Annotated in this window: 99 protein-coding genes and 2 pseudogenes (1 of these 101 running past the window's edge); 54 read left to right on the top strand and 47 right to left on the bottom strand. The window is 63.1% G+C overall.

Annotated features, from left to right (window positions below):
* Positions 1-72, bottom strand: partial view of a glycogen synthase gene (gene glgA, locus M0639_RS20170; RefSeq protein ID WP_064075552.1) — the 5' portion only. 1,101 nt of this gene lie to the left of the window's left edge; 72 of the gene's 1,173 nt are visible here — the first part of the coding sequence; the start codon lies at positions 70-72; its stop codon lies beyond the left edge, outside the window.
* 132 nt (positions 73-204) lie between these two features.
* Here glgA and glgC point away from each other — a divergent pair, with 132 nt between their 5' ends.
* On the top strand, positions 205-1,419 hold the full coding sequence (gene glgC, locus M0639_RS20165) for a glucose-1-phosphate adenylyltransferase (RefSeq protein ID WP_082893321.1): 1,215 nt from the start codon (positions 205-207) through the stop codon (positions 1,417-1,419).
* On the opposite strand, the gene M0639_RS20160 is transcribed toward glgC, so the two are convergent.
* A complete protein-coding gene (locus M0639_RS20160; protein ID WP_007736091.1) occupies positions 1,416-2,051 on the bottom strand; it encodes an O-methyltransferase in 636 nt (211 codons plus the stop codon). The genes glgC and M0639_RS20160 overlap by 4 nt on opposite strands.
* Positions 2,052-2,381: 330 nt before the next feature.
* Here M0639_RS20160 and sigE point away from each other — a divergent pair, with 330 nt between their 5' ends.
* The 4 genes from sigE (at position 2,382) to tatB (ending at position 5,411) form a co-directional block, all read left to right on the top strand.
* On the top strand, positions 2,382-2,978 hold the full coding sequence (gene sigE / locus M0639_RS20155) for an RNA polymerase sigma factor SigE (protein ID WP_029255812.1): 597 nt from the start codon (positions 2,382-2,384) through the stop codon (positions 2,976-2,978).
* A gap of 52 nt (positions 2,979-3,030) precedes the next feature.
* Entirely contained in the window at positions 3,031-3,390 is a 360-nt protein-coding gene (locus M0639_RS20150) for a hypothetical protein (protein ID WP_003945180.1), read from the top strand.
* A gap of 75 nt (positions 3,391-3,465) precedes the next feature.
* The gene (locus M0639_RS20145; protein ID WP_064075554.1) at positions 3,466-4,944 is read left to right on the top strand and encodes a S1C family serine protease; all 1,479 of its coding nucleotides are present in this window, start codon (positions 3,466-3,468) and stop codon (positions 4,942-4,944) included.
* Positions 4,945-5,018: 74 nt separating this feature from the next.
* On the top strand, positions 5,019-5,411 hold the full coding sequence (gene tatB / locus M0639_RS20140; RefSeq protein ID WP_003945177.1) for a Sec-independent protein translocase protein TatB: 393 nt from the start codon (positions 5,019-5,021) through the stop codon (positions 5,409-5,411).
* Between the two features lie 64 nt (positions 5,412-5,475).
* On the opposite strand, the gene M0639_RS20135 is transcribed toward tatB, so the two are convergent.
* The 5 genes from M0639_RS20135 to M0639_RS20115 all read right to left on the bottom strand — a co-directional run bounded on the left by M0639_RS20135 (position 5,476) and on the right by M0639_RS20115 (position 11,004).
* The gene (locus M0639_RS20135; protein ID WP_003945178.1) at positions 5,476-6,612 is read right to left on the bottom strand and encodes an Mrp/NBP35 family ATP-binding protein; all 1,137 of its coding nucleotides are present in this window, start codon (positions 6,610-6,612) and stop codon (positions 5,476-5,478) included.
* Positions 6,613-6,636: 24 nt separating this feature from the next.
* Positions 6,637-7,500 (bottom strand): lytic transglycosylase domain-containing protein, encoded by an 864-nt coding sequence (locus M0639_RS20130; RefSeq protein WP_003945171.1) that lies wholly within the window; start codon positions 7,498-7,500, stop codon positions 6,637-6,639.
* 145 nt (positions 7,501-7,645) lie between these two features.
* The gene (locus tag M0639_RS20125) at positions 7,646-9,103 is read right to left on the bottom strand and encodes a lytic transglycosylase domain-containing protein (protein WP_231915224.1); all 1,458 of its coding nucleotides are present in this window, start codon (positions 9,101-9,103) and stop codon (positions 7,646-7,648) included.
* A gap of 75 nt (positions 9,104-9,178) precedes the next feature.
* The gene (locus M0639_RS20120) at positions 9,179-9,721 is read right to left on the bottom strand and encodes a DUF1003 domain-containing protein (RefSeq protein ID WP_003945067.1); all 543 of its coding nucleotides are present in this window, start codon (positions 9,719-9,721) and stop codon (positions 9,179-9,181) included.
* Positions 9,718-11,004, bottom strand: coding sequence for a magnesium transporter MgtE N-terminal domain-containing protein (locus M0639_RS20115; protein WP_003945077.1), 1,287 nt, complete (start codon positions 11,002-11,004; stop codon positions 9,718-9,720). Before M0639_RS20115 ends, M0639_RS20120 begins: the two co-directional genes overlap by 4 nt.
* Positions 11,005-11,076: 72 nt before the next feature.
* Between M0639_RS20115 and M0639_RS20110 the strand changes: the two genes are divergently transcribed.
* The 6 genes from M0639_RS20110 (at position 11,077) to M0639_RS20085 (ending at position 17,174) form a co-directional block, all read left to right on the top strand.
* Positions 11,077-12,039, top strand: a complete 963-nt coding sequence (locus tag M0639_RS20110; RefSeq protein ID WP_003945087.1) for an HpcH/HpaI aldolase/citrate lyase family protein — start codon at positions 11,077-11,079, stop codon at positions 12,037-12,039.
* Between the two features lie 107 nt (positions 12,040-12,146).
* Positions 12,147-12,641, top strand: coding sequence for a general stress protein (locus M0639_RS20105; RefSeq protein ID WP_003945065.1), 495 nt, complete (start codon positions 12,147-12,149; stop codon positions 12,639-12,641).
* A gap of 227 nt (positions 12,642-12,868) precedes the next feature.
* Positions 12,869-14,206 carry an ABC transporter substrate-binding protein gene (locus M0639_RS20100; protein ID WP_037131899.1) on the top strand — a complete coding sequence of 446 codons (1,338 nt, stop codon included), beginning with the start codon at positions 12,869-12,871 and terminating at the stop codon, positions 14,204-14,206.
* Positions 14,207-14,286: 80 nt separating this feature from the next.
* Complete coding sequence (locus M0639_RS20095; protein ID WP_044480569.1) at positions 14,287-15,168, top strand: carbohydrate ABC transporter permease; 882 nt, start codon at positions 14,287-14,289, stop codon at positions 15,166-15,168.
* A gap of 1 nt (position 15,169) precedes the next feature.
* A complete protein-coding gene (locus tag M0639_RS20090; protein ID WP_003945075.1) occupies positions 15,170-16,000 on the top strand; it encodes a carbohydrate ABC transporter permease in 831 nt (276 codons plus the stop codon).
* Positions 16,001-16,004: 4 nt separating this feature from the next.
* Positions 16,005-17,174: an ABC transporter ATP-binding protein gene (locus tag M0639_RS20085; RefSeq protein ID WP_003945069.1), complete on the top strand. Its 1,170-nt coding sequence runs from the start codon at positions 16,005-16,007 to the stop codon at positions 17,172-17,174.
* 3 nt (positions 17,175-17,177) lie between these two features.
* On the opposite strand, the gene M0639_RS20080 is transcribed toward M0639_RS20085, so the two are convergent.
* Complete coding sequence (locus M0639_RS20080; RefSeq protein WP_007736112.1) at positions 17,178-17,414, bottom strand: hypothetical protein; 237 nt, start codon at positions 17,412-17,414, stop codon at positions 17,178-17,180.
* A gap of 126 nt (positions 17,415-17,540) precedes the next feature.
* On the opposite strand from M0639_RS20080, the gene M0639_RS20075 reads away from it, so the two are divergent.
* Together M0639_RS20075 and M0639_RS20070 are read left to right on the top strand one after the other, a co-directional pair.
* Entirely contained in the window at positions 17,541-18,806 is a 1,266-nt protein-coding gene (locus M0639_RS20075; protein WP_064075559.1) for a sensor histidine kinase, read from the top strand.
* 10 nt (positions 18,807-18,816) lie between these two features.
* Positions 18,817-19,923 carry a winged helix DNA-binding domain-containing protein gene (locus tag M0639_RS20070; protein WP_064075555.1) on the top strand — a complete coding sequence of 369 codons (1,107 nt, stop codon included), beginning with the start codon at positions 18,817-18,819 and terminating at the stop codon, positions 19,921-19,923.
* On the opposite strand, the gene M0639_RS20065 is transcribed toward M0639_RS20070, so the two are convergent.
* Both M0639_RS20065 and M0639_RS20060 read right to left on the bottom strand, forming a co-directional pair.
* Positions 19,916-20,779 carry a hypothetical protein gene (locus M0639_RS20065; RefSeq protein ID WP_003945080.1) on the bottom strand — a complete coding sequence of 288 codons (864 nt, stop codon included), beginning with the start codon at positions 20,777-20,779 and terminating at the stop codon, positions 19,916-19,918. The genes M0639_RS20070 and M0639_RS20065 overlap by 8 nt on opposite strands.
* Positions 20,769-21,467, bottom strand: coding sequence for a metallophosphoesterase family protein (locus tag M0639_RS20060; RefSeq protein ID WP_064075556.1), 699 nt, complete (start codon positions 21,465-21,467; stop codon positions 20,769-20,771). The genes M0639_RS20065 and M0639_RS20060 overlap by 11 nt, the downstream gene beginning before the upstream one ends.
* A 71-nt stretch (positions 21,468-21,538) precedes the next feature.
* Between M0639_RS20060 and M0639_RS20055 the strand changes: the two genes are divergently transcribed.
* The gene (locus tag M0639_RS20055) at positions 21,539-22,123 is read left to right on the top strand and encodes a suppressor of fused domain protein (protein ID WP_007736116.1); all 585 of its coding nucleotides are present in this window, start codon (positions 21,539-21,541) and stop codon (positions 22,121-22,123) included.
* Positions 22,124-22,148: 25 nt separating this feature from the next.
* Here M0639_RS20055 and M0639_RS20050 read toward each other — a convergent pair whose 3' ends face one another.
* Together M0639_RS20050 and M0639_RS20045 are read right to left on the bottom strand one after the other, a co-directional pair.
* Complete coding sequence (locus M0639_RS20050) at positions 22,149-22,595, bottom strand: SRPBCC family protein (protein ID WP_007736117.1); 447 nt, start codon at positions 22,593-22,595, stop codon at positions 22,149-22,151.
* 134 nt (positions 22,596-22,729) lie between these two features.
* The gene (locus tag M0639_RS20045; protein WP_007736118.1) at positions 22,730-23,800 is read right to left on the bottom strand and encodes a magnesium and cobalt transport protein CorA; all 1,071 of its coding nucleotides are present in this window, start codon (positions 23,798-23,800) and stop codon (positions 22,730-22,732) included.
* Between the two features lie 169 nt (positions 23,801-23,969).
* On the opposite strand from M0639_RS20045, the gene M0639_RS20040 reads away from it, so the two are divergent.
* The 4 genes from M0639_RS20040 to M0639_RS20025 all read left to right on the top strand — a co-directional run bounded on the left by M0639_RS20040 (position 23,970) and on the right by M0639_RS20025 (position 27,487).
* Positions 23,970-24,824 carry a PHP domain-containing protein gene (locus tag M0639_RS20040; RefSeq protein WP_064075557.1) on the top strand — a complete coding sequence of 285 codons (855 nt, stop codon included), beginning with the start codon at positions 23,970-23,972 and terminating at the stop codon, positions 24,822-24,824.
* Positions 24,821-25,435, top strand: a complete 615-nt coding sequence (locus M0639_RS20035) for a MarC family protein (protein WP_164490628.1) — start codon at positions 24,821-24,823, stop codon at positions 25,433-25,435. Before M0639_RS20040 ends, M0639_RS20035 begins: the two co-directional genes overlap by 4 nt.
* Before the next feature lie 3 nt (positions 25,436-25,438).
* Positions 25,439-25,831 carry a hypothetical protein gene (locus M0639_RS20030; protein ID WP_007736120.1) on the top strand — a complete coding sequence of 131 codons (393 nt, stop codon included), beginning with the start codon at positions 25,439-25,441 and terminating at the stop codon, positions 25,829-25,831.
* A 462-nt stretch (positions 25,832-26,293) separates the two neighbouring features.
* On the top strand, positions 26,294-27,487 hold the full coding sequence (locus M0639_RS20025; RefSeq protein WP_003945072.1) for an NAD(P)-dependent malic enzyme: 1,194 nt from the start codon (positions 26,294-26,296) through the stop codon (positions 27,485-27,487).
* A 73-nt stretch (positions 27,488-27,560) separates the two neighbouring features.
* Here M0639_RS20025 and M0639_RS20020 read toward each other — a convergent pair whose 3' ends face one another.
* Genes M0639_RS20020 through M0639_RS20005 form a run of 4 tightly spaced genes read right to left on the bottom strand, consistent with a single transcriptional unit; the run spans position 27,561 to position 31,023 of the window.
* On the bottom strand, positions 27,561-28,250 hold the full coding sequence (locus M0639_RS20020; protein WP_003945081.1) for an ABC transporter permease: 690 nt from the start codon (positions 28,248-28,250) through the stop codon (positions 27,561-27,563).
* Positions 28,247-28,930 carry an ABC transporter permease gene (locus M0639_RS20015; RefSeq protein ID WP_007736121.1) on the bottom strand — a complete coding sequence of 228 codons (684 nt, stop codon included), beginning with the start codon at positions 28,928-28,930 and terminating at the stop codon, positions 28,247-28,249. The genes M0639_RS20020 and M0639_RS20015 overlap by 4 nt, the downstream gene beginning before the upstream one ends.
* Positions 28,931-28,934: 4 nt before the next feature.
* A complete protein-coding gene (locus M0639_RS20010; RefSeq protein WP_003945084.1) occupies positions 28,935-30,080 on the bottom strand; it encodes an ABC transporter ATP-binding protein in 1,146 nt (381 codons plus the stop codon).
* A 4-nt stretch (positions 30,081-30,084) separates the two neighbouring features.
* Entirely contained in the window at positions 30,085-31,023 is a 939-nt protein-coding gene (locus tag M0639_RS20005) for an ABC transporter substrate-binding protein (RefSeq protein ID WP_003945094.1), read from the bottom strand.
* Between the two features lie 203 nt (positions 31,024-31,226).
* Between M0639_RS20005 and M0639_RS20000 the strand changes: the two genes are divergently transcribed.
* Positions 31,227-32,111, top strand: coding sequence for an ABC transporter substrate-binding protein (locus tag M0639_RS20000; RefSeq protein ID WP_064075766.1), 885 nt, complete (start codon positions 31,227-31,229; stop codon positions 32,109-32,111).
* 21 nt (positions 32,112-32,132) lie between these two features.
* Here M0639_RS20000 and M0639_RS19995 read toward each other — a convergent pair whose 3' ends face one another.
* The 3 genes from M0639_RS19995 to M0639_RS19985 all read right to left on the bottom strand — a co-directional run bounded on the left by M0639_RS19995 (position 32,133) and on the right by M0639_RS19985 (position 35,539).
* Positions 32,133-33,074 (bottom strand): alpha/beta hydrolase fold domain-containing protein, encoded by a 942-nt coding sequence (locus M0639_RS19995; protein ID WP_064075767.1) that lies wholly within the window; start codon positions 33,072-33,074, stop codon positions 32,133-32,135.
* Between the two features lie 63 nt (positions 33,075-33,137).
* Positions 33,138-33,968 (bottom strand): SDR family NAD(P)-dependent oxidoreductase, encoded by an 831-nt coding sequence (locus M0639_RS19990; RefSeq protein WP_007736128.1) that lies wholly within the window; start codon positions 33,966-33,968, stop codon positions 33,138-33,140.
* Complete coding sequence (locus tag M0639_RS19985) at positions 33,965-35,539, bottom strand: flavin-containing monooxygenase (RefSeq protein WP_064075768.1); 1,575 nt, start codon at positions 35,537-35,539, stop codon at positions 33,965-33,967. The genes M0639_RS19990 and M0639_RS19985 overlap by 4 nt, the downstream gene beginning before the upstream one ends.
* Before the next feature lie 71 nt (positions 35,540-35,610).
* Here M0639_RS19985 and M0639_RS19980 point away from each other — a divergent pair, with 71 nt between their 5' ends.
* Complete coding sequence (locus M0639_RS19980) at positions 35,611-36,240, top strand: TetR/AcrR family transcriptional regulator (RefSeq protein ID WP_007736130.1); 630 nt, start codon at positions 35,611-35,613, stop codon at positions 36,238-36,240.
* A gap of 72 nt (positions 36,241-36,312) precedes the next feature.
* Here M0639_RS19980 and M0639_RS19975 read toward each other — a convergent pair whose 3' ends face one another.
* The 5 genes from M0639_RS19975 to M0639_RS19955 all read right to left on the bottom strand — a co-directional run bounded on the left by M0639_RS19975 (position 36,313) and on the right by M0639_RS19955 (position 46,685).
* Positions 36,313-40,074 carry a multifunctional oxoglutarate decarboxylase/oxoglutarate dehydrogenase thiamine pyrophosphate-binding subunit/dihydrolipoyllysine-residue succinyltransferase subunit gene (locus tag M0639_RS19975; protein WP_058037433.1) on the bottom strand — a complete coding sequence of 1,254 codons (3,762 nt, stop codon included), beginning with the start codon at positions 40,072-40,074 and terminating at the stop codon, positions 36,313-36,315.
* Between the two features lie 175 nt (positions 40,075-40,249).
* Positions 40,250-44,059 (bottom strand): ABC transporter ATP-binding protein, encoded by a 3,810-nt coding sequence (locus tag M0639_RS19970; protein ID WP_064075769.1) that lies wholly within the window; start codon positions 44,057-44,059, stop codon positions 40,250-40,252.
* A 36-nt stretch (positions 44,060-44,095) separates the two neighbouring features.
* On the bottom strand, positions 44,096-44,869 hold the full coding sequence (locus M0639_RS19965) for an ABC transporter permease (protein ID WP_058037435.1): 774 nt from the start codon (positions 44,867-44,869) through the stop codon (positions 44,096-44,098).
* A complete protein-coding gene (locus tag M0639_RS19960) occupies positions 44,866-45,867 on the bottom strand; it encodes an ABC transporter ATP-binding protein (protein ID WP_064075770.1) in 1,002 nt (333 codons plus the stop codon). Before M0639_RS19960 ends, M0639_RS19965 begins: the two co-directional genes overlap by 4 nt.
* 68 nt (positions 45,868-45,935) lie before the next feature.
* Positions 45,936-46,685: a hypothetical protein gene (locus M0639_RS19955; protein ID WP_003945111.1), complete on the bottom strand. Its 750-nt coding sequence runs from the start codon at positions 46,683-46,685 to the stop codon at positions 45,936-45,938.
* 154 nt (positions 46,686-46,839) lie between these two features.
* Between M0639_RS19955 and M0639_RS19950 the strand changes: the two genes are divergently transcribed.
* Positions 46,840-47,250, top strand: coding sequence for a VOC family protein (locus M0639_RS19950; RefSeq protein ID WP_003945129.1), 411 nt, complete (start codon positions 46,840-46,842; stop codon positions 47,248-47,250).
* Between the two features lie 11 nt (positions 47,251-47,261).
* Here M0639_RS19950 and M0639_RS19945 read toward each other — a convergent pair whose 3' ends face one another.
* Together M0639_RS19945 and M0639_RS19940 are read right to left on the bottom strand one after the other, a co-directional pair.
* Positions 47,262-48,296, bottom strand: coding sequence for a glutathione S-transferase family protein (locus M0639_RS19945; RefSeq protein ID WP_042450363.1), 1,035 nt, complete (start codon positions 48,294-48,296; stop codon positions 47,262-47,264).
* A gap of 23 nt (positions 48,297-48,319) precedes the next feature.
* Positions 48,320-49,009 (bottom strand): GNAT family N-acetyltransferase, encoded by a 690-nt coding sequence (locus M0639_RS19940; protein ID WP_064075771.1) that lies wholly within the window; start codon positions 49,007-49,009, stop codon positions 48,320-48,322.
* A 126-nt stretch (positions 49,010-49,135) separates the two neighbouring features.
* On the opposite strand from M0639_RS19940, the gene M0639_RS19935 reads away from it, so the two are divergent.
* Together M0639_RS19935 and M0639_RS19930 are read left to right on the top strand one after the other, a co-directional pair.
* Complete coding sequence (locus M0639_RS19935; RefSeq protein ID WP_007736146.1) at positions 49,136-49,759, top strand: PadR family transcriptional regulator; 624 nt, start codon at positions 49,136-49,138, stop codon at positions 49,757-49,759.
* Positions 49,760-49,761: 2 nt separating this feature from the next.
* Positions 49,762-51,246, top strand: a pseudogene (locus M0639_RS19930) (DHA2 family efflux MFS transporter permease subunit).
* Here M0639_RS19930 and M0639_RS19925 read toward each other — a convergent pair.
* On the bottom strand, positions 51,206-52,606 hold the full coding sequence (locus M0639_RS19925) for an FAD-binding oxidoreductase (RefSeq protein WP_064075772.1): 1,401 nt from the start codon (positions 52,604-52,606) through the stop codon (positions 51,206-51,208). The pseudogene M0639_RS19930 and the gene M0639_RS19925 sit on opposite strands and share 41 nt — an antisense overlap.
* Between M0639_RS19925 and M0639_RS19920 the strand changes: the two genes are divergently transcribed.
* The 4 genes from M0639_RS19920 (at position 52,605) to M0639_RS19905 (ending at position 56,462) form a co-directional block, all read left to right on the top strand.
* Positions 52,605-53,405, top strand: coding sequence for an enoyl-CoA hydratase/isomerase family protein (locus M0639_RS19920; protein ID WP_007736151.1), 801 nt, complete (start codon positions 52,605-52,607; stop codon positions 53,403-53,405). The genes M0639_RS19925 and M0639_RS19920 overlap by 2 nt on opposite strands.
* A gap of 93 nt (positions 53,406-53,498) precedes the next feature.
* On the top strand, positions 53,499-54,692 hold the full coding sequence (locus M0639_RS19915) for a class I adenylate-forming enzyme family protein (protein ID WP_030536925.1): 1,194 nt from the start codon (positions 53,499-53,501) through the stop codon (positions 54,690-54,692).
* 35 nt (positions 54,693-54,727) lie between these two features.
* A complete protein-coding gene (locus M0639_RS19910) occupies positions 54,728-55,489 on the top strand; it encodes a crotonase/enoyl-CoA hydratase family protein (protein WP_003945127.1) in 762 nt (253 codons plus the stop codon).
* 7 nt (positions 55,490-55,496) lie between these two features.
* Positions 55,497-56,462, top strand: coding sequence for an adenosine deaminase (locus M0639_RS19905; RefSeq protein WP_019749316.1), 966 nt, complete (start codon positions 55,497-55,499; stop codon positions 56,460-56,462).
* A gap of 3 nt (positions 56,463-56,465) precedes the next feature.
* On the opposite strand, the gene M0639_RS19900 is transcribed toward M0639_RS19905, so the two are convergent.
* A complete protein-coding gene (locus tag M0639_RS19900) occupies positions 56,466-57,779 on the bottom strand; it encodes a D-arabinono-1,4-lactone oxidase (RefSeq protein WP_042450351.1) in 1,314 nt (437 codons plus the stop codon).
* A 78-nt stretch (positions 57,780-57,857) separates the two neighbouring features.
* On the opposite strand from M0639_RS19900, the gene M0639_RS19895 reads away from it, so the two are divergent.
* Positions 57,858-58,505 carry a TetR/AcrR family transcriptional regulator gene (locus M0639_RS19895; RefSeq protein ID WP_020908434.1) on the top strand — a complete coding sequence of 216 codons (648 nt, stop codon included), beginning with the start codon at positions 57,858-57,860 and terminating at the stop codon, positions 58,503-58,505.
* A 70-nt stretch (positions 58,506-58,575) separates the two neighbouring features.
* On the top strand, positions 58,576-59,751 hold the full coding sequence (locus M0639_RS19890) for an amino acid deaminase/aldolase (RefSeq protein WP_003945107.1): 1,176 nt from the start codon (positions 58,576-58,578) through the stop codon (positions 59,749-59,751).
* Positions 59,752-59,779: 28 nt separating this feature from the next.
* Here the strand turns inward: M0639_RS19890 and M0639_RS19885 are convergent, their stop codons facing one another.
* Positions 59,780-63,223 carry a TM0106 family RecB-like putative nuclease gene (locus tag M0639_RS19885; protein ID WP_064075773.1) on the bottom strand — a complete coding sequence of 1,148 codons (3,444 nt, stop codon included), beginning with the start codon at positions 63,221-63,223 and terminating at the stop codon, positions 59,780-59,782.
* 83 nt (positions 63,224-63,306) lie between these two features.
* On the opposite strand from M0639_RS19885, the gene M0639_RS19880 reads away from it, so the two are divergent.
* The gene (locus tag M0639_RS19880) at positions 63,307-63,948 is read left to right on the top strand and encodes an alpha/beta hydrolase (protein WP_003945142.1); all 642 of its coding nucleotides are present in this window, start codon (positions 63,307-63,309) and stop codon (positions 63,946-63,948) included.
* 5 nt (positions 63,949-63,953) lie between these two features.
* On the opposite strand, the gene M0639_RS19875 is transcribed toward M0639_RS19880, so the two are convergent.
* Positions 63,954-64,571: a cysteine hydrolase family protein gene (locus tag M0639_RS19875; RefSeq protein WP_030536921.1), complete on the bottom strand. Its 618-nt coding sequence runs from the start codon at positions 64,569-64,571 to the stop codon at positions 63,954-63,956.
* A 92-nt stretch (positions 64,572-64,663) separates the two neighbouring features.
* Here M0639_RS19875 and M0639_RS19870 point away from each other — a divergent pair, with 92 nt between their 5' ends.
* From M0639_RS19870 to M0639_RS19860, 3 genes are all read left to right on the top strand, one after another.
* Complete coding sequence (locus tag M0639_RS19870; protein WP_063316852.1) at positions 64,664-65,365, top strand: FadR/GntR family transcriptional regulator; 702 nt, start codon at positions 64,664-64,666, stop codon at positions 65,363-65,365.
* Positions 65,362-66,732: an FAD-binding oxidoreductase gene (locus M0639_RS19865; protein ID WP_064075774.1), complete on the top strand. Its 1,371-nt coding sequence runs from the start codon at positions 65,362-65,364 to the stop codon at positions 66,730-66,732. Before M0639_RS19870 ends, M0639_RS19865 begins: the two co-directional genes overlap by 4 nt.
* A 78-nt stretch (positions 66,733-66,810) precedes the next feature.
* Positions 66,811-67,806, top strand: coding sequence for an NAD-dependent epimerase/dehydratase family protein (locus M0639_RS19860; RefSeq protein ID WP_082845821.1), 996 nt, complete (start codon positions 66,811-66,813; stop codon positions 67,804-67,806).
* Between the two features lie 56 nt (positions 67,807-67,862).
* On the opposite strand, the gene M0639_RS19855 is transcribed toward M0639_RS19860, so the two are convergent.
* From M0639_RS19855 to M0639_RS19840, 4 genes are all read right to left on the bottom strand, one after another.
* The gene (locus M0639_RS19855) at positions 67,863-69,650 is read right to left on the bottom strand and encodes an AMP-dependent synthetase/ligase (RefSeq protein ID WP_042450345.1); all 1,788 of its coding nucleotides are present in this window, start codon (positions 69,648-69,650) and stop codon (positions 67,863-67,865) included.
* Positions 69,651-69,789: 139 nt separating this feature from the next.
* Entirely contained in the window at positions 69,790-70,488 is a 699-nt protein-coding gene (locus M0639_RS19850) for a hypothetical protein (RefSeq protein WP_003945151.1), read from the bottom strand.
* Positions 70,489-70,614: 126 nt separating this feature from the next.
* A complete protein-coding gene (locus M0639_RS19845; RefSeq protein WP_064075775.1) occupies positions 70,615-71,241 on the bottom strand; it encodes a phosphoribosyltransferase in 627 nt (208 codons plus the stop codon).
* Positions 71,242-71,296: 55 nt separating this feature from the next.
* On the bottom strand, positions 71,297-72,124 hold the full coding sequence (locus tag M0639_RS19840; protein ID WP_050656184.1) for a carbon-nitrogen hydrolase family protein: 828 nt from the start codon (positions 72,122-72,124) through the stop codon (positions 71,297-71,299).
* Positions 72,125-72,226: 102 nt separating this feature from the next.
* On the opposite strand from M0639_RS19840, the gene M0639_RS19835 reads away from it, so the two are divergent.
* Positions 72,227-73,984, top strand: coding sequence for a DEAD/DEAH box helicase (locus tag M0639_RS19835; RefSeq protein WP_064075776.1), 1,758 nt, complete (start codon positions 72,227-72,229; stop codon positions 73,982-73,984).
* Between the two features lie 102 nt (positions 73,985-74,086).
* Here the strand turns inward: M0639_RS19835 and M0639_RS19830 are convergent, their stop codons facing one another.
* The 4 genes from M0639_RS19830 to M0639_RS19815 all read right to left on the bottom strand — a co-directional run bounded on the left by M0639_RS19830 (position 74,087) and on the right by M0639_RS19815 (position 78,726).
* The gene (locus tag M0639_RS19830) at positions 74,087-75,985 is read right to left on the bottom strand and encodes an ABC transporter ATP-binding protein (RefSeq protein WP_064075777.1); all 1,899 of its coding nucleotides are present in this window, start codon (positions 75,983-75,985) and stop codon (positions 74,087-74,089) included.
* A 92-nt stretch (positions 75,986-76,077) separates the two neighbouring features.
* Positions 76,078-76,674 (bottom strand): AMIN-like domain-containing (lipo)protein, encoded by a 597-nt coding sequence (locus M0639_RS19825; RefSeq protein WP_007736169.1) that lies wholly within the window; start codon positions 76,672-76,674, stop codon positions 76,078-76,080.
* A gap of 56 nt (positions 76,675-76,730) precedes the next feature.
* Complete coding sequence (locus tag M0639_RS19820; RefSeq protein WP_007736170.1) at positions 76,731-77,141, bottom strand: YchJ family protein; 411 nt, start codon at positions 77,139-77,141, stop codon at positions 76,731-76,733.
* Between the two features lie 22 nt (positions 77,142-77,163).
* The gene (locus M0639_RS19815; RefSeq protein WP_064075778.1) at positions 77,164-78,726 is read right to left on the bottom strand and encodes a long-chain-fatty-acid--CoA ligase; all 1,563 of its coding nucleotides are present in this window, start codon (positions 78,724-78,726) and stop codon (positions 77,164-77,166) included.
* Positions 78,727-78,988: 262 nt separating this feature from the next.
* Here M0639_RS19815 and M0639_RS19810 point away from each other — a divergent pair, with 262 nt between their 5' ends.
* The 5 genes from M0639_RS19810 (at position 78,989) to M0639_RS19790 (ending at position 85,238) form a co-directional block, all read left to right on the top strand.
* The gene (locus M0639_RS19810) at positions 78,989-79,762 is read left to right on the top strand and encodes an ABC transporter ATP-binding protein (RefSeq protein WP_003945134.1); all 774 of its coding nucleotides are present in this window, start codon (positions 78,989-78,991) and stop codon (positions 79,760-79,762) included.
* 4 nt (positions 79,763-79,766) lie between these two features.
* Complete coding sequence (locus M0639_RS19805; RefSeq protein WP_019749299.1) at positions 79,767-82,301, top strand: ABC transporter permease; 2,535 nt, start codon at positions 79,767-79,769, stop codon at positions 82,299-82,301.
* A gap of 68 nt (positions 82,302-82,369) precedes the next feature.
* Positions 82,370-82,816: a hypothetical protein gene (locus tag M0639_RS19800; protein WP_007736175.1), complete on the top strand. Its 447-nt coding sequence runs from the start codon at positions 82,370-82,372 to the stop codon at positions 82,814-82,816.
* Between the two features lie 107 nt (positions 82,817-82,923).
* Positions 82,924-84,099 carry an acyl-CoA dehydrogenase family protein gene (locus M0639_RS19795; protein ID WP_007736177.1) on the top strand — a complete coding sequence of 392 codons (1,176 nt, stop codon included), beginning with the start codon at positions 82,924-82,926 and terminating at the stop codon, positions 84,097-84,099.
* Between the two features lie 8 nt (positions 84,100-84,107).
* Positions 84,108-85,238 carry an acyl-CoA dehydrogenase family protein gene (locus M0639_RS19790; RefSeq protein WP_030536908.1) on the top strand — a complete coding sequence of 377 codons (1,131 nt, stop codon included), beginning with the start codon at positions 84,108-84,110 and terminating at the stop codon, positions 85,236-85,238.
* 74 nt (positions 85,239-85,312) lie between these two features.
* On the opposite strand, the gene M0639_RS19785 is transcribed toward M0639_RS19790, so the two are convergent.
* The 5 genes and pseudogenes from M0639_RS19785 to M0639_RS19765 all read right to left on the bottom strand — a co-directional run bounded on the left by M0639_RS19785 (position 85,313) and on the right by M0639_RS19765 (position 88,892).
* Positions 85,313-86,167, bottom strand: a complete 855-nt coding sequence (locus M0639_RS19785; protein ID WP_054802612.1) for an IS3 family transposase — start codon at positions 86,165-86,167, stop codon at positions 85,313-85,315.
* Positions 86,164-86,475 (bottom strand): helix-turn-helix domain-containing protein, encoded by a 312-nt coding sequence (locus M0639_RS19780; protein WP_231915251.1) that lies wholly within the window; start codon positions 86,473-86,475, stop codon positions 86,164-86,166. The genes M0639_RS19785 and M0639_RS19780 overlap by 4 nt, the downstream gene beginning before the upstream one ends.
* A gap of 66 nt (positions 86,476-86,541) precedes the next feature.
* Positions 86,542-86,643, bottom strand: a pseudogene (locus M0639_RS19775) (hypothetical protein); the annotation flags it as partial.
* 86 nt (positions 86,644-86,729) lie between these two features.
* Entirely contained in the window at positions 86,730-88,076 is a 1,347-nt protein-coding gene (locus tag M0639_RS19770) for a DUF5691 domain-containing protein (protein ID WP_064075506.1), read from the bottom strand.
* Positions 88,077-88,130: 54 nt separating this feature from the next.
* Complete coding sequence (locus tag M0639_RS19765) at positions 88,131-88,892, bottom strand: GntR family transcriptional regulator (RefSeq protein ID WP_172403418.1); 762 nt, start codon at positions 88,890-88,892, stop codon at positions 88,131-88,133.
* 211 nt (positions 88,893-89,103) lie between these two features.
* On the opposite strand from M0639_RS19765, the gene M0639_RS19760 reads away from it, so the two are divergent.
* From M0639_RS19760 to M0639_RS19715, 10 genes are all read left to right on the top strand, one after another.
* A complete protein-coding gene (locus tag M0639_RS19760) occupies positions 89,104-89,853 on the top strand; it encodes an inositol monophosphatase family protein (RefSeq protein WP_052416997.1) in 750 nt (249 codons plus the stop codon).
* An 11-nt stretch (positions 89,854-89,864) separates the two neighbouring features.
* Positions 89,865-90,143: a hypothetical protein gene (locus tag M0639_RS19755; protein ID WP_042450330.1), complete on the top strand. Its 279-nt coding sequence runs from the start codon at positions 89,865-89,867 to the stop codon at positions 90,141-90,143.
* Position 90,144: 1 nt separating this feature from the next.
* Complete coding sequence (locus M0639_RS19750) at positions 90,145-91,686, top strand: sodium:solute symporter family protein (RefSeq protein ID WP_064075507.1); 1,542 nt, start codon at positions 90,145-90,147, stop codon at positions 91,684-91,686.
* On the top strand, positions 91,679-92,923 hold the full coding sequence (locus M0639_RS19745; RefSeq protein WP_042450326.1) for a M20 family metallo-hydrolase: 1,245 nt from the start codon (positions 91,679-91,681) through the stop codon (positions 92,921-92,923). The genes M0639_RS19750 and M0639_RS19745 overlap by 8 nt, the downstream gene beginning before the upstream one ends.
* A complete protein-coding gene (locus M0639_RS19740; protein WP_156525095.1) occupies positions 92,920-94,329 on the top strand; it encodes an amidase in 1,410 nt (469 codons plus the stop codon). The genes M0639_RS19745 and M0639_RS19740 overlap by 4 nt, the downstream gene beginning before the upstream one ends.
* A complete protein-coding gene (locus M0639_RS19735) occupies positions 94,326-95,282 on the top strand; it encodes a phosphotransferase (protein WP_064075508.1) in 957 nt (318 codons plus the stop codon). Before M0639_RS19740 ends, M0639_RS19735 begins: the two co-directional genes overlap by 4 nt.
* Before the next feature lie 13 nt (positions 95,283-95,295).
* Positions 95,296-96,282 carry a choline/ethanolamine kinase family protein gene (locus M0639_RS19730; RefSeq protein WP_231915236.1) on the top strand — a complete coding sequence of 329 codons (987 nt, stop codon included), beginning with the start codon at positions 95,296-95,298 and terminating at the stop codon, positions 96,280-96,282.
* A gap of 48 nt (positions 96,283-96,330) precedes the next feature.
* The gene (locus M0639_RS19725; protein ID WP_054781664.1) at positions 96,331-97,680 is read left to right on the top strand and encodes an aspartate aminotransferase family protein; all 1,350 of its coding nucleotides are present in this window, start codon (positions 96,331-96,333) and stop codon (positions 97,678-97,680) included.
* Between the two features lie 68 nt (positions 97,681-97,748).
* Entirely contained in the window at positions 97,749-98,960 is a 1,212-nt protein-coding gene (locus M0639_RS19720; protein ID WP_054781663.1) for a hypothetical protein, read from the top strand.
* A gap of 136 nt (positions 98,961-99,096) precedes the next feature.
* Positions 99,097-99,867, top strand: coding sequence for a hypothetical protein (locus M0639_RS19715; RefSeq protein WP_003945109.1), 771 nt, complete (start codon positions 99,097-99,099; stop codon positions 99,865-99,867).
* Between the two features lie 2 nt (positions 99,868-99,869).
* Here M0639_RS19715 and M0639_RS19710 read toward each other — a convergent pair whose 3' ends face one another.
* Positions 99,870-100,817, bottom strand: coding sequence for an aldo/keto reductase (locus M0639_RS19710; RefSeq protein ID WP_064075509.1), 948 nt, complete (start codon positions 100,815-100,817; stop codon positions 99,870-99,872).
* 183 nt (positions 100,818-101,000) lie between these two features.
* Between M0639_RS19710 and M0639_RS19705 the strand changes: the two genes are divergently transcribed.
* From M0639_RS19705 to M0639_RS19695, 3 genes are read left to right on the top strand one after another with little or no spacing between them, the layout of a single operon-like run.
* Complete coding sequence (locus M0639_RS19705) at positions 101,001-101,426, top strand: hypothetical protein (protein ID WP_064075510.1); 426 nt, start codon at positions 101,001-101,003, stop codon at positions 101,424-101,426.
* The gene (locus M0639_RS19700; RefSeq protein ID WP_064075511.1) at positions 101,426-105,529 is read left to right on the top strand and encodes a cation-translocating P-type ATPase; all 4,104 of its coding nucleotides are present in this window, start codon (positions 101,426-101,428) and stop codon (positions 105,527-105,529) included. The genes M0639_RS19705 and M0639_RS19700 overlap by 1 nt, the downstream gene beginning before the upstream one ends.
* A gap of 11 nt (positions 105,530-105,540) precedes the next feature.
* Positions 105,541-105,822, top strand: coding sequence for a hypothetical protein (locus M0639_RS19695; RefSeq protein ID WP_030536904.1), 282 nt, complete (start codon positions 105,541-105,543; stop codon positions 105,820-105,822).
* Positions 105,823-105,891: 69 nt separating this feature from the next.
* Here the strand turns inward: M0639_RS19695 and M0639_RS19690 are convergent, their stop codons facing one another.
* Complete coding sequence (locus M0639_RS19690; RefSeq protein ID WP_058228425.1) at positions 105,892-111,375, bottom strand: ATP-binding protein; 5,484 nt, start codon at positions 111,373-111,375, stop codon at positions 105,892-105,894.
* Positions 111,376-111,917: 542 nt separating this feature from the next.
* On the bottom strand, positions 111,918-112,691 hold the full coding sequence (locus tag M0639_RS19685) for a hypothetical protein (protein WP_231915235.1): 774 nt from the start codon (positions 112,689-112,691) through the stop codon (positions 111,918-111,920).
* 215 nt (positions 112,692-112,906) lie between these two features.
* On the opposite strand from M0639_RS19685, the gene M0639_RS19680 reads away from it, so the two are divergent.
* Both M0639_RS19680 and M0639_RS19675 read left to right on the top strand, forming a co-directional pair.
* Positions 112,907-113,638 carry a GNAT family N-acetyltransferase gene (locus M0639_RS19680; RefSeq protein ID WP_003945124.1) on the top strand — a complete coding sequence of 244 codons (732 nt, stop codon included), beginning with the start codon at positions 112,907-112,909 and terminating at the stop codon, positions 113,636-113,638.
* A 53-nt stretch (positions 113,639-113,691) separates the two neighbouring features.
* Entirely contained in the window at positions 113,692-114,666 is a 975-nt protein-coding gene (locus M0639_RS19675) for a sigma-70 family RNA polymerase sigma factor (protein ID WP_003945115.1), read from the top strand.
* 91 nt (positions 114,667-114,757) lie between these two features.
* Here M0639_RS19675 and M0639_RS19670 read toward each other — a convergent pair whose 3' ends face one another.
* Complete coding sequence (locus M0639_RS19670) at positions 114,758-115,168, bottom strand: VOC family protein (protein ID WP_042923411.1); 411 nt, start codon at positions 115,166-115,168, stop codon at positions 114,758-114,760.
* Positions 115,169-115,343: the final 175 nt, after the last annotated feature.

Genomic DNA, 115,343 nt, shown 5'->3' with positions numbered 1-115,343 from the left:
CTCGGTTACGTGTACTCCTGCGCCGCCGTAGATCTCCGGCGGGTATTCCTTGGTCATCATCGCGACTCGCACGCGCTAAACCTAACCGCCCGTGGTCGATCCGGCTACCGATCACGTTATCCCCGACCGTTCGGAGGGGGACACGATCGGACCTCTCGGACTGCTTCGCTAGCGGGAGTTCACCAGTGCGGATAGGTTAGCGGTGTGAGAAGCCAGCCGCATGTGCTTGGAATCGTGCTCGCCGGGGGCGAGGGCAAACGCTTGTATCCGCTGACCGCGGACAGAGCGAAGCCCGCAGTGCCCTTCGGAGGTGCATATCGACTTATCGACTTCGTGTTGAGCAACCTTGTCAACGCGGGATATCTGCGTATTTGTGTGTTGACGCAATACAAGTCACATTCACTCGACCGCCACATTTCGCAGACGTGGCGATTGTCCGGGTTCGCGGGTGAGTACATCACCCCGGTCCCGGCCCAGCAGCGGCTCGGGCCGCGCTGGTACACCGGCAGTGCCGATGCAATCCTGCAGTCGCTCAATCTCGTTTACGACGAGGACCCCGAGTACATCGTGGTTTTCGGTGCCGACCACGTGTACCGGATGGATCCGGAACAGATGGTTCAGCACCACATCGAATCCGGGGCAGGCGTGACGGTCGCGGGTATTCGTGTACCGCGAAGTGAGGCTTTTGCTTTCGGCTGCATCGACAGTGACGAGTCCGGACGCATCACCCAGTTCCTGGAAAAGCCCGCCCATCCTCCCGGGACACCGGACGACCCCAATTCGACGTTCGCGTCCATGGGTAACTATGTGTTCACCACCAAGGTACTCGTGGACGCCATCCGCGCTGATTCAGAGAATTCCGATTCCGATCACGACATGGGCGGAGACATCATTCCCGCCTTGGTCGCCGCGGGTGAGGCGTCGGTCTACGACTTCAAGGACAACGTCGTTCCCGGTGCCACTGATCGAGACCGCGGCTACTGGCGTGACGTCGGTACCCTCGACGCCTTCTACGACGCTCACATGGACCTGGTGTCGGTGCACCCGATCTTCAATCTCTACAACCGTCGCTGGCCCATCCGCGGCGCCACCGAGAATCTCGCGCCCGCAAAGTTCGTGAAGGGCGGACTCGCGCAGGAATCGGTGGTCGGTGCTGGGTCGATCCTGTCCGCGGCGACCGTGCGCAATTCGGTACTCAGTTCCAACGTGATGATCGAGGACGGTGCGACCGTCGAGGGCAGCGTGCTGATGCCGGGTGTGCGCATCGGCAAGGGTGCCGTCGTACGGCGAGCGATCCTCGACAAGAACATCGTCGTCGGTGACGGCGAAATCATCGGCGTCGATCTCGAACGTGACCGCGAACGATTTGCCGTCAGTCAGGGTGGCGTCGTCGCCATCGGTAAGGGCGTCTGGATCTAGAGCTTGCTCGCGCAGAGGAGGCCGTCACCGAGGGGGAGGAGGACTCGAATGAGTCGCTCGTCCTCGGTCACGGCCTTTGCCGCTTCTCGGACCGCAACCGTTGTCGCGTCGCGTGCGGAGCTGTCTGCAACGCGGCCGTCGGCCAGGGCGTTGTGCAGAACGATGACACCGCCGGAGCGCAGCAGGCGGACACCTTCGCGGACGTAGTGCGGGTGGTCGATCGCGGCGCAGTCGACGAACACCAGGTCGTAGCCGCCGTCCGCGAGCCGGGGAAGCACGTCGAGAGCCCGTCCGTTGATCAGGCGAGTGCGTGCCGGAGCGATTCCGCTTTCGCGGAAGGTCAGCTTGGCGGCCCGCTGATGTTCGGGTTCGCTGTCGATCGTGGTCAGGACGCCGTCGTCGCGCATTCCGTGCAGAAGCCACAGGCTGCTCACGCCGGCTCCGGTACCCACCTCGACGGCCGTCTTCGCGTCGAGCATCCTCGCGAACATCGCGAGCGTCGCACCGACGGCGGGCGTCACCGGATGGGCTCCGAGATCCAGCGCTCGATCTCGCGCCGCGGTCAAAATCTCGTCCTCGGAAACTACGTCCTCGACGTGGCGGAGTATCTGTTCGGCGTGGGTCACGCTCATGAGGTTATCGGGCGGTTCGGATTGTCGCTGCAAGGCGCGCAGTCACCAGGATTCTCAGGAATCCCTCAGGCTCCTCATATGGCGTGCACACCGCGATGAGAAAAGGTGTATACATCGCCGGATCGAAGATCGCACGGCGGTATCGATTTCTACCAAGTTGATCTTTCGCAGCTCGGTGATCGGGAACAAATCACAGCATCGGCTGGTTCTCCCGAATATCGCGCATCACGTGATTCGGACAACGCGGTGATCGAACTACGCGATCCCGAGCAGGAGGATCAACTTATTTACCAGGTCAACGACGAGCCTCGCCCTCGAGAGTCGGAAGTTTTGACGACGGAATCGGCTGTGGATTCCGAATTGATCGGCACTGCTGTGTTCGATGCAACTGGTGAGAAGTCCTCCATGCCGTCTTGGGACGAACTCGTGCGTCAGCACGGTGACCGGGTGTACCGCCTGGCCTACCGGTTGTCAGGCGATGCCCAGGACGCCGAGGACTTGACGCAGGACACCTTCATCCGGGTGTTCCGCTCGCTCTCCGATTATCAGCCCGGAACTTTCGAGGGCTGGTTGCACCGCATCACCACAAACCTGTTCCTCGACATGGTTCGCCGACGCAATCGCATCCGTATGGAAGCGCTGCCCGAGGACTACGACCGCGTTCCCTCGCCCGGTCCCGACCCCGAGCAGATCTACCACGACGCGCGCCTCGACGCAGGTCTGCAGGCCGCACTGGACTCGCTCGCACCTGAATTTCGTGCCGCTGTCGTGCTCTGTGACATCGAAGGTCTGTCGTACGAGGAAATCGGTGCCACACTGGGAGTGAAGCTCGGAACGGTTCGTAGCCGTATCCATCGTGGGCGACAGGCGATTCGTGATCATCTGGCAGCGCAGCGCGCAGCCGAATCCGAACTCGTCGGTTTCTGACGGTCGGGTTCGAGCTACAGAGCGGGACGTGGTCAATCACCTGGAGGGACGAATGACGGAGGCGCGGGCACATCGCCAGTTCGGTTCGACCGAACATCTGGCCAGCGAGGCAATCGCTGCCTACGTCGACGGAGAACTCCGAATGCAGGCCTACTTGCGGGCCTCGCATCACATCTCGATCTGCGCCGAGTGCGCTGCGGCCGTCGATGCTCAGCAGCAGGCACGTGGTGCGCTGCGTCGAAGCGGCGAGATGACGATGCCGTTGTCCCTGGTGGGACTTCTCAGCCAGATTCCTTCGTGCAACAGTCCGACTACCGGGCCGAATTCGGAAAACGCCGACAGTTCCGTCGGTAATCAACCCGCCGGCTTCTCCACCATCAGCAAGAGGTTGTCCCGTCGCTGGCGCAAATGACGCCGCGCGCCAGCGTCCCGGCGCGGATCAGTGATACTGGACCATGTGACTGACGGAAAAAGGGGGCACTCCGGAGTGAGTTCGGATTCTTCGGCAAACGGTTCGGTGGACAGACCGGCAGATGCGCCGGTTCTCGACCCCCGTCCGGTCTATCGACCCCGGATCGATCCGGCCTCGCGCCAGGTGTTCGGTCGGCCGAGTGGAGTCGAGGGCTCGTTCACTCCGATTGCCACGCGATCGACCCCGTCTTCCGACGTCGTGATCGGGAATCCGGACCCGGTTCTGGCCGAAGCATTCGGTCGACCGGCAGACGCCACCGAGTCGATCGGTCGCGATCCCGAGGCGTCGGCGAACAACACACCCGACGAAGAAACGCCGAGTGATCCGTGGCGTGATCCTGAATCCGCCGTCTCGCTGGGCAAGCCCGCAGAGTCCGAGGCGCCGGTGCAGTTGCCTCCCGCCCAGAAACTCGACGTGCGTGAGCTGTTGTTCGGTCGCAAGGTCGCCCCCTCGGCACTGGCCGCGCTTGCGGGCATTGCGCTTGTCATCGCTCTCGTCGGTGGATTGCTTGCCACTGTCATCACTGCCGATCGCAGTTCACTCACCAGCTCACGTGTCACGCTCGTTCAATCCGGCGGTGGGGAACAGCCGGAGTCTCAGGTGGCGAAAGTCGCCGACGCCGTACTGCCATCCGTGGTGTCGATTCAGGTCGCCGTCGGCGACCAGGGCAGCACGGGTTCCGGTGTGGTCATCGACGGCGCCGGATACATCGTCACCAACAACCACGTGATCTCCTCGGCTGTTCCGCCCGCTCAGGACGCGAAGATCCAGGTGATCTTCTCCGACGGAACCAAGACCGACGCCCAGATCGTCGGACGTGATGTCAAGACAGACCTCGCAGTGCTCAAGGTGTCGGCGAACAATCTGACGGTCGCTCAGCTCGGAAAATCCGAGGATGTTCAGGTGGGCGACGACGTCGTCGCCGTCGGCTCACCGCTCGGATTGAGCAAGACTGTCACCCGCGGGATCGTCAGTGCACTGAACCGGCCTCTGCGGTTGTCGGGTGAAGGCACTGACACCAACGCCGTCATCGACGCCGTCCAGACCGACGCGGCGATCAATCACGGCAACTCCGGTGGTGCGCTCGTCGACGATGAAGCCCGCGTCATCGGCATCAACACCGCAATGCTCAGTGAGTCCGGTGGTTCGGTCGGGCTCGGCTTCGCGATTCCGATCGACACGGTCACCGAGGTGGCTCAGACCATCATCCGTGACGGCAAGGTTCATCACCCCGACATCGGCGTGAATGCCCGCACCGCGGTCAATGACGCGACCAGTGGTGCTGCGGTGGCCAACGTGCGCGACGGCAGCCCCGCTCAACGTGCGGGGATCGTCGAGGGTGACGTCATCGTCAAGGTCGGTGACCGACCGGTGACAAGCGCCGACGAATTGGTGGTTGCGGTCAACGCGACGACCGTCGATCAGCCTGTCAACGTTCAGTTGATCCGCGACGGACGGCAGGTCGACATTTCGGTCACGCCGGTGTCGGACTGATCGGACCCTGCGATCTTCCTGTGAGGTTGATCCGGACATGCGCGCACCGAGCGAGCACACAGTAGGCTGACCCTGTGTTTGGCAACATCGGTTGGGGCGAGTTCATGATCCTCCTCGTAGCGGCTCTGGTCATCTTGGGACCTGAGCGGCTTCCTGGTGCGGTCTCCTGGGTCACGAAATCCCTGAGGCAGGTGCGCGAATATGCTTCGGGCGCTTCCAATCAGCTCAAGGAAGAACTGGGCACCGATTTCGAGGATCTGCGTAAACCGCTCGCAGATCTGAACAAGCTGCGCGGAATGACGCCGCGCGCTGTGATCACCCAGCACCTCCTCGACGGCGACGACTCCATCTTCACGGGCAACTTCGACAAGAAGCCGCAGAGCGGAGTGCAGGAGCCGAAGACGCTGTCGAAGGACAAGCCACTCACCGCCGGCGAACGTCCTCCTGTGGACTTCGACGCCACCTAGAGTCGACATACGCAAGGGCGCCTGTCACCGATCGGTGACAGGCGCCCTTCCGTATGAGGGGGTTCTACAGGTTGCGAACCGTGTTGATACCAAGCGACATTCCGGCCAGCCCGCGCTGACGGACGGCCAACTTGTCGGCGATGTCCTTGAGTGCGATGGCTGCGGGTGAATCGGGAGCGCTGAGGACGATCGGCGTCCCGGCGTCGCCTGCCTCGCGGACGGACGGATCCAGCGGGATCTGTCCGAGAAGCGGAACCTTGGCGCCGACGGCCTTCGTGAGGCGATCGGAGACGGTCTGCCCGCCGCCTTCGCCGAAGACGTCCATACGGGTGCCGTCGGGAAGTTCGAGCCAGGACATGTTCTCGACGACGCCGGCGACGCGCTGGCGGGTCTGCAGGGCGATCGCGCCCGCGCGCTCGGCGACCTCTGCAGCAGCCTGCTGCGGTGTGGTGACGACCAGGATCTCGGCGCTCGGGATGAGCTGAGCCACCGAGATGGCGATGTCACCGGTGCCGGGCGGCAGATCGAGCAGCAGCACGTCCAGATCGCCCCAGAACACGTCGGCGAGGAACTGCTGGAGCGCGCGGTGCAGCATCGGTCCGCGCCAGACGACAGGTGTGTTGCCCTGGGTGAACTGCGCGATGGAGATCATCTTCACGTCGTGGGCGACGGGCGGCATGATCATGCGCTCGACCTGAGTCGGCTTGGCGTCGGTGCCGAGCATGCGGGGGATCGAGTGGCCGTAGATATCCGCGTCGAGTACACCGACAGACAGTCCGCGCGCGGCCATTGCTGCCGCGAGATTGACTGTCACACTGGACTTTCCGACGCCACCCTTGCCGGAGGCCACGGCGTAGACGCGGGTGAGTGAACCCGGCTGGGCGAACGGGATGACGGGCTCGGCGGAATCGCCGCGAAGCGACTTGCGAAGCTCGGTCCGCTGGGCGTCGTCCATGACGTCGAGTTCGACGCGAATCGCACCGACCCCGGCGACATCGGCGACGGCCTTGGTGACGCGTTCGGTGATCTCGGTGCGCATCGGGCAGCCGGCGGTCGTGAGATAGATGCCGATGTCGACGCTGTTGTCACTGGAGAGGGAGATTCCCTTGACCATCCCCAGTTCGGTGATGGGTTTGCGGATCTCTGGGTCCAGAACTCGCGCGAGCGCGGAGCGAACGTCGGACTCGGTCAGTACAGACATGACTCCATGGTAAGTCCAGGTAGGTCAGTGGATGCGCGGCAGGTCCGATGCGGCGGGCACGATGCCGGTGGAGTACCCGAGCGACCAGGCCAGAACGTTGGCGACGTAGGCGGCCGAGTTGTTGTAGCGGTGGATGGCGGAGGCAACCTGGGTGACGTCCTGCATGTTGAGTCCGCCGTCGCACAGGTACTTGCCGGTGGTCAGTGCGGAGTCGAAAAGGTTCTGCGGGTCGGCGATTCCGTCACCGTTGCCGTCACCGGCGTATTGGTTCCACGTGGACGGGATGAACTGCATCGGGCCGACTGCGCGGTCGTAGACGGTGTCGCCGTCGAGGGCGCCGCCGTCGGTGTCCATGATGACGGCCTGGCCGGGGAGGCTGCCGTTGAGTGGCAGGCCGATCACGGGCTTGTAGAGGTTGCCGTTCGCGTCGGCGTCCTTGCCGTCGTTGGCGTGGCCGGATTCGACGCGGCCGATTCCGGCGAGGAGCGTCCAGTGCATGTTGCAGTTGGGCTTCTCGACAGCGAGGATTCGCTCGGCGTTCTGGTAGGCGGCGACGCTCACGCTCGGGATTCCGAGTGCTCCCTCGGCCATCGAGGCGGGGAGCGGGGGAGTGGCCTGCACGGGAGCCAGCGGCGCGGGTTCGGGCGCGGGGGCGGGAGCCGGCTCGGCGATTGCTTCGACGGCGGGCAGAATCTGCGCCTGCGGTTCCTGCGTGGCTTGTGCGGCGGTGTCCACCGTTTCGGCGGAGCTGGTGTTGAAGAACGGGACCTTGGGAGCGGCGCCGGCCGTGTTGGCTGCGGTGACGAGTCCGATAGGGATGAGTCCGGTGAGCGCGATGACCGAATTTCGACGGATGTGCGAATCTGTCTTCTTGCTGTGCCGACCCACTGTTTATGCCTCCTGAACCTCCGCGAGGAGGTTTTCCGTTCAACTGACGGAGTCGAGGCTACCTGATTTGTTGCGTTTCCGTTATTCAACCGTGATCTAGGAGGGCAGTTTGGGGCATATGCACTGTTCTTTCGTGATTTTTCGGTTACAGAGCGGGCATGCCGGGCAGGCCCGGGAAGAACGGCACGAATGCCGGAGCCGGGGCCGGTGCGGGTGCGGGTGCCGGTGCCGGTGCGGGCTCCGGAGAGGGGGCGGCGGGTGGAGAGGATTCCGCGGGAGCCGCGTCGGTGGTGGCGGGTGCCGTGGCGGCCACTGCCATGCCCGGGATCGTGCACGGCAGAAGGATGCCGTCCTGCAAGGCGTCGAGGGCTGCGGGGTCCGGAAGGATCACACACATGTCGTCGGGCCAGCGCCATCCCTCGGCCGTCAGAATCGGCCACACGAGACCCCGTGAGGTGAGGACGGGGAGCGGGATGATCGGACCGGGAGCTGCGTTCCGGGCGGCGTTGGGTCCCGGAGCGGGGCTGGTCGGCATGACGCCCGGCGGGATCAGTGCCTGGATCTCGGGTGAGAGTGCAGGCATGTCCGGCAGACCCGGGAAGAGGGGAGTGGTGGTCGGGGTCGGCGTCGTCGACGCTGATTCCTTGTCGCCGGCCGCCGGATCGGTAGCCGCAGCCGCGGCGAGTACGGCCGAAGCGGCGGAGTCTGCCGAGGCGGCGGCGTTGATCGCGGAGCTGCCGGTGTTGATGCCCGAGGTGTACGGCAGCTGACCGGAAGGAATGACACCGTTCTTGTATGCCGTCGACCACATGATCACGTTTGCTGCGTAAGTGGCCGAGTTGTTGTATCGCAGAACAGCTTTGGTCTCCTGGGCGACATCGCGCAGGTTGAGTCCGCCGCTGCAGAGGTACTTCGCTGCCGAGAGTGCCGCATCGAAGACGTTGTTGGGGTCCTTGATTCCGTCCCCGTTGCCGTCGCTGGCATATCCGGCCCAGGTGGCCGGAATGAACTGCATCGGCCCGACGGCGCGGTCGTGAGTGGGGTCGCCGTCGATTGCGCCCTTGTCGGTGTCCCGAATGACTTCGTTGCCTGCCAGCCGTCCGTCGAGGACGGGGCCGAGGATCGGGGTGACCGTCGTACCCACCGAGGTCGTCTTGCCGCCGTTGGCGTGACCGGATTCGATGCGTCCGATGCCGGCCAGAAGATGCCAGGGGATTCCGCATCCCGGTGCCTCGGTCATCATCACCAGCTCCGCGGAGCGGTACGCGTTCAGGACGATCTCGGGGATGCCCAGAGAGGTGAGGACGACGGCCGCAGCGTTGGGCGCTGCCGGGGCGCCGGCGACCGTATCGCTGGGCGGGGCCGATCTTTGCGTTCGGACCGTGCGGGGCGTCGGGAGGAAGTCGACAGAGTCCGGCTGCGCAATCGAGGCGGAGCCCGCCAGTGCGATCGGAACCTGTGACCCTCCGGTCGGTGCGCTTCCGGCAGTGAGGGCCGCTGGACCTGTGACGACGAGCAGTCCCCCCACCAGTGTGGATGCTGCAATTATTCCGCGTACTCGCACGATTCCCCTTTGCTGGCGCTCCCGCTCCGGAGTACCCACCGTGATATCCATATTGCTGTGACTTACGTTACATATCGGTCACGGTGCGTGCAGCAAAACTCAGCGAACGCTCAGCTAGTTGTGACTTTGTTTCGCAGTATTCGAGTCACGGTGCTTCTTCTTCGGGGTCGGTTCGCCGTCGGCAGCAAGGATCGACTTGATCTCCTCGAGCTCCCGTCGCAGGTAGTCGCGGGTGGCAACCTCGCCGACGGCGATACGCAGAGCTGCGAGTTCTCGGGCGAGGAATTCGGTATCCGCCTTGGTTTGCTCGGCGCGTGAGCGGTCCTCCTCGAGCGAGACCCGGTCGCGGTTCTCCTGACGGTTCTGGGCCAGCAGGATCAGCGGCGCCGCGTAGGCGGCCTGGGTGGAGAAGGCCAGGTTGAGCAGGATGAACGGGTACGGGTCCCACTGCAGGGCCACCGCGAACACGTTGATCAGGATCCAGACGATCACGATGATCGTCTGGATTGCGAGATAACGCCCGGTGCCGAGGAAGCGGGCGATGCGTTCACTGACGCGCCCGACAGCTTCGACGTCGAAATCGAGATTGAACCGGCGGCTTCCGCGGGGCGTTTCCAGTCGTTGCCGTGCGGTCGTGCTCGACGCCCGTTCGCTCATCGGAGTAGTTCCTCGTCGTCGGAGTAATCCTCACGCCAGTCTTCCGGCAGGAGGTGATCGAGCACGTCGTCGACCGTCACGGCCCCGATCAGGTGGTTCTCGTCGTCCACGACCGGCCCGCATACCAAGTTGTACGTCGCAAAATATCGGGTGACCGACGCCAACGAGTCGTCCGGGGCCAACCGGGGCATGTCGGTGTCGAGTAGTCCGCCTACCAGGCTGGCGGGAGGCTCGCGGAGAAGCTTCTGCAAGTGGACGCAGCCGAGATACCGCCCGGTCGGAGTCGCCGTCGGCGGACGTACGACGAAGACCATGCTCGACAGCGCCGGGGTCACGTCGTAGTTGCGGGCGCGGGCAAGGGCCTCCGCGACCGTCGTCGAGGCCGTCAGTACCACCGGTTCGGGCGTCATCAGACCACCGGCAGTGTCCGGGGAATGCTCGAGCAGGCGTCGAACAGGTTCGGAATCCTGCGGGTCCATCAACTGAAGCAGTGACTCGGCCTCGGTTTCGGGCAGCTCGCCCAACAGGTCGGCGGCGTCGTCGGGATCCATCGCTTCGAGTAGATCGGCGGCACGTTCGACTTCCAGGTGCATCAGCAGATCGGTCTGGTCGTCCGCCGGCAGTTCCTGTACGACGTCGGCGAGGCGTTCGTCGTCGAGCGCCACGGCCAGTTCGTGGCGGCGCTTCTCCGGCAGTTCGCGCATGGCGTTGGCCACATCGGCGGGTCGCATGCCTTCGTACTGGAGAAGCAGGTGAGCTACGCCCTGGCCGGGGAGTGAGAGGTCGCTCTGGGTGAGGCCGGCGACGTGCTGCCAGTCGACGATGTGAATCGCCGCGCGTCGACCGAGGCGTCCGCGATGGCCGCGAACCGCGACCTTGGAGACCACCCAGTCTCGCGTCCGCGTCGATTCGATTCCGAGATCGACGACTATCGTGTCGACGCCGTGAAGCTCCTCGAGTTCCGGGTCGTCCACGCGCACATGCGAATCGAGTACCTGCGCCAGAGCGAGCACTTCGCCCGGGCGCTGGTTGAAGCGCCGCAGACTGACGTTGCCGGTGGTGAGGGTGACTGCACTCGGTTCGATTGCTGTCACACGCAACATCGGAACGAAAATACGTTTGCGCGTGAACATTTCGATCACCAGACCGAGAACCCGCGGTTGCTGGCGTCCGATACGGACCGTGATGACGACGTCGCGCACACGACCGATCGATTCGCCGTCCGGGCCGAGTACAACCAGGCCGGCAAGCCTGGCTGCAAATACCTTGCCTGCTGCTGCCATGATTGCAAGGCTAATTCGTCCAGCGTCAAAATCTGCAACGGCGCCACCGAAAATCGAGAAGGACAGTCCGCAATGACTTCACGCAACCGTTCCCGTCGATCGGTATTGGCAGTTCCCGGCAGCAGTCGGAAGATGATCGACAAGGCGAAGGGATTGCCCGCCGACGAGATCTTTCTCGACCTCGAAGATGCGGTGGCGCCGCTGGCGAAGCAGGCGGCCAGGGAGTCGATCGGCGACGCGTTGGCCGAGGACGGGTGGGGCAAACAGGTCAAGGTCGTCCGGGTCAACGACTGGACCACCGAATGGACGTATGCCGACGTCGTGGAGGTGGTGGGCCGCGCCGGAGCGCATCTGGACGCCATTCTGCTGCCCAAGGTTCCCGATGCGAGTCACGTCCAGGCGCTCGATCTGTTGTTGACGCAGGTCGAGAAGGCCAACGGTCTCGAGGTCGGCAGGATCGGGATCGAACCGCAGATCGAGAACGCGATCGGCTTGACCAACATCGACGCGATCGCCACCGCGAGTCCCCGCGTCGAGGCGCTCGTGTTCGGCCCGGCCGACTTCATGGCGAGCTTGAACATGCGAACTCTGGTCGTCGGTGAGCAACCGGACGGCTACGACCGCGGTGACGCGTATCACCACATCCTGATGACCATCTTGATGGCCGCGCGGGCGCACGGCGTCCAGGCCATCGACGGGCCGTACCTGCAGATCCGCGACGTCGAGGCTTTCACTCGGTCGGCTGCGCGAACGGCAGCGCTCGGTTTCGACGGCAAGTGGGTTCTGCACCCCACGCAGATCGAGGCGGCCAACGAGGTGTTCAGTCCGCGCCAATCCGACTACGACCGTGCGGAACTCATCTTGGACGCGTACGCGTTCCACACCTCGGCTGCCGGGGGAGGGCGGGGCGCCGTCATGCTCGGCGACGAGATGATCGACGAGGCGAGTCGCAAGATGGCACTGGTGATTTCGGCCAAGGGCCGCGCCGCGGGGATGACGCGCACCTCGGAATTCACGCCGCCCGAACACGCCTGACGCTCGCATAGCCGAACGAATCAGGTCTGTAAAGGGCACAATAGGGGGTAGATGTACTTGCGTCATCCGCGTGGATGACGTGCCCGAAAAGAGGAGCGCAGCCAGCCATGTCCAATCCGCTCGGTCAATCGTCGAATGGGTCGCGCCGTGGAGCGTTGCCGACACCGCCTTCGGGATGGCCCATCGGGTCGTACCCCACCTACGCCGAGGCGCAGCGCGCAGTCGATTACCTCTCCGATCAGGAATTCCCGGTTCAGGACGTCACGATCGTCGGCGTGAACCTGATGCAGGTCGAGCGAGTTCTCGGTCGGTTGACGTGGGCCAAGGTGATCGGTGGCGGCATCGTCTCCGGCGCGTGGCTCGGTGTCTTCTTCGGCCTGGTGCTCGGAATCGTCACCGGTGGTTTCCTCGCTCCGCTGATCGCGGGCATCGTGGGCGGCATCATCTTCGGTGTCATCTCCACGACGATTCCGTACGCCGCGACGCGTGGGCAGCGGGACTTCGCCTCGACGATGCAGTTGGTCGCCGGACGTTACGACGTACTGTGTGAGCCCAAGACGGCGGAGTCGGCGCGCGACCTGCTCGCCAAGCTCGCTATCTGACATTCTCACTCGGGCTGCCAATTTATGTGATCTCGGTTACTTTATGTACACGCGGGCGAGGTAGTACTCGCTTCCCGTGACCGTTTGCCGGACAAGGAAATAGGTCCCTTCTCCGGCAAAAGTGCCGATGTGTGGTGCGTCGGCCAGCCGTAACGACTGCGCCGTCTCGCCGCCCGAGGAGGACGGCTGTGCAGAACGAGAGATCGCGGGCGGGACAAAAGAAGAAATTGCGGGCGGGGCTGCTCGGCGCGGCAACATTGTTGTTGGCGCCCTTGCTCAGTGCGTGCGGATCGGACAATGACGACGGCGTGGTGCTGTCCTTCTACACCGCTGCCGACGGAGCCGAGCAGTATGCGGAGGCCGCCGCCAATTGTTCGGCGGCGTCGAACGGCGCGTACCGGGTCGAGCAGAAAACTCTGCCCAAGGGTGCCGACGACCAGCGACTTCAGTTGGCCCGGCGTCTGACCGGCAATGACAAGTCACTCGATCTGATGACGCTCGACGTGGTGTGGACTGCCGAATTCGCCGAAGCGGGATGGGCATTGCCGCTTCCTGACGACGTGGCGGCCGAGGTCAGCAACGGGACGCTCGAGGGTCCGCTGGAGTCGGCGAAGTGGCAGGACCAGCTCTATGCGGCGCCATTGAACACCAACACCCAATTGCTCTGGTATCGAAAGGATTTGATGCCGGACGGGCAACCACCCCAGACCTGGGATCAGATGATCGACATCTCCGAAGGCCTGGCCGCGGAGGGGCGCCCCAGCTGGATCGGTGTGCAGGGCAAGCAGTACGAAGGATTGATGGTCTGGTTCAACACCCTTCTCGCCAGTGCCGGCGGATCGGTGGTGGGGCCGGACGGAACAACCGTGACGGTGGCCGACGGTGATGCTGCCCAGCAGGCGCTGACCGTCATGAAGCGCGTCGCTACCGCCAAGGGTGCGGATCCCTCGATCTCGCAGGGGGATGAAGCGTCGTCGCGACTGGGTATGGAGAGCGGCAAATCTGCCTTCCAGGTCAACTGGCCGTTCGTGCTGCCCGGCATCATGGAGAACGCCGAGAAGGGCGATCTGCCGTACATCGACGACAAGGGCAACGTCACCAGTGAGAACACCGGAAACACGGTGCTCACGGTGAACGGAGAACGGAATTTCCTTGCCGCTCCGTATCCCTCGGTGATCGAGGGTAAGCCGGCCGAGGTCACGATCGGCGGCTTCAACGTAGCGGTGGCCAAGACCAGCCAGCATCCGGACCTCGCTTTCGAGGCGCTCACCTGTCTGCGTAACGAGGAGAATCAGCGCAACAACGCGGTAGCCGGTGGCGTTCCGCCGACTCTCGAGAGCCTGTACGACGACCCGGCGTTTCAGGAGGCGTACCCGGCGTGGCGTGAGGTTCGCGACAGCCTGGACACCGCTTCGGTTCGTCCGGTTTCTCCTGCCTATCAGAGTATTTCGACGCTCATCACTGCCACGCTGAACCCTGTGGGAAACATCGATCCGGAATCGACCGTGAACGATCTTGCCGAGCAGGTACGCAAGGCAGTCAATTCCGAGGGGCTGATTCCGTGACGATCGACAGCGAAAATTCGGGAGCTGCACCAACAGTCGCGACGGCATCGCCGGAGCCGAAGCACTCCGCGAAGTCGAAGATGTCGGACGGAAAGGCGGCCGAGCGTCGCCTCGGTCTCTGGCTGGTGGCCCCGGCCGCGATTCTCATGATCGCGGTGACCGCATATCCGGTGGTCTACGCCGTTTGGCTGAGTTTGCAGCGCTACGACCTGCGCTTCCCGGATCAACGAAAGTTCGTGTGGTTCGACAACTACGTGTCGGTGCTGACCGACGGTTACTGGTGGCAAGCGTTCGCGGTGACGACGTCGATCACGGTTGTCTCGGTCGTCATCGAGTTCGTTCTCGGACTGACCATCGCACTGGTGATGCACCGAACGATCGTGGGTAAGGGGCTCGTCCGCACCGTTGTGCTCATCCCGTACGGCATCGTCACCGTCGCGGCGGCATACAGCTGGTACTACGCGTGGACGCCGGGGACCGGCTACCTCGCCAATCTCCTGCCCGACGGCAGTGCGCCGCTCACCGACCAGATCCCGTCGCTCGCGATCATCGTCCTTGCCGAGGTCTGGAAGACGACGCCGTTCATGGCGCTGCTCCTGCTCGCCGGCTTGGCGCTCGTGCCCGATGACCTTCTCAAGGCGGCTCAGGTGGACGGCGCCGGCGCGTGGACCCGGTTGGTACGCATCATCCTTCCGCTGATGAAGCCCGCCATCCTCGTCGCTCTGCTGTTCCGCACACTCGACGCATTCCGCATCTTCGACAACATCTACGTGCTGACGAAGGGAGCGAACGACACCGGGTCGGTGTCGATTCTGGGTTACGACAATCTGTTCAAGGCATTCAACTTGGGCATCGGATCCGCGATCAGCGTGTTGATCTTCGTGTGTGTGGCCGTGATCGCGTTCATCTTCATCAAACTTTTCGGTGCTTCGGCTCCCGGATCCGATACGGAAGGACGCTGACATGACCGTGACTCCCAGACTCAAGATCAGCTGGTCCGTCGTCAACCTTCTGGTCTTGCTGTACGCGCTGGTTCCCGTCCTGTGGATCGCCAGCCTGTCCTTCAAACCGGCCGGAACCATCAAGGACGGCAAGTTCATTCCGGAGAAGTGGACCCTGGACAACTACCGAGGAATCTTCGACACCAGCGCCTTCACCAGTGCTCTGATCAACTCGATCGGTATCGGACTCATCTCGACGGTCATCGCCGTGGTGATCGGAACCATGGCTGCTTACGCGATTGCGCGCCTGGATTTTCCGGGCAAGAAGCTGCTGGTGGCTGTTGCCCTGCTGATCGCGATGTTCCCGCAGATTTCATTGGTGAGCCCGCTGTTCGACATCGAACGACGGCTCGGACTCTTCGACACCTGGGCCGGACTCATCCTGCCGTACATCACCTTTGCGTTGCCGTTGGCGATCTACACGCTCTCGGCGTTCTTCAAAGAGATTCCTTGGGAACTCGAAAAGGCGGCGCAGATGGACGGCGCGACTCCGGGGCAGGCGTTCCGGAAGGTGGTGGCTCCACTGGCCGCGCCCGGCATCGTCACTGCGGGAATCCTGGTGTTCATCTTCTGCTGGAACGACCTGTTGTTCGCGATTTCGCTGACGTCGACCGAACGCTCCATCACCGCCCCTGCGGCCATCGCAAACTTCACCGGCGCTTCACAATTCGAGGAGCCCACCGGGTCGATCGCCGCGGCCGCCATGGTCATCACCATTCCGATCATCATCTTTGTTCTGTTCTTCCAACGTCGTATCGTGGCCGGGCTTACTTCCGGCGCAGTGAAGGGATAAGCCTGTGGCCGAGATCGTGCTGGACAAGGTGACCAAGCTGTACCCGGACGGAGCCAAGGCGGTCAGTGATGTCGACATCACCATCGCCGACGGAGAATTCATCATTCTCGTGGGCCCGTCCGGTTGTGGAAAATCCACGACGCTCAACATGATTGCCGGGCTGGAAGACATTTCGACCGGTGAGTTGCGGATCGCGGGTGAACGCGTCAACGAACGCGCCCCCAAGGACCGCGACATCGCGATGGTGTTCCAGTCGTATGCGCTGTATCCGCACATGACGGTGCGTCAGAACATCGCTTTCCCACTGACATTGGCGAAGATGTCCAAGGACGAGATCAACGCCAAGGTCGACGACGCTGCGCGGGTCCTCGACCTCACCCAGCATCTCGATCGCAAACCGGCGAACCTGTCGGGCGGTCAGCGTCAGCGTGTCGCGATGGGACGCGCAATCGTGCGCAGCCCGAAGGCGTTTCTCATGGACGAGCCGCTATCGAACCTGGACGCGAAACTGCGCGTGCAGATGAGGACGGAGATCGCCCGTCTGCAGCAGCGACTCGGTACGACAACGATTTACGTGACCCACGACCAGACCGAGGCGATGACGCTCGGCGATCGGGTAGTCGTGCTGCGCGGCGGAATCGTGCAACAGATCGGTGCGCCGCAGGAACTCTACGATCGTCCGAACAATCTGTTCGTGGCGGGATTCATCGGGTCCCCGTCCATGAACTTCTTCCCCGGACAGTTGACGGCCGACGGTGTGAGCACGCCGATCGGCGATGTTCGCCTGCCAGCGGCGGCGCAGTCGAAGATCTCGGGCAGCGGTTCGGGCAAGGACGTGGTGGTCGGTATCAGACCGGAGCATTTCGAGGACGTGGCGCTGGTCGATGCAGCGCAGAAGCCGCACGGCGGGACGTTCACCGTCGACGTCGACGTGCTGGAATCGATGGGTTCGGACAAGTACGCGTATTTCCTCGCTGGTGGCCCCGCCGTCAACTCTCGTGAACTCGAGGAACTCGCTGCCGATTCGGGAACGGCCGTCGCTGGTGGCGGTCAACTGGTTGCCAGGCTCTCGTCCGAGTCCACGGTGGCCCAGGGCAGGTCTGTCGATCTCTGGTTCGATCCCGCCAAGATCGCAGTGTTCGACGGCGGTACGGGAGCCAATCTGCTGCTGTGACCTTTACCCGGGCAAGGTGACCGAATACGTCGCGCCCCAGGGGAGCGGTACCTGTTCGGGGCCGGGCGCTGCGTCGGCCGGTTCGGGTAGGGGGACCAGGCGGCCGAATTGTTCGTGATGGGTGGAGGCCGGGGCGGCTTGCGCTGTCCCGGCGACCACGGCGATCGGCGCCGCTGCCAGGGCGCCGGCGACGGCAAATCGAGTGGCGATGCGGCGCTTGCTTGCTCGGGTCGAGATCATGAGCACTCCTGCGTGGTTTCGAGGTTCGGTGAATGCTGTGCCATTCACGGTATTGCGGGTTGATTGTGAAATCTCGTGTGCGAAGCTCATTCACAGGGAACTGGGATGGGCGGCACAGGAGGACAGATGAACGAATCCTCGGTACGAACCGAGCACCTGCCCGGTGGCCCGGACCTCGAGCGGATCATGCGCGAACACGCCTACCGCGGTGCGTACCTCCAACTGACGGTGCGCGGCGCTCTGGTGCTGTTCATCGCCCTGACACTGATTTTCGTCCCGCCGATGAACGACGCGGGATGGTGTTTCGCGATTCTGGGCGCCTATGCACTCTGGTCGGCAGCCGTGGCGCTGTGGATCCGCAAGGGCGGCACAGGCCCGGTGACGATGATCTGGCTCGGCTTGTTCGTCGACCTTGCCGTGCTCGCAACTCTGACATTGCTGACCGGTCTCGCGGCCGAGCAGAGTTGGACCGCCGACATCTTGAGTAACGGGCTCTTCGTCATTCCGGTTCTGGCGTGTACGCAACTGCGGACGGACGTGTGTGTCGGCGTCGTTGCCTGCACGATCGGTGTGTTCTTCGTTTCCAGTTGGGCAACGATGACTTCGAACTCCGAGCCGTGGCCGTCGATCCTGCTGAGCACCATGGCCTTGGCCGGAGTGGGCGCAGGCGCAATCGGACTGACTCGGATTCAAAGATCACGCGTGTTGACCATCGGACAACTCGTCGGGCATCGAACCAGCCTTCTGGCCGAACTCATGGGGCTCGAGCAGCGAGAGCGCACGGAACTGTCCGAGCAGTTGCACGACGGGGCGCTCCAGTACGTTCTCGCCGCGCGGATGGATCTCGACGAATTGGCAGACAGTGCGGAGCCTGTCGCTTTGGCGCGAGCCGGAAAAGCGCTCGGTGAAGCGACCACGCTGTTGAGATCGTCCGTCTCGGAACTGCATCCCACAGTTCTCGTCCACGTGGGCCTTGCCCGCGCGATCGGGGACCTCGCGCGATCGGCGCAGGGACGCGGCGGAGTAGTGGTCGACGTCGACACTTCGGGCTGGAACGACGATCTACGCACGTCTGCCGACGAGGTCTTGTTCGGCGCCACCCGAGAGCTTCTGGGCAACGTCGTCAAACATGCCGGCGCGCAGAACGTCCGGATCGAGCTTGCACGACTGGACCACCGTGCGGTGCTCGTGGTCTCGGACGACGGTCGGGGGATCAGCGCCGATCGGATTGCCGAACGACGGGCTGCCGGGCACATCGGACTGCTCTCGCACGAACTGCGAGTGGTTGCCGCGGGTGGCTCGTTCTCGGTCGGACCGGGTGAAGAGTCCGGAACCCTCGCGCGAGTCGAGATACCGTTCCAGATCGTCACCGCCACTGACCACGATCGTTGAGGAGTTGTCGATGGCTGCACTGATCACCGATCGCGAGCTCAACCTGGCGACTCTGGCGCGGCAGTTCCTGCTGCGGAGGGCCGAGGTCAGTGCGTTGGATGCGATCGAGCACCTGGCAGGTCTGCAGGCCCAGGCGCCGAACCCGCCCTACCTGGCGCTGTGGGCGCGGCTGAAGAACTTTGCGGCAGAAGACCTCTCCACCCTTGTCGAGAAGCGCCAGGTGGTGCGGCTTGTTGCCATGCGGGGCACGGTCTTTGCTCTTTCGGCCGCGGATGCGGGCCCATTCCGGGCCACGGTTCAGACGATCATGGAACGCGATCTCCACACCAACAGCACACAGCGTGCGGCGCTCACCGGGTTGGATCTCGACGCTCTGGCGCGGGCGGGACGGGACCTCGTAGCGGACGGGCCGCTCACCCAAATGCAGATGAGACCGATACTGGCAGAGCGCTTTCCCGGCCACGCGGCCGAGGGGCTGGCGCACGGCGTTCGAGGACTTCTGCCGATGGTGCAGGTCCCACCGCGAGGCCTGTGGGGACGATCCGGAGCACCGGCACTGACGACCTTGGAGAATTGGCTTGGCACGGAAGTGAGTTCGACTCCGGATCCGGATGTGATGGTGCTTCGTTATCTGGCGGCCTTCGGGCCCGCGAGTGTGAAAGATGCCCAAGCGTGGTCAGGGCTCACGAGACTCGCCGAAGTATTCGAGCGGCTACGACCCGGCTTGGTCACCTTTGTCAACGAGAATGGGGCCGAGGTGTTCGACCTGCCGGACGCGCCACGACCGACCTCCGGAACACCCCCGGTCAGAATCCTTGCACCGTTCGACAACATCTTGCTCTCGCACGCCGACCGATCTCGAATCATGGACGAGCAGTACCGAACTCGCGTCTTCACCGTGAACGGCATCATCAAGCCCGCCATCCTGGTGCGCGGGAAGGTGGTGGGATATGCGACGGTGACGCCGGCAAAGGAGACGGTCGAGTTGGGTGCGACTCTGTTTGCGCAGCAACCGAAGACCGCCCTCGCGTCCATCGAGAAAGAAGCGCGTTCGTTGCTGAAGTTCATGCACCCGAAGATCCCGAACCGCGAGGTTCGCTTCACTGCATCTACGTAGCGGGCTTGTGCTTTCGGGGTGCTCGATCGCGCAGTTCGGCCACGATCTCGTCGTTCCACATGTGGCGCCGCACCAACCGGTACCGCTCCCGGGCGATCCACAAGTACGCCTCGGCATCGGTGTGCTCGGGCAACATGTCGGCGCCCCTCAGCATTCGCACGACGGGGAGAAACTCCTCGCCGAACCAGCGCCGGGCGACCGTGTCTCGGCCGAGGAACTCACCCTTTTCCTGCATGAGCCGAAAACCCCACGCCTCCACGCACTCACTGAGTTCGGCGTACTCCCACGGGTCGGTGACCTGGACAGCTTCGCGTTGTGAACCCTGCAGCGGAACGCGAGTGAGGAAGAGTCGGCGATGGTCCTTGATGAGCAGATCGGCGCGCTGAGTGATGCCTTCCGGCGAGATACGCGTGATGATCTCGGTGACGTACGCATCGATTGTCTTCTGGTGCATCGCACACGCAATGGACACTCGGTGGTGTCCGTCGATCACGAAGTGCATGGAGCCGACACGGTACAACTGAACGGGTGGCACCGATTCGCCGCGTCGTTGCGCCACGGCAAGCCGTTCCCAACGCGCACGAGAGTGAGTTGACGTCGGCCGGAAGTACCTGTCGAAATCACCTGTGCGGTCGACACTTCCGACGATCGATTCGATGGTGACGACCTGCAGACCCAGAGACTTCTCGCCGACCTTGCCGAGAGCGGCGACAACCTCGTCGAACGGCAGGATCGCGTTGACGTCGTCCGGTTCGCGTCGTAGCCAACTGACCAGACGTGCCACGTCGGCGCGTCGACGCTGACGAGCAAAGTCGTTTTCCGCGTCGGCTGTGGGAAAACCGGTGTCACGAGCCATGTCGGCGCCTCACGATCGTCGGCGGAGTACCTGGGGAAATCTCCATCAGCGTGAAGCCGACGGTATTGAGCACGATAGTCCGGCCCACCTCCAGATCGAGAGGTGTTCGCCCGTGCGGATGGATGTGTCCGTGGACCATGACCGTCGGATCAAGGTTGTGAATCAAAGGCGTGAGGCATTCGAACCCTCGATGTGGTCGATCCTCGGCGTCGCCGACGCCACGGGCGGGGCTGTGGGTGAGCAGCACATCCACGCCCCTCCGACTGCCGGGAAGTCTCGATTGCCAAGCGTTTCGCCAGGTGAGCGAGCGAGCGCGTCGACTCTGCTGGCGCTCGGACCACTGATTGGGGCCGGTGTTGTACCGGATGGAACCACCGAGGCCCGCGATCCGCAGACCGGCGACGGTCACGATGCGTCCGTCGGCGTTGACAGCGCCGGTAGGCCCTGGCCACTGCGCCGGCATCCCGGCCCGCGTCCAACCCGATCTCTTGTTCGAATATCCGGACAGATCGGCGTCGTGGTTTCCGGGAACGAACACGCAAGGCGCATTCAGCTGATCGGACAGGTACTCCAGATACGCAAACGGCAGATCGCCCGCGCCGAGGATCACGTCGACTCCGAGTGAACGAACCTGACTGCTCCACAGGAATTCGACGGTCTCGTCGCTGACAGCGAGAACGGAGACCATTTCGACGACGCTACCGCCACCGCGAGGTATCTGCGCTGCGAACCTCGCGGGCACGGTGTTTAGATGGACGAGTGTCAGACAGCGTCGTATCTTCCGTCCGGGCCCATCTCGTCAGCAGCATCGAGGGGCCGGACCCCACCGCGGCCTCGGTGACGTTCCTCGGTGTCGAACCGCTGGACGTGCTGCGTTTCGAATCACCCGACGGCCTGGTCCGCTACGTCACACTGGGGTGCTCGCGTCATCCGATGGGCGACCCCAACGAACTGGTCGCAGACCCCACACGCGGACCCCGCGCCGAGTTGGTACTCACGCTGCGCGGTGGCACCGGTGTGGCGTCAGGTGTGGCCAGGACGCTCGCGGTGCTGGCCGCGGCGCCGTCCGTCGAAGGCGTCGTGCTGCTCGAGGACGCACTGTTGGACCTGGGCGAGCCGCTGTGGAAGGACACTGCGTTCACGGCGGTGCTTCTCGGTGACAGCGGGATCGAAGACCTGACGCTGCCGGAGCCGTTCGACCCGGTGCGCTTCCTTGGTGTGGTCCCCCTGACCGGTACCGAAGCCGCCTGGGTGCGTCTGCGCGGCGCGGAGGCACTGAGGGAAGCGTGGACCGAGGCGGGGATCGACATCCGCGATCCGCACCGTTCCGCTGCCTCGCTCTAGCTGCGCTGGCGCTTTGTCCGTCAGATCATTCGGCGTGCACGAGGATGTCCGCCAAGTTCTCGAGACTTACCCGAACCGTCCGTGAAAATGCTTTCGTGACGATCGGGTCGGCCATCTTGCCGAATACTCCTCCCAGGCCGCTTTCGCTGTCGAGTCGGTAGGTGACCCGAGTGCCGTCACCGACTTCTTCGCAGGTCGTGGTCTGCGAGAAGCTGACCGGACTTTCGACGGACGTCGATTTCGACGATCTCGGTGGGTCGTACTCGGTGAATTCGGATGTCCACTCGAGACGCTTGCCCAGGATTCGCGAGACACCGTGCCAGCGGCTTCCCACGCCCATCGGGCCGTCGGTGATCTGTTTGCACTCGACCATCGAATTCTCCCAGTTGGGCCAGTTCTCGGCGACGGCGATGTACTCCCAGACGTCCTTGGGTGGCAACGCGATCTCCACGGATTGCTCGACTGTAGGCATGGTTGCTCCTCCACTTCTCCTTGGATCTGAATTTGCTTGTCGCAAAATGGATTTCGGGAACGGAATGAAAATGCGTACCCATATCCATTGTCCGCCTGCGACGGTGGCAAGTACAGGGAGTCAGCGTGCGAGGTTCACAGCCAGTTGTTGCGACGGAAGAGAAAGAACAAGCCGACACACACCGACGCGATGAGGAACAGGATGGACTGATAGCCGTACTTGTAACCGAGTTCCGGCATGTTCTCGAAGTTCATCCCGTAGATACCGGCAACGCCGGTCGGCACGGCGGCGATAGCGACCCACGCGGAGATCTTGCGCATGTCGGTGTTTTGCTGCACCGCGATCTTCGCGAGTGCGGCGTCGACCAGCGAACTCAACACCTCGTCGTATTCCGAGATACGTTCGGCCACGATCGTGTGGTGATCTCGTACGTCACGGAAGTATCGCCGGATCTCCTTCGGGACGAGGCCGCCCGCGGGCTGGGTCAGCTGGAGCAGTGGCAATCCGAGTGGAGTGACCGAGCGTCGTAGTTCGACGATTTCACGTTTGAGCAGGTAGATGTGCTCGACGGCAACGGTGTTCCGCGGGTTGAACACCAACTCTTCCATGCTGTCGACGTCCTGTTCGACGAGTTGGATGACGGAGAGATAGCTGTCGACGACGTGGTCGGTGATCGCGTGCAACACCGCGAACGGGCCCATGGTGAGGCGCTCGGGGTTCTGCTCGAGTGACTTGCGCACGCTTGCCAGTTCGGAGTGATCCCCGTGCCGGACGGTCACCACGAAGTCGGGGCCGACGAACACCATGATCTCGCCGGTTTCGACGATCTCGCTCGCCGTCGCGACGGACTCGTGCGGTACGTAGACGACCGTGCGCAGCACCAGGAACATGACGTCGTCGTAGCGTTCGAGTTTCGGGCGCTCGTGTGCATGGACAGCATCCTCGACCATCAGCTCGTGGAGTCCGAAAGTTGCTGCGACATCTTGCATCTGACCTTCGTCGGGAGCGTGCATGCCCACCCAGACGAACGCGTTGTCGCGACTACGAACCTCGGCCAACGCAGCGCGGTGCGTGTACTTGCCCGGCAACCGCACGCCGTCCACGTAGACCGCGCAGTCGACGATCGCGCGGGCTGCCGGAACGGGGATCTTGGGCGCATCGGCTTGCGTCGATTTGCCGTTCGACCAATTCGGCAGTGACGGCATGGTTGGCACGCTCGCTCCTTCTCGGTCTGTAATGCAGTGGAACGGCAGGGGAACGGCACTACAGCGACACCTGATCGAATTGCGCTGCCGCTGCGGCGTAATCGTACGTCAGCTTCCGGCTCGCCCACCGGAGCGCGATGAAGTTGCCGATTGCTGACACACTGGAACAGTGCGAATAGATCTTCACACCCACTCCAACGCATCGGACGGCACCGACACCCCGGCTGCCCTCATGCGCGCCGCAGCCGACGCCGGACTCGACGTCGTCGCCATCACCGATCACGACACGACTTCGGGCTGGGCCGAGGCGGCGCAGGCCTTGCCGGCCGGCGTCAGCCTGGTTCGTGGGATGGAGATGTCGTGCGAAGGTCGAGGTGAGCGTGGTTGGCCGGTCGCTGTACATCTTCTGGCGTACCTGTTCGATCCGACGCACCCCGAATTCGCAAAAGAACGTGAGCGACTGCGCGCCGAACGCGTCGAACGTATCCGGGTGATGACGACCATGATGGCGCGTGACGGTCTGCCCGTCGATCCCGATCAGATCTTGGCTGACGCCGGTCCGTCCGTCGGACGCCCGCACGTCGCAGCGGCCCTGATGCGAGCGGGAGTGGTGTCGAGCATCAGTGAGGCTTTCTCCGACCTGTTGTCCAGTCGAGGACGATACGACGTTCCCAAGTACGACACTCCGCTCGAGTACGCCGTCGAACTGGTGGCAGCCGCCGGGGGAGTGACCGTCCTGGCGCATGGACGGGCCCGTTCGCGCGGCGGATTGCTTGCGCTCGACCACATCCGCGATCTGGCCAATCTGGGTCTCGGGGGTCTCGAAGTCGATCACCCGGACCATCGCAGCGACGATCGTGACGTCCTGCGCCGCCTGGCTGTCGACCTCGGTTTGGCAGTCACCGGATCCTCTGACTACCACGGCGAGAACAAGACGATCGGACTCGGCGACGAGCTCACGGACGAAGCCGAGTTCGACAAACTCGTCTCGGCTGCCACCGGCGTGGAGGTACTGGGGCGCTGATGCTCGACACCACGCTCTACCTCACCGTGTTCATCACGCTGTTCGTGATCATGGACCCGCCCGGAGTCATCCCGGTGTTTTTGTCACTCGTCGGACGTAAAAGTCGTGAAGATCGCAATCGAGCGGCATGGCAGGCCCCCGCCGTCTCCCTGGCGGTCATCTCGGTCTTTGCCATCGGCGGTCAGGCGATCCTCAACTACCTCCACATCGGCATTCCGGCGTTGCAGGGCGCCGGCGGATTGCTGCTGCTTCTCATCGCACTCGAACTGCTGACCGGAAAGGCCTCCAACCGTCCGCAGGGAGCCGACGACGTCAACGTCGCACTCGTTCCTCTGGGAACGCCGATGATGGCCGGTCCCGGTGCGATAGCGGCCGTCATCGTCTTTGTCGCCCAGGCCGACGGTGAAGCGGCGTCGTATCTGGCGATCGCGTTGGCGATTCTGTCCATCCACCTCGTGCTGTTCGTGGTCCTGCGCTTCTCGACCGCACTGATCCGGATACTGGGCGAGGGTGGCATCAGTCTGCTGGCACGCATCGCCGGTCTTCTGCTCGCCGCCATCGCGGTTCAACTCATTGCGGAATCAGTCCGCGGATTCGTCGCGGGAGCGTAAGAGATGACATACGACGACAGGTACGACCGGAACGACAGGTACGAGGACGACTACCAGTACCAGGAATATCAGGACTATCAGTACGAAGACGATTACGACTATCCCGCCGACAAACGACAATGGCTGCTGGTCCGCGCTCTACGCGCCCTGAGTGGCACCGTGGCGGCCGGAATCGTGGTCTTGACACTCGTGATCATCGGTTCGGCATATCTGGGCGGCAACCGCGGATTCCCGGGTCCGGGAACAACGTCGATCACCGCGCACATTGCGGCCTCGGTGGTTGCTCTCGCCGCGCAGATCTGGTGCGACCGCAGGCGGGGTATCGCGGCGGTTGCCGGATCGGTGGTCGTGCTCGTGGTGGCGGGGCTGTTGTTGGTGACGCAGTGGTGGGGATGACTGGGTGGGGATGACACGGTGGGGATGACTGGGTGGGGATGACTGGGTGGGGATGACACGGTGGGGATGACTGGGTGGGGATGGCACGGTGGGGATGACGGCTCGGGTTCGAGTGTGGTGAGGAATCCGACCGCTTGGAGGATTTGATTGTGATCCGACTCTGGTGGCAAACTGGAGTTACTTCGAGGCGGCGCCACAGCCCGGCCCCGAAGTGCAGGTTTCGTCAGAATTTCTCCCGAAACCTAGATTGCATGGATACGCCAGGGCTCACCCGCCCCACACCATGACGCTTCGGATGTATTGCGGCCCACTTTCTCGCGCACGCCGAATGCTCTTCTTCTCAGTAGTCGTTCGCGGAAGAAATGATCTCTGACCGTTGTGAACGTAGTTTCGCAGCGGTCCGAAGGATTACTTCCCAGTAACCCAGCCCCACTTGAGGCTGGACTAATCAGGAGTGTCATCGTGTCCCTCGTGACTGAAGCCATCAACGTACCCAAGGTCGAGTTGACCGACGAAGAAATCTTTGCCGCTCACGTCGGTGGCAAGCTCTCGGTCGAGACCACAGCACCGCTCGATACGCAGCGGGCCCTCTCGATCGCCTACACGCCGGGTGTTGCTCAGGTGAGCCGCGCCATCGCTGCAGACGAAACCCTTGCCGATCGATACACGTGGACCAACCGACTCGTCGTCGTGGTCAGCGACGGCACCGCGGTTCTCGGACTCGGCGACATCGGCCCCCGCGCGTCGCTGCCCGTCATGGAGGGCAAGTCGGCACTGTTCAAGAACTTTGCCGGACTGAACTCCATTCCGCTGGTTCTCGACACCAAGGATCCCGACGAGATCGTCGAGACGCTCATCCGACTGCGTCCGAGCTTCGGCGCGGTCAACCTCGAGGACATCTCGGCGCCGCGTTGCTTCGAGATCGAGAAGCGCGTCATCGAAGCTCTCGACTGCCCCGTCATGCACGACGATCAGCACGGAACCGCCATCGTGGTCCTCGCGGCACTCAAGGGCGCCGTGAAGGTCCAGAGCCGCGACATCACCACACTCAAGGTCGTCATCTCCGGCGCCGGCGCTGCGGGTGTTGCCTGCGCGAACATCCTGCTTGCCGCCGGAATCAGCGACGTCATCGTGCTGGACTCGAAGGGCATCATCTCGGGTGAGCGCAGCGACCTCAACGACGTGAAGGCAGAACTCGCGGCCCGCACCAATCCCCGTGACCTGCATGGTGGTGCCATCGAGGCTCTCGAAGGTGCTGACGTGTTCCTCGGTGTCTCGGCGGGCAAGATCCCCGAGGAGCTCATCGCTTCGATGGCTCCCGAGTCGATCGTGTTCGCACTCTCCAACCCGGACCCGGAGATTCACCCCGAAACCGCGTCGAAGTACGCGGCGATCGTGGCGACGGGCCGTAGTGATTTCCCGAACCAGATCAACAACGTTCTTGCCTTCCCCGGTGTCTTCAAGGGCGCGCTCGACGCCGGCGCCCGTCGCATCACCGAAGGTATGAAGCTCGCTGCCGCCGAGGCAATCCTGTCGGTGGTCGGCGACGAGTTGGCGGCGGACAAAATCGTCCCCAGCCCACTCGACCCTCGCGTGGCACCCGCAGTAGCGGAAGCCGTCGCGGCCGCAGCGCATGCTGAGGGCGTGACCAGCTAAGAGGGACTACGAAAGCCCCGATCGGAACCCGCACACAAGGTTCCGATCGGGGCTTTTTCGTGTGTACCGAGAGCTACAGACGAGTGAGGTCGGGTGTTCGGCGCAGCCTGCCGGTCCCGGGAACCGATGCCCAGACCACCAGCGCCAGTAAGCCGTCCACGACGAGAGCCACAACCGCGACCAGGATTGCGCCGACGACGACTCGGTCGTACTTGTAGAGTGCGAGACCGTCGAAGATGTACCGGCCGAGGCCGCCGAGGTTGACGTAGGCGGCGACCGTTGCCGTGGCAATCACCTGCAGTGTTGCGTTACGCAGTCCGCCGAGAATCAATGGCAGCGCATTGGGTATCTCGACGCGGAAGAGCACTTGGAGTTCGGTCATACCCATCGCCCGTGCGGCCTCGACGACGCCGCGGTCGACGCTGGCGATTCCGGCGTACGTGCCGGCGAGTAGTGGGGGAATACCAAGAATGACGAGGGCGAGAATCGGCGGCATCACTCCCAGACCCATGAGAAGAACGAGGAAGGTCAGCAGGCCGAGAGTGGGCAGTGACCGCAGTGCGTTGACCAGACTGACGACCACGATCTCACCGCGACGCAGATGGCCGATGAGTAATCCGATGGGCACCGCGATCACAGCCGAAAGTGCCACGGCCAGAACGCTGTACCAGAGGTGCTGGAGGATGCGGGTGCCGATTCCGGTGTCGCCGCTCCAATTTCCGGGATCGACGATGAAGTCCCAGGCCCCGGTGAAGATGCTCATACGGGTTCCCCCTCGGCTGACAGGACGGCGGGAACCTTCGACGAGGTCGACGTTCTGGTCCACGGGGTCAGGAATCGGCCGATCAGATACAGGATCAGATCGAGCGCCAGTGCCAGCACGACGATCGCGATGATGCCCGCAACGATCTGGTCGGGATAGTCGCGGTCGTAGCCTTGTTTGAACAGGACTCCAAGCCCGCCGATTCCGATCAGAGATCCGACTGACACCAGCGAAATATTGGTAACGGCAATAACTCTGATGTTCGCGATCATCACCGGCAGCGCCAATGGCAACTCGACCGTCAGAGCGCGTCGTAGCGGTGTGAAACCGACGGCGGTGGAGGCGTCGATGACGTTGTCCGGCACCGAGTCGAGTGCTTCGGGTACAGCCCGGATGAGCAGTGCCGTCGCATACACGCTGAGTGCGATCACGACGTTGAGAGGATCAAGGGTCTTGAGTCCGAACAACTGGGGGATGGTGACGAACAGCGCGAGCGACGGAATCGTGAACGCAATGCTCGCCAGGGTCAACGTGATTCGGCGCAGCCATCTGACGTTGCGGATCGCTGTTCCGACCGGAACGGCAATCAGGAGACCGATCAGCAAAGGAAGCAGTGCCAGATACAGATGGGTCTTCGAGTAATCCACGACCGTCGAGAAATTGTCGATGAGCCAGCGCATGCCGCTACGACCCGAATCCCTCGGTGAAGGCGACGCGGTTGCGTTCCTCGTCCTCGCGTCGACGCTGATCTGCCAATTTCGCCACGACTTCGGAACCGAGGATCCCGCCGATGACCGCTCCCTCGCCGTCGACGGCAACGCCGATACCGGAAGGCGACGAGATTGCCGCATCGAGTGCTTGGCGGAGATCGCCGCCGGGGGAGAACAGCGAACCACCGGCAGACGTCGACTGAGCAAGGGTTCGTCCCGAGCGCAGGCCTTCGACGCCGGTCACGTCGATCCATCCCTGCGGAGTTCCGTTGTCCGTGACCACGAGAACCCATTCGCCCAATTCGAGACGCAGAGCCTTCAATTCGTTCTCGACGGCCGTGCGTACAGGGTGCAACGGAACCTCGTCGGCAGCGCGGAACGACAATCCCCGATAGCCGCGATCGCGTCCGACGAATCCGGCGACAAAATCCGTTGCCGGTGCGGCCAACACGTCGCGAGGTGCCGCAACCTGCTGAAGCCGCCCGCCGGGACCGAAGACGGCAATGTGATCACCGAGTTTGACTGCCTCGTCGATGTCGTGGGTGACAAAGACGATCGTCTTCTTCAGTTCGCTTTGAAGACGGAGCATTTCGGTCTGCAGATCCTCACGCACCACCGGGTCGACGGCGCTGAAGGGCTCGTCCATCAACAGGATCGGCGGATCGGCAGCCAATGCTCGCGCAACTCCCACACGTTGTTGCTGCCCACCCGAGAGTTGTCCGGGATAGCGGGTGGCAAGGGAGATGTCCAGACCGACTCGTTCGAGTACCCCCAACGCGGCTTTGCGCGCTGCGCGGCGGGACTCACCGCGCAGTACCGGAACTGTTGCGACGTTGTCGATCACGGTGCGATGCGGAAGCAAGCCGGCGTTCTGGATGACGTACCCGATGCCGAGACGCAGCTTCACCGCGTCGGTCTGGGCGATGTCACGACCGTCGACGAAGATCTTGCCCGACGTCGGTGTGATCATCCGGTTGATCATGCGCATTGACGTCGTCTTGCCGCACCCGGACGGCCCCACGAACACCGTGAACGACTCGGCCTCGATGGTGAGATCGAGACGGTCGACGGCGGTGGTGCCGTCCGGATACTGCTTGGTGACGCCCTCGAAGGTGATCACGTGACTACGAGACCGGCTTGTCGAGGCCCTGGGCCGTCACCCACGCCTTGGCCGCCGCTGCCGGCTCCGTCTTGGTGTCGCCGGACACCTGGACGTTGAGTGCCAACAACTCTTCGGTGGTGAGCTTGGCGGACACCGCATCGAGGACCGTCTTCAACTTGTCGGAAGACTTCGAGGCACGCAGCACCGGCACCACGTTCTGAGCCGGGAAATTGTTCTTCGGGTCTTCGAGAACCACGAAGTTGTTCTCCGGGATGGAGGCCGACGTCGTGAAGATGTTTGCCGCGGTGATGTCACCGGAGGAGAGAGCCTTCACGGTTGCCGGTCCACCGCCGTCGGCGATCGGAACGAAGTTGGCTGCCGAGATGTCGAGGCCGTAATTGGACTTCAAACCGGGCAATCCGGCTGGACGTTCCTGGAACTCGGCCGGAGCACCGAACTTGACCTCGGCGGAATGCGGAGCCAGATCGGCGATCGTCTTCAGGTTCCACTTGTCAGCCGTTTCCTTCGTGACGACGACGGCGTCCTTGTCCTCGGCGGATGCAGGCGTCGCAATTGCCAATTCCGACCCGAGAGCTGCGGGAAGAGCAGCGAGGACGTCAGCGGAGCTGGTGGCCGTGCTGTCGGGATCCAAGTACTGCAGGAGATTTCCCGTGTAATCCGGAATGACACTGATGGACCCGTCCTTGAGTGCCGGAATGTACGCCTCGCGGCTGCCGACGTTGAACGACGTGGACACATCGAACCCGTTGACACGCAGTGCTTCGGCGTAGATGTTGGCGATCGTCTCGGATTCGGTGAAGTTGGCGGAGCCGACGACGATCGCGTTGGGATCGCTGTTGGAGTCGCCGTCGCTGCTACCGCACGCTGTCAGTGCAGTCAGAGAGACAACGGTTGCCGCGGCTACGAGCCAACGGTTGGAACGAAATCGTGAGGTGCGCATGAGCGTCCTTCCGGTTTTTCGGGCGTCCCGTGTTTCGGGCGTCGGAAACCATTCCCTTGTGGCGAAGCCACCCGAGTGACTTCGACGGCGCCGCCACCGAGTGGCTGCGTCAGGACTGGTTACCGCGCATCGCCCGACAAGTGTAACGATAGGTACCGACATGGCACGGTTTTCGATCCATGGGATTGGATGTGAGGATTTCAGTGAAGAGCACACGCACGAAGTATTCGACTGTTGTTGCAGCACTGATGGTCCTGCCGATTCTCAGCGGATGCGCAAACGGTGATTCGGTGGTAGAGGGTGTCGAAGCGGAGTCTCGTGACCAGATCGTGGTGGCTGCTGACGCATCGGTGGAGAGTTCGGTGTTGGCCGAGGTGTATTCGACGGTGCTCTCCTCCTCCGGCCTGTCGGCTCGCGTCGAATCGGTGGGTGGTGGCCGAAACCAATCACTCGAGGCTCTGGACGCAGCGCGAGTCACTTTGGTGCCCGAGTTCACCGGCGCGCTGCTCGATCACTACGACCCGTCATCCCCGGCCCGCAAGGCCGACGACGTCTTCGAAGCCTTGAGTCGCTCTCTGCCGGAGGGTCTTTCGGTCTCCGACTATGCGATGGCCGAAGATCGTGCGGTCCTCGCACTCGACACCGGATACGCACAGTCGTTGGGAGCGAAGACGATAGAAGCCTTTGCTCCTTCGTGTGCCGCGGCGACGCCGCTCGTCTCCGCGAGATTCGTCGAGGACGGGGCAGTGGAACAGTTGGCCGAGGGCGCCGAGTGTGTCTTCGCCGGTGTCGATCAGGCAACGCCGGCAGACGTACCCGGTGCACAAGTATTCGGAACCACGACGCTGTCGGCGTTGGCACAATCCGATGCCGTCACAGTGCTCGCTGATTCGAATCACGCTCTGGCTGCGCAGAATGTCGTTCCGCTCTTTCGAGCGGGCGCACTGGGAGATTCGGCTGTCAAGGCGCTCAGCGTCGTTGCCGGTGAACTGTCCACCACCGATCTCGCCGCAATGATCGAGCAGGTGCGGACCGGCAAGGCGTCAGCCTCGGAAGTCGCCCGCACCTGGTGGGACACCCGTCAGTGACATGGACGGGTGTCCCAGCCGTCAGTGACTGTTCGAGCCTACTGCTGAACTCGAATCATCCTTGGCACGAATCAGTTTCGATGCGATGAACTGGCCGAGGTCGGAAACGGCGTCTGCTGCTTCCTTCACCAGTGACGCCTGTGCGTGAGCCACGTGCCAGAGTCTTGCGTACTCGACCAGGGACACATCGACGCCGGCAGCGGCGAGCTTGTCGGTGAACGTCATGATCTGCGGGTAGAGGACTTCCTCGGAACCGACGTGAATCCTGGTGGGTGGCAACCCGTCGAGCTTGCCGTGCATCGGTGCGTAGCCGGGATCAGTACGGTCGCCTCCGGCAAGGTAGGCGTCGGCGGCGTCGAAGGACCACGCTGTGTTGACCACCAGGTCGGCCTTTTTGTTAGCACCCCGATCGCCGGGATCGACCCACGGTGAGATCAGGGCAAGCGCGCCGGGGGTCACGCCGTGACGCTCGATCAGACGAATAGCGGTCGCCGCGGCCAGGCCGCCACCGGCTGAATCGCCGGCGATGGCAACGCGGTCTTCCGAATAGTCGAACTCGGTGACCAACTGCATGAAGGCTGAGACCGCGTCGTCGAGAGCGGCGGGATACGGATTCTCCGGCGCGAGACGGTAGTCCAAGGTGAAGACCGCACTGGACGACTCACGGGCGAGATGAGCTGCGAGAGAACGGTGTGTGGACAGCGAACCCAGCGTGTACGCCCCGCCATGCAGGTAGAGAACTGCGGTGGGGCGCTCGGTTGCGCCGACGGTGATCTTCTCTGCCGGTCGGCAAGCCAGCTCCAGCGGGCGCACTACGGCGCCCGCTGGAACCTGCTGTAGCGGTGCCCCGGCCTCGAGCAACAGACGTTGAATCCGATACGGCAGCCGCGAGTTGAAAGCCAGACGGAAGTACGGCTTCAACAAGAATGCGACCACGGGCAGCGGAAGGGTGAACGTGCTCACCGGCAGGGCTCCTGACTCTTTGTGCGAACTGCGCTGTGAAACGAACTGCGCTGTGAAACGAACTCAGCTGGACTTGGGCATCATTCGGCCGGCGACGATCGCGACGATGCGCTGGTAGCCCGATCCTACGAGGCGAACCCAGGCGTCGAGTGCGATTGCGTCCATCCCGATGAGAACTCGCGGCTTGCTCTTCCGAACACCGTTGACGATCGTCTTGGCGGCGTCCTCCGGTGTGGTGCGCGCGAGCTTGCGGTCGAAGAACTCGGAGAAGACCGCAAGATCTTCACCCGGGCCTGCGGTGGCGTTGCGTGCGATGGCGGTCTTGATTCCGCCCGGGTGCACACAGGTCACCTTCACCGGGTGCTTGGCTATCAGCATTTCCTGGCGAAGCGACTCGGTGAAACCGCGAACGGCGAACTTGGCCGAGTTGTATGCGCTCTGACCCGGCATCGACAGCAGACCGAAGAGGCTCGACACGTTCACGATGTGCCCGTCGCCGGATGCGATGACGTGGGGGAGGAATGCCTTGGTGCCGTTGACAACTCCCCAGAAGTCGACGTCCATGACACGTTCGAAGTCCTTGAATTCGGACTTCTCGAAAGTGCCGTGGTAGGCGATTCCGGCGTTGTTGTAGATCTGGTTGACCTTGCCGAAATGGGCGACAACCGCGTCGGCGTACTCGAGAACCGCTTCGCGCTGGGTGACGTCGAGATGGTCCGACTTCACCTCGGCGCCGATGGCTTCCACCAGACGCGTTGTCTCGGCGAGCCCGATGGTGTCCACGTCGGAGATTGCCAACTTGGCGCCCTGGCCGGCCAGGTTCAGTGCTAGTGCGCGACCGATGCCCGATCCCGCTCCGGTGATGACTACGACCTTGCCTGCAAAATCACTCATTGTGCTACTGCCTTCTCGTCGTCGAGGTCGATCTGTGAAGTGGTCGCGGTGCCGACGGCGCCGAGATCCGAGGTGGCGACGCTGCGGTATGCCGCGAGGTCGAAATGCTTGGTGGCGTTGCGGAACTGGAAGGTGAAGCCAGGCCACAGGGTGGTGTTGTTTCCGTGCTTGTCCATGTACCAGCTGGCGCAACCGCCGTTGTTCCACACGCTCTTGGACATAGCTGCCTGCAGGTCCTTGTTGTACTTGTCCTGCTTGTCCTTGCGCACCTCGATGGTGCCGATGTCGTACTTGTCGATGGTGGCGATCGCGTCGACCAGGTAGTTGATCTGCGACTCGATCATGAAGACCATCGACGAATGTCCGAGGCCGGTGTTGGGTCCGACGAGGAAGAACATGTTGGGGAAGTTGGCAACTGCCGCGCCCTTGTATCCCTGCATGCCGGTCTCTTCGAAGACCTCGGCGAGCGAGCGTCCGTCCTTGCCGAAGATTCCCGCGAAGGTGGGGGAGTCGGTGACGTGGAATCCGGTCGCCACGACGAGGGCATCGATCTCACGGGTGGTGCCGGTCTTCGAGACGATCCCGTTGGCGGTGACCTCCTCGATGCCTTCGGTCACCAGGTCGACATTGTCCTGGGCGAGGGTGGGGAAGTAGTTGTTCGAGATCAGCATGCGCTTGCAGCCGATCTGGAAGTTGGGCATGACCTTCTTGCGAAGATCCTTGTCCTTGATCTGGGCCTTCAGGTGACGCTCGGCGGCGAACTGCAGCGGCTTCATGAAGACCGGCGCCTTGGCCAGGCCGACGACCTGCGTCTCTCGCATCCAGTAGATACCGGTGCGGCACAACTTCTGGAAGCCGGGGAGGTACTTGAACGCGAGGTGCTCGATCTTGGTGTACTCGCGGTCTGCGCGGGGCAGGATCCACGGCGCCGTGCGCTGGTACACGTCGAGATGCGAGACCTTCTTGCCGATGGCCGGCACGATCTGGATGGCCGAGGCGCCGGTTCCGATGACGGCCACACGCTTGCCGGTCAGATCGGCGTCGTGGTTCCAACGCGAGGAGTGGAAGATCTCGCCCTTGAAGCCGTCGATGCCCTTGATGTCCGGAAGTGAAGGCTCACACAATGCGCCGACGGCCGAGACGACGATCTTTGCGACGAATTCGCCCTTGTTGGTGCTGACGTGCCACCGAGCAGACGCCTCGTCCCAGCGTGCGGAGAGAACGTCGCAGTCGAAGATGTGCTTGTCGAGCACCTTGTGGCGGTTGGCCACCGACTGGATGTACTTGTAGATCTCGGGCTGAGTGGAGAAGGAGCGCGTCCACTCCGGATTGAGTGCAAAAGAGTACGAGTACAAATGCGACGGCACGTCACACGCGGCGCCCGGGTAGCTGTTGTCACGCCAGGTCCCGCCGACGTCGTTGCCGCGCTCGAGAACGACGTAGTCGGTGATGCCGGCCTGTGCCAGTTTGATCGCCGCACCGAGACCGGCGAAACCACTGCCGATGATCAGTGTGCCGACGTGGCGAGTATCCGCGGCAGGTGCTGAGGTATCTGTAACTGGAAGACTCATGTAGGGAACGATATGCCTTTATTGAGTCACGGTCAATAGCTTATTGACGAATATTCAGTAGTCTATTGGGCATGGACGCAGTAAAGCGAACGCGGCTCGACCCTGCGCAACGCCGAGCGCAACTCATCGACCTCGGGGCGCGGATGCTGGCCGAACGGCCGCTCGAACAGATTTCCGTCGAGGACATCGCCGATCAGGCTGGTGTCTCGCGGGGGCTTCTGTTCCACTACTTCGCGTCGAAAAGCGAGTTCCATCTGGCGATCGTCCGACACAGCAGTGAACAGATGCTCCAGCGCACCGAGCCGAGCGAGTCGGACGATCCGATGCTCACCCTCCGCTCGGTGCTGGCGTCGTACGTCGACTACGTGACCGAGAACCGCAATACCTACGTCTCGCTGCTCCGGGGGACCGCCAGCGGGGATCCGCAGATGCGTGAGGTGTTCGAGCAGACTCGCGACATCATGGCCAAGAGAACCCTCGATCAGCTCCCGAAGATCGGCCTGACTCGAACACCTCAGGTGGAGTTGGCCGTTCGCGGTTGGATCGCGTTTGTCGAGGAAGCCACCATCAGTTGGCTCCGAGCGCCCGCCATCACCCGCGAGGAACTGATCGACCTGACGGTTCAGTCGTTGCCCGCGTTGGCACTGGCCGCCGTCGGCTTCGATGCGGGGCCGGATCTGGGTCTGCTGCAATCGAATTGACGTGAACGCAGAAAGGCCGGGCCCCACACTCCTTGCGGAATGTGGGGCCCGGCCCTTGTCAAATTACTGAGATCAGTTGGTCGGCAGGAACGCCTCGTCCAAGATCTCCTGCTGCTCCACCGCGTGGACCTTGCTCGATCCCGAAGAGGGAGCGGACATCGGACGACGCGAGATGCGCTTGATACCGGTCAAGGTCTCCGGCAGAAGGTCCGGCAGAGCCAGCCCGAGGAACGGCCACGCACCCTGGTTTGCGGGCTCTTCCTGGACCCAACGGAACTGATCCGCATTCGGGTAACGGTCCAGGGTCTCCTTGAGGCGACGCTTCGGCACGGGGTAGAGCTGCTCCATGCGCACGATGGCGATGTCGTCACGCTCGTCCTTGTGCTTCTTCGCCAGGAGTTCCCAGTACAGCTTGCCGCTGACCAGCAGAACCCGCTTGACCGATTCGCGTGCGCTTTCGCCGCTCTCGTATGCCGGCTCCTCGAAGACCGAACGGAACTTGCCCGTCGTGAAGTCCTCGACGTTGCTGACGGCAGCCTTGTTACGCAGCATCGACTTGGGCGTGAAAACCACCAGCGGACGGCGGATGCCGTCGAGGTGATGGCGACGCAGCAGGTGGAAGTAGCTGGCCGGAGTCGACGGAACCGCAACGGTCATCGAGCCTTCTGCACACAGCTGAAGGAAACGCTCGATGCGACCGGAGGTGTGGTCCGGACCCTGACCCTCGTGACCGTGCGGCAGGAGCAGCACGACGTCGGAGAGCTGACCCCACTTGGCCTCACCCGAAGAGATGAACTCGTCGATGATGGTCTGCGCGCCGTTGACGAAGTCACCGAACTGCGCTTCCCACAGGACCAGAGCGTCGGGGTTACCGACCGAGTAGCCGTACTCGAAGCCCAGACCTGCGTACTCGGTGAGTGCGGAGTCGTAGACCATGAACTTGCCGCCGTTTTCGGCGTCGGCAGCGATCTTGGCGATCGGGCTGTACTCGTTGCCGGTCTTGCGGTCGATGAGGACCGAGTGACGCTGCGTGAACGTTCCTCGCTTGGAGTCCTGACCCGCGAGGCGGATCAAGGCACCCTGCTCGGCCAACGAGCCGAACGCGAGCAATTCTGCGAACGCCCAGTCGACATGTCCCTCACGGGCCATCTCGCGGCGCTTCTCGGCAACCGGCTTGACGCGCGGGTGAACGGTGAAGCCGTCGGGGACGTTGACGAACGCATCACCGATGCGCTCGAGGACCTCGGGAGCGACAGCCGTGGTCAGGCGAGCCGGGGGAGTCTGGTCGAGTTCGACGGACTCGGACGGTTCGGGCTGGAACTTCTCGAGTTCACGGACCTCGTTGAAGACCCGTTCGAGCTGGCCCTGGTAGTCGCGAAGTGCGTCTTCGGCTTCCTTGAGCGAGATGTCACCGCGGCCGATGAGGGACTCGGTGTAGCTCTTACGAACGCTGCGCTTGGTGTCGATGACGTCGTACATGGCCGGCTGGGTCATCGACGGGTCGTCGCCTTCGTTGTGACCGCGACGGCGGTAGCAGATGAGGTCGATGACAACGTCCTTGCCGAACTTCTCACGGAAGTCGACGGCCAGCTGAGCAACCCAGACGCAAGCCTCGGGGTCGTCGCCGTTGACGTGGAAGACCGGTGCGGCGATCATCTTCGCGACGTCGGTGCAGTACTCGGACGAGCGTGAATGTTCCGGAGCGGTGGTGAAGCCGACCTGGTTGTTCACGACGATGTGCACGGTGCCACCGGTGCGGTAACCGCGAAGCAGCGAGAGGTTGAGCGTCTCGGCGACAACGCCCTGACCGGCGAATGCAGCGTCACCGTGCAGCATGAGCGGCAGGACGGTGAAGCCTTCTTCACCCTTGTCGAGGATGTCCTGCTTGGCGCGGACCAGGCCTTCGAGAACCGGGTCGACGGCCTCGAGGTGCGATGGGTTTGCGGTCAAGGAGACAGCGATGTCGTTGTCACCGAACATCTGGATGTACGTTCCGCTGGCACCCAAGTGGTACTTCACGTCGCCGGAGCCGTGAGCGGCTGCCGGGTTCATGTTGCCCTCGAACTCCGTGAAGATCTTGGAGTACGGCTTGCCGACGATGTTGGCAAGCACGTTGAGACGGCCACGGTGCGGCATGCCGATGACGACCTCGTCGAGCTGGTGCTCGGCGGCCTGGTCGATCACGGCGTCCATCATCGGGATGACGGCTTCGGCGCCTTCGAGCGAGAAGCGCTTCTGGCCGACGTACTTGGTCTGCAGGAACGTCTCGAAGGCCTCGGCGGCGTTGAGCTTGCTCAGGATGTACTTCTGCTGAGCGACCGAAGGCTTGGCGTGATGGCCCTCGACGCGGTCCTGGATCCACTGACGCTGATCCGTCTCGAGGATGTGCGTGTACTCGACGCCGACGTGGCGGCAGTACGCGTCGCGCAGCACGCTCAACACGTCGCGCAGCTTCATCTTCTCTTGACCGTGGAAGCCGCCGACCTTGAACTCACGGTCCAGATCCCACAGCGTCAGGCCGTGGCTGATGACGTCGAGGTCGGGGTGGCTGTGGAACTTGTCCTTGACGAACTGCAACGGGTCCGTGTCGGCCATGAGGTGGCCGCGGTCACGGTATGCAGCGATCAGTTCGAGAACGCGGGTGTTCTTGTCGACAGCGCCTTCCGGCACGTCCTTGCGCCACCGCACCGGCTCGTACGGGTTGCCGAGCGCGTGGAAGATCTCGTCGTAGAACTCGTCGCTGATCAGCAGGTTGTGGATCGTGCGCAGGAAATCGCCCGACTCGGCACCCTGGATGATGCGGTGATCGTAGGTCGAGGTGAGAGTCATCAACTTGCCGACGCCCATCTCGGCCAGCTTCTCGTCGCTGGCGCCCTGGAACTCGGCGGGGTATTCCATCGCGCCGGCACCGATGATGGCGCCCTGGCCCTTCATCAGGCGAGGAACGGAGTGAACCGTGCCGATACCGCCCGGGTTGGTCAGCGAAATGGTGACGCCGGTGAAGTCTTCGCCGGTGAGCTTGCCTTCACGGGCGCGTCGGACGATGTCCTCGTATGCCGCGTGGAACTGGACGAAGTTCATCGACTCGGTGTTCCGGATGGCGGCAACTACCAGTGAGCGGTTGCCGTCCTTTCCGGGAAGGTCGATCGCGAGTCCGAGATTGGTGTGCTCGGGCGTGACCGCGTTCGGCTTGCCGTCGATTTCGGCGAAGTGCCGGTTCATGTTGGGGAACGCGTTGACTGCCTGGACGATCGCGTAACCCAAGAGGTGGGTGAACGAGATCTTGCCGCCGCGGGTACGCGCGAGGTGGTTGTTGATGACGATGCGGTTGTCGAACATCAGCTTCGCGGGGATGGCACGCACGCTGGTTGCAGTCGGGATCTCGAGCGAGAGCGACATGTTCTTGACGACTGCGGCTGCGGCGCCGCGGAGAACCTTGGTTTCCTCGGCTCCGCCGGCAGGGGCGGGCTTGGCAGTAGCGGCCGCGGGCTTGGCTGCTGCGGGCTGGGCCGGGGCGGCCTTGGCGGCGGGCGCTGCCGTCTTCGCGGGGGCCGGAGCGCCAGCCTTGGCAGCCGGCGCAGGAGGTGCGGTCTTGGGGGCGGGAGGCGTGGCCTTGGGAGCAGCAGGCGGAGCTACAACAGCGGCGGGTGCAGCCGCGTTGCCGTTCGAGGCAGTCCCGTTTCCACCTCCCGTGTTCGCCGAGTCCGGCGAGTAATCGGTCAAGAATTCGTGCCAACTGGGATCCACGGACGACGGATCGTCCTGGAAGCGTTGGTACATCTCGTCAACCAGCCACTGGTTCTGTCCGAATTGGGATGTAGAACTGCTGCTCACGGCAGGTGTTCGCCTCGTTTCTATTTCGGTACCCGATCAGAGCGCCTATATACATGAGATTAGCCCGAGCGTGTGACGAGCAATTGTGCGGCACACAATTTGTGAGCTGTCTCACGGAAGTCCGTGATCTTGCGATCGCGCACTACCTCTCGGCGGTACAAATCCGTGCCGACTGTCACGCGACGGGGTTGCCTTCGATGACAGTTCTCGACGTCAGATTATTCCCCTCACGCGCCTGCGATGCATCCCAGAGTCCCGAGTAGTGACCACCGGCATACCGCAGAACATCGTGCGGGCCGTATTCAACGATACGTCCCCGGTCAACTACGACAACGAGGTCCGCTCGGGCAGCTGTCGCGAGGCGGTGAGCTACGACGACGGAAGTCCGTTTCCGGGTGACCGACCGACTTGCTTCGAGCACCATTCGTTCGGTCGCGGGATCGAGCGTCGCGGTCGCCTCGTCGAGGAGCAGAAGGTCCGGGTCGACGAGTTCGGCACGGGCCAATGCGATCAGTTGGCGTTGGCCCGCCGAGAGCCCCTGGCCGCGCTCGCCGACGGGATGATTCATGCCTCCACGCATGTCGGCTATCGAATTCAGTGCGCCGACGGAACGTGCCGCTTCCTCGATCTCCGCGTGCGACGCCGACGGCCTGCCGTACGCGATGTTGTCGGCGACCGTGCCGGTGAACAGATGGGCTTCTTGTGGGACCACGCCGAGGCGACGTCGGTACTGCGAGAGGTGGAAGTTCCGGATGTCGGTTCCGTCCACGTCGACCGATCCGGACGTCGGGTCGTAGAAGCGGGCGAGCAACTTCACGACCGTCGACTTCCCGGCACCGGTTCGGCCGACCAGAGCGACGGTCGTGCCCGGCGGGATTTGCAGATCGAAATCGGAGAGGGCGTCGACGTCCGCACCCGAGTACCGGAACCCGACCCCGTCGAGATGGACGGCGCCGTCGAGTCGTCCGGAGATCGCGATCAAATCCTCGCTGTCGGCAGTCTCGATCGAACTGCGAGTGCGCAGCAGGTCGCCGATTCGTTGCAATCCGACGTTTGCCTGTTGGTAACCATCGAACACTTGTGAGAGTTGCTGAATCGGTCCGAACAGCAGACCGAGGTAGAGCACGAAAGCGATCAGTACGCCGGGCGAAGTCGATCCGTTGGCGATCTGGTGCGCACCGACGAACACGACCGCGGCCAACGCGAGGTCGGACAGGAACGAAATGAAAGGGAAGTAGATCGAAATGGCTCGCTGCGAGCGCATCCGCGATCGGCGGTAGCTCTCGGAGCGTTCTGCGAACCTACGCGCAGCACCTTCTTCGCGGCGGTAGGCCTGAGCCGCTCGCAGACCGGCGATGTTCTCCTGGAAGTCGGCATTGACGAGCGAGATCCGTTCGCGGGACTGGCTGTAGGCAACCGAGGAGATCTTGCGGAAGACCACGGTCGCGACCACGAGCGGTGGGATGACGGCCAGCGCCACCAGGCCGAGCGTCACGTCGGTCGCCAGGAGGGCGATCGAAATTCCGCCGACGGTCAGGACGCTCACGATCGCCGTCGACATACCGGTTTGGATGAACGACGAGAGCGCGTCGACGTCGGTGGTCATACGCGTCATGATGCGGCCGGACAATTCCCGTTCGTAGTAGTCCAGACCCAGGCGCTGCAAGTGTGCATAGCTGCGGACGCGGAGCCCGAACAGCACGCGTTCACCGGCTCGGGCCGTGAGCACCGTCATGACCGCCACGATGACCCAGTCTGCGGCGACCAGGAGCGCGCCGAACGCCGTCGCGATCCAGAGTGTGGTGCTGTCTGCGGTCACGACTCCGTGGTCGATCGCATATCTGACGAGGGAGGGAAATGCGATCGCCGCGGCGGAGTCCAGGGCAAGGCACACGGCAACCGCCAGTAGAACCCAGCGGACCGGCCTCAAGATCTGTCGGAGTGAGAACTGTGGATTCGATTCGCGCAGGCTCTCAGGAGCAATTCCGGGGTCTTCGCGTGCGGGTGGGAGAGCGTCGACTGCTGCCCGCAGAGACGGAGTCACCGCGATTCCGCTGAGCGCTCCGGCCATCGGTCCGCCGGCACTCTGCGCCGAAGCGGTAGTGCTGTCGGCTTCGGATTCCGGAGCCTGCGGCCACAGCTGCTCGGCTGTGGGCTCGCGGCGTTGATGTCCGAAAGCATCAGGGCCGGCCTCGTCGATTTCGGCGGATAGTTCCGGCGGCGAGGAGAACAGGGCGCGAAAGAGCGGACATCGCGCTTCCAGCTCGTCCACGGTTCCGGAGTCGATGATCCGTCCGCCGTCGAGAACCGCGACGCGATCTGCCAGCGTCAAGGTGGATCGCCGGTGCGCGAGGATCAGCGTGGTTTGCCGTCGTCTGGCCCGGAACGCGTCGAAGATCGCAGCCTCGGTTGCCGCATCGACCGCGGAGGTGGCGTCGTCGAGGACCAAAATCCGCGGGTCGACGAGGAGGGCTCGGGCAAGCGCGATGCGCTGACGCTGGCCGCCCGACAGCGTCAGACCTCGTTCACCGACAACGGTGTCGTATCCGTCCGGGAGTGCCTCGATGAAGGTGTCTGCCTGTGCCAATGCAGCTGCGGCGCGGATGTCCTCGTCGGAGGCGTCCTCGCGCCCCAGTGCGATGTTGGCGGCGATGGTGTCCGAGAACAGGAAAGGTTCGTCGAAGACCAGGCTGACGGCGGCACGAAGCTGTTCTGTGCGCAGTTCGCCGATGGGGAACGTCTCGCCCGCGGTATCGACGGTCACTACACCCGAAGTCGGGGCGTAGAACCGGGGGAGAAGCAAGGACAACGCGGTCTTGCCCGACGCGGCCGGCCCCACGACGGCGACGGTCTCGCCCGGTTCTATGCGGAGGTTCAGCCCGGTCAGGACGTCGCGTTCGGTGTCGAATCCGAATGCGACGTCTTCGAAAGTGACGCCGAGCGGACCGTCGGGCAGGTCCACCGGATGGTCAGGATCGGCGATGTCCGGCTGAGCGTTGATGACGTCGTAGACACGCTCGACAGCGGCGCGCGCAAGCTGCGCCATGACGATGACCGACGACAGAGTTCGGGTGACGCCGGTCATCGTCACGATGTAGGTGGCGAACGCGAGAAACGTTCCCACGGTGATCTTGTCGTGCAGTGCGAGATACCCGCCGAGGGCGATCACTCCCACCTGCCCCAGCTGGGGCAAGGCGGCCATGGTCGGCGCGAATTTCGCGTTCAACCACGCGGCGCGAAGACGCTCCGAATACAGCGTGCGGCTGTGCTTTTCGAGTTGGTCGACGGCTCGTTGTTCCTGCCCGAATCCCTTGACGACGCGCACGCCCGTGACGGTTTCCTCGACATGTTGGGCGAGGTCGGCGGCCCGCTGCTGCGCGGACCATGTTGCGGCGAAGAGCATCGGTCGCATCAGGAACACCACCAGCCCTACTGCGGGGATGACGGCGACAGCGACGAGAGTCAACAGCGGCGAGAGCCACGCCATGATGCCGATCGCGAGCACGAATTGCAGGAGCGCACCCGCGGACATCGGCACCATCGCGAGCAAACCCTGGACGAGTTGTAAATCGGTGATGGACCGGGATACCACCTGGCCTGTGCGGATCTGATCCTGCCCGCGTCCGTCGAGGCGTTGCAGCGAGCCGAGCAAGGCGAGCCGCAAGTCGTGTTGAACATCGAGCGAGAGTCGGCCGGCAAGCATCCGCCGGCCGTACTGGCACGCGAAGCGGACGACCGCGAGCAGCGCGATCGCCAGCGCGACGAACCCGATCACCTTGCCTGGGTTCTCCTGGCTTGCGGCGTCGAGCGCATAGCGGGTCAGAAGAGGAAACGAGATGTCGATCGCCGAAGCGATGACGGTCACCAGAAGCGCGCCGATGGCAACTCTTCGGTGCAACCAGCATGCGTGCGCCAAGCGGCGGATCCAGCCCGGAGCTCGATCGACCTCTCCAGCTACCGGACTGTCCGTGTTGATCGTGTTCATCGAGATCCACGGTAGACCCGGCCCCAGACAGCCTTTTCAGGTGATGTCGCGGGTCCTGGTCCGCAGCCAACCGAGCCCGCAGAACAGAACCACCCAAGCTGCCAGCATCATCGGGCCGCTCGGCCAGGACGCAAACGCGTCGACGTCGATCGACGGGGCCGCATTGACTATCGTGCCGATCGTGGCCGACACCGGAAGCGCGGCCCCGATCCCACCGAGATCCATCGCGAGCAGCACTGCGCGGACGATCCATTCACCGAAGACGAACCACAGGATGATCGAGAGGGCACCGGCCATCGACGAACCGGTGAGCAGTGCCACCCCGGCGCCGAGCAGTGCCCACAGAGCGCACGCCAGAATGCCTGCGGCGCAGATGGCGAAGAGATCGGTGGTGAAGCTGAAGTCCCGGCCGAAGAGCAACATCGCGCCGATGCTGACTACTTCGACCGCCAACGCGTAGCCGACGGCGAATACCGCGACGACGGCAAGTTTTGCGCCGAGAACTCCGTCACGGCCGCGAGCTGTGAGGAACGTCGTGGTGAGAGTTTTGTAGCCGAATTCGGATCCGGCGGTGAGTGCTCCGAAGACAGCCGCGAACACCAGGACAAGCGTGTTGGAGACACCGAGGCTGACGCCGGTGGACACGACATCGACGTCGAAGGTGGTGTCAGCCGAATCGGCCACGACTTCGACGAACGTCCGAGTCGAGGCAGCAATCAGCACGGCCACGACGACCGGTGCGATGGCCAGTGCCCACCAGTAGCGCAGGGTGAGAACTTTGAGTGTCTCCGCGCGCACGAGCGTGGTCATCGGTGTCCTCCGGAAGGTCCGTATGCGGCAGGGCCGTAATAGCCCGGTCCGGAACCGGGACCGGGTGGGCGGTGGTATCCGACCTGGGGAACCGCGTACTGCGGTGTTGTCATCGCGAGGAACAGTTGCTCGAGATCTGCGCCTTCGGTTGCGACGCCGAAGATCGTGACACCGGCGGCGGATGCCACCGGTGGGAGCACCGACGTGTCGGTGCCGCCCACGGCGAGCCGTCCGTCCTGCGTGATCTGGGCGTCGATGATTCCGCGAGCGGCCAATGCCGTGGCGAGGAGCGCTGGGTTGGAACACGAGACGAGCAGTCGACTGCGCTGCGAGCGGCGAAGTTCGTCCATGGTCCCTTGGTAGACGAGTGAGCCGGCGCTGACGATGACCACGCTGTGGACGGTCGCTGCCACTTCACGAAGCGCGTGACTCGAGATCAGAACCGTTCGGCCGGAACCGGCGAAGGTCTGCAGGAACTGACGAAGCCACGCCATGCCCTCGGGGTCGAGACCGTTCGCGGGTTCGTCGAGCACGAGGATCTCGGGATCACCGAGCATCGCGGTGGCAAGGATCAGGCGTTGGCGCATCCCGAGCGAGAAGGTGCCGGTCTTGTGGACTCCGACCGATCTCAGACCGACCATGTCCAGCACCTGCGCCGCGCGCTGAGTCGGCATGCCGATAGCGGCCGCGTAGATCTCGAGGTGTCCGAGCGCCGTTCGTTTCGGATGGAGACTGCCGACGTCGAGTACTGCGCCGACGGTCCGGGCCGGGTTGGGCAGCAAACGCATCGGGGTGCCGTTGATCGTGGCCGATCCCGACGTCGGTGACACCAGTCCGAGGAGCATCCGCAACGTGGTCGTCTTGCCCGAACCGTTCGGGCCGAGAAACCCGGTGATCGAGCCCGCCTGAACGTCGAAGCTCAGGTCGTTGACCGCGCGCGCCGCCTTGAACGTCTTCGTCAACCCACGAATCTCGATGGGGGCAGAGAAGGATCCCATTGCGGTGTTCGTCAATGCTGCTCCCGGGTCGGCGGCGAATACGTGATGCGAGCCTACGGCCCGGACGGCTATCTGCGGATGGCCCGGCGTGTCTCCGTCTGGGGAAGCACTGCGGCATCGTCGGCAGGCATCACGATCAGGTGGTCGGTCCACCTGGCCGGTGCCGGTCCGAAGGCTTCGCGCGCATTCTTGACGACGCCCTTGCCGATTGCACGGTTGCCCGCACCGCCGATGACCGCACCGATTCCGGCGGGAACGAGCTTGCCGAGGATCAGTGCGCTGCGCTTGGCGGCGTACTTGGTCACGAATTTCCGCACGAGGGTGCTGTTCATTCCCCTCATCGTGGGTCCGGGAATCTTGCTCGTGATTGCCGTTCCCCAGTTCTTGGCTGTGATTCCGGTGGCCTTCTGCACGATCTCCATACCGGATTCGCCGAGGGCGACTGCCAGGACCAGGGCACGTCGTTGCTGGTGATCCTGTACGGAGATTCCATGCACTGACGCGATTGCCAACGTCAGCAGCGCTGACGCCTCGAGGAAGAAAGCCGATTCCGCACCGACGGCAGCGATCGACGCGACCGTTCCGACGCCCGGCACCGCGGCGGTGGCGCCGACGGCACTGCCGCTTCCGGTCACGGCGAGAATGAACATCTTCTCCATCCGCTCGACGATCTGAGCAGGTGACTCGTCGGGGTGGGCCTTACGGACATGGTTGACGTATTTGGCCACTGCGGGCGCTTGCAGGCGGCTTCCGTTGTCGAGAACGGAAACGAGGACCTTCTCGATACGCCCGCTGTCGTTGTTCGTCGACTTGCTCATTGCTGCCCCTCCACAGTTGTCCTCCTCTGAAGCGAGGTGGACCGTATCTCGAGAATAGGTGAAGTTTTCGCTGGCGGCGGTGATCACCGGGGCCATAGGCTCGTACGAGACTCGGTTTTCTTCGTGAGTTTTCCCAGGCAGGAGTTCGAGTGTTATGACCGCCACTTCGGAATCTCGTTCGACGACCATCTGGCCGACGCTGCGCTACCTCGACGCCCGTGCGGCAATCCACTTTCTGGTGAGCACCTTCGGTTTCGTGGAGAAGGCCGTCTACGGAGAGGGAGACGTGGTGGACCACGCCCAACTCGACTGGCCGGGCGGTGGCGGCATCATGTTGGGTTCGCCGCGCACCGATTCGGCGATCGCCGGCCTGCCGCCTGGAATCGGATCGGTGTACATCGTCGTGGACGACGCGGACGCCGCCGATGCACTCCACGAACGCGCTGTCGCCGCGGGCGCCACGATCACGCAGGGATTGCGCGACGAGGACTACGGTTCGCGGGGGTTCACCTGCCGTGATCCCGAAGGTGTGTACTGGAGTTTCGGCACGTACGCAGGGGAGTAGCCCCCCGCGACCTACCTGGTGGCCCAGTGCTCTGCCGGAACCACTTCCGACGGGATGGGCGGATGAGGTGGTGTGCCGTCCCCGAACGGTCGGCCACCCAACTGTTCGCGTCCGTGCGGTTCGAGCCAGTGTGTCAATTCCGGTCCCTTGGGCACGATTCCGGAGGGATTGATCTCGGAATGCACGATGTAGTAGTGCGCTTTGATCTGTGTGAAGTCGATGGTGTCACCGAATCCGGGGGTTTGGAACAGATCGCGCGCGTAGTCCCACAGCACCGGCATCTCGCTGAGTTTGCTTCTGTTGCACTTGAAGTGGCCGTGATAGACGGGATCGAACCGCGCCAGCGTGGTGAACAGGCGCACATCGGCTTCGGTGATGGTGTCGCCCACCAGGAAACGTTGCCGGGCAAGACGTTCGGTGAGCCAGTCGAGGCGAGCGAACAGCGTGTCGTATGCCTCGTCGTACGCCTGCTGTGAACCGGCGAAACCGCAGCGGTAGACGCCGTTGTTGACGTCGCGAAAAACGTACTCGGCCACTTCGTCGATTTCGTTTCGCAAGGGCTCCGGGTACAGATCCGGTGCGCCTTCGCGGTGGTACTTCTTCCATTGCGTCGAGAAGTCGAGGGTGATCTGTGGGTAGTCGTTCGTGATCACCTTGCCCGTGGCGATCTCCACCATGGCGGGCACCGTGATTCCCCTGGGGTAGTGGGGATCTCGGGCGAAGTATGCGTCCTGCAGTCGCGGGATCTTCAGTACGGGATCGACGCCGCCCGGGTCGAGATCGAAAGTCCAGCTTCGCTTGTCGTGAACCGGACCGCAGATGCCCATCGACAGTACGTCTTCGAGGCCGAGTAGGCGGCGGACGATGATGGCGCGGTTTGCCCACGGGCAGGCACGTGCCACGATCAACCGGTATCGCCCGGGTTCGACGGGGTACCCGTCGCGGCCGTCCTCGGTGATCCGGGTCGGGATGTAGTTGGTGTCGCGTTTGAATTCACGACCCTCTTCGACGAATGTCGGTTCGCTCGCGCCGTCTTCCGTACTCATCTGCGGTCCCTCTCGTTCGAGTGTCAACTGGGCAGGTGCACGTGTACCCGAGCGTATGCCCCCAGAACGTCGAATTTGGCTTTACGTGGAAGCGTCGCTCCGATCGCACTGCCGCGACTTGTGCGTAGCTGCGGGATCAATCCGGAATCGAGAGCGTCCTCCGCAGCGAGAAGCGTTACTGCGCAGCCGATTCCGTGACGGCGATGCGCTGGAGCAGTCAGGGTCGTGAGATCTGCCACGAATCCCTGAAATTCGGAGTACGCCGCGCATCCGAGCACCTCGGTGGAATCGGTGAGGGCGGTGAACCACCGCGTCCGGTTCCGGAGGTCGGCTGTGGTGCTGTCGTCGGGTGGGCACAGCGCAGCGACGGCGAGGGCGTCGTCGATGTCGTGGGAAATCAGTAGTTGCTCGTCGGGTGGCGCGTCCGTGTAGTCGCCGAGGAAAGCGAGATCGACGGGGCCGGTGATTCGGCCGCCGTGATCGCCGGCGATCTCGAGCAGACGCGCCGGTTGCAGCAGGGCGTCGACGGAGATGTCCTCGGTGCGCTCGATGAACCACTGCGGCCCGACGATTGCACCTGAGCCTGCCAGATCGAGAACGTGGATGTCGTCGCCGACGACGCGGGCCGTGTGTGCCGGCCGAAGTGCCGAGTCGCCGAGGCCCAGTTCACGTGCCCAAGCGAGTCGGATGATGTCGAGGTGATGTTCGTCCACTCGCTACAGGCTAGTCCGATTCGAACGGGTTGATCGAGATGGACAGAGGTCGTATATTCCATGTGGACTATTTCAGGTGGAATAGTCAAGAAATAGTCAATTGCGGCTTGTCAGGGAGGGGGACTCATGGGTGACGTGTCTCTGACGCCTCTGGGAATCACCGTTCTGGGCCTGCTGTCCGAGCGTTCGATGCATCCGTACGAGATGTATCAACTGGCCTCGGTTCGCCGGGGCGATCAGTTGGTGAAGATCAAGCCGGGATCGCTCTATCACACGGTTTCCCGGTTGGAGAAGCAGGAACTTCTGGCTTCGATCGGGACCGATCGTGAGGGCAACCGGCCCGAACGGACGACGTACGAGATCACCGCCCGGGGCCGTGAGGCCCTCGAGCATCAACTACGTGAGATGTTGGCGGTTCCGGTGCGGGAGTATCCGCGGTTGCCGCTCGCGCTCGCTGAAATGCACAACCTCTCCGCGTCCACCGCGTGTCAGATGCTTCGAATTCGTCTCGCGCACCTCGACAAGACGATCGCGAAATTCGAGGCCGACTACGAAGCGCTGAAGGCGGCGGAAAAACCACGAATCTTCACGGTGGGCGCGGACTACGCCCACGCACTGACCGTCGCCGAAAGAGAGTGGATCGGCGCGTTGGTGACAGACATCGAGAGCGGCGAAATGCCCTGGCTCTCACAAGAACTTCTCGACCGGCTGGCCGGCTCCGCAGGCTCGTCCGCACTACCTAAGGACTGAAGATGGAAAAGCAGGTCAATCCCTGGCACGCGCTGTGGGCGCTGTGTATCGGGTTCTTCATGATTCTGGTGGACAGCACCATCGTCGCTGTCGCCAACCCTGCGATCATGGAGGACCTCGGCACCGACATCAACAAGGTCGTCTGGGTCACCAGCGCGTACCTGCTGGCGTACGCGGTGCCGCTGCTCGTCACCGGCCGGCTCGGTGACAGGTTCGGACCGAAGAACCTGTACATGATCGGCCTCGTACTGTTCACCGGCGCTTCACTGTGGTGTGGTCTGTCCGGCAGCGTCGAGATGCTCATCGTGGCAAGGGCTTTCCAGGGTCTGGGCGCCGCAATGATGACGCCTCAGACGATGGCCGTCATCACACGCACGTTCGCGCCGAACAAGCGTGGCGCCGCAATGGGCCTGTGGGGCGCGGTTGCCGGTGTTGCGACGCTGGTCGGTCCGCTTGCCGGTGGTGTGTTGGTCGACAATCTCGGCTGGGAATGGATCTTCATCGTCAACGTCCCGGTCGGTGTCATCGCCTTCCTCCTCGCGTGGAAGCTTGTTCCGTCGTTGCCGACCAGCGAGCACAAGTTCGACATCCCCGGCGTGATTCTCAGCGCCGCAGGCATGTTCCTGCTCGTGTTCGGAATGTAGGAAGGCAGTTCGTACGACTGGAACGGATTCGTCTGGAGCCTGATCGGCGCCGGTGTGGTGTTGCTCGCGGTGTTCGTGTTCTACCAGTCGCGCAACAAGAACGAGCCCTTGCTCCCACTCGAACTCTTCAAGGACCGCAACTTCTCGCTCGCCAACGTCGCGATCACCGCGATGGGCTTCGCGATCACGTCGATGGTCCTTCCGCTGATGTTCTACACCCAGGCAGTTCGCGGACTCTCCCCGACGCAGTCGGCGCTCCTCCTCGTTCCGATGGCCGTGCTGACCGGCATTTTTGCGCCGATCATCGGCAAGCTCGTCGACAAGACGCATCCGCGCTACATCGCGGGCACCGGCTTCCTGCTGTTCGCGATCGCCCTGGGCTGGCTGGCATTGGTTATGTCTCCCGACGTCGCGATCTGGGAACTGCTCCTGCCGATCGGCCTGATCGGCTTCGCCAACGCATGCATCTGGTCGCCGCTCGCGGCCACCGCCACACACAACCTGCCTCCGATGCAGGCCGGCGCCGGGGCGGGCGTCTACAACACCACCCGGCAGGTGGGTGCGGTTCTCGGCAGTGCCGCGATCGGAGCACTGATCACCGCACGATTGGCGGCACAGGGTCTGACCGGCGGCAGTTCCGAAGCCGGAGTGGGTCACCTACCCGAGTTCGTCCGTGAACCGTTCAGCACGGCGATGTCGGAGTCGATCTGGCTGCCCGCAGGCGTGCTGCTCATCGGCTTCGTCGCTTCGGTGTGCTTCGCTCGGCCTCTGCGCGGCGACGCACACGACGACGCGATGGCCGTCAGTGCCGAAGCGCGTCGGGAAACATCACTGCACGATTGAGATAGTCGCTCGGGTCCAGGGCTCGCTTGATCGCCCACATCGTGGCTATGTCCTCCGCAGAGAGGGCCAGGTTCAGATAGTTGCGTTTGAGCGAGCCCACCCCGTGCTCGGAACTGACGTTTCCGCCGTGATCGCGAACCAGTTCGAGGACGCTGCGGTACACGGTGTCGGCGTTCGGGCAGTTCAGGACGTTGAGGTGGATGTTTCCCTCGGCGACATGTCCGAAGAGGATCGGAATTGCCTCGGGGGCACGACTCGCGATCACCGCCGCGGCGTCCTCGGCGAAGGTGGCAAGCGAGTCCAGCGGCAGCGCCGCGTCGAATTTCAGTGGGGGACCGAACAGTCCGACCACTTCGGCGAAACACTCCCGCGCCGCCCACAAACGCGTCGAGCCGGGATCGTCGACCGCCACTGCCGGGGTCTGCGGTGGGTCGATGCGTTCGAGCAGCTCGGCCAGGTCTTCCAGCGGATCGTGGGCCGCGGACACCTCGGCGAGCAGGTACCACGGTCGCCCCGTCGGCACCGCGGCGTTCAAATGGCGTGCGGCCAATTCGAGTCCACGGCCGTCCACCAACTCCAATGCGTCGACGCCGTCGAGAGTGCGCAACGTGCGCCCCGCGTCCACGACGTCTTGCAGTCGGTCGAAACCGGTCAGCGTCGTGACCCGGTGAGTCGGTACCCGTCGTAGTTTCAGATCGACTGCCGTGACCACCCCAAGAGTTCCCTCGCTGCCCACCCACAGTGCGGGCAGGTTGTATCCGGAATTGTCGGACAACACTTTCGGTGACCGGCGCACAGGAGTTCCGTCGGGGAGTACCACCTCGAGTCCGAGCACCTGTTCGGCCATGTTCCCGTATCGAACCGTGTGCAGGCCACCGGCATTGGTGGAGACCATGCCGCCGATCGTCGCAGTGTCCCGCGAGGCTATGTCGACACCGAACTTCAAACCGGCGGCGGCGGCCGCCGAATGTACCTGCGCGAGTGTCGCTCCCGCACCGACGGCGATCCGACCGGCGGCAACATCGACTTCGCCGATCGCCTCGAGGCGTTCGGTGGAGAGCAGGACGTCGTCGTGCTCGGGCACCGTCCCGGCGACCAGACCGGTTCGCCCGCCCTGAACGGTGACCGGTACGCCGCGCGAGCGGCACACGTTCAGCACTGCCGAGACTTCGGCGGTATTTCCGGGTCGGACCAGAGCGCTGGCGCGCCCGCTGTAGCGCCCTGTCTGGTCGGTGGAACGGGTCGCCAACACGTCGGCGTCGTCGACGACGAACCGGTGTCCCACAACGTCCGCGAGTGCATTTCTCAGACCGTCCACCCGACGATCGTAGGCCGGTTCGATGTGGCAGTGTGGCGGCATGACTGCTCCCGAATCGCATCCCACCCGTCTCGAGCGCTTCACCACCGATGGTGGTGCCGAGGTGGCTGTCCTGACGTTCGCGCACGGACCACTCAATCTGTTCGATCAGGCCATGTTCGACGCCGTCATCGCGGATGTTGCAGCGCTGACCGAAAACCCACCGCGCGCTGTGCTTCTGCGCGCCGAGGGCAAGGTCAACTCGGCCGGCGTCGACGTCCATGTGTTCGACGGACTGAACCCGGAGCAGGGAGCGGAATTGTGGCGCGAACTGTTCGCCCAGATCTGCCATCCGCTCGAGGCGTTGCCGTGCCCGGTCATCTACGCGGCGCACGGGCTGACGCTGACTGCTGCCTTCGAGATCTCCTTGGCCTGCGACATCATCCTCGCGGCGCCGAAGGCGAAGTTCGGACTGGTCGAGACAGTGGTCGGTCTGACGCCGTCCATGGGTGGACCGCAGCGTTTGGCCGAGCGCGCCGGTTCCGGACGGGCTCGGGAGTTGGTCATGACCGGCGATCTCTACGACGCCGCAACCCTGCACTCGTGGGGCGTCGTCAATGCAGTTCACGACGATGTCGATGCTGCGGCGCGTGCCCTGGCGGCCCGGTTGGCGGACGGGCCCACGCGAGCCCACGACGCCACCAAGCAGATCGTGGCGGCCTGGCGTTCCGGCGGGATCGCCCACGCGGATTCGGTGACTCCCGGGGTGTCCGGTGCGCTGTTCGCCACCGATGACCTACGCGGCGCTGTCCGCAGTTTCCTCGAGGTCGGACCGGGCAAAGCGGTCTACTCCGGAAAGTAAGTTTGCGACGATTATCGCCAGAGACCTCCACGAACTGTGATCCACGTCATATAGTCGAATGGCCGGTGGGTTGTCAGTGACGTGGAGGTATCGATGCGGTCGACGCTTGTGGAATACCCGTGTTCGACTCAGCTCCTCGCCGACGCCCGTGTCACCCGTGCGGGTGACGGGGTGCTTCGGTACAGCCAACTCGACCCGTCGCTGTCCGAACTCCTCGATATCGCCGTTCATCGATTCTCCTCACGCATCGCGGTGGAGGAGGTCGACGGCGAGCAGGTCACCTTCGCGGAGTTGTGGGCCGAGGCGTCGCGGGTCGCAGGCGGGCTGAAGTCGCGAGGCGTCGAGATCGGTGACCGTGTGGCCATTCGCGTCGCCGCCGGGGTGAGGTGGATGGAGGCGTGCCTCGGCGTCATTCTCGCCGGCGGTGTTCCGGTCTCCGTGGGTGTTCATCTGAGCGACGACGCGGCGGACTTCGTCATCGCGGACAGTGGCTCGGTGTTGGTGCTCGACGGGGAACTCCCACACGGTGTTCCGTTCATCGACGACGGTGCCGCCCCGGAGGAGATGGCGATCCTCGCGTACACCGCCGATTCTTCGGGTGAAATGCTGGGCGTCGAGTTGAGCAACGAGAACGTGCTCTCCGCCATCGTCGGCATTCTGCACTCGCGCGATTACGGCGTCGAAGGTGTGCGCAATCTGTTGGTGGACAATGACTTCAAGTCGGTACGGCAATTCGTGCACGTGCTCGCGACGTTGGTGGTCGGTGGAACGGTGGTCCTCGCCGGCGACTTCTGGCGTGAGAGTGTGCATACCGTCGACATCGTGACCGGGCGGCCCGAGGACCTGCTCGAGCCACGGTTGCTCACCCTTGGGCCGGCGGCGCGTGCCGGTTCGAGGTCGGTTCAGTGGATCGATTGCAGCGGGTCGCCGATCACGGCCGAACAGGAATCCAAGCTGCTGACTCTGTTCCCGGCCGCTCGGCATGTGATCGGGTGGGGCAAAACCGAGACCTGTGGGGCTGGTCTCATTCTGCCAACCGAGTCGGCACCCACCCACCTCGGAAGCGTCGGAATCGCTTTCGGTGGAATGGAAGTGGCGTTGTACGGCCCGGATGCTCCAGGTGGTTTCGGTGAGTTGCTGTGCCGTGGACCGAGTGTCACGCGTCGGTATTGGAACTCGCCGCAAGCGACCTCGACGAGGTTCACCCAGGGGTGGTTCTGCACTCACGACACCGCGCAGATCGACCCCGATGGCTTCGTCCGTATTGTCGAACGCAACGTCGCGTAGTCACGCGAGCGTGGTCGACAAACGAGAGGGACATCATGGCGGACGAGGTTCTCACCGAGCGGCGCGGGCGGACACTGATCATCACCATCAACCGGCCCGAGGCGCGTAACGCCATCAACTCGGCGGTCAGTCACGCATTGGCCGCTGCGGTCGAAGAGCTCGATGCGGACGACGATCTGTCCTTGGCGGTGCTGACAGGAGCCGGCGGAAACTTCTGTGCCGGTATGGATCTGAAGGCATTCGTGGCCGGCGAGAACGTACTCGTGCCGGGACGCGGTCTCGGATTCACGGAAGGGCCGCCGCGTAAGCCGATCATTTCGGCGGTCGAGGGCTTCGCGTTGGCAGGCGGCACGGAACTCGTGCTTGCCACCGACCTGGTGGTCGCGTCGTCCGAAGCGAAGTTCGGTATCCCGGAGGTCAAGCGAGGGCTGGTCGCAGGTGGAGGCGGATTGTTGCGCCTGCCCAAGCGGATTCCGTACCAGAAGGCATTGGAACTGGCCCTGACCGGTGACAGTTTCACAGCCGAGGAGGCCTACCGCTACGGCTTCGTGAACACGTTGACCGAGCCGGGTAAGGCGCTCGAAGGCGCGCTGGAGCTGGCTGATCGCATCACCCGCAACGGACCGCTCGCGGTTGCGGTCACCAAGGAGATCATCGTCAAGGCCGGCGGTTGGTCCGACGACGAAGCTTTCGCGAAGCAGTTGCAGGTCATGGCGCCGGTGTTCGCGTCCGAAGATGCACGCGAGGGCGCGACGGCGTTCGCCGAGAAGCGCGCCCCGGTCTGGAAGGGGCGGTAACACCGACATGGCTACACCTGTCGCAGAGCTGCACATGCACATCGAGGGTTCTCTGGAACCCGAACAGATTTACCGACTTGCCGAGCGCAATCGAATGGACTTGCCGTACAAGGACATCGACGATCTGAAGTCGAGGTACGAGTTCACCGATCTGCAGTCGTTCCTCGATCTCTACTTCGCCAACATGGCCGTCCTGCGCACCGCGGAGGATTTTGCCGACCTGACGCGAGCGTACTTCCGCCGCGCGGCTGCCGCCGGCGTCGCGCATGCCGAGTTCTTCTTCAATCCACAGGCGCACGTGGTCCGTGGTGTTCCGCTGACCGAGGTCCTGGACGGGATCATGGATGCGGTGGCATCGAGTGAGCGCGAGTTCGGGCTCAGCAGCGCGGCAATCGCCGCCATCCTCCGAGATCAGCCCGTCAAGGACGCCGAGGAGATCTTCTCCGAGATAATTCGCCTGCAGGCTCCGATCGTCGGGCTCGGACTCGACTCCGCGGAGGTCGGCAACCCGCCGTCACTGTTCGAGGACGTGTTCGCCCGCGCGCGTGCCGAGGGTTTGCACGTTGTGGCTCACGCCGGTGAAGAGGGACCGCCCGAGTACATCTGGCAGGCGCTCGACATTCTCGGCGCCGAGCGGATCGACCACGGAGTCCGGGCACTCGAGGATCCTGCCCTGATCGAGCGTCTGGTCGACGAGGAGATTCCACTGACGGTCTGCCCGTTGTCGAACGTTCGTCTGCGGGTGTTCGATTCGCTGTCGGATCATCCGCTTCGATCGATGCTCGAGATGGGTTTGATCGTCACGGTCAACTCCGACGACCCGGCCTACTTCGGGGGATACGTCGACGACAATTTCACCGAACTGGGCCGAGCCCTGGGTCTGACCGAGGCCGAGCGAGACACCCTCGCCCGGAACTCGATCAAAGCCTCGTTTGCGAGCGATGCGCGAAAAGCGGAACTGCTGCGGCGCTGACCGTCAGTCGCCCAGCACCTGACGCAAGTATTCGTTGTCGAACACACGATTCGCGTCGTACTTGTCTCGAACGGCGACAAAGTCGTCGAGTCGGTCGTACGTCGGACGCAGGTCGTCGACGGTCCGGTTGTGCATTTTTCCCCAATGCGGCCGGCCGTCGACGGCGCGCGCGATGGCTTCCACCGCGGCGAAGTATTCGGTTTCGGGTCGGCGGTGGTACTGGTGTACCGCGATGTATGCGGTGTCGCGTCCGTGAGCAGTGGAGAGCCAGAGGTCGTCGGCGGCAGCAAAACGTACTTCGACGGGGAATGCGACGTTGGTTCCGGACTTCTTCATCCAGCGGTCGATTTCGTGGAGTGTCTCGGTGACGTGTTCGCGGGGGATCGCGTATTCCATCTCCTTGAACTTCACCCGGCGCGAAGACGCGAATACTCGGTAGCTGCGATCGGTGAACTCCCGGGCGCCGAGCAATCGAGACGACACGTTGTTGATTCTCGGGATCGCGGCCGGCGCCAGGGTGGCAACGCGGTTGACGCCTTCGAAGAGTGTGTTCGAGAGGAGTTCGTCGTCGACGAACGCGCGGACCTTGCCCACCGGATCGGGTTCGGTATCTCCGGGGAGTCGCGTATTGCTCTTCGTCAGGACACGATCGGTGTGCGGGAACCAGTAGAACTCGAAGTGATCCAGGCCCAGGCGATCGCCCTCGAGGGTGTCCAGTATGTGAGACAGCGTGTCGGGTTCCTCGATTGCGCGAAGTGTGAATCGCGGAACGCAGGCGAGAGTGATCTTCGAAATGATGCCGATTGCGCCCAATCCGAGGCGGCCCGCTTCGAACAGCTCGACGTTTTCGTCGGCGCTTGCGGTAACGACGGATCCGTCGGCGAGAACGATCTCGATTCCGCGAATCTGTGTGGCGATACCGCCGAATCGTGCGCCGGTGCCGTGCGTGCCGGTGGACGTCGCGCCGGCCAGTGACTGGACGTCTATGTCACCGAGATTTGCCATCGCATATCCGCGTTGCCACAAGGCGTCGTTGAGAGCATGAAGGCGAGTGCCTGCAAAAACAGTGACCAGCGCACCGTCGTCGGTCGGTGTGATCGAGTCGATTCCGCTCAAGTTGTCCAGGCTGACGAGGACACCGTCAGTGACCGCGACACCGGTGAACGAGTGGCCGGCGCCGACGGCCTTCACACGTTGGCCACGCGAGGCGGCCTCGGCGACCAACGACGAAAGTTCACGGGTATTTGTCGGCGTCGCAAAGCGACGCGGCGCGGCGCTTTGAGTGCCCGCCCAGTTCTGCCAAGTGTCCGAAGCCATTACGCAATAATGTACTTGGACGGTCGTCCAGGCAAGTATTGCGCGAAGATTTTGTCATTTGCGTTCTACGATCATTGGATGCTGAACAGGCTCCCGGCGGACGAACGCCGCACACAATTGGTCGAGTCCGCCTTGTCTATTGCGGAACAGCGCGGTGTCAGTTCTGTGACGGTAAGGGCGGTGGCAGAGGAGGCCGGGGTATCGCTCGGCGTCGTTCATTACTGCTTCGAGAGCAAGGAAGCGCTGATCGCGGCAATGGGTGAAACGCTCATTCTGCAGCTCAGTGCGTCGATGCAGTATGCGTTCGCGCAGGTCCGCCATGCGCCGGATCTCAGTGGCGTGCAGGGGCTCAGGGAATTGCTGCACATCGGCCTGACCGGAATGTGGCCGACCATCGAGGCAACCCCGGATCGCCAGTTGTTGACCTACGAAATTACTGCGCAGGCACTGCGTAGTCGCAATCTCGGAGCCGAACGTGCTGGGGCGGTTGCATTTGAGCAGTACCGAATCATGGATGAGCTCGCGGTGTCGTTTCTCGAAGAGTGCGCCAAGATATCGGGCACGGTGTGGACGGAGCCGTTGAGTTCGATTGCGCGACTGAGTCTTGCGATGATCGACGGCCTTGTTCTGCGATGGCTGGTCGATCGTGACTCCGACGCGACTATTGCCGAGTTCGGAGAAATGGTTCAGGTAATCGCCAACAAAGCCGTGGTCGCGCCTCAGTAGAACCGCCATCCTGGACATACGTCCAGGATTGGTGATTGACTGGTCGCACGCCGCGACGATTGGATCATCTGTGACCAGGACCCTTGATCGACTCACTGCTGCCACGCGAGAACTCGACCCGCCTCTGGCTGCTCTGGATCTGACCACACTGCGCAGTAATGCAGCCGACCTGGTGCGCCGCGCCGGTGGAACCCCGGTGCGAGTGGCGAGCAAATCGGTTCGTTGTCGGACGGTTCTGGCTGAAACTCTCGGCGACACACTGACCGCGTCCGGCGGATTCCGCGGAATCATGGCGTACTCACTGCGCGAGGCTCTGTGGCTGGTCGGGCTCGGCGCACGGGACATCCTGATGGGGTACCCGACCGCCGATCGTGGCGCCATCGCGGATCTCGCTGCCGACGACACCGCTCTCGCATCGATCACCTTGATGGTCGACGACGATGCGCAGTTGGACCTCATTCGTTCGGCGTCGACGGGGGATGCGCCTGTCCGCGTGTGTCTCGACGTCGACGCGTCACTGCGGATCGGCCCGATCCATCTGGGCGTACGACGCTCGCCGCTGCGCGAACCTGCCGCGGTCGCCGCACTCGCGGCGCGTGCTCGTCAGCGCGGATTCTCCGTCGTCGGAGTGATGTTCTACGAAGCCCAGATCGCCGGCCTCCCGGACACCAGCGCTCCGATCGGTTGGGTCAAGAAGGCCTCTGCCCGCGAATTGGCGTCCAGAAGGGGCGCTGTGGTCGCGGCCGTCACCGATGCCGTGGGTGCACTCGAGATCGTCAACAGCGGCGGTACGGGGTCGCTGGAGGTCAGTTCGGCCGATCCTGTGGTGACCGAGGTAACAGCAGGCTCCGGACTGTACGTACCGACCCTGTTCGACCGCTACCGCGCCTTCCGTCCCGATCCGGCGCTGTTCTTCGCACTGTCGGCCGTGCGCAAGCCGACGCCGTCCGTCACGACCCTGTTCGGCGGCGGATACATCGCGTCGGGACCTGCCGGAGCCACCCGCGTTCCGTCACCGGTCTGGCCCGCTGGTCTCAAACTGCTCCGCAACGAAGGTGCCGGCGAAGTCCAGACGCCGGTCACCGGGAAGGAAGCCGGAAACATCGCGATCGGCGACCGCGTATGGTTCCGTCACGCCAAGGCCGGCGAGCTGTGCGAGCGCTTCGACCGCGTGTATGTGGTCGAAGCCGACGGCACCCGAACCTCGGTTCCCACCTACCGCGGCGAAGGGCAGTGTTTCGGGTAGGACAGGCTTTGGGTGTGAAAATATTTGGCTAGCTCGTCAACCTCATGAACGCGCCCAGCTCCACCAATCCTGCGGGCGTGCTCGGCATGTACTGCGTCAACGCGTGTGATCGGACGATGATCGCGCACCACTTGCCGCGGGAGACAGCAACATTGAGGCGGTTCCGCGACAGGAGGAACGACATTCCTCGCGGGACGTCCTCGACGGCAGATGCGGCCATCGACACGATTGCCACCGCGGCCTCGCGGCCCTGGAACTTGTCGACGGTCCCGACCTCGACCTCCGTGAGACCGGCTTCGGTGAGATCGCGCTCGACGGTACCGACCTGGGCGTTGTATGCCGCGACCACGAGGATGTCCGACTGCTCCAGGGGCCGGGTTCCCTCGAACTCGCTCGGATCGGTCCATGGCGTACCGAGAAGGCCCTGGATCTGGCGAACGATTTCCTGGGACTCTTCCGGGGAGTACGTGGAATTGCCGCGGTGATCGACGAACACTGTGTGCACTCCGGCAGCGAGTCCGTCGAGTTTCCTTGCCGCACTCACGGTTTCCTGAGAATGGAGCTTGCCCTCGTACGACAGTGCGGACACGGGCGCACACAGATCCGGGTGCATCCGCCACGTTTTCTCGAGGAAGTAGCCGAGTTCGGGTGGCAGTGCGCCGTGTCCCTCGGCGAGCCAACCGAGCGCCGATTCGTCGACAGGTTCGGGGTGAGTACCTTGGCTCACCTGCGGCAACTGCTGCGGATCGCCCAGCAGCAACAGGTTTCGCGCGGAAATCGCGACGGCAATGGTGTTCGCCAGCGCGAATTGGCCTGCTTCGTCCACGACGAGCAAGTCCAAGCTGCCCGCTGGAACACGATCGGTGTTCGAGAAGTCCCACGCAGTGCCGCCGATGACACAGCCGACGCCTTCGGCCTCGGCGATGAATCCCGCATATTCTTCGGATGCGATGTCCTGCCATTCTGCGGTCTTGCTCCGGCTGCCCTTCTTCGCGACCAGTGCAGGGTCCACGCCGGCTTTCAGAATGCCGCCGAGCATGTTCTCGACCACCGAATGTGATTGTGCCACCACGCCGATTCGCCACTGATGTTGTTCGATCAGTGTCTTGACGACACGAGCGCCCGTGTAGGTCTTGCCCGTACCAGGGGGACCCTGTACTGCCACGTAGGAATCATCGAGGTCGAGAAGTGCGGCAGTGATGGCGTCGGCGTAGTTGTTGTCGGTGCCGACAGGTGGCAGCGGTGAACCCGAGAGGGTTCTCGGGGTGCTGCGCCTGAGAATGTCGACTGCCGCGATGTGTGGCAGTTCGGGCAGGCTCTCGCTGGCGTCGGATGCGGCAGCGGCGATCGACTTCTCCATACGTCCCGTGGGAATCGGACGACCAGGTGCCAATGCGACTGGGGTATCGAGGTATTCGTCACCGTCGAGCAGTTCTTCCACGGTGACCACGTCGAGCCCTTCGGACTTGACCACGGCGGTGACCTTGACGCTGCTGGTGCCGCGTTGGGTGGGGTTCTCGCTTGCAACGGCATCGGGGGAGGGGGTTGCGTAGAGCGCGAAAAGATCACTGCCCGGGCTCAAAGACGTTCCGGTGCCGAAACTTCCGGTCAACTGGATGTGGCGACGAAACTTCTTCTGCCGCGCGGTGCTCTTGTGCCAGTCCGTTTCGATTTCGGACTGCTCGACCACCATGACGTCGCGGATGTCCACGAGGTCTTCGATCGGTGTGACCAATCGGTCGAAGTGGGCCCACCAGTACGGCTTCCGCTCGCGATTGTGGTAACCGACTGCTGCGGCCAATAGAGCAGCAGCCTGCTGATCGGGGGTGCGTGTCGAACCGGCCTTGTGGCCGGCGAAGTCGCGGAGTGCGATTTCCGATTCGGTGAGTTCTTCGAGTGGAATCTTGATCTGTCCGGTCGGCTCTCGAAGTTCGACACCATGTTCTGCGGCGCGCTCGGCGAGCCAATCGCGCAGGCGGAGAGTGGATTCGCAGTCGTACTCGTTGTAGTCGGAGATGCCCTGAAGAAGTTCCCGGGCCTGGTCGGCTTGTCCGCCGTCGCGCAATTCGCAGTAGTCGGCATAGGCGACGACCGAGGCGGCGGCGTTGGTCACGTCACCGTCACGGCCGTGCTCACCCATGTAGAGCGGCTCGAGTTTCTTGATGCTGTACGAGCGTTGTCCGATCCGCAGGCACGCGCGGACGATCGGGTACAGGTCGACGAGCACGTTCTCGCTGAGCAGGGTGTCCACGGTCTGCTCGCCGACACCGTGACGTGCGGCCAAGCGCAACAGCGCCGATTTCTCGTACGCGGCGTAGTGGTAGATGTGCATGCCTGGATGAGCTTCTCGACGCGCGGTGACGTAATCGAGGAAGTCGAGGAGCGCCTGGCGCTCACCCTCGCGATCGTGTGCCCAGAACGGCTTGAACACGTAGTCGTCCGCAGGCCCTTCGACCACACCGAACAGATACTCCAACCCCCAATCGGTGGACCCGTCCTCGGCCCAGAGCGGATCGCCCTCGAAGTCGAAGAAGATGTCGCCGTCGTCGGGGATGGGGAGTCCGCCGAGCGCCGAGGGTTCGTAGACCTCGAATTCGGCGTCGCCGGACAGTTCCTGGCGTAGTTGAACCGCTGCCTGTGCACGGAGCTTGTCGAGTGTTTCCCGGCGGATTCCCTCGACTGGGCCGGTGCTCGCGGCGAGTTCGTCAATTGTCGTGATCCCCGAGACGATCAGCTGTTCACGCTGATTGCCGCGGACACCCGCAACCAGCAGCAGGTCTCGATGGCTTTCGACCTCGACGCTGCAGGTGTCGCATCGACCACAACGCAGGTACCGATCGTCGAGCCACTGTGTCGGTTTCCCCTCGGCGCGGTGCTCGTCGAGGACTCGTTCGAGTTCAGCTCTACGTGCCGCGAATACCGGCGCGATGTCTCCGATGTCGTGCGACGACGTGCTGCCGTCGCCTAGCAGTAGATGAACTTGATCGGATGCGGCAATTGCATTGCGCTCCAACGCATCCGCGTATGCGGCGAGTTGTAGAAGTGCCGACACCTTGGCGTGCCGGGAGAGCTTGCTGTCGTAGACCGCGTAGGTGTCGCCTTCGCGGACGAGGAAATCGCAGAACCCGAGGAATCGGCCGTCGAAAAAGGTTCCCTGATAAATGACCGGCGCGCCCGATCGTGCTGCCTCGACGGTGGCCAACGTGGCAGCGGTCAGGCCTGCGCGTGAGTGTTCCGGTCGCGGCATGACGACGACGCCGTCTCCGTGCTGATCGATGAACTTCTGAAGCTGTTCGCGCTCGTGCGAGTCGCCGAGGCTCGACGTCCGTTCGAGCATCGGATCCGCCTCGGCGGCCTCGGCCGCGATCAGACCGGTTCGGGCGTCGAGTTGCCGCAGCAGTGCGAACTCGCACGAGGCCGCAGCCGAGAGGTCGCTGGCGCTGTAGACGATCTGATCATCGAGTAGGAACACAGGGCGATTGTGCCATCGCTCACCGACAAGGCAACCCACCAGTAATCGCTCACGAGCCGCGGATATCGGTAGCGGCGTGCAGAATGACGATCATGCCTTTCTTCGACGGACGAACCGGTCAGGTGCACTTTCGGCATTGGCCGGCGGCAGGGGGTGCGGTGCCCACGGTGTCACTGGTCTTTCTGCACGGTCTCGGCCAGCACAGCGGCCAGTATCACCGCTTTGCGGGCGCAATGACGGCGTCGGGGATCGACGTGTGGGCGATCGATCACACCGGGCACGGTTTGTCAGAGGGTGATCCGGGAGTCGGGGCTCCGCTCTCCGATCTTGCTGCCGATGCAGCCGCGCTCGCTGACATCGCTTTGGCGGAACTGCCCGAAGTCCCGCAGGCGGTGATGGGCCATTCCTTGGGTGCGGTGACGGCGCTGACGATGCTGGCTCATCGCGATCACGATTTTGCCTCCGCAGTGCTGTGCGGCATTCCGCGCAGTGCGGTCGAGCAACACGGGTGGGCGGAACTCTCCGACGCGGGCATCCCAGTCCTGGTCGTTCACGGTACCGACGACCGGATCGCCCCGGTCGATCCCGTCCGGGACTGGGCGCGGACGCTGCGCAACGTCGAGATGCGCGAGTTCGAGGACGCCGGTCACGACCTGCTGCACGAGAAGGTTCACGCCAGTGTCACCAACGTCAGCCGTGAATTCCTTCTCGCGCATTCCAGGTAGTCCTCTCAGGAGAGCGCGCCGAGCACCTCTTTCGACGTGACGGGGTGCGAGAACATCGGGTAGTCGTAGGTGATCGCGTTCTCGTGTTCGGCGACCGAAGTTCCGGCTACACAATCGGTGAGTGTGATGACCCGGTAGCCGTTCTCGTATCCGGTGCGCATGGTCGATTCGACGCAGCAGTTGGTCAGGAAACCGCCGAGAAGTATCGTGCGAATTCCTTTGCTACGCAGAATGAAATCGAGGTTGGTGCTGGCAAAAGTGTCGAGTCCACGCTTGCCCTCGATGACGATGTCGCCGTCTTTCGGAGTGAGGTCGTCGACGATCGCAGCTCCCCAGGAACCCTTCACGAAGGCCTTTCCGTCGACGACGCCCTTGAGGATTCCGTACGGATGCGAGGTGATTTCGTTGTACCCCTCGGCGAAGGTGATCGGTGCGTGCATCACGGTGACACCCGCCGCACGGGCCGCATCGACCAGCGCGGCGGTGTTCGCGAGGAGTCCGTTCGATTCCATGACTGGTGCGACGGCCTCGTGAAGAACACCGCCCTCGGTGGTGAAGTCGTTCTGGTACTCGATGAGCACGACGGCGGTGGTCGCGGGATCCAATTCGAGCTTGTCGGTCATGGTCGGCACCTTCTCTGTTGTGGTCCGGGTCACGAATCTCCTCAATTAAACAGTTTGTCAGACAAGCAGGCAAGGGGTGGTAGCGTCGCGGCATGGATACGACTCCGTTGTCGCGCATGCCGCTCAGCCTTGCCGTGTCGGGACGAATCCGCGCTGCCATTCTCGACGGTTCACTCCCGGTCGGTGAGGCATTGCCCACCGAACAGGAACTTGCACAGACGTTCTCGGTGGGTCGATCGACGGTCCGTGAGGCCCTTCGGGTCCTGCAAGCGCAGGGATTGTTGACCGGCGCGGACACCACTTCTACTGCCAGGCCTCGGGTGACGCACGAGCATACGGCCGATTCCGCGGCCACAGCTCTCAGCACGGCGTTGCAGGTGGGTGCAGTTCCATTGGGCGATCTTGTCGAATTGCGAGTGCTGCTCGAAGCTGCTGCGCTGCGCACTGTCGTCGCGGTGCCGAACGGCGCCCGGGATGCGATCGAGCGGATGCGCGTCGCAACCCTTGCCGACGACTCGGTCGCATTCCACGACGCCGATGTCGACTTTCACGTTGCGCTGGCCGGAGCCGGCGGGAACAAGGCGTTCGGGTTGGTCATGACGGTTCTCCGCGACAGCATCGCCGGCTACCTGCTGAGTGAACTCGACTCGCGCGAGAACTCGGCGGCCACGCTCGGCGCACTGCTGGCAGAGCACGAGGGTATCGCCGACGCGATCGAGCGCGGCGCAGCTGACGAGGCCGCCGTTTTGGTCGAGCGCCATGTGCGCGGATTCTACGAAGGACGAACAAAATGACCACGAGTATCGATCTGTTGGGCGAGCGTCTGCAGAAAGCGGTGGGGGACAGGGCGACAACCGATCCCGACCGAATGGGTGCGTACGTCCGGGATCAATCACTGCTCACCGCAGCCGGAAGGCCCGCCGCGCTGGTCAAGGCGAAGACGGTCGACGACGTCGTTGCGGTCATGGCGGTGGCCCACGAACTCGCCGTTCCGGTGGTGACACGAGGGGCAGGTACCGGGTTGGCCGGCGCCGCCAACGCACTTGACGGATGCATCGTCTTGAGCGTCGCGGGCATGGATCGAATTCTCGAGATCGATCCTGCCGCGCGCACCGCCACGGTGGAGCCCGGAGTGATCAACGGTGACCTGGCGGAAGCTGCTGCACAGCAGGGTCTTTGGTACGTACCGGATCCGGGAAGCCGGTCCATCTCGAGTATCGGCGGCAACCTGGCGACAAATGCAGGCGGCATCTGTTGCGCCAAGTACGGCGTCACCGGTGATCACGTCGCGGCCCTGACAGCGGTACTGGCGGATGGGCGTGTGATCCGTACCGGTGCACGAACGCGCAAAAACGTTGCGGGGCTGGACCTGACACATCTGCTCGTCGGGTCGGAGGGCACTCTCGCGGTCATCGTCGAAGCCACGATGCGGTTGCGTACGGCGCCCACTGCCGCGACCACCGTCGTTGCGTTCTTCGATTCCGCGGAGTCCGCGATCGACGCCGTCCTCGCCGTGTCGGCGGTGGCCGAACCGTGTCAGATGGAGTTGATGGACGACGTCACCATCGGCGCCGTCAATCGGCTGACCAAGATGGGGCTGGACGAATCGGCCGGGGCGATGCTGCTCATCCAGTGCGACGGTAGGTCGGCGGCCGCCGAGGCAGCGGACTGCGCCGCGGCGTGCGAAAGCGCCGGGGCCCGAGAGGTTTTCCACACCGACGATCCGGTGGAAGGTGAAGAGTTCACCGCCGCGCGCCGCATGGCCTTGCCGGCTCTCGAGGCGTTGGGCACGGTACTTCTCGACGACGTCGCGGTGCCGGTGCCGGCGTTGCCGTCCATGTTGGAATGCATTCGTGAAGCGGCCGATCGCCACGGCGTCACGATCGGAACCTTCGGTCACGCCGCCGACGGCAATCTCCACCCGACCATCGTGTTCGACGCTGCCGAATCGGGTGCGCAGGATCGTGCGCGCGGAGCTTTCGACGACATCGTTGCCGGCGCACTGGCGTTGGGCGGAACGATCAGCGGTGAACACGGTATCGGGGTTCTCAAAGCGCCGTACATGGCGGACATGGTCGGCCAGACCGAACGCGAAATGATGCTTGCAGTCAAGGCCGCATTCGATCCGAAGAAGGTTCTCAATCCCGGACGAGGTATCTGAGCGGTTCGTCCGTGCCCCAGTCGCCGGAAATTGCGCTACCAGACGAACGTGTTGCCGCACGACGCTTTTCAAGTGACGATGGCCCTCATGAAGCTGTTGATGCTCGGAGGAACACGGTTCCTCGGCCACGCTCTCGTCGATGCCGCTTTGGCTCGGGGCTGGGAGGTGACAGTGCTCCATCGTGGGCTCACCGGAGCGCCACCACCTACAGCGGAGGTCCTGTTCGCGGATCGCACCGATCAGCGTGCGATGGTTGATGCGCTCGGTGATCGTCGATGGGATCTTGTCGTCGACACCTGGTCGGGTAGCCCCCGAGTGATCGGGGAAAATGCGCGCGTCTTACTCGGTCACGTCGACCGGTACGCATACATCTCCAGTGGATCCGTCTACCAATGGGGCTTGCACGTAGACGAGACCTCACCAGTGGTGGCCGCATCTGCGACCTCCGATGACTACAGCGATTACGCGTCCGCCAAACGCGGGGCCGAACTCGCTGTCCTGGAATCCTTCCCGGACGCGTTACTCGCGAGGGCAGGGTTGATCCTCGGCCCGCGCGAGGACATCGGGCGGTTGCCGTGGTGGCTGCAGCGTATCGCGGCGGGCGGACGTGTCGTTGCTCCCGGAGTGCCGACCAGACCGTTGCAGTACGTCGATGCCCGCGACATCGCAACCTTTGTCCTGTCCGGACTGGCCGCCGGGATCAGCGGGGCATACGACGTCATCAGCCCGTCCGGCCACACCACTACCTCCGGACTCCTCCAGGCGTGCGTGGTTGCCACCGGTTCGGACGCTGAACTCGTGTGGATCGACGAGGACAGGCTGGCGGCCGCTGGAGCGCAGCCGTGGACACAACTTCCGTGTTGGGTGCCGCAGGAGGGTGAGTTCGCGGGCTTCCTCGAAGCCGACACCGCCAAGGCGGGGCAAGCAGGGCTGCGGTGCCGGCCCGTCGAAGACACCGTGCGCGATACCTGGGAGTGGATGCAGCGGGAAACTCTGCCGACTCAGCGGGAGGATCGTGCGGTGCACGGCCTTCCATCCGAGATCGAAAAGGAACTACTCTCCGCCGGACAGTGAAACGAGTCTGGCCCGGTTCGCATTCGAACCGGGCCAGACTCGTGAAAGACGATCGATCAGGCGTACAGGTCGCTGATCTTGGTCTTGTGAGCTTCGTGAATGATGTTGCGCTTGAGCTTGAGCGTCGGCGTCAATTCACCGGTCTCCTGGGTGAAGTCGACCTCGAGGATCGTGTACTTCTTGATCTGCTCGGGGTTGGAGACCTTCTTGTTCGCGTCGGCAACGGCCGAGTCGATCTCGGCGATCAGGTCGGCGTTCTTCACCAGATCGGCAATCGGGGTGCCGGCGGGCAGGCCGTTGCGTTCGACCCAACCGGGCAGAGTCTCCGGATCGAGGGTGATCAGTGCACCGATGAACGGCTGACCGTCGCCGACGACGAGGCACTGGCTGATCAGAGCGTGCGCGCGCAGGGAATCTTCGAGGCCTGCCGGTGCGACGTTCTTGCCGCCCGCGGTGACGATGATTTCCTTCTTGCGTCCGGTGATGGAGACGTAGCCCTCGTTGTCGATCGAGCCGAGGTCGCCGGTGTGGAACCAGCCGTCGACGATGGATTCGGCAGTGGCCTTCTCGTTGTGCCAGTAGCCGGCGAACACGACCGGGCCCTGCAGGAGGAGTTCGCCGTCCTCGGCGATCCGTGCTGCATGGCCGTTGATCGGCTTGCCGACGGTGCCGACGCGCTGCGCGCTCGAGGTGTTGACGGTGATTGCGGCGCTGGTCTCCGTGAGTCCGTAGCCCTCGTAGATCGGGATGCCGACGCCGCGGAAGTAGTGGCCGAGGCGCGCGCCGAGGGCTGCGCCACCGGAGACTGCACGCTCGCACTCGCCACCCAGAGCTGCGCGCAACTTCGAGTAGACGAGCTTGTCGAATACCGCGTGCTTGAGCTTGAGTGCCAGTCCGGGGCCACCCTTTTCGAGGGATTCGCTGTATTCGATGGCGGTGGCAGCAGCCTTGTCGAAGATGCTGCCCTTACCGCCGTCGACTGCCTTCTGGCGAGCCGAGTTGTACACCTTCTCGAACACGCGGGGCACCGAGAGGATGAAGTTGGGCTTGAAGCCGGCGAACTGCTCGAGCAGCGTCGTCAGGTCCGACGTGTGGGCGACGGTGACCTTGGCGTCGAAAGCGCCGAAGGAGATCGCCCGCGCGAATACGTGGGCAAGCGGCAGGAACATCAGAGTCTTCTTGCCGGGGACCATGGACTCCGGCATCGCCAGGCGGCAGGCGTTGGACTCGGCGTAGAAGTTGGAGTGCGTCAGCTGGACACCCTTGGGGCGTCCGGTGGTTCCGGAGGTGTAGATCAGGGTCGCGGGCGAGGCGGCGGTGACCTGGTGACGACGAGTGTGCAGTTCTTCGTCGGTGATTGCCGAACCGCGACTGGACAGCTCGTCGATCGCACCCGACTCGATGACAAGAACCTCGCGGAGGGCTTCTGCGCCGTCGGTGACTTCCTTGTGAGTCTCCGCGTGCTTGGCCGTTTCGACGACCAGAAGTGTCGTCGCTGAATCCTCGAGGATCCACTGCGCCTGATCAGGGGAGGAGGTCTCGTAGATCGCGACGGTGCATCCGCCGGCAGTCCAGATGGCGTAGTCGAGAACGACCCACTCGTAGCGAGTCGCGGACAGGATAGCGACGCGGTCGCCGAGCTCGACACCTGACGCGATCAGGCCCTTGGCAACTGCGGAGACCTGCTTCGCGAATTCAGCTGCAGTGACGTCGACCCATCCACCGTTCGACGGCCTCTTGAACGGCACGAATGTGGGGTCTTCTTCGGCGTGACGGAACACGGAGTCGGCCATGGATACGTTCTCCGGAATTGAGAACGACTGTGGAACTGAGAACTCGCGCACTATTGACCCCTCCAGTGACTACTGACATTTCTGATGTGCATTGCATCACATTAGTCGTCATTTTGCACTGTCGTTACTATTCGGTAGAACTGGTCGGGCGCTGACCTGCAGTTTAGTGTGACCGTCTGTTTACAGGTACTCAGGCGACGTGTTGGAGCGTGCGACCGTGCACGGACAGCCACCGCCGAATTGCGTAGTCCAATCGGTCCGGATCCACTCCGAGTTGCTCTGCAGTAGCTGCAAGGATCTCCGAGGTGTCTCCCGGCAACTCGGTGGTGCCGAGTGTCGCGCTGATGAAGGTGTCGGCAGCGGTCCCCAGATCGGTGTGCGGAATTCCGGCCAACATCAACAGGTGGGCCCAGGTCACTTCGGAACCGTCTCCGCACGCGTCCACCCAGGCATGGTGAACGGCTTCGAGAGCGTTGTCGGAATCGGCGGCCGACAGCAGGTCCTCGACGCTGTTGATCCGCAAGTGATGGAGTTTCTCGGCGACCTGTTGGATGTGCCGTGCCTCGATCGGGACACCCGTCGCCGTGTAGCGACGCTTGTACGAGCCGATCTTGCCTGCCCACTGGTCCGAACTGCCGGCTTCCTCGAAGGTGCGGAGTAGTTCACGTGCGCCATCCGTGACGGGTTTGTCCTCGCGGGCTTTCCGGTACGCCAGGTAGCGATCGACGACGGTCACTTCGCTGTGACCCGACGTGGACTGAACGGATTCGATGATGCACAGGGCGAGGCTCTGTCGATAAGCGTCTGACGCAACCCAGGCGGAAGGGTCGCCCAGGCGGTCACGGCACGCAGCTGCGACGGCGTCGACGGTATCGGTCGAGATGGTCACGGTTCCTCCAGAAAGCCGAATTCTTTTTGTTCCATTTGGGCTATCGGCACCGAGGAGCGAAATGTTGCACACATCACAAAATCTCAGAGATCTCTTGGACTGTGCTCAGGCTGGAGAGGTGTGCACTCAGGCGAGGAAGGACAGCACTTCGTCGTCGCTGAGTTGATGAAAGTCCTCGAATGCAGCACCGACGCCGCCTAACAGGGCAGGAACGAAGGGGCAGACGACCCGATCGGCGGAGCACGCGATCACTCTCATGGCTTCGGGGGAGGCTACTGGGACCGCGACGATCACGGAGGCGGCACCCGCGGTGCGCGCGCATCGGCAGGCAACGGCGGCACTCGCGCCCGTAGCCATTCCGTCGTCGACGATCACCGCAGTGCGTCCGTGGAGGGAAACCGGGGTCCGCCCCTCGCGCAGGAGATGCGCCCGCCGTTCCAATTCGGTTCGCTCGTCGCGTTCGACGGCGACGAGTTCTCTTTTCGAGACGCGAACCGCTGCGATGACGTCGTGGTTGAGGACCCGCACGCCGCCCTCACCGATGGCGCCCATCGCCAGTTCCGGGTTGTACGGACTGCCGAGCTTGCGCACCACCACGATGTCGAGCGGAGCGTTCAGTGCCGCAGCCACCTCGGCTGCGACCGGAACTCCGCCGCGCGGGAGTCCGAGAACGACGGGCTTGTCGATACGCAAGGTCTCGAGCCGCCCGGCCAGAAATTTGCCGGCGGAAGATCGATCCCGATACTGGGTCACTGCGTTGTCCTCGAGAAGCTCGAACCCCGACCAGTTCGACGCTACTCGCTGCAGGTCACCGCGACGAGACTGTGAACCTCCGCAGCGCGAGAGCGGGATTCTTCTCGCGTACCTCGGCGATGCGAGCAGCCGAAACGAGTGCGGTGGCGACCCCGACCTGCTCGCCAAGTGAACACATCACGACGCCCATCGGGTCGACGATCATGCTGGCACCCGCGCCGCCGCGCGCGCTCTGATCTGCCGCTGCGATGTACATCGTGTTCTCGATGGCTCGGGCGCGCACGAGAGTGGTCCAGTGGTCTTCCTTGAGCGGCCCCGGCACCCACTGGGCGGGCAGGAGCAGGATGTCTGCGCCGACGTCGACGATGCGCCGGGTGACTTCCGGGAAGCGCAGGTCGTAGCAGGTCTGGAGGCCGAAGGTCAGGCCGTCGCACCCGAAAGTCTGCGGTTCGGTGATCTCGCCCGCGCGGATCACGGCTGACTCCTGGTAACCGAAAGCGTCGTAAAGATGCAGTTTCCGGTAGGTCGCCACCAGTTCGCCGTTCGGGTCCATCGCGACGAGGGTGTTGGAGATTCTGCTCACGTCGTCGATCCGCTCGTTCATTCCTGCCACGAGGAAGATTCCGAACTCCGCGGCGACCGACGCCAGCGCCGAACCGAATTCGCCGTCCAGGTCCTCCGCGGACTCGATCAAACGCTCATCCGTCTTCGGTGCGGTGAACATCGAGTATTCCGGCGCCACGACAACTTTCGCGCCGCGTGCTGCTGCATCGGAAGCCAGTGATCGCAGTGATTCGAGGTTGGCTTTCTTGTCCGTCCCCGGGGCGAATTGGGCAATCGCGACAACGGTCTGGGAGGGGGTGGCTGCGGTGGCTTCGGTCATGCTTCCTACGCTAGGCGAAACCCGCTGGGAGGGTGGATCTGTCGTAAATGCACCCCCGGTATGTCGTCGTGTCTATACTCTATCCGCTAAACTGCTGGTCAAATGAGTGATATTGAGCGTGACCCCGAACCCCCAACATTTGCCGACCTCGACATCGATGATCGGGTACTGAAGGCACTGTCAGACGTGGGCTACGAGTCGCCCTCGCCCATTCAGGCTGCCACCATTCCGCCACTGCTCGAAGGCAAGGACGTCGTCGGTCTCGCACAGACCGGTACCGGCAAGACCGCAGCCTTCGCAGTTCCCGTTCTGTCGCGGATCGACACGTCGATCAAGCAGACCCAGGCGCTGGTGCTTGCTCCCACGCGTGAGCTGGCGCTTCAGGTTGCCGAGGCCTTCGGCAAGTACTCCGCGCACATCCCCGGACTCAACGTCCTGCCGATCTACGGTGGCCAGAGCTACGGCGTCCAGCTGTCCGGACTGCGCCGCGGTGCGCACGTCGTCGTCGGTACGCCTGGTCGTGTCATCGACCATCTCGAAAAGGGCACCCTGGATCTGACCAATCTCAAGTACCTCGTTCTGGACGAGGCCGACGAGATGCTCAAGATGGGCTTCCAGGAGGACGTCGAGCGCATCCTCCGCGACACCCCCGGCGACAAGCAGGTCGCTCTGTTCTCGGCAACGATGCCCGGCTCGATTCGCCGGATCTCGAAGCAGTACCTGAACAATCCGGTCGAGATCACCGTCAAGTCCAAGACGTCGACCGCCTCGAACATCACGCAGCGCTACATTCAGGTTGCTCATCAGCGCAAGCTCGATGCACTGACCCGAGTCCTCGAGGTCGAGGCATTCGAGGCGATGATCATCTTCGTGCGTACCAAGCAGGCCACCGAAGACCTGGCGGAGAAGCTGCGGGCCCGCGGGCACTCGGCTGCCGCGATCAACGGCGACATCGTCCAGGCACAGCGTGAGCGGACCATCGGTCAGCTCAAGAACGGCGCCCTCGACATCCTCGTCGCGACCGACGTTGCCGCTCGAGGCCTCGACGTGGATCGAATCTCCCACGTCGTCAACTACGACATCCCGCATGACACGGAGTCGTACGTCCACCGCATCGGTCGTACCGGCCGCGCCGGTCGTCAGGGTGACGCGTTGCTGTTCGTCGCCCCGCGTGAGCGTCATCTGCTCAAGTCCATCGAGAAGGCGACCCGTCAGCCGCTTGCGGAGATGCAGCTTCCCAGTGTCGACGACGTCAACGCCCAGCGCGTGGCCAAGTTCGGTGACTCCATCACCGAGAGCCTGGCCTCGGAGAATCTCGCGATGTTCCGCAAGATGATCGAGGACTACGACCAGGAACACGACGTTCCGCTCATCGACATCGCTGCCGCTCTGGCGTTGCAGTCGCGCGACGGCGAAGCATTCTTGCTTTCTCCCGAGCCGCCGGCACCGCCGCGTCGTGAGCGCGAGCCTCGTGAACCACGTCCTCCCCGTCGTTTCGACGATGGCCCGGCCCCGCGCTCGCGTGGGCCCGAGGGCCAGGAGCTGGCCGCGTACCGCATTGCAGTCGGCAAGCGTCACCGCGTCGTTCCGGGTGCCATCGTCGGTGCCATCGCCAACGAGGGTGGGCTTCGTCGAAGCGACTTCGGGCACATCAGTATTCGTCCGGATCACAGCATCGTCGAGCTGCCGGCAGACCTCTCCAACGAGACTCTCGAAGCTTTGCGTCGCACACGCATCTCCGGCGTCCTGATCCAGTTGCAGCCTGATTTCGGCCCGCCGCAGGGACGTCCGAGTGGCCGTGGCGACCGTGGTGGACGTGACGACCGCCGCGGTGGCGGACGCGATCGCTACAACGACTGACCTACAGCTTCAACGACTGTCATGAAGACTGAAACAGGCGCTGCCCTCCGCGAGGGAGGACAGCGCCTGTTTTCTGTGTGGGGGGCAAGGCGCTGCGCGGTATCAGATCGGCGTCGGTGCGAGGGCGCCGTTCTTCCGGGCGTTGGTGTCGAACTGCGTGCGGTACAGCTCGGCGTAGCGGCCACCGCGCGCGAGCAGTTCCTCATGGTTGCCGCGCTCGACGATCTGGCCTGCTTCGACGACAAGGATCAGGTCCGCGGAACGGATCGTCGACAACCGGTGAGCGATCACCACCGCAGTCCGCCCGGCGAGTGCTTCGCCGAGTGCTTCCTGAACCGCAGCTTCCGACGTCGAGTCGAGATGCGCGGTGGCCTCGTCCAAGATGACGACGCGAGGCTGGGCCAGGAGCAGGCGTGCGATGGTCAGGCGTTGACGCTCGCCGCCCGAGAGGCGGTATCCGCGTTCACCCACCACCGTCTCCAATCCGTCGGGTAGCGACGCAACCAGGTCGGTGAGCCGTGCGCGCTCCAGAACCTCACGCAGATCTTCTTCGGTGGCATCCGGTCGCGCGAGGAGCAGGTTGGATCGAAGGCTCTCGTGGAACAGGTGCCCGTCCTGCGTGACCATGCCGACGGTCTCCCGGATGGAATCGGCACTGAGGTCGCGGACGTCGACGCCGCCCAACTCGACCGAACCGGAGTCGATGTCGTAGAGGCGCGGAATCATCTGCGCCACGGTCGACTTTCCGGCACCGGACGTGCCGACCAAGGCGACCATCTGTCCTGCTTCGGTGCGGAACGACAGGTCGTGCAACACGTCCTCGCCGCCGCGGGTGTCGAGGATCGCGACTTCCTCCAGGGACGCGAGAGACACCTTGTCCGCGGATGGGTAAGCAAAAGTGACGTTCTTGAACTCGACGGACACCGGGCCCTGCGGCACCGTGCGTGCATCGGGCTTCTCGGTGATGAGCGGCGCCAGATCGAGAATCTCGAATACCCGCTCGAAGCTGACCAGGGCGCTCATGACGTCCACCCGGGCGCTGGCCAGTGCGGTCAACGGTGAGTACAGCCGCGTCAACAACAGTGCCATCGCCACGACGGCGCCGGCGTCCAACTGTCCGCGCAGCGCGTAGAAGCCGCCGAGTCCGTAGACGAGGGCAAGAGCAAGGGCCGAGACCAGCGTCAGTGCTGTGACGAAGACGGACTGCAGCATTGCGGTCCGGACTCCGATGTTGCGCACACGCCTGGCGCGAACCGCGAACTCCGCAGATTCTTGCGGCGGGCGGCCGAACAGCTTGACCAGAGTCGCGCCGGGAGCGGAGAACCGCTCCGTCATCTGGGTGCTCATGAGCGAATTATGGTTGGCTGCTTCACGATTGAGTGCTGCAAGTTTTGCGCCCATGCGCCGTGCGGGGATGACGAAGATCGGGAGAAGTAGCAGCGCGAGGACGGTGATCTGCCAGGAGATCCCGAGCATGACGATCAGCGTGATCACCAGGGTGACCAGATTGCTGACCACTCCGGACAAGGTGTCGCTGAAGGCGCGCTGAGCGCCGATGACGTCGTTGTTGAGACGGCTGACCAGTGCTCCGGTTCGAGTTCTGGTGAAGAACGCGATGGGCATCTTCTGGACGTGATCGAAGACGGTGGTGCGCAGATGCAGGATCAGGTCTTCGCCGATGCTGGCCGAGAGCCACCGGGTCAACAGGCCCAGAGCGGCTTCGAGAAGTGCTACCAGTGCGATCAGGGCGGCAAGTTTGACGACCACGTCGACGGCGTCGCCGCCGACTATCGCGTTGACCACACGCCCGGCCAGGACAGGTGTTGCCACGGCAAGCGCAGCAGTGACGACACTCAGTACGAGGTACCAGCTGAGGTTGCGTTTCTGTGGAACTGCGAACGTCGCGATCCGCTTCAGTGTCGCCTTCGAGAACGGGCGCCGATCTTCTTGCGCGTGCATCGCGTTGTACATCGCGTTCCACGCGGTGACTTCCATACTCATGACTTCGCCCCTCCGGTCGCCGGCCACGAAGATTACGTGGCCGGTACGACACGAAGGTAGAACCTCAACCAAACTTCAGGTCAAGTGCGGCCTCAGCGGGCCACGTCGACCACCACGCGAGGAGGGTCGCTGAGCGTCGTGACCGTGAACGGCTGCTTCTCGGTCACGCCGATGAACGACTGCGTGACTCCCTCGAAGACGTTGGACCCGTTGACCTCGGTCACGACTCCGCCGACGCCGGGGACCGGGTTGGGGCCGGAGTACTGCTCGACTCCGCTGTCGAAGGGATATGCGGAACCGTCGATCAGGACCTGGATCACTGCGGCACCCTTGATGTCCACGGGCTTACCGCTGCCTTCCTGCGTCGCCGCGTCGACGTACTTGACGCGCCAACCGGGTGTGCCGGTTCCGCCCATTTCGTAGACGACACGATCGAATCCGTCGTGCTCGCCCACTCTGATGTCGACGACGGTGAGCTTGGATTCGGTGCCCGCAGCCGACGTCTTGTCGGAGCTGTCCGTCGGGACTGGTTCTGTGGTCGACGCTGCTGCACTCGAGGTCGAGGTCGAGGTGACGGCCGAGGTGGCTGCCGTGGGAGTGGTCTCCGCGTCCTGCGAACAGGCAGTCAGGCTCACGCCCACTGCGATGGCAGCGACAGCGGCAAATGATCTCGTCCGGTTCGTTGTCATGACTCGATCGTAGGGCTCGCGTTATCGGGATCCGCGGCGGCGGTGCCCGGAGTTACCTAACCGATATCGCCGTCGACATAGAGCCACTTACCCTCTGTTCGCGCAAATCGACTGCGTTCGTGGAGCATTCCCCGCTCGCGTCCGAATGTGTAGTGAGCGCGAAATTCCACGACGCCGTCGGAATCGAACAGCCCGCCCCGTTCGGTGTCCAGGATCTCCAACCGGAGCCATTTCTGGTCGGGGTCGAGATCGAGTTGGGCTGGGCGATGGTCGGGATGCCAAGTCTGCGTGAGATATTCGTCGTCCATCACAGCGAAAGCCGTGTAACGCGAACGCATCAGGGTTTCGGCGGTCGGTGCGTGCGCTACTCCGCTGATGTACTTGCCGCAGCATTCGGCCAACGCGTTGCCGCTGCCGCACGGGCACGGATCGGTCGGATTGGGTGTGGTGGGGCGGCGCGAAGTCACCGCCCCATTACAGCACGCGAACTCAGACCAGTTTGTGTTCGCGGTTCTCCCAGTACGGTTTGCGGAGGTCGCGTTTGAGGATCTTTCCGGTGGGATTGCGGGGAAGAATCTCGACGACGTCGATACTGGTCGGGCACTTGAACTTTGCGAGGCGTTCCTGTGTATAGGTGATCAGTTCGGCTTCGTCGATCTGCGCTTCGGCAGTGAGAACCACGACAGCCTTGACGGTTTCACCCCAACGGTCGTCGGGAACGCCGATGACCGCGACCTCGGCGATTGCCGGATGCTCCACCAGTACTCGTTCGATCTCGGGGGAGTAGACGTTCTCGCCGCCGGTGATGATCATGTCCTTGAGGCGGTCCTCGACGAAGACGAAGCCGCCGGAGTCGGCGCGGCCCATGTCGCCGCTACGTAGCCACCCGTCTGCGGTAATCGTTTCGGCCGTCGCCTCAGGCTTGCCCAGGTATCCGGGTGTGCACTGTTCGGATCGCCACCACAGTTCACCGGTCGTTCCGGTGGGCACGTCCTCGAGCGTGACGGGGTCCACCACGCGCATCTCGACGCCGGGGATCGCCGTACCTGCTGATGCCATGCGCTCGACCTGCGACTCGTCGCGGTGAACGTCCGGCATCAACGCGGTAATGACGCCTGCCATTTCGGTCATGCCGTAGACCTGCACGAATTCGGTGTCCGGCCACGCTGCGAGTGCCGCGCGCAACAGTGGGAGCGGCATGGGGGCGGCGCCGTAGGTGATGCGTTTGAATGCTTTGAAGGCGGCGACCGCCTGCTCGCCTGCGGCCAGGACTCCGGCAATGACCGGTGGGACGAGAAAGGCGATGTTGGCTCCGGCGGCGAGACCGGCGAAGATCGACGGTCCGTCGGCTTCTCTCGTGAAGTAACAGCGGCCACCGGTGTGAATTGCCATGATGGCGTAGCACGTTCCGCCGACGTGGAACATCGGCATCGCGATCAAGAATCGGTGATCCTCGTGGGCCGGCAGGATTTCGAGGACATTGTTGCTGTGCGCGAACAGGTTTCGATGCGTGAGCTGGACACCCTTGGGGCGACCGGTCGTCCCGGAACTGTAGAGAACCAGAGCGGTGGCATCGGGGCTCACCTCGGGGCGGGAGTGCAGCGGTGTGACCTCGTCGATCCACGGCTCGAATTCGTCGTGTTCACCGCCGACGGCGAAGATCGATTCGACGGCCGTCAAGCGGTCTCGCATCGCGACGACCTGGGGGAGTAGTTCGCTGCCGACGAACAGAATGCGAGCGCCACAGTCCGCGAGAACGTAATCCAGCTCTTCGCTCGAAAGTCGCCAGTTGGGAACGACATTCGCGGCGCCGAGCAGTGAGGCGGCGTAGGTGACTTCGAGACAGGACAGATGATTCTTGTCGACGAACGCGACAGTGTCGCCGGCACCGATGCCTGATTCGGCGAGGGCGGCGGCGATACGCAAGATGCGGTCCCGCCACTGAGCCCACGTGAATTCGGTCCCTTGGAAGGTCATCGCTGCTTGATCAGGCTTGACCGTCGCCCAGTGCTCTAGCCGATCGAAAATGATTCCAGCGGTGGCGTCGGACATTCGGCCGCCTCTCTCGTGTGATTGGTGTCACAAGGTTAATGTGCGCCCGGTCTTCGTATCGCTGTTTCCAGTCAATGCGCACAAGCATGAGGGGTCGCATTCCCCCGACCCTGACCGGCTCGGCCGCAGATATCAGGGTGGTCCCCGATGGCGGGCGCGCCCGCCACCCGACAGGATGGAACCAACCATTGCGGGCGTCCGTGTTTTCACGGGCGCCCGTCACGCCCGCAAAGTAGCACCGAAGTGAACAGGAAAGGCGATCATGAGTTCGCACGCCCAGGATGTCGCGGCCCGCGCAGTCGGCCTGTCCAAGACCTACGGCACCGGAGATACCCAGGTGCACGCCCTCAGTTCGGTGTCCGCAGATTTCGCCCGCGGTGAGTTCACGGCGATCATGGGGCCGTCCGGTTCCGGTAAGTCGACGCTGATGCATTGCCTCGCCGGTCTGGATTCCGCCAGTTCGGGTTCTGTTCTCATCGGTGACACGGAACTCACGACGCTTTCCGACAAACAGATGACCCAATTGCGACGCGATCGCATCGGTTTCGTTTTCCAGGCGTTCAACCTGGTGCCGACCCTGACCGCGCTCGAGAACATCACGTTGCCGCTCGACATCGCGGGACGCAAAGCGGACCCGACCTGGTTGAACAGCGTCCTGACCAAGCTGGGTCTCGGGGATCGCCTCGATCATCGGCCGGGAGAGCTCTCGGGTGGTCAGCAGCAGCGTGTGGCGTGTGCGCGTGCGCTGGCGGGTCAGCCGGAGATCATCTTCGGCGACGAGCCGACCGGAAACCTCGATTCGAAGTCCTCCGGTGAGGTGCTCTCGATCCTGCGGGCGGCCGTCGACGAGTTCAACCAGACCGTGGTGATCGTGACGCACGATCCGCGGGCAGCGGCGTATGCCGACCGGGTGGTGTTCCTCGCGGACGGCAAGATCGTCGACGAATTGCGCGAGCCTACGGCGGATTCGGTCCTCGACCGGATGAAGCGTCTGGACGCTCCGCAGGCGGTCGTGAACGTGGAAGCCGGGGCTTGAGCACATGGCTTCGGTAAGTAACTCGCCGATGCGCAAGGTTTCCCTGCGCAACTTGGCGGCACACAAGGTGCGACTTGCGCTGACGGTTCTCTCCGTGGTGCTTGGCACGGCTTTTGTCGCGGGGTCGTTCGTTTTCACCGACACCCTCCAGAAGACTTTCGATTCGATCTTCGAGAACACCGCCCAGGGCGTCGACGTCCGGGTATCGATGGAAGAGCGCAACACCAGTGGCGTCCCGGTCGAGGATGTCGACAAACTTGCCGCAGTCGACGGCGTTCGAGCGGTAGCCCCGGCCGTCAGTGGACAGATCGTCCTGATCAACGCAGACGGCGGCGCTGTTCAGACCGGCGGCGCGCCGAGTATCGGTCAGTCCTACCTACCGCCGGGCCAGGCGATTGCCGAACCCGACACCTTCGTCGAGGGCGCGCCTCCGACGCAGACCGGTCAGGTCGCGCTGAACACCAGCGCCGCCGAGCGAGCCGGACTGAAGGTGGGGGACTCCGCCAAGGTTCTGGCACCGGCCCGCGGAATCGTGGACGTGACGTTGTCCGGTATCTACGAGGGGGCGGGCAGTGACACCGGCGGGTTCATCGGCGCGCTCTTCACCGACGAGCAGGCCCGTGGACTCTTCACCGACGGCCAACACGTCGAGTACATCGACGTCGCGGGCGACGGGGTGTCGCAGACGGAACTGCAGCAACGCGTCGAGCAGGTTTTCCCCGATCTCAAGGTGCAGACCGGCGACCAGGTTCGTGAGGAGACCAAGGCCGAGGTCGACTCGGCGCTGAGCTTCATCAACTACTTCCTGTTGGCGTTCGGCGCGATTGCTCTGCTCGTCGGAACGTTCATCATCTACAACACCTTCTCGATGATCGTGGCGCAGCGTCTTCGTGAGCTGGCGCTGCTGCGTGCGATCGGTGCGAGCCGAGCGCAGGTCGGCCGTTCGGTGGTCACCGAGGCGCTCGTGGTCGGACTCATCGGCAGCATCATCGGTCTGCTCGGCGGTATCGGTCTCGCCTACGGATTGCGCAGTCTCCTCAACACATTCGACGTCGGTCTGCCGGAAGGCCCGCTCCAGGTGGGTGCCCGCACGATCATCGTCGCGTTGGTGGTCGGCGTCGTCGTCACGACGCTCAGCGCTTACGCCCCGGCTCGTCGTGCGTCGAAGATCCCGCCGGTGGCGGCCATGCGTGAGGAGTTCGCCTCCACCGGCGACTCACTGCGAGTGCGGACGTTGATCGGTGCGATTCTCGGCGTGATCGGTGTGGCACTGCTCGTGTTCGGCTCTCGCGGTACCGGCGGCGGCGCGGCGCTGATCGTAGGCCTCGGTGCGTTCTCGTTGATCATCGCGGTGCTTCTCGGGGCTCCCGCGCTGTCGCGGCCGATCGTCGGCGCGCTCGGTGCCGTGTTCGCCAAGCCGTTCGGTGCCATCGGGCGATTGGCTCGTACCAATGCGGTGCGCAATCCCCGTCGCACGGCCGCAACGGCATTCGCGTTGACTCTCGGTCTGATGCTGGTGACGGTCATCGGAGTGTTCGGTTCCTCGGCCAAGGCGAGCATCAATGCTCTTGTCGACGTGGGTGTTTCGGCCGACTACATCCTGACCGGTCCCAACGCGATCGGCGTGCCGCGAGGTGCGGCCGACGCGGTCCGACAAGTGCCCGACGTGCAGAGCGCGACGTCGTTGCACGGAGTGCGTGCGAAGGTCGACGGTGAGGACGAGCAGGGCGCTTCGTTCGACGGCCCGATCGAAGGCGTGCTCGAATACAAGATCCTCGAGGGCACGGTCGATCTGACCGGCAACAACATGCTCGTCTCGAAGTCGACTGCGGACGACAAGGGCTGGACTGTGGGTTCGACCCAGACGTTGACCGGTCCCGGCGGCGTCGAGTACCAGACGGTTGTCGCGGGAGTGTTCGAGGACAACCAGCTGATCGGCTCGTGGATCGTCTCGGACGAGGCGTATCGGAAGCTGATGCCGGCCGAGAGTCTGCCGGACTTCGTGGTTCTGGTGAAGGCGAAGCCTGGCGCGGATCTGACAACGCTGCGATCCGAGCTCGAAACGGCCACGGAGAAGTACGTCGTCGTCCAGGTGCAGGATCGTGAGGAGTTCAAGGGAACTCAGGGCCAGCAGATCAACACGTTGTTGGCGATCCTCTACGGACTGCTTGCACTCGCGGTCGTGATCGCAATCCTGGGCATCATCAACACCCTGGCACTCTCGGTGGTCGAGCGGCGACGAGAAATCGGAATGCTGCGAGCTGTCGGCATGCAGCGCGGACAGATGCGACGCACGATCTACCTCGAGTCGGTGCTCATCGCGGTGTACGGCGCGGCGGTCGGAGTTGTTCTCGGCATCGCGTTCGGTTGGGCCTTCGTGAGCACTCTCGCGGATCAGGGCCTCGACAAGATCACGATCCCGTGGGGTCAGGTGGTCGGAATGCTGATCGGCTCGGGTGTGGTGGGTGTCTTGGCGGCGCTGTGGCCGGCCAACCGAGCGGCCAAGACAAAGCCGCTGGAGGCGATTGCAGACATGTAGGGCCTTCGGCCCCCGTGCGCACTTTTGGTAGCGGTAACAGCCGAAAGTGCGCACGGTACCGTTGCCACATGAGCACCCTTCAAGAAGTCGGCGAACGTGAATCCTGGCGCTGCTGGCTGTGTGATGAACCGGTCGATCCCGACATGTCCGTCAATGATCCGCGCGGCCCGAGTATCGACAGCATCAACACCGCAAAAAAGGGTGGCAAGACCAAAGGTGGCGTCGAACGCTTGGCGCACCGCGCATGCAACACCAAGAAGGGTGCGGTCAAACCTGTTGTGGAATGGCCGGATCGGCTGTTCGTCGTGGATCCCGCCCCGATCATCGGGGTCGTGGAGCAGCTCGAGCGCAAGGGTGGCCGCGTCGCCGTCGCTCGCTGCCCCGGCAAGGACGACGCCCAGGAAGCGTCGGATTGGCTGATCGATCGGTTGTCGCGTCTGGCTCCCGCGTTGAATGTCGAAACAAGCATCGACGCCGCGGGCGGGGGTTACCTGTTGGTCCTGAAAACCGTGTAGGAGGTCGGCCCCGAGTGCCGTCTTTTGCGGTACCTGTTCCGCCTCCATAGCTGTCGGGGTACGGTCGAACCGAACATGAATCCGGTTTCGAGTGCGAAGGAATCCCGATGAACCTGGCATTGACCGACGAGGAACTAGCGTTCCGCGACGAGATGCGGACGTTCTTCCGTACGCAAATCCCCGCGGACATCAGGGAGGCGTACGCCCACGGCGAGGAGTTGGGGCGCGACCGTATGGTCGAGGCGCAGCAGATCCTCAACGCTCACGGTCTGGCGGTACCGCACTGGCCGGTCGAGTGGGGCGGCAAGGACTGGACCCCGGTCCAGCACAACATCTGGCTCGACGAACTGCAGCTTGCGTCGGTTCCCGAACCGTTGGCGTTCAACGCCAACATGGTCGGTCCGGTCATCGCGGCCTTCGGCTCGCAGGAGCAGAAGGAGAAGTTCCTTCCGGCGACTGCGAACCTCGACATCTGGTGGTGCCAGGGATTCTCCGAACCCGAGGCCGGTTCCGATCTCGCTTCGCTCAAGACTCGCGCGGTCCGCGACGGAGACGACTGGGTCATCAACGGCCAGAAGACGTGGACGACGCTGGGACAGTACGCCGACTGGATTTTCTGCCTCGTGCGCACCAATCCCGATGCGCCCAAGCGTCAGGCCGGCATCTCGTTCATCCTTGTCGATCTGAAGACGCCTGGCGTCACGGTCCGCCCGATCAAGCTGATCGACGGCGGCTACGAGGTCAACGAAGTGTTCTTCGAGGACGTCCGCGTTCCGGGAGAGAACCTGGTCGGTGAAGAGAACCAGGGCTGGGGCTACGCCAAGTTCCTGCTCGGCAACGAGCGCACCGGTGTCACCCGCGTCGGGTTCTCGAAGGTTCGTCTGGCCCAGGCCAAGGCCCGCGCTGCCGAGGTCAAGGTCGGCAACGGAACACTGCTCGAAGATCCGCTCTTCGCTGCGCGCCTCGCCGAACTCGAAAACGAATTGCTTGCCCTCGAGCTCACTCAGCTCCGGGTGGTCGCCAGTTCCGCTGACGGCCAGCCGAACCCGGCGTCGTCGCTGCTCAAGCTTCGTGGCTCCGAATTGCAGCAGGCGAGCGTCGAACTGCTGATGGACGTGGCCGGCCCTGATTCACTGCCGTACGACGCGGGCAGCGACATCGCCTCCGCGAGCTGGGCGCAGCACACTGCCCCGACGTACCTGAACTACCGCAAGGTATCCATCTACAGCGGATCGAGCGAAGTGCAGCGCAGCATCATCGCCTCCTCGATCCTCGGATTGTGAGGCGTGGCATGGACTTCGAACTCAACGACGAACAAAAACTTCTCCGCGACACCACCAAGGATCTCCTCGCGCGTAGCTACGACGCCGAGAAGCGCAACGCGATCATCGACTCCGATCCCGGGTGGAGCCCGCAGGTCTGGAAGCAGTTGGCCGAGGTCGGCTTGCTCGGCCTGACATTCTCCGAGGACGACGGCGGCATGGACGCCGGCCCAGTGGAAATCGGCGCGGTCATGACCGAGATCGGTCGACGCTTGGCACCCGAGCCGCTACTCGACGCGGTCGTGACGCCGGGCGGGCTCATCTCCGAAGGGGGCAGCGCAGAGCAGCGCTCGTCGATTCTTCCCGGAGTGGCCGAGGGCACCACGTTCCTCGCGTTCGCCGACCAGGAACCCGGAATCCGTTGGCCGGCAACCGAACGGGCTACCGCGGCGGCCCAGGTCGACGGCGGCTGGACCATCACCGGTATCAAGAATCCCGTCGGCCACGGCGCGACGGCGGACATCTTGGTCGTGAGCGCTGCGCTCCCCGGCGGTGGCGTCGGACTGTTCCTCGTCAAGAGCGATGCCTCCGGTTTGGTACGCAAGTCCTACGCCACTCACGACGGGTTGCGCGGGGCGCAGATCGAGTTCACCGATACGCCGGCCGAAGCACTCGGTGAGGGCGGTGACGCTACTGCTCTGATCCAGGCCGCGCAGATCCGTGAGCAGGCCGCGCTGTGCGCCGAGGCTGTCGGAGCGATGGAAGAGGCGCTACGCCTGACCACCGAATACCTCAAGACGCGTAAGCAATTCGGGGTTCCCCTCGCAAAGTTCCAGACACTGACACACCGCGCCGCCGACCTGTACGTCTCGCTCGAGTTGGCACGCAGCATGAGTCTGTACGCAACGATGTCCCTTGCCGACGGCGTCGTCGATCCAGTGATCGCTTCGCGGGTGAAGTTGCAAATCGGGCGTTCGGCTCGGCTCATCGGCCAGGAGGCGATCCAGATGCATGGTGGTATCGGTATGACCGCGGAGTACCCGGTGGGGCACTACGTGAGCCGACTCGTCGCCATCGAGCACACCCTCGGCAGCACCGAAGATCACCTCCGGGTGTTGGCCGCCGGTGTGGCTGATCACGAGATGGTCAGCGTGGTCTGATCTTTCACGAACAACGAAGGGGCCGCATTCCGTTCTGAACTGGTCCCCGATTGTTGGACTGGCCAAACAAGAGTCTAGGCGGCGAGGGTCTGGGTTCGGTATTGCACCGGACTCAGGCCCTCGAGCCTTGTGGAGACACGTTCGGTGTTGTACCAGGGGATGTACTCCTCCAGTGCCCTAACCAGCGCATCTATGTTGAAGTATCGAACGTGGTGAAAGACTTCCTCTTTGAGATGGCCGAAGAAATTCTCGATCACGGCGTTGTCGAAGCAGTTGCCCTTCCTCGACATCGACTGGGTCGCACCGGAATCGGCGAGCAGACGCCGCCAGGACATGTGCTGGTATTGAAACCCTTGATCCGAGTGCACCATTGGCGCTTGCCCGTCTTCGAGGGACTCAATCGCCGCACGCAGGGAACTGTTAGTCAGCTGCAGGTTCGGTGACGTACCGACCGAGTAGGAAATGATTTGTCGGTCGAAAAGGTCCATCACCGGCGAGAGATACAACTTCTGTTCACCGACACGGAATTCGGTGACGTCGGTGACCCACTTCTGATTAGGCGCGCTGGCGAAGAAGTCGCGATCGAGCACATTCGGTGCAATCTTGCCGACCTCGCTCCGATAGGAGTTGTACTTCTTCTTCCGCCGCACCTGGCAACGCAGCCCGAGTTCCCGCATCAGCTTGAGCACGGTCTTCTTCGCCACCTGCCATCCGGACCGGGTCAGCACACAGTGGATGCGGCGATGCCCGTACCGGCCGTGGGCCCTGTCGAATTCCTCCGTGATCGCGGTCTTCAACTCGGCGCGGCGGTCCGGATCGCGCAGTCGCGCCTGATGGTAAAAGAACGTGGACCGGGCGAGCCCGGACACGGCGAGAAGCACCTCGAGGTGGTACTGCGCCTTGAGGGAGACGACGGCACGGACCTTCACCGTCGTTCCTGCGCCCTCAAGGCGCGCAATTTTCCCAGATACGCGACCTCCGCCCGCAATCGCTCATTCTCAGCCCGCAACCGCGCCACCTCGCTCGGTACCGATCGAGCAGATCCCGGCGGGCGTCCTACACGTTTCGACCGCAACCCGTCTTCGCCCTCGTTGCGGTACTTCCGCGCCCATGTTTCGATCAACTTCGGAGAGGACAAGCCGAACTCGCGGGCGAGCGCAACCTTCGTCTCGCCGGCCAGGAAACGCTGCACCACCTCGACCTTGAACTCGAAGGAGAACGCCCGCTTATTAGGCATGGTCACCAACGCTCCTATGCCTCGAACACACCACCGGTCGTGCAAACGGCTCACTGCAGACAGGCTCACTCCCAACTGTGCAGCGACCGCCTGCCTGCCTAATCTTGCCTCGAACAACGCTACCGCTTCGCCGCGCTGAACCTCAGTCAACGAACTTCGTGCACGCATAAAACTGCTCCCCAAGCGTCGGAACTGAATTTCTCAGTCCAACTCCTGGGGAGCAGTTCATTCCAAGGATGCGGCCCCTTCGTCGTTCAGCGGTGATTACGCAGGACGTCCAAGCGGAGTCGGCGCTGCTCGATGTTGACGGCGCTGTCGGTGAATGCTTGTTGCCACCCGGGGTCGCTCGTTCGTGCCGCCGCGTCCTGCAGAAGCGGTACTGCGTCGAAAGGGAAGCGCGCCTGCACGCTTCGCAGGGTGGAAAAGTGACTGTGACGCGAGTGGATGCCCAAGTCCTCACCCGTCGCAGCATGATCCAGAGCTTCGTTCTCCAAGGCATTCAACAACTTTTCGGCGACGGCCAGGGGCCATGGGCGGTCGATGCCGTCGAGCAGTGCGCTGCCGTCGACGCCCAGAAGGTACTCGTCCGCGTGTCCGGCGACGATGTACTCGACACGCTCGCGTGGGTCCGCGATGGCGACGATTCTCCGGTCCGTCGTGCGCCCGTCCCGCTCCAGAAATGCCGATGCCCACGCGGTGTTCTTCTGGAGAACGGTTGCGGCAGTCCATGATTCGATCATCACCGCGCGCCATTGCTTCTCGATGGGGATGGTGAGGGCCTCGCGTGGCGAACCGGCCATAGATTCCCACAGAGTCAGCGGAGTGGCGGTCACGACTTGCCGTAACCACCATCGCCGGATGCCCTTGTTCTTGTAGTGGACGTCTTCGATGCCGTCACGAAATGCGAGGTCGTCGAGCGAGCCGGGCAATCGGACGGCAAGGCGCGGCCGCAAGGGCTTCGTCTCGAGCCGCACCCAGGACCGAGCCCGAGTGACCATTCGAGAGGCAAACGGAGATCGGGGGAGTTGCCGTAGTAGTTGAATTGCACGCTCACGGACCCGCACGGCTGGATCGTCGAGTGCACGCTCGAGGAGCGCGTAGTCGTGTTCACCCAGCCCGACGTCGAGATGGTCGAGGAAGTGCAGCCGGCTTGCCGTGGCCTCGTCGTCCCAAGCGATCTCGAGCTCTTCGCTCGCCAGTTCCGGGTCGACCGTACGTATGTAATCGAACCAGGCCGTACGGTCGTCCGGATCGGGCGAAAGCCACAGCTCGTCCCGGCGTGATCCGATTCGTCGTAGCTGGGCCCAATCCGGGTTCTGCTCCGCCAGGTACTGCCCGCGTCGACCGGCGAGGCGAAGTAGCGCCTCGCGGTGCTCGGGATACTTCAGCGCGGCTTCCATGAAGAGCGGGACACTGGCCGCGGGCGCGAGGAATCCGCGTTGGTCGGCCATCGCGAACCATTCCGCGAGAGTCCAGGAACGTACCTGCAACAAAGACTGGAGTTGTTCGATCGCGAGATCTGGAAGCAGCGGTTGAACTGCTGGATCAGTCTTCGGTGCGCGCGAGTGACCTGCGTGCGCGTCTGATCGCAGGGAGGTCACCCGCCTACGGTATGGCAGAGGTACGTCGACTTTGGGGGCAGGGTCGGCCTGGGCTCACACACGGTGTCCCGGCCGCGTGCTCACGCTCAGTCGTGTTCGGTCCGCACGGAAGAGGTCTACCGAGTACTCGACGGGACGCTCATGCTGGTCGTAGCCGATTCGTTCCAGCTTGAGCACCGGGGCCGGCATCGGTTGTCCGAGAAGCGTCGACACCGAGGAGCTGACTTCTGCCAGTTCGATGGATTCGTCGGTGGCCGAGATGTCGATTCCGAATTTGCAACGCAGGGCTTCGTAGACGGAATCCATGTGCGTTCTGAGCAGATCGCGGCATCCGGGGTCGCCCAGATACATCCGTTCCAGCGACAACGTGTCACCGTCGGCAAATCGTAAGCGCAACAAGGAAATCACATCGCGGTCTGGGGAAACTCCGAGTATCTGGGCGGCTCGCGGGCTGGGTCGCTCCAGACGTGCTGACAGCACTCTGGTGCCATCCTGGAATCCTTGTTCCTGGAGCATTTGCGGTACGCCCATGACTGTATTCAGATTTCGGGACAGTCGTCGGCTGGCACACAGGGATCGTGCGTTCTCCGGAGTGGGGGCGTCTGCGTGGACGCTGGTGAGAAAGGCGCCGCCTGCTCGGCCTTTGACCCGATGTACCAATCCTTCACGTTCCAGCGCGTCGAGTGCGCTGCGCACTGTCGTGCGAGATGTCCCCAGTCGTGCTGCCAGTTCGCGCTCGGGCGGGAATTTGCCCACGGAGCGTCCTTCGAGTTCCTGAGCGAGCCGTAACAGCGCAGATCGAGTCTGCTCCATCATCGACATATGGCGTGACCTCGCAATACGGCAGTTCGTTGAACCCCAAAACTAGTGAGGCACCCGATCCACCACAACACGAAGTGTGATCTGTAACACGCCGTTAACAATTGGTGAGAGAACCAGAAATGGTCTAGCCCGAATCTCTGGGGAGTCCGAAGTCGTCGGTTTCGGACTCCTATTCAGGGAATGGAGGGCACCAGCAGTGAATCGAATGCTTTCGACCCGTGCCGAGATTGCGTTGGCGATTACTCGAGAAGCAGGAGATCTTGCCAGGCACTGGTTCGACAAGTCGACGCTTCGGGTCGACACGAAGTCGGATGGATCGCCAGTCACCCAGGCTGATCAAGAGATCGAACAGATGATTCGCGATGCTTTGTCCGAGAACTTCCCCGATGACGGCATCATGGGCGAGGAGTTCGACGACGTCGTGGGTTCGAGCGGAAATCGGTGGATCATCGACCCGATCGACGGAACGAAGTCGTTTGTCCACTCGGTGCCGCTCTATGCGAACCTCCTCGCATACGAAGAGGCGGGTGAAATCACATTCGGGGCGATCAATCTGCCCAGCGCCGGTGTGCTCGTGTCAGCAGAAAAGGGCGGTGGATGCTGGAGAAACGACGAGCCCGCCGCTGTCTCCGACCGGACGGATCTCGACGGCGCGTATCTGATGGCCACGTGGCTCGAGGACTGGAAGCCGGATACGATCCGCGATCTCAACTCGCGGGGCGTCATTCTCCGCACCTGGGGTGACGCGTACGGCTATGCGATGGTCGCCTGCGGGCACGCCGATGCGATCGTCGATTATACGACCAAGGCATACGACCTCGCGCCGATGCCGGTGATCATCGAAGAGGCGGGTGGTCGCTTCTCGAGTCTCGACGGTCGTCGGAACTTCGACTGTGGCAACGGAATTGCATCGAACGCTCATCTGCACGACTCCATTCGCCAGCTCGTCAACTGAGGGAAGGTCCGATGAAGGATTTCATCCGCGGGCTCAGTCACCGAAAGATCATGGTGTTCTTCGGGTCCGTTTACGGTATTGCGCTGCTGTTTGCACTTTTCCCGCCCCTTTATCTCTGGGGCAGTGGGGTTTCGACGCTGGTGTTCGGAATCCCGTTCAGCATCATGTACTGGATTCTCGACGCGTTGGTTCTCGGGTTGGGCCTGTGGGGCTTGTACAGGGTCGAAGACCTTCGCGGTGAACTCGACGAAGAGCTGGCGCTGACGCCGGCCGGTCCGAATGGAGAATGACATGGCAATCATGCTCGGAATGCTGGCGTTGTTCTACGCCGGAGTGCTCTTCATTCTCTATGCGACTCAGCAGAAGACGAAGCCGACGTTCGAGGAGTACTCGGTCGGCGGCCGTAGCTACGGCCCGTGGTACGTGGCCATGTGCTACGTGAACTCCTGGTGGCCGGGCGCGGTATTCATCGCTTTCTTCGGGATGGCTGCGGGTGCAGGAGTTTTCGGATTCTACGGCCTCGCCTACTCCAGTCTCGGTGTCGCGATGATGTACTTCATGGCTACAAGAGCGTGGCGATGGGGTGCCCGATACAACCTTCGATCACAGCCGGATCTTCTTGGCTTGCGGTTTAATTCACGTTCGGTGAAGATGATCGCCAGTCTCATCGGAATCGTCTCGGTCTTCCCGTGGGTGGTTCTCGGAATGCAGGCACTGGGGGAGGTATTTCAATACGCGAGTGAGGGTCGATGGTCGGTGACCACCTGCCTGCTTGTCGGGTTGGCGCTGATCCTGATCCGTCAGTACTGGACAGTGAAGATGGGCATGCGTGGGTTGATCATGACCGATGCGTTCCAAGGGATCGTCGCGTACGTGATTGCAGCACTTGTATGTCTGGTCTTGTTGTCCGGCGTCGCCGGCGGCCCGATCAGCATGAATGCGCTGGCGCAGGTCCCGATCGAATTCCTGCGGGTGCCCGGCGACGGCGACGCTTACGGTCCGTTCTACCTCTTCAGCCTGATCTTCACCGGCGTAGTCGGATCGTTGTGCTGGCCGATGAGTTTCCAACGGATCTACACCGCGTCGGGAGTCCGTGCAGTAAAAGCGGGGACTATACGTACCGTGTTGATCTCGAGTGTGTTCTACACGCTGTTGATGTTGTTGGGTATCGCCGCATCTCAGATGCCGGAGGTCATCGCAAACCCGCAGGCTGCATGGTTCACGATCATGGAGTCGTACGGGGGAACCTGGCTACTCGGTCTGGGTGTGACAATGGTGTTCGCGGCGTCGATGGGCCACATCGACGGAAGTGTCCAAGTGTGTGGTCTGCAAATTGCGAACGATCTCGTCAACTCCGACAAGCGCAAACTTTCGGATTCGGCACTTACCGTGGTCGCAAAAGTCAGCATGGTGGGGTTCATGGCATTGGCCGGAGTGGTGGCCTACGTAACGTACGACATGACTCGGTTGCAGCTCCTTGCACAAATCTCCTACCAGGGCGTAGTCCAGTTGGCCGTTCCGCTCTTCTTCGGAATCTTCTGGCGGGGTGGCAACAAGTACGGGGCAGTTTCGGGCATGCTGTCGGGTTTCGGGATTGCATTGGTGTTGACCTTCAGCTACCCGGATGACATCGCCGGACTTGGCTCACTGACCGGCGGTGTAGTCGGAATGGCCGTCAATCTCATCGTGTTCCTGGTCGTCTCCGCTTTGACCGGCATCTCGGCGGCTGAGCGAACTCGGGTGGAAGAGATGTTCGATATCGCCGCTCGTTCGGTTGTTTCGAATCATGTCTCCAAGGTGGAGGATTCCTCGGTGAGGGTAACGAATGTCTGATTTCCTCGCAGACTTCGACGCGATGTCGAGATTCGGCGCCACCGAGGGAGGTGGAGTGGAACGTCAAGCCGCAAGCGCGGCGGACGGGCAGACCAGAGACTGGTTTCGTATCTGGTTGACGGAGAATGGTTTCAATTGCCGCGTCGACGCAGTGGGCAACCTTTTCGGCTCCCTCGAGTGGATCGAAGGCGCTTCGCACATCTTGGTCGGCTCGCACCTCGACAGTCAGCCGAAGGCAGGTCGCTTCGACGGAGCCTTCGGCGTTCTTGCCGGGGCGCATGCTGCCGCCGCTGTCGCCGAACGAGTCGCCGCCGGAAGTATCACACCGTCCTTCAACCTCACGGTCGTCGACTGGTTCAACGAGGAGGGATGCAGATTCAGCCCCAGCTTGATGGGCAGTGGGGTTTTCACCGGGAAGTTCGCGGCGGGTGAGGTCCTCGACACCGTCGATTCGGACGGTCGGACGGTCCGCGGCGCACTCAGTGATATCGGCTACCTGGGTTCGGACGAGCCGCCGGAGTGCAGTGCGTACGCAGAAATCCACATTGAGCAAGGGCGAGTCCTGGAAGAGAAAGGGATCTCGATCGGCGTGGTCACCGCCAACTGGGCAGTACGCAAGTATCTCGTCCGAGTTCGCGGCGAACAGGCACACACCGGTGCGACGTTGATCGAAGACCGTAGGGATGCGCTCCTCGGCGCAGCACAGATGATCGTCGCGGTTCGTGAAGTGGCGTCGGCGTTCCCTGCGGGGGCTGTTCTCACATCGATCGGAAGATTGACCGTCCAACCGAACTCACCCGTTGTGGTGGCGTCCGACGTAGTCATGTCAGTGGATATCCGGTCAAGTGAGGAAGCGGCTCTCGACAAGGCTCATGAGCTGTTCCTGCAGGCGAAAGCTGATATCGAGGCGCTGGGCGAAGTCTCCGTCGACATCGAATCGGGTTCGCTGCGCCCCAGCACCTCCTACGATCTCGCCGGTATCGAGCTGTCCGAGTCGGTTGCCGGCGGATTGGGTCTGAGCGCCCGGAGAATGCTCACCAGAGCAGGACACGATTCGATCAATCTCAAAGACCTGGTGCCGACGGTGATGCTATTCGTGCCCAGCGTCGGCGGCATCTCGCACGCGGAGAACGAATACACCAAACCCGAAGATCTGTTGGCTGGACTGAACATGTTGACGGGTGTGCTCGAACGGCTTGTAGTAGAAGGATTGTCGTCGGAACAGGAGCAATCGTGATTGACAAGGTACTTCCGCAGAACATGTCGTCGCTCGTTGAGGGGTACCGAACCGGTGAGTTCACGCCCGTGGATTCATTGAGTGCAACTCTCGCGTTGATCGACGCTGTGAATCCGTCGATCAACGCTATGGCGATGGTCGACGTGGACGGCGCCCGATCAGCGGCCGCAAAATCGGCGGCACGATGGGCGACCGGCACCCCGTTGAGCAGTCTCGACGGAGTCCCGGTCACCATCAAGGACAGCGTCAATGCAGTCGGTATGCCGTGGCGTCACGGGAGCGCAGCGCACTCGGATGTTCCTGATGCCGAGAGTGATTCACCGCCCGCGGCGCGATTGAAGGAGGCAGGCGCCGTCATCGTGGGCAAAACGACGATGCCGGACTTCGGCATGATGGCCGCCGGCGTCAGTTCGCTGTACGGCATCGTTCGCAATCCCTGGGATCTCTCACGCAACACCGGTGGCTCCAGTGCCGGAGCAGGTGCGAGCCTTGCGGCGGGCATCGGATATGCCGCGGTGGGCACGGACATCGCCGGCTCGGTGCGATTGCCGGCTGGACACTGTGGTTTGGTCGCACTCAAACCAACGCAGGGGAGGATTCCGCACTTACCGTCTTCGATGATGCGCTCACCGGGTCCGATGGCCAGGACGGTGGACGAGGTGGTCGACATGTACCGGGCCATCGCGCGCCCTGACAGCCGTGACGCCTGGTCACTCCCAGCGCAGTCCATCGACGAATCCCGCTGGGAGACAGAGGTGAGAGGTCTGAGAATCGGCGTGATGACAGGAATGGGCTACGGATACGAAGCGGAACCCGCGGTCGTTGCCGTGGTGGATGCTGCTGCGCAGGTGCTCGCGGCGGAGGGGGCAAAGGTGACGAGGGTGACCCCGCCGTTCGAGTCCGATCCCTATGCACCACTGGATCGATTGTTTCAGGTTCGCGCCCGGGCGGAGTGGGAGTCGATACCTGAGGAACGGAGAGCGGAAGTGATTGCTGCAGTGTCCGAGTGGGCTGAACCGGCGTCGCTCGCGAGCGCTACCGACTATTCACGCGATCTGGACGCGGTGAACACGGCACAGGCACGACTCCAACGGCATCTCGAGCCGTACGACTTCGTGATCAGTCCGGTCATTCCGGTGGTGGGGTTTGACGCAGATACGGTCGGTCTCGACCCCGAACGGCCCTTGGCGCATTGCAGTTTCACAGCGTGGTTCAACCAGACCGGGCAGCCGGCGTCGACGGTGTGTTTCGGAATGGTCGACGGTTGCCCAGTCGGGGTGCAGATCGTCGGATCACGTTTTGCGGACATTGATGTTCTCGCGATGACCAAATGGCTCGAGGACAGGCGGCCTTTCGACATGACGTGGCCTGACGTCACGCTACGTGTATCCGGAGGTGTCCGATGACTGACATCAAACAGCTTGTTCAACAGGAATTGTCGGCGGGTGGGCTGTTTCTCGATACCGAAGTAAGACTGGACGCTGGATCGCCGGTCATGGCCAGCCCGAGTTGGTGGGGCGCCGACTCCGATCATTGGATCGTCGATGACGCAACGCCGAATTCGGTTGGCAGTGACCGGGTCTTCGTCAAAGTGATGCAGCAGCATTCGCTAGAGTACGTCGACGTCGGAGCGTCATTCCGCGCTGCGGTCGCAGCGGGACTAGCGGGTATCGGTCCTCGAGTCCGCCACTCGAATGCCGCAACAGGAGTGCTGGTGATGGACGATCTAGGGCAGATGGCATCGACGGCGACTCTTGATCTCTTCGATGACGTCGAGGCGATCGAACGTCTGGTGCATCTGCGACGGGCAGTCCACGCGCTGCCTCCGTTCACGCGAACATCAACGGTCTTCGAAGATCTCGATGCTGCCTTGCTCATTGCGCAGCACGCCGGTTCGTCACTGCCAGTTGACCTCGACTGGATGCTTCGGGCCTTGGATCCTGCCCGAACACGAATAGCGAGCAGTGGATTCGACGCTGTTCCGTGTCACGGCGACGGCAATGTGTCGAATGTGCTGGTCGTGGAAGAAGGCGCATCGTTGAGATTGGTCGATTGGGATTGCGCGGCGATGATGGATCCGCTGCAGGATCTCGGCGTATTACTCGCGGAGTTGGCTCCTTCCGATCTCGAGGCGCGCCCTGTCTTCGAAATGTACTGGGGAGAATGGGATTCAAGCCTGTTCGATCGTAGCCGCATATACGGGATTGCGGATTCGTTGAAGTGGGGTCTCATCGGCTCCTTTGTCGATGTGATTCGACCGGGAACATTGGAGTACTCGAAGTTCGCAGACTGGCAATTCCTACGTGCTCGAATCGGTTTGCGCGATCAGCATTTCGACGACCGAGTCCGAAACCTGTGAGGCAAGGATGACCATGACCGAGAACACTCAGCAACCTGACCTGACGCACTGCATGGCCGACGAGCGTGTGTGTGGTACTGCTCGAACGGATTTCGAGAGAGGCGTCGAAGAGGCCTTGGCTTCGATCGCAGACTGGCGCGGACGAGAGATCCGATACGCGCCGGTGCACGGTGGCCTGCAGAACAGTAATTGGCGAATCACTGTCGAGGGCATCGACCGCCGGTACTTCTTGAAGATTCCCGGTGCCGGGAGCGAGTCGTTTGTCGATCGCGTTGCGGCGAACGAGGCCGCGATGCTGGCGGGTTCGCTGGGAATAGCTCCGGAGATGATCCTGTTCGATCATCGGACGGGAATCGAGGTGATCGAGTACATGGAAGGGTATCGCGGCTGCACAAACGGAGATCTCAAGCGTCCGGAGATCGCGTTGCAGATCGTCGACCTGTATCGGACACTGCACTCGGCCCCGCTGATGTCCCTGACGAAGACGATTTTCGACATGATCGACGAGCATCTCGATCAAGCGCGCGAACACGGCGTGATGCTTCCTGGGGACTTCGCCCTGATCGAGCGTGAGTATTACACCGCAAAGTCTGCCTTGTTGGCTTCCGGTCTGGATCTGGTTCCGTGCCATAACGATCCGATGCCGGGAAACTTCCTGTATTCGGAAGGGCATCCGCTCAAACTTGTCGACTACGAATTCGCAGCCAACAACGACAGAGCGTATGAGCTGGCGATTTTCGTCACCGAAATGTTCTTCGACGAGCGCCGGACGTTGGAACTGATAGACGCCTTTTACGGAAGCAGCGAGTGGTCCGTCGTGTCGCGTGTTCACTTGTTCGGGGCGTTGGCAGATGTCAAATGGGGCCTGTGGGGATGCATCAACAATCGACTCAATTCGGGTTGGGATTTCGACTATCACAAGTACGGAGTGTGGAAACTGATGCGTGCTCGCGCGAAGATGTCCGATCCGAGATGGGCCTTGTGGCTCGACTCGGTGTGAACGGCGCGGTTGGCCAGCCTATTTCGTATACCCACTTCGGAGGAATTGATGACGGCTCACTTTCGCGATGCGAGAACATCACGTGTCTCGCCACTCGACGCAAACGGTTACGTGCCCGAAAACGCTGCAGGACTCGACGCGCGGACACGAGATCTCATCAGGCGTAGAGCAGATGTTCTCGGCCCGGCATCGCCGTTGATGTATCGAAATCCGGTGGAAATCGTTCGAGCACAGGGACTTCGGCTCTACGATCGTGACGGTACGTCGTACCTCGACATGTACAACAATGTCGCGAGCGTGGGACACTCGCACCCCAAGGTCGTCGACGCCGTTCGTAGACAGATCGCTGAATTGAACACTCACACAAGATATCTGAACGAGGAAATTGTCCGGTACGCCGAAGATCTGGTGTCCACGTTTCCGAGTCAGCTCTCCACTGTGATGTTCACCTGTACGGGATCGGAGGCAAACGATCTTGCCCTGCGCATCGCGAGGGAAGCCACCGGGAATACCGGTGTCATCGTCACCGAAAATGCTTATCACGGAGGCACGATCAACATTGCCGCGTGCTCACCGTCGATGGGTTCCGCTGATTCGGGCGATGAACCATGGGTCCGTGTCGTGCCTTTGCCTGATCCTCGTGTCGTAGCGGACATCGACCGAGAATCCTGGTTCGCTGACCGTGTCAGAGAGTGCATCGACGGACTGAACCGCGACGGCATCGGTGTAGCCGCACTACTAGTCGACACGATATTTGCTTCCGACGGAGTATTGACCGACTCGTTCCTCACAACGGCTGTCGATCAGGTGCACCAAGCGGGTGGTCTGTTCATCGCGGACGAGGTGCAGCCGGGCTTCGGTCGGCTGGGGTCCGGTATGTGGGGGTTCGCGAGGCATGGGGTCGTCGCAGATATCGCCACCCTCGGAAAACCGATGGCCGGTGGCGTACCTCTCGCCGGGGTGGTGCTTGGTGACAATTTGGTCGAGCTGACGGCGGGCGAGCTTCGGTACTTCAACACGTTCGGTGGGAATGCCGTGTCGATTGCTGCGGCGCAGGCGGTGCTCGACGTGATTCGGGGAGAAGAGCTGATCGAGAATGCAGCAGTGATGGGGGCTCGTTTGACCGATGGGTTGCGGACGTCTGCACACCGCGACCCGCGCGTGGGTGCGATCCGTGGAGCTGGGTTGTTCGTTGGGGTAGACGTGGTCGATGCGGATTCGGGCGAGCCAGATCCGTCCGGTGCGCTCGACATTGTCAACGGATTGCGTGCACACGGTGTGTTGATCTCGGCGACAGGCAGACACGGCAATGTTCTGAAGATTCGGCCACCGCTCCCGATTTCGGCCTCGGATGTCGACGAGTTCCTCACGCGGTTCGAGATGGTGTTGGTGGCGTAACGGAGGGTCGACGCGCGTTCGGGCAGATTCTGGAACAGTGGTAACCGGCGACCACAAGGAGGCGTGAGATGGCAGACGGAACTGATGACGTCTTTGTCGTGGCGTCGGTGACCGAACGGCGAACGCTCATCTCCACCCGAGTGAGGGAGTGGTGTGCGGCGGGGACAGTCGAGTCGAACCGGCCGGAGTTGTCCGATGATGTCGCGCTGCTGATTGCCGGGGGGTATGGGGACGAGTCGACGCGATCGATCCTGGCGAACCGGCGCAGTGTCGGACGTTCGTTCCCGGAGATCGGCGGCTTCTCGGAGTTGCGGTATCTCACCGACGAGCTGGCCCGCACCAGACGTCGACTGCTCGCGACTCGCATCGGCCCTGTTCAGGTTGTCCTCGAACGACGGGTGCAGGCGCTCGAGAAGCGCGTTCAGTCGATGCGATCGGCGATCGTGCATTCCAATCGTCACTTCGCGAGCAGTGTCCGTGCCATCCGCAAGGACCGGCGCGACGGCCTGCATCTCGACGTCGAGCAACGCGAGGCTCTCTTTGCCGGGCTCACCCGTACACCGGTTCCAGCCAAGCTGCCGGTGGGGCTCGGTGTCGTGGCCAGCAGTGGAAACGCAGCACTCGACAAACTCGCCGCCCAGTTCGGGAAGGTCCAGGGAACCGGTGTCATCGCCGATGCCGGAAGGCGCATCGCGGAAGTCCTCGACGGACTGGTCGATTCAGAACCCGAGGGACGCGCCGGTGAGTACGACGCCTTGCTTTACCTCGCCGGGAATCTGTTCGACCGGATCGAAAGCTCCAGCGCGTGGCATTCCGACCACTTCGTCATTCAACGCAACCAACTCGACCTGGCCGACGAGATCACCCAGATCGCGGTCGACACCGTCGCGCTGCGTTCGATTCTTGCGGAGTTGGACGACGCGGCTGCACTGGCACGCGACGAGGGAACCCGAGCCGGAATCGCTTCGCGCAGGGAAGCGCTCGGCGCGGTCTGGGACCAGCTGGTCGAGCGCGTGGCGGCCCTCGCGCGGATCGGTGACCTGGTCGCACGGGCCGAGGATCAGTTGAGTTCGCAGCGCGCGGTTGCGCATGCAGCGAGCCTCGACAGCCGGATCGACGACCTACTCGCGCGCTCCGGCTCACGTGAACTTTCGGCTGCAAACACGCACTACGTCGGGGATCAATTCGACGGTGTGGAAGAGCTGATGTTCGCTCACCGGGCGGCGCTTTACGGGGACATTGCACTGCTGACCTCTGGGAACGAGCGTCGGGCGCCGTAGTCAGGCCGTCGCCGGAGCTGTAAGGTCGGGGGTACTGACCGGCCACACGATCGAAGTAAAGGCCGGGATTTCGCTCAATGCTCGACCCCGATGCCGATCCGGTGATGCGGGCGTACCCGCTCGAGACAGGTCGATCATGGAAGACACCGCAAGCCGCGGCATCAATGCGTTCATTTCCGAAGCTACGCAGCGTGGGGGCAAGGCTGTCCGTCTCACGCACTCACGTCGTAATCCCGTCGAGGTGACGGGCGCTGACGGTGTCAGCCGAATCGTCCGCGTGCGTTCCAAGCTCGACGGTGACTGGCAGGCCAGGCGTCAGGACGAGTCGCTCGAGAGTGACGACACCCGCTCCGAGTTCTGGGTGTTCGTCGATCTGGCAGCAGATCCGCACGAGTTCTACATGTTGCCCTCCAACGAGGTCGCCGACGACATCCGTGCCGAGGTCGACCTGTGGATCATGGACAGCCCCGGACGTAATCGCACCGGCCATCACGCGATTCCGCGTGGGCGCGTCGTGCACGGTCACGATCGTTGGGATGCGCTGGGCTTGGCCGCGGTCAAGGATCCGAGCATTTACGTCGAGACCCCGGTTGCGACCAAGCGTAAGACGTCGCCAGTCGCCGCGAAGAAGCGTCGCGCCAGCGGTGTCGAGGAGATCGAAGTCGTCGACAATCGCCTCGAGATGACAGCCGATTGCCACGGATATCGCTGGGTCGGGCGCTTCGACGAAACCACCGAGGTCGTCGAGATCATGCGCGGACCGATGGAAGGCCGCCGATTCCCTGATCCGACCGCGGCCGCAAATGCCGTCACCGGTCACATCTCAGGCGACACCGAGAGCCATGACGGTTGGTCGTTCTGGACGATCAACAACACGGCCCTCGGCGCTCATCTCAAAACTGCCTGATCTCAGGCTCCGACTGCCGCCGACACCCGTTCGAGAGTGTCCAGTTCGTTCGACGAGAGCACCAGATTCGGGGCGTCCAGTAGCGCCGGGAGCTGCTCGGGCCGGCTGACGCTCGCGATCGGTGCGGTGATGCCCGGTCGAGTCAGCAGCCAGGCCAGCGCGACGGTCGAGATCTCGCTGTCGTGTGCCTGCGCGATTGTCGCCAGTTCCGCGACGACGTCGAGTCCGGCGTCGCTGAAGTATCCGGCGGTCAGTCGTTCGCGGGAGCTGCCTTCGATATCCGCGCGGGTCTTGTATTTTCCGGTCAGGAAGCCGGAAGCGAGAGCGAAGTACGGGAAGACGCTGATGTTGTTGTCGGTGGCGATCTGGGCAAGTTCGGGTTCGTACGACTTGCGGTGAACCAGGTTGTAGTGCGGTTGCAGGGCGATCGGCGCGGCGTAACCGTTCTCTTCGGTGATTCGCAGCCACTCCCGGACGCGATCGGGGCTGTAGTTGGAGATTCCGAGATAGCGAACCTTGCCCGCGACGACCAACGCATTGAAGGCTTCGAGAGTTTCCTCGAGCGGAGTCTGCGGGTCGTCGAAATGCGCGTAGTACAGATCGATGCAGTCCGTCTGCAGGCGCTGCAGCGACGCCTCTGCTGCGGCCGCGATGTTGTCGGCCTTCAGGCCCTTGAAATCGGGATGGCTACCGACCTTGGTGGCGACGACGATGTCGTTCTGCAGTCCCCGATCGGTGATCCATTTCCCGATGATCGTTTCGGATTCCCCACCGGAATTGCCGGGAGCCGACGCCGTGTACGAGTCGGAGGTGTCGATGAAATTTGCACCGGCTTCGGCGAACGAGTCGAGGATCTCGAAGGACGTCTTCTCGCCCGCGGTCCATCCGAAAGGGTTGCCGCCCAAGCTGATTCGGAAGATGTCGAGGTCCGAATTTCCGATGATCGCCACTGTGTGGAACTCCCGTCGATGAAGGTGGTCGCTGCATCCCGCACCGTACCCTCTCACGGCGCTGGCGATGGCGCGCCCTCGCCAGGTTCGCCGAAAAATGTATCGGATCGTGATTGCCGCCGTCGGTGTTGGGTATGGCCTCAAATACTGAATTCTTCGATGGACTGCTGATAGGAGCGTCCGATGATGATTGTGGACGAAGCCACCCGCGTCGTTCGTGGTGTGGCAGACGCAACGACGACGGTGGCCGGAGCCGTCGGTGGTGGAGTGATCGGTGGAGTGACGGGCGGGATACGCGGATCGGCGGAGGGTGTCCGAGACGGAATTCGTGCGGGTAGTTCCTCGACGCCGACGGCGGTTCTCACGATGGCGGCCGTGGGTGCGGCGGGATTGGTGGAATGGCCGGTGCTCTTGGCAGTCGGCGGCACGGCCCTGGTACTCCACGAATGGGATCGCAAGAGCGGTCGGCCGGATCGCGAGGTCAAGGCGGTTGGCCGCACGAGCAAGCCGGAACAGGTAAAGAAGGAATCGAGCGGAAACTCCCACAAGGCGGCCGGCCGGTCACAGGATCGAACTCACAGTTCTTCGCACACTCGATCCTCTCACTGATGTTCTCAGCGATGGCCCGGCGTGCGGTGTCGGTGGCAACTTTGCCGCCGCGCCTGGCGTTGTCGGGACTCGCGTTGGTGGGCGGTTCGACGATTCCGCGAACCGCTGTCAGTGACGTGGCGTTGCGGACCGGCACCCTCGCGTTGGCGGGTGTGGGGATGATTCCTGCAGCAGCGGGATCGATATTCGGTGCCCCGCGAATCCCAGGTTCCGCCTATGTCTCGGCGGCCGCGTCGGCGATCAATTATCAACCCCGGGTGCGTCGGCGAATCGAACAGCGCCTTGGCCGTTCGCTCACCGACTTCGCATTGGAGTCGGCGACGTCGTTCGCGGATGTTCTGACCTATGCGCCTGCGTCATTGGGCGTGGATTTCGGGCTGCGGACGATGCTGCTGCGCGAAACTCTGGCGGCGCGAAACTCTCGGCGGGTGTGGTCATTCGAACCTGGCGGTCGCGGTGCTTCCACGAGGCCTGACCCGAGTGGTCCGGGGGAGCGTTATGCCGACAGGATCGCTGGGGTTCAGCTGGCGGCCGGGGCTGCACTGGCTACCGTGTCCGCCGGCGGTGACACCGTCGCGACGAGTATCAAGGTTTCGGCGCCGCGGCCGCTTCGGATGTCGCGCGAATCATTCGCTGCTGGTGTGTCATACGGTCTGTGTCGGACGCACCACACCGCCGTTTCGGACTCTGCGGCTCTACGCATGCTCGATCGTATTGACACCGTCCTCGTCGATCCGAGCGTCCTCTTCGACGACTCGCTCCGGGTTTCCGACATACGAGAGGTGGCCGAGTCGGATCGCGTCGCAGTGTGGGAACAAGCCAGGAAAGCTCTGAACGACGGAACTGTCGGAGTGGGAAGGCACCGCATCGGCGGCGCCGAAGTGGTCGTGCGACCCGTGCGAAAAGGTCTGGCGGAAAAACTGATAGGCGAAATACGTGCGGCCGGGGTCGCAGCCGTCACGATCGACGACGACGGGCTCGGATCACTGCGAAGTGGATTCGACGAGCTCTATCCGGCGCAATCGACTGCCGAAGCCGGCCTGCGCGAGGCTCTCTCGGCGTTGGTGGCCGAGGGTCGGACAGTTGCGATCGTGTCGAGTAGGGCGATAGCGGGGCAGGCAGTGCTACGCATCGGGATTTCACCACCGAGTGGCGAGCACGTGAGTGCCGACATCCACACCGACTTGGCCGGGGCGTGGCGGGTTGTCCATGCGCTCCCGGCTGCTCGAACAGCGACGAGGCGCGGTGTCGAACTCTCCTCAGGCTCTTCGGCATTGGGTGCCTTGATCATGCTTCCGGGAGTTCGAGGGGCTGGGCCGGGGCCGATCACAGCTGGTTCGGCCGCGGGACTGTGGACCGGATACACCTTGTCCCGATCTGTGATTCAAGCGCCCGTCCCTGTCGGTACTCCGAGCGATACCTGGCATGAGATGGACGGTGATGCTGTCGTTCGCGAACTATCCGAATCCATCCGACATACACCGCACCGTGCGGAAGCTCGTGTGCGAGCGCCCGCACGGTTCAGGTTGATCCGTGACGGATTGTCGGCGTTGCGAACAGAATTGGCGGATCCACTGACGCCTGTGTTGGCGACCGGCTCCGCTGCCAGTGCAGTCCTCGGTTCACCGGTAGACGCCGTCCTGGTCGGCTCGGTCTTGGTCGGCAATGCCGCGATGTCCGCTGTTCAACGGCTTCATTCGGAGCGGGCGGTGCAGCGGCTCTTGCGGACTCAGGAACCGGTAGCTCGGCGAGTAACCAACGACGGCACGGTCGAGACAGCGGCCGACGCGCTCGAACTCGGTGACGTCGTGGCAATCGAGTCCGGGGACATCGTGCCCGCAGATTGTCGCCTGTTGAGCGTCGAATCACTGGAAGTCGACGAGTCGTCGTTGACGGGAGAGTCCCTGCCCGTCGACAAGCAGACCGACCCGACCCCTGGGATGCCACTGGCCGAGCGACGGTGCATGGCCTACGCAGGGACAACAGTGCTTGCCGGATCCGGTCGTGGCGTGGTCACGGCCATCGGAGCCCGAACGGTGACCAGGCGTGCCGATGTCGGTGTGTCCCGATCCGGACCTGCTGTGGGCCTGACCAACAGACTTCGCGAACTCACGAGGGCGACCCTGCCGGCCAGTATCGGCGGTGGGGCGTTGGTGACAGTCGCGGGTCTGCTTCGTGGTACCGGTCTGCGCCGCGCCGTCACCGGAGGTGTGGCCGTGGCTGTGGCTGCCGTGCCGGAGGGGCTGCCTCTGGTTGCCACTCTGGCTCAGCAGGCCGCAGCGCGAAGGCTCACTGCAGCAGGAGTGTTGGTTCGTGCGCCACGATCGATAGAAGCGCTCGGTCGTGTCGACGTGGTCTGCTTCGACAAGACCGGAACCCTCAGCGAGAACAAGCTACGGGTGGCCGCGGTCGAACGCGTCGACGGCTGGGACGAAAGCGAGATTCTGGAAGTTGCGGCGCGCAGTGCCTTGGGAAGTCGCGACGATCGCGTGTTTCATTCGACGGATGCCGCCGTCGTCGATGCAGCCCAGCAAGCTCTGGACGATGCTTCGGTTTTCGGTGACGTCGAGGCGAACAACCTCGTTCCGTTCAGGTCGGGGCGGCCGTACTCGGCAGCTTTGCTCGGCAGGCGGATCGCACTCAAAGGTTCGCCGGAATTCGTGACCGAAGCAGGACGAGATCCGAATGCTGTGTCGGCGAAGCACGTTCAAAGCATGGCCGGACGCGGACTGCGGGTGGTTGCCGTCGCCCAGCGCGAGTTGTCGGAACACGACGCGCGACGCGCAGGCGAAGACTCGCAATTTCTCGAACAGTGTTGCTCCGAGGGGTTGGAAGCGGTCGGCCTTCTCGGACTCTCGGACACGCTCAGACCCGAAGCAACGCAACTTGTTCGAGAACTTCGAGGCGACGGACGGCAAGTGCGCGTGCTGACCGGGGATCATCCGACAACAGCGGCCGCGGTCGCCACCGAACTGGGGTTGGACGTCGCACGCGAGGATGTTGTCACCGGTCCTGACTGGGAGAACTTCTCTCGCGCCGAAAGACGGGATGCGGTCCGCGGCAGCAGCGTCTTTGCGCGCGTGACACCCGAGCAGAAGGTCGAGATCGTGCAAGCGTTGGAGACCGACGGGCGGGTGTGCGCCATGGTCGGTGACGGCGCGAACGATGCTGCGGCGATCCGAGTTTCCAGCGTGGGAATCGGGGTGGCGTCGACCGACAGTGATCCGGCGCGCGGCGCCGCAGACATCGTGCTCCTCGACGGCCGTGTCGGCGGACTGACCGACGCATTGGACGAGGGCAGTCAATTGTGGCGGCGGGTCAGATCAGCGGTAGGGGTTTTGCTCGGAGGCAACGCGGGTGAAGTCGCATTCGCGCTGATCGGTTCTGCGTTGTCCGGCGAATCACCGCTCAACGCAAGGCAGTTGCTACTGGTCAATCTGATGACGGACGCCTTGCCCGCTGCCGCGCTTGCGGTGAGCACCCCGTCCGAGAACGGATCCGAGAAGTCCGAACAGATGGACGCTCATGCGTTGTGGCAGACGATCGCTGTCCGCGGCGGTGCCACGGCAATCGGTGCGCTGGCAGCGTGGCTTCTGGCCCGGGCGAGCGGTAGGAGGCGGCGAGCGTCGACGGTGGCGTTGGTTGCCCTGGTGGGCACCCAACTGGGGCAGACGCTGCTCGAATCACGCAGTCCGCTGGTGGTCGCAACCGTTGCCGGATCCGCTGCGGCGCTGGCGACGCTCGTCAGCACACCCGTGGTGAGCCAATTTCTCGGTTGCACGCCGCTCGGTCCCATCGCCTGGGGCCAAGCGGTGGGCTGCGCGTCGGCGGCGACGCTGCTCGCGGCGCTGGCTCCGCGGGTGTTGGAGCGGATTGCCGCAACTGAGGAGAACGCGAACGGTCAATCGACGATTCGCAAGATCCCGACGCGAACGAGCACTGCGTACACCTCCCGAACCGGGGGAGTCAGCGCCCGCGACAGCGTGGAAATCAGCGACGTGGAAATCAAAGAAGCGGAAACCGGTGAATCGGACACGCTTGTGAGCGTCGCTGCTGGAAGTGACACGTCGCCGAACTCCCGGGCGACCCGAGATGAATCCTGAGGAATCGTGACATGTCCCAGAACACCGTCGACCACACGAACCCCGTCGATCACCGCGCGGTAGTGGAATCCGTCCGTTCGGCACGGAGCTTCGAGTTGGAGCTACCGATCGTCGGTGCCATCCCTGTTCCGAGACCCGAGCAGATCGCCTACTTTGCGGTGATGGGACTGATGGTCGCCTTCGAGATCATCGAGTGGCCCGTGGCAGTCACCATTGCAGCGGGGCATCTGCTCGCAACAGAGCAGCACAATCACGTCCTCGAAGAGATCGGAGAGGCGCTCGAGGGCGTCTGACGCAGGCGCTGCCTGGACACAAATCGAGCGGCCCCGCATTTCGCGGGACCGCTCGACGTGCGGAGAAACTTACTGCGCGAGTGCGCGCTTCATGCCGCGTTCGACTGCTGCGATGATCTGCGGACGCAGTTCTGCGGCAGGGACGATCTCATCCACCGAGCCGACCTCTCGGGCCCGCTGGATGTTGTGGATCGCTTCGAATTCGGATGCCACTTCGCCGAGCTTGTCGGAGCGGACGGCGATGCGCTGAGCGTTCAGTTCTACGCGCAGATGTGCTTTCTCCGTGTCATCCTTGGCCGCTGCCAAGTCTGCCTCCAGTTGCTGCACCTTCGGGTCGTTGTTGGTGCGGGTGTTCACCTCACGGGTGAAGACCACTGCGGCGGCGGGGGCGCCGCCGAGTACCGACGCGAACGAGCCTTCGACAGCAAGAACTTCCATGTTGTCGTTGAGCGCACCGGAGAACACGACGAACGCGCCGCCGTGGTAGCGGGAGACGACGCAGAACACGATCGGTCCGTCGAAGTTGACGATGGCGCGGCCGATCTCGGCGCCGTACTCGAGCTGGATGTTGCGCAGCGACTCCGGGGAACCGTCGAAGCCGGACAGGTTGGCCAGCACCACGATCGGACGGTTGCCGCTCGCAGCATTGATCGCGCGAGCAGTCTTCTTCGACGAGTTCGGGAACAGCGTTCCCGACGTCCACGTGTCGGGACCGTCGGCGGGGAAGTGCCCCTTACGTGGGATCGCGCGGGATTCGATGCCCACCACTGTGACCGGATGTCCGGCGAGGTGCGCGTCCAGAACGACCGAGGTGTCGGCGCCGGCCATGTCGGCCCAACGCTCGAGAACAGAGTGGTCCTGGTCGACCACCGAACGCATCACGGTGCGAATGTCGAAGGGCTTCTTGCGATCCGGGTTCTTCGCCGAGGAGAAGATGTCGCCGACCGTCTCGAAGTCGCTCGACGGGTGGGTGTGCGGGAAACTACGCACGTCGCGATCGACGGGGTCCGTCGTCGCTGCGCGGCGCGGGAACCGTTCGCCGGGAGCGAGGTACGAGTGTGCGTAGTGACGGAACAGGATCTCGCACGCCGCAGTGAGGTCGGGGGCCCAGTACTGCGCCTGGCCGTTGGGGCCCATGACGCGGTCGTAACCACCGATACCGAAGTTGTCCTCGGCCGACACACCACCGGAGTAGTCGAGAGACTGCTTGCCGGTCAGCACCATCGCGCTGTCCGGGGTCATCACCAGAATGCCCTTGGTGTGCATCAACATGGTGGCTTCGGCGTTCCAGTAGGGCTGAGCGCCGACGTTGATGCCCGTGACGACGATGTTGATCTCGCCGCCGTTCTGGGTGAAGGTGATGATCCGGCGCAGGCCGCGGGAGACCCAGTCCATGTTCTCGGTGCCGCTCTCCATCGAGATGGTGGCACCGGAGGACAGTGCGAACCACTCGACCGGAGCGTTCAACTTCTCGGCCAGGTCGATGGCAGCGACGACGCGTGAGCATTCGGCCTCGGCGACGGTACCGAGCGCCTTGGTGGGGTCACCGAATAGCGCGACACGGGTCATTCCCTCGGGATAGCGCGGCGTCGGCGTGTTCACGAGGCCGACGACGATGCCGGCCTTGTTGAGACCGTACGGACGCTCGACAGGTGACAGGACGCCCGCTTCGTCGAAGTCGTGCTCGACGAAGGTGCCCTTGGTGCCGGTCAGGAGTGGAATCAGCTCGTACGGGTACACCGTTCCGCGTGCCCGCGAACTCTGGACCTTCTGGGCGTACGCGTCGAGGGGGAGCAGCGGTTCGGTGGGAGGTGTGGTCTTGTTGATGACCACACCGGCACCCGCGCGGTAGGAGAATCGCAGCGCAACTTCCTTGGGCGCGCCGCCCTTTCGGTCCTTCAGCCGAGTGATGAGCGTGATCTCTTCGAGCCCGGCGCCGACGGTCAGTCGGGCTGCGTTCTGAGCGATCACCGAGAAGCGCTCGCTGGGAACGTCGGCGACCGGCCACACGTAGAGCACGACGCGGTTGGCTGCGAGTCGACGCTTGTCGCCGCGCTGGGACTGCGCACGACGGATACCGTCGAGGCAGGCAGCGAGCGTGCGCTCGATGGCCGGGAGTGCAACCATCTGACCTTCGTCGTCGAGTTGCGGTGTCACGTCGCGGATTTCGGCCAGAGCGATCAGGCGCTCGTCCTTCGGATTCTCCTTGGCCGAGAGGTGGAACAGGTAGGTGTTCTCCGGAGCCGGGAGGCGCTTTCCGTTGAAGTTCTTCAGGCGCCACATGTCCAGACGCTGACCCGTGAGCGGATGCATGTCGCGGATGATGTGGTCCTCGACCAGTTCGCCGTCGACGGGGCGGAAGGTGACCCACCGGACCGGATCCCCGTTCGGGTTGCAGATGATCACCGTCGCGCGGCGAGACCGTGTGATCGTCTCGTTGCGCGAGAGTTCGGTGCGCAGCGTCTCGACGAGCGCGTCGCCGTCGGCGGGCTGATCAGGCCAATCGAGGTAGATGTCGACTACCAGCCCGCGACCGGATGGAGCATCCTGCGCGATCGTGGCGACATCGTCGAGAGCCGTACCGAGAGCGTCGAATTCGGCCACCGTCGAGACCAGATGCAGCCCGTCGCCCTTGAGGTCGAAGTTACCGGTTACGAAACGGCGGTCGACGTGCTCGAAAACGCGGACGTCTTCGAAGGAGTGAATCTTGTAGTAGCGACGCGTGATGACCTCGAGCAGAGGGCCGCCATCGCGGTTGCCGAGGCCGATCTTTCGACCCAACAGGTCCAGGAGCGGTTCGGGAGTGGCGACGAGATTGGCGATTCGCTCGTCGAAATCTGCAGCGTCCGGCTGCTCTTCGAGGTAGGCGAGGTTGCCGCGTACTCCGTCGTAGACGTCTTCGCGAACTTTGCGGATGCGCGGCTCGTCGAAGAACCGGAAGCGAAGGTTGCGGGCGACGTCGCCGATGACGGGGTAGCGGACCTGCGTCGCGACGATGAGTCGATCGAGAACCTCGTTGAGCTCCTGCGCCGAGCAACCGGGAGCCTTGTCGCCGACGAGCCAGCCTTCGAGAAGTGCTGCAATGACCGGGATCTGGGCTTCCATGCGCTGCAGAGCCAGGAAGAGTCGGTACACCGCTTCCTCGACGGCCTGGCGATCTTCCAGATCGGTGACGTCGTAGTGGCGAAGTGCCCGTTCGAGTCTCGTGCGGAACGACGCCGGCAAACCTTCGCGCTCGGAGTCGAGTGAGTGCAGGAAGGTGTGGAAGTGCTCGCGGGGGCTGTGGACGGACTCGTCCTTCGCGGACTCGCCCGAGGTGGGCTTGTTGCGCGAGAGTTCGCAGATGTCGGCGAAGGTGGTCAGCACAGCCAGTTCTGCCTGGACCAGTTCGCGGTCCTCGGATTCGAGTGCGCTGCGAAGTGCGTCGTATTCGGCCAGAACAGCGTTTGCGTGCTTGCCGCTGACGTCGTAGCCACTGATCATCGCGGTCAGTGCTTCCAGCTGTGCCAATGCATCTGCGCGGGTATCGGACCCGGAAGTTGCTGCGGGAAGATCGAATTGGACTCGCGGAGCCTTCTCCGTGACAGCTTCCTCACTGACCTGGTCGACGCGCAGGAGCGGTGCGCCGGCATCGACCTGGGAGTTGACGGTAGCGAGAACCTCACGCACTTTGCCCGCATACGGAGCGCGAACCGCGGTCTCCATCTTCATGGATTCGAGCACGACCAGAGTGGATCCGGCTTCGACGTCGTCGCCGACCGCGACCGGTACTGCTACCACTACGGCGGGAGCCGGCGCGCGGACTACGCCGGCGTCGTCCTGGCTGATCTGGTGGCTGATGCCGTCGACCTCGACGAGATAGCGAGCCGGGCTCACGACGGAAACGACGTGGAAGCGGCGATCACCGATCACCAGCCGTGACTCGAAGTCACCGAGACGATCGACGTCGACCTCGATGTCGCCGGCGTCTCCGTCGACGCGGTAGCGGTGCGGGCCGATACGCCCGACGGTCAGTTTGTATGCCTGACCTTGGTAGTTGAGCTCGACGGTACGGCCGATCGCGTGGTTGGCGCGGGGACGGCCGCCGCGTGCCGAGGCGAGGAAGGCCGCACGCTCGAGGGACTCCTCGGCGTCGTAAGCATCGATGGCGGTGGCGATCAGTGCGACGTCCGCGCGACGAGTGGTGCCGGTCAGGGCGCCTGTGCGGTCGAGCCAGCCGGTATCCGCGGATGCCGAGATGACCTCGTCGCGATCGAGTAGATCGAGGAGGAACGACTTGGTGGTAGTGCCGCCGTCGAGTACGACAGTGGTTTCACGAAGGGCGGTACGCAGGCGCGCAAGTGCCTCGGAGCGGTTGCGGCCCCAGGCGATGACCTTCGCGACCATCGAGTCGTAGTCGGGCGGAATGACGTCCCCGGCAGCGATACCGGTGTCGACCCGGATGCCGGAGCCGAGCGGAAACTTGAGGAGTTGAACGGTGCCGGGTGCCGGCGCGAAATCGTTGTCCGCGTCCTCGGCATTGAGGCGGGCTTCGACGGCGTGGCCGAATGCGGGCGGGCAGTCACCGACCAATTCGTCACCACTGGCGACCAGAATCTGCAGTTTGACGAGATCGATTCCGGTGGTGACCTCGGTGATCGGGTGCTCGACCTGCAGACGGGTGTTGACCTCGAGGAACGTGAAGAGCTTGTTCTCGGGCTGGTAGAGGTATTCGACCGTGCCTGCGCCCTGGTATCCGGCTGCCTTGACCAGTTCGGCGGACACCTTCTTGAGGTGGTCAGACTGTTCTTCGGTCAGGACGGGGGAAGAGGATTCTTCGATGACCTTCTGGTTGCGACGCTGAATCGAGCAGTCGCGAACGCCCGGAGCCCAGACATTGCCGTGGTTGTCGGCGATGACCTGTACCTCGACGTGGCGTGCATCGGTGACAAGGCGTTCGAGGAAGACGACGGGGTCGCCGAAGGACCGCTCTGCTTCGCCCTGCGTGCGCTCGAGTGCAACTTCGAGTTCGTCTTCGGCCCAGACCTTGCGGATACCGCGTCCGCCGCCGCCGCTTCGGGCCTTGATGATCAGGGGATATCCGATGGACTGAGCATGACGACGAGCGTCGGCGCGCGTTTCGACCGGTCCGCCGCTCCACGGGGCGACCGGTACGCCGACCTTCTCGGCCAGGATCTTGGCGGCAACCTTGTCGCCGAGCAGGCGCATCGCGTCGGCGCTCGGGCCGATGAACGTGATGCCCAGTTTCGCGACGATCTCCGCGAAGGCGGGATCCTCGGCCACGAAGCCCCAGCCGACCCAGACTGCGTCGGCCTTGGCTGCGAGCAGTGCTCGCTCGAGTTCGGCGTAGTCGAGGTACGGGCTACCGGTGCCGGTGCTGCGCAGGGTCACGCCCTCATCGGCCTGGCGGACGAACATGGCGCGGCGCTCGGCCTCGGTGTGCAGTGCAATGACCCGAATGCCGTAGTCGTGTTCGGCGTTCAGTTCGCGTACAGCCCTGATCAGCCGGACAGCGGCCTCACCTCGATTGACCACTGCGATTCGTTTGAACATTGTCACTGCCACCGTCCTTGATGAGATTCTTCGTCACGTACGTTGCGATATGAGCCGACCGTGTCCCACGTACCCGGATTCCCCGGTTCGTGAACTACGCCGCGATGCGCTGTGTTTCCCCCGGTTGCGCGTCGGCAAGTGATTGCCCTTCCGGTTCGTCGAGTCCCCTGCGCTGAAGCACTGTGTGCACCGAAGCGCTGTGTGCGCTGAGACACTGTGTGCCTTGTGTGCCACCCTGCAGGCGTGGACTCAGAACCGCTCCAATCACGAATCAGCAACATATTGTGTCTGCTTCCAGGGAATCCCTGGTTTATCTAAGAATGCAGTATGTCGACGCTCATGTCACCTGGGCGAATTGAAGAATATTAGTCAACGTGAACCACGGTTACACATATGGCGTTAAATCATTGCGGTGCAATGGAATTCGGACTTGTGACACGGATCACGATGGTAATGAGATCGGCAAGAAAGTGAATACTCACTGGTAACAAAATCGCATATTCGGAGAATTCTCTGGGTTGCTCGATTATTACTGATCGGTACTACTCGCGAGTATTTTTTATGTCCGGTCGGACCGTATTCGAGAAATCGCGTTCGATGGTTGCGATGTGCTTTGCGATCGCGTCGAGTCCTGAGGGAGGGAGGTGCAATCCGTTGCCGAGAGCAAGTGAAGTCCGCTTGAAGTGCTCCACGAGTGGTTCGTATTTCGTGACCAGTCTCAGCCTGTCGGTCTCGCTCAGGTACTTCACGCTTCCCGCGTTGTCGACGAAGTCGCTGAACTTCACGAGGAACACTGCGGGATCCGCTATCGCGCGGATGACGTGATCCTGATATCCGGCGGTGGTGTTGTCGCATGGGTAGTCGATTGGATTGGTCACTGCCTCAACAAGTTCGGAGATTCTGTGGCCGAAGCGCGAGGCGATGAGTGTTGACGCACGTTCCTGCGCTTCGGATGCGGACATGTCGTCTGCAGTCTGGCCACCGAGGAGCGCGATGACGGCGTGTGGTCGGTCCTCGACCGTGTCGTGAAGTGCGGTTGCGCTCAGGATCTCGACATCGGAGCACCCGTACCGAAGCAGCCGCAATACATTTCGTAGGGGATGAACGATGTAGGGATCCTCGTCGGACTTGATCCCGTTCTTTCTGAACTGATCGAGGTGCGCAAGGGTAGCGACCTCCATGGCGAGCCGTAGGGTTTCACCCGGGATCGCCAGCTCGTCGACGGCGCTCTCGATGGCGAAGACCAGCGTTGCAGCGTCCATCTCCTTCAGGGGCAACTGGTCGAATGCGGACCTGATCGGGTCGGAGTTGCTCATGCCAAATAGCCTTCCGGTTGGTGAGGCGTCGCGACGAATGTCCTGGTGCAGATCTGCAATCGAGCCCTGATTGACGCCGGAAATACAGGTCGAGGTCAGAATCATCTTGATTCTATCCGGCGACTACGACAGCAAGTGTTCCTAGCGTTGTCATAGAGGTGGGCGGGGAGGTTCGTTCGCCTCCATCACAGGCAAATAGGGCAGGAAGAGGTTCGATGACCACGGAGGCGACCCTGGCGTCGTTTGTCGAGACAGTTGACACGGATGTCGACACCCATCCGCTGGACGATCCTGTGCGACAAGGACTTCGCGGACATCATGCGCAATTCGCTCGCTGGGCAGGGAGAGTTGCGCGATACGACCCGACGGTCGCGCCGTTTGTCGGTCATCCGCCCGAGTTGGACGCCGAGGACTGGGAGAACCTACTCACACTCGTAGGTCCTGGCGGCACAGTAGGTTTGCGAGGATTTGATCACCGCCCGCCGGAAGGGTGGCGCGTTGTGGATCAGTTCGGCTCGGTGCAGATGGACGGATCCGCACTCGAAGTCTCCGTTGATCCGTCGGTCGAACTTCTCGGAACGGGCGACGTTCCCGAAATTCTGGCATTGATCGAGCGCACCAAGCCAGGACCGTTTCTTCCTCGTACCGTCGAGATGGGCAGTTACTACGGCATTCGCGTCGACGGAAGACTTGTTGCCATGGCGGGGGAGCGGTTGCACCCTCCGGGATGGACGGAAATCAGTGCGGTGTGCACTGACAGCGACTTTCGGGGTCGAGGCCTGGGTACGACGCTGATCCGTGCCGTCGCTGCCGGGATTCGCGAGCGCGGCGAGCTGCCATTTCTCCATGCAGTGCAATCGAATACGAATGCGATCAGACTCTACGAATCGCTGGGGTTCGTTCTCCGGAAGAGATCCAGGTTGACTGCGGTGCAGGCGCCTGCCTGATCGAATTCTCGCCGACGCCTGTGTTTCGGGCGCTCGGCCACTAGTCTGAACAAATGACAGTCGATCAGGCGTTGGACAGTGATTTCCTCACTCTTGCCGATCCGTACCGCCGCGAGTTGCTGGCGCACTGCTATCGCATGATGGGGTCGATTCACGACGCCGAAGACCAGGTCCAGGAGACGTTCATCCGGGCTTGGCGCGGGTTCGACGGTTACAAGGGCCAGTCATCTCTCAGGACCTGGCTCTACCGCATCGCGACGAATACCTGCCTGACCGCGCTGGAGGGGAGATCGAGGCGTCCCCTCCCGACCGGCCTCGGCGCACCTAGTTCGGACCCGGCCGACGATTTGATCGAGCGCAACGAGATTGCCTGGTTGGAACCGATTGCCGATTCTGCGTTGGGCGACGTCAATGATCCGGCCGTCATGGTCGTCAATCGCGATTCGGTCAGGCTCGCCCTTGTCGCCGCTTTGCAGCACTTGTCCGCGCGCCAACGTGCGGTTCTGGTTCTACGTGACGTTCTCCAGTGGAAGGCGTCGGAAGTTGCGGAGGCGCTGGACACCACAACCACTGCGGTAAACAGCCTGCTGCAGCGGGCTCGCGCGCAGATCAATCACATCGGACCCACCGAGGACGATCTCGTGGAACCGACTACCGAGGCTGCCCGGAAGTTGCTTCGCGACTACGTGCACAGCTTCGAGAGCTACGACGTCGAGGCCATCGTCGAACTGTTCACGCGCGAAGCCATCTGGGAGATGCCTCCGTTCGAGGGTTGGTACCAGGGCCCCGAGGCAATCGGGCAACTCATCGGAACCAAATGCCCGGCCGACGGACCAGGAGCGATGCGCCTACTTCCGACCGCTGCGAACGGTCAGCCGGCGTTCGGCCTCTACATGCGCGAGCCCGATGGTGTTCACCGCGCTTTCCAGTTGCACGTTCTCGATGTCACCGAGTCCGGGATCTCGCACGTGACGTGTTTCTTCGATCTGAGTCTGTTCGCACGGTTCGGATTGCCTGCCGAGCTGTAGGGGCCCTGCCGAGTTGTAGGGGCAAGGAGTTGCGCGAGCCCTCCGGTATGGAGGGACCCGCGCGACTGCTCGTTACTGCTGTTGCTGTGCGTTACTGCTGGGGAACAGTCGCAGCCGGGTCCATCCACATGACCTCCCAGACGTGATTGTCGAGGTCGCGGAATGCGCGTCCGTACATGAAGCCGTGATCCTGGGGCTCCATCCACTTGCTGCCGCCGGCAGCAATCGCCGCGTCGACGAAGGTGTCGACTTCCTCCCTGCTGTCGGCCGACACACACATCAGTGCTTCACGAGCTTTCGACGTGTCGCAGATGTCGTCGGCGATGAAGTCCCCGAAACGCGGTTCGTTCAGGAACATGACGGTGGCGGAATCGCTGACGATCATCGAGACAGTGTTCTCGTCACTGAACATGTCGTTGAACTCGAAGCCGAGGCCACTGAAGAATGCACGGGTAGCGACGACGTCCTTGACCGGCATGTTGACGAAGAGAAGACGAGACATTGGGTGCTCCTTGAACTCGGTTGACTGATTACTGAACGCTTCGGTTCCTGTTGGTTCCTGCTCATACAGACCGCAGTGGGCGCAGAAAGTCATCGCGAGAAGCAAAAATTCGAGAAAAGTATCGCCTGTTAACCGGCGCCAGTGCTCTGACCTGGCGATTTGGTGTTGTGTTGAT

This window comes from Rhodococcus qingshengii JCM 15477, assembly GCF_023221595.1.
GTDB lineage: Bacteria > Actinomycetota > Actinomycetes > Mycobacteriales > Mycobacteriaceae > Rhodococcus_F > Rhodococcus_F qingshengii.
The sequence above is the reverse complement of the archived record's forward strand: the minus strand, read 5'-3'. Positions and strand labels throughout refer to the sequence as shown.

Bases quoted from the DNA above. Each gene is read 5' to 3' on its own strand.
- M0639_RS19815 (WP_064075778.1), bottom strand. From the start codon at position 78,726: ATGTCCGACGCCACCGCTGGAATCATTTTCGATCGGCTAGAGCACTGG.
- M0639_RS19735 (WP_064075508.1), top strand. From the start codon at position 94,326: ATGACTGACATCAAACAGCTTGTTCAACAGGAATTGTCGGCGGGTGGG.
- M0639_RS20105 (WP_003945065.1), top strand. From the start codon at position 12,147: ATGTCCAATCCGCTCGGTCAATCGTCGAATGGGTCGCGCCGTGGAGCG.
- M0639_RS19670 (WP_042923411.1), bottom strand. From the start codon at position 115,168: ATGTCTCGTCTTCTCTTCGTCAACATGCCGGTCAAGGACGTCGTCGCT.
- M0639_RS19875 (WP_030536921.1), bottom strand. From the start codon at position 64,571: ATGACCGACAAGCTCGAATTGGATCCCGCGACCACCGCCGTCGTGCTC.
- M0639_RS19755 (WP_042450330.1), top strand. From the start codon at position 89,865: ATGAAGGATTTCATCCGCGGGCTCAGTCACCGAAAGATCATGGTGTTC.
- M0639_RS20075 (WP_064075559.1), top strand. From the start codon at position 17,541: ATGAACGAATCCTCGGTACGAACCGAGCACCTGCCCGGTGGCCCGGAC.
- M0639_RS19920 (WP_007736151.1), top strand. From the start codon at position 52,605: ATGACTGCTCCCGAATCGCATCCCACCCGTCTCGAGCGCTTCACCACC.
- M0639_RS19880 (WP_003945142.1), top strand. From the start codon at position 63,307: ATGACGATCATGCCTTTCTTCGACGGACGAACCGGTCAGGTGCACTTT.
- M0639_RS20090 (WP_003945075.1), top strand. From the start codon at position 15,170: ATGACCGTGACTCCCAGACTCAAGATCAGCTGGTCCGTCGTCAACCTT.
- M0639_RS19810 (WP_003945134.1), top strand. From the start codon at position 78,989: ATGAGTTCGCACGCCCAGGATGTCGCGGCCCGCGCAGTCGGCCTGTCC.
- M0639_RS20060 (WP_064075556.1), bottom strand. From the start codon at position 21,467: ATGGTCTCCGTTCTCGCTGTCAGCGACGAGACCGTCGAATTCCTGTGG.
- M0639_RS19985 (WP_064075768.1), bottom strand. From the start codon at position 35,539: ATGAGTCTTCCAGTTACAGATACCTCAGCACCTGCCGCGGATACTCGC.
- M0639_RS20080 (WP_007736112.1), bottom strand. From the start codon at position 17,414: ATGATCTCGACCCGAGCAAGCAAGCGCCGCATCGCCACTCGATTTGCC.
- M0639_RS19915 (WP_030536925.1), top strand. From the start codon at position 53,499: ATGCGGTCGACGCTTGTGGAATACCCGTGTTCGACTCAGCTCCTCGCC.
- M0639_RS19870 (WP_063316852.1), top strand. From the start codon at position 64,664: ATGGATACGACTCCGTTGTCGCGCATGCCGCTCAGCCTTGCCGTGTCG.
- M0639_RS19795 (WP_007736177.1), top strand. From the start codon at position 82,924: ATGAACCTGGCATTGACCGACGAGGAACTAGCGTTCCGCGACGAGATG.
- M0639_RS19805 (WP_019749299.1), top strand. From the start codon at position 79,767: ATGGCTTCGGTAAGTAACTCGCCGATGCGCAAGGTTTCCCTGCGCAAC.
- M0639_RS19730 (WP_231915236.1), top strand. From the start codon at position 95,296: ATGACCGAGAACACTCAGCAACCTGACCTGACGCACTGCATGGCCGAC.
- M0639_RS19750 (WP_064075507.1), top strand. From the start codon at position 90,145: ATGGCAATCATGCTCGGAATGCTGGCGTTGTTCTACGCCGGAGTGCTC.
- M0639_RS19965 (WP_058037435.1), bottom strand. From the start codon at position 44,869: ATGACCACGCTCGTGCGCGCGGAGACACTCAAAGTTCTCACCCTGCGC.
- M0639_RS19980 (WP_007736130.1), top strand. From the start codon at position 35,611: ATGGACGCAGTAAAGCGAACGCGGCTCGACCCTGCGCAACGCCGAGCG.
- M0639_RS19780 (WP_231915251.1), bottom strand. From the start codon at position 86,475: ATGCCTAATAAGCGGGCGTTCTCCTTCGAGTTCAAGGTCGAGGTGGTG.
- M0639_RS19950 (WP_003945129.1), top strand. From the start codon at position 46,840: ATGACCGCCACTTCGGAATCTCGTTCGACGACCATCTGGCCGACGCTG.
- M0639_RS20115 (WP_003945077.1), bottom strand. From the start codon at position 11,004: ATGGCAGCAGCAGGCAAGGTATTTGCAGCCAGGCTTGCCGGCCTGGTT.
- M0639_RS20050 (WP_007736117.1), bottom strand. From the start codon at position 22,595: ATGCCTACAGTCGAGCAATCCGTGGAGATCGCGTTGCCACCCAAGGAC.
- M0639_RS19725 (WP_054781664.1), top strand. From the start codon at position 96,331: ATGACGGCTCACTTTCGCGATGCGAGAACATCACGTGTCTCGCCACTC.
- M0639_RS19745 (WP_042450326.1), top strand. From the start codon at position 91,679: ATGTCTGATTTCCTCGCAGACTTCGACGCGATGTCGAGATTCGGCGCC.
- M0639_RS19860 (WP_082845821.1), top strand. From the start codon at position 66,811: ATGGCCCTCATGAAGCTGTTGATGCTCGGAGGAACACGGTTCCTCGGC.
- M0639_RS19925 (WP_064075772.1), bottom strand. From the start codon at position 52,606: ATGCCGCCACACTGCCACATCGAACCGGCCTACGATCGTCGGGTGGAC.
- M0639_RS19685 (WP_231915235.1), bottom strand. From the start codon at position 112,691: ATGAGCAACTCCGACCCGATCAGGTCCGCATTCGACCAGTTGCCCCTG.
- M0639_RS19700 (WP_064075511.1), top strand. From the start codon at position 101,426: ATGTTCTCAGCGATGGCCCGGCGTGCGGTGTCGGTGGCAACTTTGCCG.
- M0639_RS19695 (WP_030536904.1), top strand. From the start codon at position 105,541: ATGTCCCAGAACACCGTCGACCACACGAACCCCGTCGATCACCGCGCG.
- M0639_RS19675 (WP_003945115.1), top strand. From the start codon at position 113,692: ATGACAGTCGATCAGGCGTTGGACAGTGATTTCCTCACTCTTGCCGAT.
- M0639_RS19830 (WP_064075777.1), bottom strand. From the start codon at position 75,985: ATGAGTATGGAAGTCACCGCGTGGAACGCGATGTACAACGCGATGCAC.
- M0639_RS20110 (WP_003945087.1), top strand. From the start codon at position 11,077: ATGACTTCACGCAACCGTTCCCGTCGATCGGTATTGGCAGTTCCCGGC.
- M0639_RS20030 (WP_007736120.1), top strand. From the start codon at position 25,439: ATGACATACGACGACAGGTACGACCGGAACGACAGGTACGAGGACGAC.
- M0639_RS20160 (WP_007736091.1), bottom strand. From the start codon at position 2,051: ATGAGCGTGACCCACGCCGAACAGATACTCCGCCACGTCGAGGACGTA.
- M0639_RS19800 (WP_007736175.1), top strand. From the start codon at position 82,370: ATGAGCACCCTTCAAGAAGTCGGCGAACGTGAATCCTGGCGCTGCTGG.
- M0639_RS20070 (WP_064075555.1), top strand. From the start codon at position 18,817: ATGGCTGCACTGATCACCGATCGCGAGCTCAACCTGGCGACTCTGGCG.
- M0639_RS19765 (WP_172403418.1), bottom strand. From the start codon at position 88,892: ATGATGGAGCAGACTCGATCTGCGCTGTTACGGCTCGCTCAGGAACTC.
- M0639_RS19945 (WP_042450363.1), bottom strand. From the start codon at position 48,296: ATGAGTACGGAAGACGGCGCGAGCGAACCGACATTCGTCGAAGAGGGT.
- M0639_RS20065 (WP_003945080.1), bottom strand. From the start codon at position 20,779: ATGGCTCGTGACACCGGTTTTCCCACAGCCGACGCGGAAAACGACTTT.
- M0639_RS20150 (WP_003945180.1), top strand. From the start codon at position 3,031: ATGACGGAGGCGCGGGCACATCGCCAGTTCGGTTCGACCGAACATCTG.
- M0639_RS19720 (WP_054781663.1), top strand. From the start codon at position 97,749: ATGGCAGACGGAACTGATGACGTCTTTGTCGTGGCGTCGGTGACCGAA.
- M0639_RS19960 (WP_064075770.1), bottom strand. From the start codon at position 45,867: ATGGGATCCTTCTCTGCCCCCATCGAGATTCGTGGGTTGACGAAGACG.
- M0639_RS19840 (WP_050656184.1), bottom strand. From the start codon at position 72,124: ATGACCGAAGCCACCGCAGCCACCCCCTCCCAGACCGTTGTCGCGATT.
- M0639_RS20095 (WP_044480569.1), top strand. From the start codon at position 14,287: ATGTCGGACGGAAAGGCGGCCGAGCGTCGCCTCGGTCTCTGGCTGGTG.
- M0639_RS19835 (WP_064075776.1), top strand. From the start codon at position 72,227: ATGAGTGATATTGAGCGTGACCCCGAACCCCCAACATTTGCCGACCTC.
- M0639_RS19790 (WP_030536908.1), top strand. From the start codon at position 84,108: ATGGACTTCGAACTCAACGACGAACAAAAACTTCTCCGCGACACCACC.
- M0639_RS19825 (WP_007736169.1), bottom strand. From the start codon at position 76,674: ATGACAACGAACCGGACGAGATCATTTGCCGCTGTCGCTGCCATCGCA.
- M0639_RS19705 (WP_064075510.1), top strand. From the start codon at position 101,001: ATGATGATTGTGGACGAAGCCACCCGCGTCGTTCGTGGTGTGGCAGAC.
- M0639_RS19690 (WP_058228425.1), bottom strand. From the start codon at position 111,375: ATGTTCAAACGAATCGCAGTGGTCAATCGAGGTGAGGCCGCTGTCCGG.
- M0639_RS19955 (WP_003945111.1), bottom strand. From the start codon at position 46,685: ATGAGCAAGTCGACGAACAACGACAGCGGGCGTATCGAGAAGGTCCTC.
- M0639_RS20120 (WP_003945067.1), bottom strand. From the start codon at position 9,721: ATGAGCGAACGGGCGTCGAGCACGACCGCACGGCAACGACTGGAAACG.
- M0639_RS19715 (WP_003945109.1), top strand. From the start codon at position 99,097: ATGGAAGACACCGCAAGCCGCGGCATCAATGCGTTCATTTCCGAAGCT.
- M0639_RS20045 (WP_007736118.1), bottom strand. From the start codon at position 23,800: ATGCCGTCACTGCCGAATTGGTCGAACGGCAAATCGACGCAAGCCGAT.
- M0639_RS19865 (WP_064075774.1), top strand. From the start codon at position 65,362: ATGACCACGAGTATCGATCTGTTGGGCGAGCGTCTGCAGAAAGCGGTG.
- M0639_RS19910 (WP_003945127.1), top strand. From the start codon at position 54,728: ATGGCGGACGAGGTTCTCACCGAGCGGCGCGGGCGGACACTGATCATC.
- M0639_RS19900 (WP_042450351.1), bottom strand. From the start codon at position 57,779: ATGGCTTCGGACACTTGGCAGAACTGGGCGGGCACTCAAAGCGCCGCG.
- M0639_RS20020 (WP_003945081.1), bottom strand. From the start codon at position 28,250: ATGAGCATCTTCACCGGGGCCTGGGACTTCATCGTCGATCCCGGAAAT.
- M0639_RS19680 (WP_003945124.1), top strand. From the start codon at position 112,907: ATGACCACGGAGGCGACCCTGGCGTCGTTTGTCGAGACAGTTGACACG.
- M0639_RS19905 (WP_019749316.1), top strand. From the start codon at position 55,497: ATGGCTACACCTGTCGCAGAGCTGCACATGCACATCGAGGGTTCTCTG.
- M0639_RS20005 (WP_003945094.1), bottom strand. From the start codon at position 31,023: ATGCGCACCTCACGATTTCGTTCCAACCGTTGGCTCGTAGCCGCGGCA.
- M0639_RS19990 (WP_007736128.1), bottom strand. From the start codon at position 33,968: ATGAGTGATTTTGCAGGCAAGGTCGTAGTCATCACCGGAGCGGGATCG.
- M0639_RS19760 (WP_052416997.1), top strand. From the start codon at position 89,104: ATGCTTTCGACCCGTGCCGAGATTGCGTTGGCGATTACTCGAGAAGCA.
- M0639_RS19895 (WP_020908434.1), top strand. From the start codon at position 57,858: ATGCTGAACAGGCTCCCGGCGGACGAACGCCGCACACAATTGGTCGAG.
- M0639_RS19970 (WP_064075769.1), bottom strand. From the start codon at position 44,059: ATGAACACGATCAACACGGACAGTCCGGTAGCTGGAGAGGTCGATCGA.
- M0639_RS19935 (WP_007736146.1), top strand. From the start codon at position 49,136: ATGGGTGACGTGTCTCTGACGCCTCTGGGAATCACCGTTCTGGGCCTG.
- M0639_RS20135 (WP_003945178.1), bottom strand. From the start codon at position 6,612: ATGTCTGTACTGACCGAGTCCGACGTTCGCTCCGCGCTCGCGCGAGTT.
- M0639_RS20015 (WP_007736121.1), bottom strand. From the start codon at position 28,930: ATGCGCTGGCTCATCGACAATTTCTCGACGGTCGTGGATTACTCGAAG.